The organism is Paenibacillus silviterrae (genome assembly GCF_030167925.1).
In the GTDB taxonomy this organism is placed as follows: domain Bacteria; phylum Bacillota; class Bacilli; order Paenibacillales; family NBRC-103111; genus Paenibacillus_G; species Paenibacillus_G silviterrae.
In genome coordinates this window covers 3,056,591-3,171,933 of the sequence record NZ_JASKUT010000001.1, presented here as the reverse complement: position 1 = coordinate 3,171,933, position 115,343 = coordinate 3,056,591, and the positions used below count along the sequence as shown (strand labels likewise).

The following is a 115,343-nucleotide window of genomic DNA, read 5'->3' as shown; positions in this document are numbered from 1 at the left end:
CGCTCTTCGGTTTGCCATCGAACCGGGGCGAAGCTACAGGCTGAGGAATGAATAACAAGGAGCAGCCTGAGCGCTGCTCCTTGTTATTCATTTTGTGTCGGTCAAGGGATGGCAAAGCTGCTATAGAAGTCAATTTCATAATGACTTGAATTCAATCGCACAAAATGAGCTTTGGCAGCGCAAATCTACTTGCGAATTCTGGAGCATTACCGGCACCGATATAAGCTCCTGATGCCCTGTAACGTGATTTTTTCATCTTACGGTGGCAGATGAACACATATTTGCTACAGTAAGGTGATTTCTGCAGCTAGAATAAAAAGTGGACACATCGTTAAGTGAAGTTAGATAATTAACTTAGCAAAGAACAATGAGGTGTCCACCATGGGAGATCAACGGCAGCGTTACAATGAAGAATTTAAAAAGCAGACAGTCAAATACGTACAAGAACAGACCAAGACGGTGCCGGAAATCGCGGCGGAGCTGAACATTCCGGCAGGAACAATCCACAACTGGATGTCTCAGTACCGTTCATTTGAAAATGAGCCGCTAGCCAACCCGGAAAAGCTTCGTCAAATGAAAGAAGAATTGGCAGCAAAAGAACGCGAAGCCAAGAAAAAAGATCAGGAGACCGATCTCCAGGAGAGCTGGCCATTTTAAAAAAGGCTCTGCACATCTTCAGCAAAGAAAAGAACTAAGGTTCCAGTTCATTGAAGATCACCGCTCCGAATTTCGAATGGAGAAGATGTGCAAAGTGCTGCAGGTATCCAGGAGCGGGTTTTACAAGTGGCAAACGGCTACAGCAAGTGAGCGAGAGAAACGGAAGACGAAGGTGATGGAGCGGATTTCCTACCATTTTCACGACTCTCATGGAAGATATGGCAGCCCCAAGATCACCCGTTTACTATGGGCTGAACAGTTTAAGATTTCAGAGCGCACAGTCAGTCTCTACATGAAGGAGCTAGGGCTGCGTTCGTGCGTTTCTCGAAAATTTAAGGTACAGACAACCGACTCTAACCATGATCTGCCTATCGCTCCAAACATCCTGAATCAGGAATTTGATGTGAAGAAGCCAGAGAAGGTCTGGGTAGCAGACATTACCTACATCCCTTGCCGAGAGGGCCGATTGTACCTTGCCAGCATCTTAGACTTATGCACGCGTGAGATCGTCGGCTGGCGCCTTTACGATCGAATGACCACAGACTTAGTTGTAGACACGTTACAAGCCGCCTATGAGGCCAAGAAACCTCGGAAAGGGCTCATCCATCATTCAGACCGCGGTTCACAGTATGCCTCAGATGAATACCGTAAGAAGTTGAAGGCTTACTCAATGAAAGCCAGCATGAGCCGAAAAGGGAACTGCTATGACAACGCTTGTATCGAGTCATTTCACAGCATATTAAAGAAGGAGCTTATTTACCGCACCAAGTTTAAAACGAAGCAGCAGGCTTATGAAGCCATTTTTCAATATATTGAGTTCTTCTACAACCGTAAGCGAATCCACAGTGCAATCGGTTATGTATCGCCGGTTAAATTTGCTGCGCGTTTTAAGAAGGCTGCTTAAGGGTTCACTTAACGGAGTGTCTACTTTCTTGACAGAGGTCCATTCATAACGTTACAAGGAGCGTTACCGGGCCGTGTTAAGTACCAGACGCATTGTAACGCGATTTTTTCATCTTACAGTGGCAGATGAACACATATTGGGTACAGTAAGGTGATTTCATAACGTTACAGGGAGCATTACCGGGCCGTGTTAAGCGCCAGACGCCCTGGTAACGCCATCTATCTGCCACAGGTTACCAATTTCGCGTTGTACATTTAGTTCAAGATCGACAAAAGCCCGTTTTTTGCCCATGCCAAAGTATAATTTCAGATAGAAAAGACACGTCAATGGCCGTACGTAGCTTAAACAATTCGGCAAACTTCTTGTTGAATACCATACATGGGAGTACTCCTTTCTCGTGTAATGGTTTGGTAACCTTAACTTTGAGAATGTGGGGAGGTACTCCTGCTTTTGTATGCCGAATAACCTTATTCCACAAGGGCTTTCTAGTTATGAAATTGACTTATAGAGCAGAGATTCATAACCCCAAGCGGGGTTCGGAAAGCGATTTGTGAGAAAAGGCACCTTTGGGAGGACACAATGCCCGAAAACGAGGCAAATAGTCCGGGAAAGTTGTATATACGCAGCAAGGCGTTTTATTTATGATCTACTTCCCGCCCCTGGCCGCATTCTTGAATTCGTTGGGCGTCATGCCGGTATGCTTTTTGAACATCGTACAGAAGTAGGAGTAACTGTTGAAGCCGATGCGGTCCACCAGCTCGTAGTTCCGGTACTGTCCGTCCAAGAGATACTTCTTGGCCATCTCGATTCGCCGGGACAGGATGTAGTCGAATACCGTCATGCCGACCTCCTTCTTGAACATATGTCCGAGATGGGAGGGGCTGAACTGGATTTCCCTTGCAATGTCCTCCAAGGAAAGGTCGTCCCCCAGATGCTGGTCGATGTACTGCTTCGCAAGCGCTACCTCGGGACGCAGCCGCTTCTGCTGATGCTTCCGGTGCTGCTCCTCGCAAATCCGGCTTAGGCTTGCTGCGGTGAGCGGGAAGGAGGGCTCCTCCAGAGCGGCCTCGTACGGCTGAGCCATCCGGTCGGGAAGCTGCTGAAGCATTTCCTTCAGGAAGCTCTGCGCCGCCGCCGGCTCCGGCCGGTATTCGCCGAATACCTGCTCCAGCTGCTGCAGCCAGGTCTTGAAGGCTTGCGGGTCGTCCCCTTCCGACAATGCCTCCTTCGGAAAAGCTGCCGACAGCTGCTCTAGATAGCCCGGTGGCACCGGCTGAAACGGGATCTCCTTCTCCGCGAAGATCGGATACGGATTCCCCTGATAATACCGGTAGAGCAGGTGGTGCTCCGCACGGGAATACATCCTCCTAAGCAAATGCAGGTGCTCGAAGGGAGCGCTGACCGACATGCAGAGGCGCACCGACATATACTGCAGCAAGGGCTTCTCCAGCTGAATCAGCCGCTCCCGGAGGAGCTCCTCGCTTAGGGCGGGCTCCGAGGCGTGAATCAGCAGGGTGAACTGCCCGAACCGGTTCGGAAAGAGCTCAAAGCCGGCCGGCAGCTTCTCCGCCAGCGTCTCCCTGACGATCTCCAGCATGGAGAATTCAAGCAGCGGCTTATCCTTCTCCGAGTAACGGGCCGCATACCGCGCCAAATCGTCCACACGGCATACGATGAGCCGATAGGGCGGCATTTCGAGATCGATATCGAGCTCGGCTCCGATTCGGATCATTTCCTGCCGCTCGGCCAGCACGCCGGAGATGATTTTGTCAAAGTAATCCTTGCGGAGCGAATACTGATAGTTCTGCACAATCTTGCGGCGGGCGCGCTTGTTGTTCTCCAGGTCGAGCTCCTTGTCGAGATCGGCCGAAGCCCGGTCCAGCGCGGAGCGGGTGGCCTCCATGTCGATCGGCGATTTGAGGATGTACCCCATCGCCCCGCTTTGGATGGCCTGCTGGGCAAAGTCGAAATCCCGATGCGCCGTAAGCATAATGCACCTGACTGCCGGGTAACGGACTCTCATTTCCTTAAGCATGCGCAGCCCGTCCATGACCGGCATGGTTATGTCCACCAGGGCGATGTGAGGCTGCAGCTCGGCGATCATGCCGAGCGCCTCCTCCCCGTTCCCGGCTTCTCCGACGATCTCATACCCCCATTCCTTCCAAGGGTAGGTATGGCGGATGTGCTTCAGCGCCAGCGGTTCGTCATCGACCAGCAGTATTTTTTTCATGATGCGGTGCCTCCTCTTAGGGTTGGATAACTACGGGCATTCGAATCAGGATCCGCGTGCCGAAGTCCGCGGAGGAATCGAGACTCATCGAATAGGCGGGACCATAGAGCGTCCGCAGGCGGTAATGCACGTTCGCGAAGCCGATCCCTTCCTCTTCGTCCGCTTCTTCGACGGAATCGCGCTGCAGAACTTCTCGCAGCTTTCCGAGCACGTCCTCCGGGATGCCGATGCCGTTGTCCTCGATGAGCAGCTCCCAGTCGCCGCCGTCGCGAGTGGAGCCGATAAACAGCGTCCCGGAGCCCTGCATCGGCGATAAGCCGTGGAAGATGCAATTTTCCACAATCGGCTGCAGCGTGAACTTCGGGAGCTTGTAGCTGAGCGTGGCCGGATCGATATCGGTTTCATAGGCGAAGCGGCCTTCGTAGCGGACCTGCATCAGCTGGATGTAGTGCTCCACCGCGTTCAATTCATCCTTCAGGCTGACATCCTCCATCGTCTGTGACAGGCTGTAGTCGAGCTGCCGGGTGAGGGAGGAAATAAGCAGGTCCACCTTCGACAAATCCCCCTCGCGGGATTTCATACTGATTGCATTGAGCGTGTTAAAAAGAAAATGCGGCTTGATCTGGGCCTGCAGCATCCGGATTTCGAAGGCCTTCTTCTTCGCTTCCGTGGTCTTCAGGTCCTCGATCAGCAGACCGATCTGCTTCGTCATCCGGTTGAAATGGCGGGCCAAATTGCCGATCTCATCCCGGCGGTTGACGGGGATCTTGGCATTCAGGTTGCCGGAGCTGATCTCGTCGAGCGACAGGGCGAACTGCCGGATCGGCTGACCGATCATTTTGGACATAATCCAGGCTATGACCAGAGCCAAAATCAGAGACGCGACGGCAAGCGCCACAGTGAACCGAACCGTAGCCTCCAGCGGCCTCAGCAGCTCCGTCTTGTCCATCATCCACATGACCTGCCAATTCATGACGTTATTGCTGCTGCGGGTTAGAAAATAATCGGTTCGGGCCTCCGCCTCTGGCAACGACAAGGAATACTCTTTCCAAGGGGTCTCCAGGATCGCTTCCGGGAAGTCGGTCCACTCCACCTGGTTGGAGTACACGTTATAGCGGGTATGCGAGCCCTTGCCGTAGATCGGGCGGTTCGCCGCGTCCAGCAGAATCAGCTCCCCGTGCAGGAGGTCGGGCGCATCCGGCAGCAGGGCTTCATACAGCTTCTCGAAGCCGATGTCGAACGCCAGCATCATGCGTGAATTTTCCTTGCCCGGTACGAGCATAAAAAAGGTAACCGTATATTGGGACGCCTCGGACCAATACGGCTCGGTCCAGTACAGCTTATTCGCCTCCAGCACGCGGACGCGGTTCCATTTGAAGGTTTCGTTATTCATCAGCATCCAGCCGATGCTGGAGGTGCTGGCCGTCACGCTGCCGTCCTGAATGTAATGAATATTATTGACCGTCGGGAGCAAATACAGCAAATTATCGTGAAACCAGCGGTTGATTTCGGTGGGACTGTCCTCAAGCAGCCGGCTGTCCCCGACAATCGATGCGGCGAAATTACGGATCGACCTGAGCTGGGTTTCCAAGTAGTTATTGGTCTTGGCGTTCATATCAATCGCATACTTGGTTTGCGCGGAGACGAGGATATTGGAAGAATAGTTGTAGTACGAATAGCCGAGCAGCAGAATGATGACTTCCGTCAGCAGGAAGGTGAGCAGGAAGGTTTTGGTCGAGAGCTTCCAATTCATGTAATATCGCAGCCGATGCATGCTTCATCCTCCTTACAAGCGGCTCAGGTACTCTCATTGTACCAAAGTTGGACGCAGTCCTGATTAAAAGTACGGGGAATTTTTACGAAAAAAATCGTGATATTGTTAAACTTCCCATCCATTCGTTGTACACTAATAGTATACCGAACGATATAACGACAGCAGAAGGGGACGAGCCTATTGGAGCGAGCATTGACCCGCAGAGTGTATAGCCCGATCGCATTGCTTTTGGCCGCTGCCTGTTTGACCGCATCCTGCAGCAAGGAATCCGAACCGAAGCCGGTGCAGGAACGGGTGAAGATTACGGTCCATATGATCGGCACCAGACCCCTTCCCGACCCGAAGGAGGATCCCATCAAGCAGGAGCTCGACAAGAAGCTGGGCATCGATTTGACGATCCGCACGTTTCTTCCCGAGGATTATGCGAACCAGCTGAAGATGGGGATGGCGACAGGCTCCAATGCGGATTTGTTCAGCATCGGAAACCGTCAGGAATTCGTTCAGTATAGCAAACAACAGTTACTGCTCGACCTGTCGCCGTATTTGGATTTGCTTGAGCCGGCCCTGCAGATGGTCGGCAAGGAGAGGCTGCAGCTGGCGGAGGCCGGAGGCGGTGTCTACGGCTTGCCCAGAACGGAAACCGCTTATCAATACAGCTTTTGGATCCGGCAGGATTGGCTGGAGAAGCTGAAGCTGAACGTTCCCCGGACGACAGAAGAGTTCCTCGCGGTAGTTAAGGCGATGGCCGAGAGGGATCCCGACGGCAACGGCCGGAAGGACACGTACGGGTTCAGCGGAAGGCCGAATCAGGCGCTGGGGCCGCTCTTCGGCGCCTTTGGCACGACGTATCCTGGCTCTTTCTATATTAAAGGCAACAAGCTCATCAATTCGCTGTACGATCCGGCGACGCCCCAAGCACTTTCTTACATCCGCTCGATCTTCGAGACGAAGGGAGTGGATCCCGGCATTGTCTCCAATACGAGCCTGCAGCACAAGGAGAAGGCGCTGCAGGGGCAGCTCGGCCTGTTTTATTTCAATTGGCCGAATTGGTACCAGGAAGAGTATCTTAAGGTGAACGCGAACGCGCATTGGATTCCGATCGATCCACCGCAGGGGCCAAGCGGCGACAGGTATGCGTATGCGAAGGACGTCTCCGATAGTATTCTTGTCATTCCCAAGTCCGTCGGCAACGACAAGGTGAAGCTGAACAAGATCATTCAGCTCCTGAATTACGTCTCCACCCCGGAGGGGAACAAGCTCGTGATGTACGGTCTGCCGGGCAAGCACTATACCGAGACGAACGGGAAGATTGTCGTGAACGAAATTTTGAAGGAAACGCTGGGATACGCCTATCAGTTGACGGGACGGGACGAGATGGGCTACCTTAGAACGAAATTTCCGGAGCGTGAAGCGGATTTCACGATGGCGGCAAGGCAGCCGTTCATTTCCATCTATGACGGCTTGATCCAGCCCCCGGAGGGGTTTCGCTTGGACGACGCCAAGCGGTATATCGAGCAGGAGCTGTGGAGATTCATCTATGGTCAGCGGCCGCTGGAAAGCTATGGCGGGTTCTTGAAGGAGCTGGAGGAGCAGTTCCAGTATGAAAGCAGATATGTCGCTTCGGCCCGGCAGCAGATTAGCGAGCTGGGAGCGGCCGGCGGGCCTTAACGAGCGGTGTGCGGGTATCTGGAAAGGAGTGGGTGAAATGTGGGTGAAGGTGTGCCTGCCGATTGTACTCTCCACGCTGGAGATCCTAAGTATGTTCGCGCTTATGCTGGCTGTGTTTCGCTTTAAGTTTTTAAGATACGGACGTCCGCTTTTGCTGTTATCGATTCCGATGAGCGTCGCTTCTTTCTTTATCCGCAGCGCGCCTGTGCTGGAGCCCTTTAAGCCGCTGCTGATGTACGTTTTATTTTTTCTCGCAATCAAAATGCTGTTCGGTCTTCGCTACACACAAGTGTTGATGGTCACGCTGATCGGCTACATCGGGTACGGCCTGCTGCAAACGTTGATGGCATGGGGGGGCGTCGCCTCCGGGCTGACGACGATGGCGGACATCATGGCAATGGGTCCGGTCAACTATGTCCTTCAGGCCGTCTCCATTGTCATTACTTCAGGGATCGTAGCGTTGATCGTACGGTTCCGCTGGGGGTTCTCCTTCATCTCGCAGCATGTGCGTTTTACCATGAGCTCATCGCATATCTGGATCACGCTCATCGTCATGGGCTCCGGTGTGATAACGTTCTTCTCCCTGCGGACGGTGAACCTGATCATGGTTGTGGCGCTGGCGGCGGATTTTTATTTGCTGATGCAGCTTGCGAGGACTAAGGAGCTGCAGGAGGCGTAGGAAAGTGAGCGGATGGCTGCGGCTGTCTGCTTTTTTTCTATTTCTAGTGGAACAGGATGAAATGCCATAGATAGACAATTGAAAAAAAACAAAAGGAATTGATATAATTGTTTTAGATTTTGACGAATTTCGACTTTTTTTGCATGCTCTTTGGCCCGGTTAAAAGAATGAATAGAGCAACATCGATTCCATTTCCAGAAAAGGGTGGTCGGAAATTTTGCCGGGTAACCAGGTCCTTATTGCTTTTTTCCTTTATATCGCCCCGACGTTTTTCCTATTTTATCTTATAGCCGATATTCTCATGCGTAATAAGGACAGCACTACGAACCGGATTTTTTGTACGCTGCTCTTATGTTTTGCCCTACAGCATGTCTTTCAGTACCTTGCCTACATACTTCCTGCCGAGCAGGGGGTTCTCATCTATCGATGGGGCACGTTTCCCATGTCTGTCGTTACCCTTTATTTCTCCATACGATTCTATCTTAAAGTGACCAAGACCGAGAACAAGGTTCCTCGATGGCTCTTACAGGCAATGGGCTACCTCCCTTTTTCCGTTGTTTTCGTATTGTCCGTTTTCACGGACTCGCTAATTAGCGGCGGATATGTTGAGGGTGCCTGGCTTAGACCCATCAAGGGCTACGGATACTATTACTATAACGTTTACATGCTGCTCATGACGCTGGCCGGCATCCTGCTCCTCTACTTGGGTAAGAAGAGAGCCAAGACCGCCGAAGAAATCGAGAAATTTAGAAACATGCTTTATCTTGCGGCAGCCAGTATGCTCGCCGGCTTCCTAACCGCTGCCGAGGCCGGACTTATCTCACATCTCAAACACGGCGAAATTCCGGAGCTGGGTCTCATTGCTTCTCTCTTCTGGAGCTGGTCGTTTCGGATCGTTATGGTGAAACACAATTTTTTCCCCTATCAGCTTCAAATCTACGAAATGCTGCACATGCATTCTACCTTCGGAATTGTGATTACGGATGCGAGCGGCATGATTGTGGAAGCGAATCCGGCTGCCCGGCACATGTTGAATGATGTGAATATAAAGCCCAAAGAAAACCGGATAACCGACCTGTTTCCCGATTCGATACGGGAGCAGCGGCTGCAGGAATACCAGCTTCGCTTTGAGCGTCGAGAGCTTGTCAAGCAACAGGAAATCGAGCTGCAGACCAAGAACGGGGACATCCGTATCGTTACATGGGACAATGGCTTCCTTGATTTTGACGATCAACAGCTTCAGGTCTATATCGCGCGAGATATTACGGAGCAAAGGGCCAATGAGAAGAAGGTTGCTTTCCTGGCTTATCACGACCCGCTAACCGGATTGGCCAATCGTATACTGATCTATGACCGAATGGCGCAAGCCGTTCGGCTTCTAAGAGAAGGCAAGCTGTCTATGTTCGCGGTGCTGCTCATTGATCTGGACGACTTCAAAAGGATCAACGATCATCTTGGGCATCAAGCCGGGGATGAACTGCTGAAGCAGGTTGCGGAAAGACTGCAGGATGCTGTAACCGATCAGGATACCGTTGCCCGCCTGGGAGGGGATGAGTTTATTGTACTATTGACAAGTGCCGATTCGGAGGAAGCTATACGGGGTGTAGCCGACCGCATCATCCACTCGTTCCGAACAGTTCCTGTGAAGTTTCCGGCGGAGGAAGTATATATTTCCTCAAGCATTGGAATCAGCTGCTGTCCGCGCGACGGACAAGAGATCGATACCCTGCTCAGAGCGGCGGACATAGCGATGTATCAATCCAAGGGCAGCGGTAAACAACGTTACGAGCTGTTTGCCGAAGGCATGAGACTGAGGCAAGACAGTTAAACAACTAGTTTGCATGGAAGCTATTTACAATCCTCCTTCGGATGCTATATAATAGCCTACAACTTACACAAAGGAGGCTGACACGAATGGTCGCCGTTACCTCACGCAAGTGGATCGACATGTTGTTCAGCTCCTGCAGGCATCATCATACGTAAGCGTTCGTACCGCGGATATTCCGCAGGGATGAACGCTTCTTGGCGTTGTACCTGCGGACTTGAAGGAAGAGTCATGTGGGTATTTTTTCTACCTGCATGGCTCTTTTTGTTTTTCAATCCTACCGAATGGAGGCAAGAGATCAATGAATCAACTAAGTTATGTTTGGCCGTCGGAGCAGGAGGCGCTGGAGCAGCGGCTGCAGGATCATAAGGTACTGTTCGGCAGAGAAATGCTGGCGGGGGTGCTGGACATCTTCGACGAGGTAACCCGGGACGGGGATGCAGCCGTTCGCAGCCGAACGCTTCGGCATGATCAGGTCGGACTTACGGACCTGCGGGTTTCGGAAGCCTATGTGGAGGAGTGCCTTGCTTCACTCTCGCCGGCTATGCGGTCGGCGGTCGAGCGCGCGATCCTGCATATTCGGCAGGTGAATCAGGAGCTGCTTCCGGTATCTTGGGAAAAGGAGCTCCGCCCCGGCACCATCGTCGGGGAAAAGGTTACGCCGCTTAGCCGTGTGGGCATTTGGATCCCTGCGAGGAAGGGACCGCTCGTCTCTACGGCGCTCATGCTGGTCGCTGCAGCCAAGGTCGCCGGGGTCGGCAGCATTGTCGTCGGCATGCCGCCGTTGGCGAACGGCCTGCCGGATCCGGGAACGGTCGCCGGGGCCAAGCTGGCGGGGGCAGACACGTTTGTGGTCGGCAATGGCGTCGCGGTCATAGCCGGCTTCGCCGTAGGCACCGAGACGGTTCCCGAGGCGGACGGCATCTTCGGTCCGGGGCCGGGCGGCATTGCGGCGGCGATGAGCGTAGCGATGACCTATGGGAAGAAGAGTGCCCTCGGCCTCGGACCGACGGAATGTGCGATCATCGCCGATGAAACGGCGGATCCGGTGAAGCTCGCCTGCGACCTGATCAGTGAAGCGGAGCATGGAGCGGATTCGGCAGCCCTGCTGGTTACGACATCGATGGAGCTGGCGAAATGGGTCGAGGAGGCGCTGCGGCTTCGGATAGCTGAGACCGAGGAACCCAGGCGCAGCTACCTGCAGCAGGTGTTCGGCCCGGAGGGCAAGGGAGCAATCGTCGTTGCACCGGATGTGAGCAGCGGCTGCAGCATCGTGGATACGTTCGCGCCGGAGCATCTGATGATAACCGGTCAGGATTCGTTTCAGCGGCAGGTGCTCGGGCTCGTTCAGCATGCCGGTGAGATTCTGCTCGGCGGGGACACGCCGTTCTCCGCAGCCAATTACGCCATCGGCATTACGGCGGTGCTGCCAACGAACCGGTATGCCAAAGCATTCTCCGGCGTCACGGCAAGAGACATGGTGAAAACCTCCATGCTCGGCAAGCTGTCGGAGGGGGCTCTGCAGGAGCTGTATCCGATCATCGAGACGCTGGGGGCTTATGAGCAGCTCCCCTGTCACATCGCCGCGGCCGGTATTCGAGTGAAAGGCCCCCGGGAATCCGGGCCGGATCTCGGCGCATAGCCTCGGAAAAGCCAAATCTGTGATCCCTGTTTCAGAGGAGCGACATTCGGTTAATAACATAAGTTAGATAGGTAGAAGCTTACTAGATCCAGCTAAGCGGGTGAACGAAACGTGAAGACGGACAACAACCGGGAGGAAACAAATCACAGATTGGCTACGATAGGCCAAATATCTGCTGGGATCGCACATGAAATTAGGAATCCGCTGACGGCAGTCAAAGGATTTATGCAGCTGCTTCAAAAGGAGCATGACAGCCGTTATTGGGACATCATCAACACGGAATTGGATCAAGCCATCAATACGGTACAAAATCTGCTTACGGTTGCCAAGCCCAACTTAGTGGAAGAAAGAGAAAGTTATATATCCGTATGCGTATTAGTAGAAAATACGCTTTCTCTCTTCCAAAATGAAATGTATCGTGTACAAGTTGAAAAAAAATTTCACAATACGAGTGCCAAAATTCGCGGCAAAAGCAACCAGCTGAAGAGGGCTTTTTTTAATTTGATTAAGAATGCCTTTGAGGCCATTGACGGGGATGGACGCATTTGTCTTGAACATTATGAAAAAGAAGGGTTTGTCCATTTCATTATTAGAGATACAGGGAAAGGAATTCCCAAAGAGAAGCTGGGGTTGTTAGGGACCCCCTTCTTTACGACAAAAGGCGATGTCGGTAATGGTCTTGGCTTAGCCCAAGTGTATGCAACCTTTCACGAGCATGGCGGACAAGTTCTAGTGGATAGTACGGAAGGCATAGGAACGGAATTTACTTTAAGACTACCTGTCTCTACACCGGATTTGGGGGAACAATTCACGATGACCGAATTGAAATTAGCGGATGATGTGCAACAATTTTTTGAGCTGAATCGGGAAGCGTTCAATAGGCAATTGGAGCTTGCAGCGAGCAATACCTTTCAAGTAGTGTCTCAATCGAAGCTGGTTTCGGCAAAGGATTTGCTGGACCACGCTAATCAAATACTGAATTTAATCCACAAAGGCTTGACGCAGGAAATTATTCAGCTTGCACAAGAACGAGGGATTGCGTGGGCCAAATCGGACATTCCCATCATTTCAAAAATGGAGTGGTTCTACTCGCTTCGAAAAGTCATGTGGTCGTTTCTCCGGTACTATCATGTAAATAAAAATATTTCCGCGATAGAGGTTTTCGAATTATCGGATCGGATCAGCGAAGCGCTGGATAATTTCATCATTCATTTTAACGTGAGCTTTACGAAATATAGAGATGAAACCTTACGAACGCAGCGGCAAATTATTGATGAGTTAACGGTACCCTTAATTCCCATTCTCAGCCAAGTAGCCGTTCTTCCGCTCATAGGCACGCTTGACGAAGAAAGGCTAACCAAAATTGAAGACCGGGTCTTTGCAGAGGTCGAGTACAAATCCATACAAAAAATTGTTATCGATTTGTCGGGAGCTTTGATCTTTGAGCCTGAAGCCATCGGCCATTTGGTTCGGATTCATGATGGTCTTACTCTGCTTGGATGCACGGTCATTCTTACCGGGATCAAAGCTTCTTTGACGAAGCTGATGCTGAATTGCAAAGTAGAGATCGGCAATAAATTCAAAATCGAAAGCACGCTGCAGCAGGCAATCTATAAAGAATTACATCCTCTTTGACGAGATTTGAATGGTAACGAACCGATTCCTTACTACCCCCGTCTGTTTTCAGGCCGGGGGTATTTGCATGGGGGTGAAATTGTATGTGAAATAAAATTTCATATATTACATATTTACTAAAATAATATTTTAAAGTATGATTAGCCTTAATGAGGGGAGGGAAATGTTGGATGAGGTTCCGGTTCCTCGGAAAGGGGACCAAACAATTCCGGTACATAACGAACTTTCATTGCGGGAGAGTGACAGGAGATCGATGATAAGAGCTAATGGAATGCATCCGTTGTTACGTAAGTGGTTGTCTATGGTCCTTGTGGCGGTTCTTTGTACATTGCCGATTGAAGGCGTTTTCAAACTGGCGGCGGCCGAATCAACGAGCGGGTATGCGGCGACGGCCCCCGGCGCGGAAGGGACCGCGGTCACAGCTTCCGTATACGACGTACAGCTTAGCGGCCCCGCCTCGCTTCCGGCCGGTGAAGCTGCGCAGACTGCGCTTAAGGTCAACGGCCAGCCGGTGCCGGGCATAACAGCCGGCATCGCCTACGCCAGCTCGAACGAGCAGGTGGCGAAGGTAACGGCTGACGGCCTGGTGGAGGGACGAAGCGCCGGTGAAACGGTGATCAGCGCTACGTATGGCGGCGCTAGGGGGCAATTCGTCCTGACGGTAACCCCGTCCCAGGCTGTACCGGTACAGGACCGCCTGCTGGCGAAGTCGGCGTCCAGCCGGACGCTGGAGCTGGAGGAGCGGGGCGTCGTCCAGCTGACGGATTTTTATACCGTAGAGCAGCAGCTTGGCGACCGGACGGTTCTGAAGTCGCTCAGCGACGTCATGGTGGGCGCGCGGAATGTGAAGCTTGCTTTTAACAGTGCGGGCAAGGTGTTCCGGATTGTCATCGAGGGAGAGACTCCGGTTGATGTCATGCGGGTAGGGATTCGCAGAAGCATTGCCGATATTTCGGACCTGAAGCAGCTGGATCATCCTCAGATCGATCTGAAGTCGGTCGGCGGCCTGCGAGTCACCGATAAGAAAGCCGGCACCGCGCTTGCCGTTCCTGCCGGGACGACGGCGACCTTCAAGACCGCGAACGGGCAAATCATACTTACGCAGGGAGGCTCGGAGGTATATCGAACGGTGAATCGGCTTTATGTTGAATCGGCCCAGCCGGGAGAGCTGATGCAGGCGATGAGCTTCACGCGCGCTTACGGCAACCCGAAGTACCGCGGGATGTTCGAGATTTCGCTAGCCTCGTCGCAGACGGCGCTGAAGCTGATCAATGAAGTGAACATGGAACAGTACCTGTATCAGGTCGTTCCGAGCGAAATGCCGGCTTCCTTCGGACTGGAGGCGTTACGGGCACAGGCGATTGCAGCGAGAACGTACGCGCTGACGGATTACGTGAGCAACCGCTTCGCCGATCGAGGCTTTCATATTGATGACAGCACCTTGAGCCAGGTATACAACAACAGCGCGGAGCATGTGCTGACTACGCAAGCGGTCAACGATACGTCCGGCATGATCATGCTGAGCAATGGCGAGCTTGTGGATGCAAGGTTCTACTCGACTTCGGGCGGCTACGGGGCATCGAAGCATGAGGTATGGTCGGACACGGGCACGAATCAGTTCCCGGGCACCCCGATCCCGTATCTTGTAGCGCAAAGCTACACCTATGATCCGGCTGACCCGGCGCGGATGCTGCAGATCAACACGCAGGATGAACAGCAGGTGAACGCTTTTTACAAAAATTTGAGCCTGACCGGCTATGACTCCGAATCGTATTATTTCCGCTGGAAGGTAGCCCTAAGCAGGATGGAGCTGGAGAACACGGTCAATGCCAACCTGGCCGGACGCCAGGCGGCGGATCCGCTCTTCATCCTGACGAAGCAGCCGGACGGCAGCTATGCCAGCAAACCGATTCCCGCCGGGGGCATCGGTACGCTCAAGAATATGTACGTAGCGAAGCGCGGAGCCGGCGGCAACATGACGGAGCTGGTCATCGAAGGCACGACAGGCACTTATAAAATTATTAAAGAGTACAACATCCGCTTCACCATCCGTCCTTCAAAAACGTACACATTGGGAGCAGACGTTATTCTGCACCGCGCCAAGGGCGGCTCGACCGGCTATGACGCCTCGATGCAGGTGAAGAATCCGACGATTTTGACCTCCGCCTTCGCTGCTTTCGATCTGGAGAAGGATGCGAACGGCCAGATGGTCGGCGTCACCTTCTACGGCGGAGGGAACGGGCACGGCGTCGGAATGAGCCAATACGGCGCTTCGATGCTGGGCAGCAAGGGCTGGAGCTACGACCGCATTCTGAACAGCTATTACGCCAACATGAATATCGTGAAGCTGAACGGCACGGTACTGACGCTGACCGGTCTTCGCCTCGAAGGACTGCCGGGGGTGCTGAACGCAGGCGAGACGCGGAAGCTGACCGTCGTCGGCACGTATTCCGACGGCTCGGAGGCTCAGCTGACGGCAGGGGTTGCCTTCAGCAGCTCGCGGGAGAGCGTAGCTGCTGTGGCAGCGGACGGGACGGTGAAAGCACTTGCCGGAGGCAGTGCGAAGCTGACAGCCAAGTACGGCGGGCAGCAGGCGGAGGCGACGTTGAACGTCGCGGGACCGGCGGCGCTTGAACGGCTGGAGCTAGGGGCTCCGGTGGAGCTGTGGGCCGGCGATACGGCGCAGCTGAGTGTGACGGCGGTCTACTCCGACGACAGCACGACGACTCTACGGGAGGGCGTAAGCTTCGCCAGCTCCGATCCGGGGGTAGCGGCGGTAACCGCTGAAGGGGTTCTTACAGCGGCTGCGCCCGGCGAAGCCACGGTAACGGCGAGCTACGGCGGCAAGCAGGCGGCTGCAGCCGTTAAGGTCGTACCGGTACCGGCATTAGAGCGGATTGCGATTACCGGCAAGCAGTACATGGCCGAAGGGGAGACCGACCAGCTCGTGGTGACGGGCTACTATGCGGGCGGAGCGGAGCGTGTACTGACGAAAGGCGTAACGTTCGAGAGTAAGCATGAGAAGATGGCCGTGGTAACGGATACCGGCACGGTGAAGGCCTTAAAGAATGGCTCGACCTTCATCTCGGTAACCGCAGAAGGTTTGACGGAGACGTATCATTTGGTCATCAGCAATCGGAAGTAAGGCAGGAAGCACCGGGGCTCACGTTAGTTACGTGGGCAGCGGTGCTTTTTTACCATGTCTGCAGAACAACGATTCTTCTAGACCCGTTCTTCTTTTATAAGGTAAACTAGAGTTATTAACGAATCGGAGGGCATTCATTGTTATGACTACGAAGAAGAACGGCGGAAAGACGCCTATTTTGACAACGGCTGAGGTGAAAAGAAAGCTGCAGAAGCTCTCGAAGGAGGAAATTATCGACCTGTTCACCGATACGATCAAAAGCAGTAAGGACATCCGGGCGATCGTCACGGTGAAGCTTGAGGGCGAGCGGGCTGTAGCGGGAATGCTGCAGGCGTTCATCGATCAGATCGAGAAGGAGTTCTTCCCTGCCAAAGGAAGAGCGCGGCAGCGAGTATCTGTAGTGGAGCAGCTGTTATCCAGTATGAAATCGCTTGGCGGCGGGACGCCTTACCCGTTTCAACTGCAGCTGTATATTATCGAGACGGCGTTCCGATTTTTGGAGGAAAACGGCGATCTCGACGAGGATATGTGTCTGTTCATCGGCGAGCTGTTCGAGGAGCTGATGCAGGAGCTTAGCGGGGATGATTCCGATGAGAGGTATCGTCTGTATCAGGCACGGTTAGAGGCAATCGTTCGCAAGTCCGAGGGGGAGCTACCGGATCTCCATTATATCCTTCAGCAGTCGTATTCCCGCCTGAAGTGGGCCGAGCAGAGCTCGCGGAATGAGGCTGCGGGCAGCGGCGAGAAACCGGCGATTTCCTTTGCGGCAATGAAGCAGTGGCTGGAGCTTCCCGAGCTGCTTCGCAAACGGCTGCTGAGCAATGTTTTTTGCGGCAAATGCCTCGGGGAAGTAACAATGAAGGATTACACGGTGGAGGTAGACCGGTTCGGGCTGCTGCTGCAGGGCACCTGCGCGACCTGCGGACATGCAGTAGCGAGAGTGGTGGATTAACTTAAGAGCTTACAAGTACCAGGCGGCACCGCACCATCCCGTCCGCAAGCTTTTTACATTCCTATGATGTTGGGAAAACGAGTACATGGTATAATCGTACTATATGTCGACGGCAATTGACAAATTACCGTGTTATACCAATCGCGCTTAGGAATGGAGTGAATTAATGAGATGAAACGAATAGGATGGCTGCTGCTGCTGCTTTTGCCGGTATTTGCATTACTGGGGAAGCCCGCAGAGGCGGTGAGCTCGAATGCCGATTTGGCGGGATTTTCAACTCCTTATCCGTTTACAACAGAGTTCTCCCCGAATGTTACCGAGTATCATGCTTATGCACCAAGCGGTACGACAACCTATTACTTTGCTGCAAGATTTAGTGACGCGACGGCTACGATGCAATATCGGGTAAATGGGCTCCTATCCTGGCTTGGATTGCCGGATTGGACCTCGTCGGGGGAATTCGGCATTTCAACCGGTACCAATACGATTGAAGTCAAGGTGATCGCCCAAGATGGGACGACCAAAACCTATACCGTCTACATACACGTCCCCCAGTCGAACGATGCGTCCTTGAGAGGGCTAACCCTTTCCACAGGTGCGCTAAGTCCGGCATTTACTCCCGGGGTGTATTACTACACCCAGAACGTACCAAACGAAGTAACCTCTGTGAACGTTACACCGGTGCTAACCGATAGTAAGGCAACATTGACGTTGAACGGGGTTGCACTTACCAACGGAACGGCCTCAACGGTCAATCTGCCTGTCGGTCCGACAACAACTACCATTGTGGCGACATCGGCGAATGCTGCGGTTACCCATACGTATCAAATCATTATCAATCGGGCGGGGAGCTCCAATAATGACTTGAGCAGTCTGACGCTATCTAGCGGAACGCTGTCTCCGGCCTTCACCTCAACAACGACCTCTTATACGGCTTCCGTACCTTTCTCTACAGGCAGCCTGCAGGTAACGCCGGTGAAAACGCACCCTGACGCATCCGTAGCCGTGGCTGTGAACGGAAGTCCCTATACCTCACCGATGAGCTACTTTACGTTGAATCTAGGGATGAACACAGTGAATGTGAAGGTAACCGCCCAGGACGGTACCCCTAAGATTTACACGATCATGGTCCTTAGAAAAAGCAACAATGCGAATCTAAGCTCGCTAAGTCTCTCATCAGGGGAGCTGTCACCCGGCTTTTCTTCGGGCATTTCTTCCTATACCGCGACCGTTGCCAACGAGAGCATCACAGTAACACCAGCGAAGGCGGATTCGAATGCTAACGTTCTTGTGCGAGTGAACGGAGGGACATATCAGGCGGTATCATCCTCGCTTCCGCTTGAGGTCGGCGCCAATACAGTGGAAATTCAAGTGACGGCGGAGGACGGCACCATTAAGATCTACAGCATTGAAGTGGAACGCCTAAGCGGCATTGCCGACCTGAGTACACTCAGCTTGTCAACTGGGGAGCTGAACCCGTTATTCGACCGGGATACGATCGCCTATTCCGCTATTGTGCCGAATGAGACGGACACGCTGACCGTGTATGCACCGGCTTATGATGAAATGGCTGTGACTGAAATCCGGATGAACGGCGGAGTGTATGGTCCCGTCGATACACCGCTCTTGCTGCAAGCGGGCGCCAATACCCTGGAGGTGAAGGTCACCGCCCCGAACGGGAATACCAAGGTATACACTGTCGTGGTGACTCGCACCAGCAATGACGCAAGCCTTAGCGGCCTGTCGATCCCAGGTGTTGAGCTTAGTCCGGGATTCAACAGCTCCACTATCTCTTATGTAGGAACAGTAGGGAGTGACATGGACCAGATTAGCCTGGAACTATCGGCAGCACATCCCCAAGCAACCTTTGAAGTTCAGATTAACGGCGGAGGCTACACCGGCGGGCTAAGCCCGATACCGCTGCAGGTCGGCAGTAACACCGTACATATTAAGGTCAAGGCTCAAGATGGGACGGAACGCATTTATACGATTCATATTCTTCGTCAGAGCAGTAACGCGGCCTTAAGCACACTTGGTCTTTCGGTTCCGACAGTAAGCCCAAGCTTTCAGCGGGATATTTATAGCTATCAGGCAACCGTCAGCAGTGTAGTGTACAGCGTATATGCATGGCCTCAGCCGGAGGATCCGCATGCGTATGCGATGGTTCGTGTGAATCAAGGTACGTACTTGCCGCCGGGGACCGAGCTGCCTCTACAGAACGGCAATAATTTGGTAGAAATCAAGGTACAAGCACAGGACGGTACGGAACGCCTGTATACCGTGCAGCTGACCAAACTCGGAGGAGAAGGTTACCTTTCCGGATTGTCCTTGTCGACGGGCACCCTCAGTCCAGCGTTTCATCCTGAGATTTATCAGTACAGCTCTGCTGTGAATAGCTCGGTGGAACAGCTGCGTGTGCATGCCTACGGGACGGCCCCAGGCTCTATGGTCACGGTAAGGGTCGGCCACGGGGAGTGGATGCCTCTGGAGTCGGAGCTTCCGCTCGCGGACGGCAGCAATCTCGTAGAGGTTCGGCTGCAGCCGGAGGACCCAGCCGTTCCTGCACGGATCTACTCCATCCTTGTAACCAGGCAGCAGCTCTCCGGCGTTGCGCTATCGTCCGCTCATACGGATGCGTCCGGGTATTACACTTACTTAACGTTTGACCAGCCCATTGCCCATCAGGCTGCTTACGGCGGAGGGATCACACTAGCTGTGAACGGTCGCCAAGTGACTGTAAGCGGGGCAGCGTATACGGACCCTGCTACCATTAAGCTTTGGACGAATGGGCTCATCTACAAATGGGATAAGGTCACGATCAGTCTGGAGCAAGGGGCATTCCGTGGAACTAACGGAGCGGGGAGCTATGCGGTAACGGCTTATCCTGTTATGAATGAATCCGGTGTCGTTCGCCCGGTCTCCGAAGTGAAAAATTCGCTGGAGGAGCTCAGAAACGCGAGCGGGAGTGCTGTCATCAGCATGAAGGAGATTATGCAGTGGATGGGGCAGGGAAAGACAGCCAACATTGATGTCGACGGCGACGGAGTGTTTACCAAGTCCGATGCCACCCTTCTGCTGGAGTTCGTGGAGCCTGTCTATGTGAAGTAAACAAAAGAAGTCCGCTGCCAGAAACAGGCAGCGGACTTTATCTTTTTCCTAAAGCAACAATAATTCGCTAAGCGCCTTAGCCTGCCCCTCCAGCTTACCGGCCGCCTCACTGATGCCTGTGAACTCGGCGACGGCCTGCTGAATCTGCCGCTCGCTGCTAATGATAGTCTGCTGGGAACTCTTCGTGCCCTTGTCCACCTGGCTGACCTGCATGGCAATCCCCTCCACGGTGGCTTGAATCTCATCCACCGCCAGCTGCACCTGATTAGCCAGCTTGCGAACCTCCGTAGCTACCACGTTGAAGCCGCGCCCGTGCTCGCCGGCGTGGGCTGCTTCGATCGCCGCATTCAATGCCAGCAGATTCGTCTGCGATGCAAAATCGCGAATGGTCTGCACGATGCCGCCAATCTCCTTTGTCCGCTTCTCCAGCTCCTGCAAAGCCTGCAGATTCGCTTCATTCTCTCCCAGCACGCGTTCAATCGCCGAGACTACCTGCCGGCTGCGTTCAATGCCTTCCTCCGTACGCTGCAGTAAATCCTCAGCCATCTGCTGCAATGCCGTCGTTACTTCAGATGCTGCGGCTTCTCTTGCTGTGATGTCTGTCGCGACCTTCAGAACGGCTGTAACCTCCCCGCGCTCATCCCGAATGGGCATATAGGTTGCCTCGAGGGAGAGGAGGGCTCCGCTCTTCGCGACACGTACGATTTTTTCCTGAAACAAATTGCCGCTCTGCAAATTCCGCCAAAGTGTACCATATTCCGCACTCGTCGCATATTCCGGGGTACAGAACTGCCGATGGTGAATACCGCGAAGCTCGGCTGCGGAATACCCCATTGCTCGGGCAAAAAGATCATTAGCCCACAGGACCGTTCCATCCGGATGAAACTGTATCATGGCAAGCGATTGCTCTAGTGCGGCGAGAACGGCTTTTTCCCCTAATACCTGTGTGCTTTCGTAGATCGGCGGTGTCTCTTGGATCATGTGGCACTCCCTTTATTGAACAATGGTTTACAAATAACCATTTTACAGGAAAAAAGTCGGCATATTTGTTAAGTTTTTGTCAAAAGGAGGACGCGCTTAGCTGCGCTCCGCCAAGTACAGATCCAATCCTTTTTGTCTCAGGTGGCAAGCTGGACACGTACCGCAGCCGGAGCCGATCACACCGTTATAACAGGTAAGCGTCTGCTCACGAACAAGATCGAAATATCCGAGCTCGTCGGCGAGCGCCCAGGTTTCTTTTTTGTCCAGCCACATGAGCGGGGTGTGTATGACGAAAGGGTAATCCATCGCCAGATTCAGCGTAACGCCAAGTGACTTTACGAATACATCGCGGCAATCCGGGTATCCGCTGAAATCCGTCTGGCACACGCCGGTCACCAGATGATGATAGCCCAGCTGCTTTGCCAAAATGGCGGCGAAGGTCAGGAACAGCATGTTCCGGCCGTCTACGAACGTATTCGGCACTCCGCCGTCCGCCGGCGTCTCGATTTCCATATCGCTTCGCGTCAGCGCATTCGGTGCAATTTGGCTCAGCAAGGAAAGATCCAGAATGTGATGCGGGATGCCGAGCTGCTTCGTGATATCCACCGCGCAGTCGATTTCGGCTTTATGCCGCTGACCGTAAGCGAACGTCACGGCCTGCACCTCGTCGAACTGCTTCATAGCCCAAGCTAGGCATGTTGTGCTATCCTGTCCCCCGCTGAATATAACCAAGGCTTTATTGTTCAATTTCATCACCCTACTTCTTCATGGTCAAAAAGCTCTAACTTCCATTATAGCATTGAAATCCATGGTATAGCCAAGTGCGGTTGATGGGAATGCTTGGTCCGTTTGTGGAGGAAGGATGTGGTACAATAGATACTACTCTATGCAAAAAATCGGGGGGGGGGGGCGTGCGGATGCGGCTTTTTGGAGTAAAAGCTATTGGCGAGGGTGGCGAACGACTATCCGAGTTTTTGAAGGAGCATTATATCAGTATCGGCTGGCGGGAAGTCGGTGATCTTGAGGGAGTATCTTTGGATGAGCTCAGCGAGCGATGCTCCGCTGTGTATCCCGTTCATCCGGAGGCACTGGAGCAGCTCCACACCTTCGTCTATACCATGCAGGATGGCGACTATGTGCTTCTCCATGGGCACGGTCATGAAGCGTATTTGGGGGATGTAGGGGACTACTTCTACGTTGAAGACCCGGAGAAGGAAGCGGAAGGAGCTTGTCATCGCCGCGGTGTCACGTGGCTGCATCGGATCCCGGTCGCGGAGCTGAGCCCGGCTGTACAGCTGCTCCTGCAGGATCCGCGTCCGATTGCCCGGTTCGAGGCGCCGTTTGAGAAAGCGCAGCTGGAGCGGTGGCTTACACCTGCAGGCACTCCCCATAGTACCGCACCTTTGGTCGACGGGGAAACGATCGCTGAAGCCATCCGTGTGCTGAAGGAAGCGCTGCGAAGTGACGACCCGGAGCGGCGGGAGCGTGCGGCGGCGGCTCTTTTGATGTATGCCAAAGGAGGCGGAGTCTAGCATCATTGCCGGGCTCGGCCCTCCGATGATATACTATTTTTAGGAGGGAGGTGAGTAGGGATGGAAGAGATGCTTAAGCTGATTCTGGCTAAGATGGATGAAATGAACGAGCAAATCGGCGGATTGCGTAACGAAATGAACGGGCAAATCGGCGGACTGCGCAACGAAATGAACGAGCGTTTCACCAAATTGGAACAAGACATTCGGGCAAGGCATGTAGAGAACATAGAGGCAGACAATCGGTTGATTGAGGCCGTTCGTATGATGAATGATCGCTTAGAGTTCATTAAGAAGGAACTGAATCATCACGATCATAGTATGGACGTACTGAACAAGCGGTTATTTCATGTGGAATCTGAGATTAGCAAGATAAAACAAGATTAATACAATAGTAGTCATTGAAGGGCAACAACGATCCTATTCCTCTGCGAAACAACAGGATGCAGGCCCTCTCATGATGCTCCTCCAGCACCCCGTAATTCGCAAAACTCCAAGAGCAGAAGCCCACCTTGTTCAGCAGACTCTCGCCCCATGTCAGTTAAAGCACCCAAAGCTAAATCACAGCAATCGACAGCTTCGAAACCAGATGCGTATGTAATATGAAAACGACAAACAAGAACTGGCCGATCTGCTGGAGTTGATTTATTCTGTCGTAAACTAAAAATAATGGTAAAATAAGGAGGACAATATCTCACCCAAAGGGGATGGATTGATGTTATCCGTAAAAGTAAAGACTGCTGACCGCAAATCACATGCTGATTCGGCCTTAAGCCCCAATCGGGTACAAGCACCGGTTCCCGTACCCCAGGCAGCGATTTCCTCTTCCTCCATCGCTCAATTGCAAAAGGCGTACGGAAATCAAGCGGTGAGCCGCTATGTTAGCGCTTTGTATCAAAGGAACGAGGCCCCTCCCATCCAGAGGTCCAAGGAGTCGGAAAAGGCCCAAGCAGAGATGAACAGCAAGCTTCATCAAGAAGAGGAAGAATCGGAGGAGCAGGCAGAGGAGGCTTCATCCATCCCCGATAAGCTGGAGCTTACCCCGGCGAGCTTACCGAGCGAAACACACTTTTTGGAAAACGCCGGAAAAAATTACAAGCAGCTAGCAAGCAAGGAGCTATTCTCGCTTTGTAAGAAAAGCATCATGGCAGCTGACCTGACACTGATCAATGAATATATTGCTAACTATACTGAGGATAAGCCGGTTGGAAATAAAGTTACTCACCGTAGAGGTGCCACCAGTTCACAGATTGAGTACGTAGTCAACGGGCGTACATATAGCACTCATAAAGGCACTGCCCAGTTATATCCTGTCAGCGGGACGGATGTGAAGACGGGGAAAGGCCCTGTCGCTGTAGGGAAATTGCTCCGGGAGTTGAAAGCACTTACGGAAGATAGAAAGGTTGGCTTGTACCAAATCGTGATGAAGAACAACAGTAAAGACGAAGCTTCAGAAGAGGTCGAGCAAGAGTCGAGCGAAGGGAAAGAAGAAATGTCAACCAGGGCAAGAGGTGTGAATCAATTAGGGAAGCAAGACAAAATTAAATTCGCCAAAGCGTTCGACGAACTGATAAAGAATTGAATAGGCTGCGCCCGTTTCTAAGCCCCCCGGGGCATCCACCCATTCCTAAACCCTGAATAGGGGCATAGGATATAGCGTAGTTGAAACACAGCCAAGGGAGGACGATAACTATGACATACGCAGGCGGGTTTACTTCCACAGGGGCGATCTTGGTACTGTTCATTCTTCTGGTGATCATCACCCAAACGATACTTGTATAAAAAAGAGTCCTTTGGTTTTATTACTGTACTGAAGTTAGGTCGGCGCACAATTTCGTGCAGGCAAGGCAGGAACCCAATCGATGATCATCGGCACGGCATAAAATATAGTGTAAGTCCAAACCACAACAGAGGAGGACGATAACTATGACATATGCAGGCGGATTTACTTCAACTGGTGCGATCTTGGTTTTGTTCATTCTTCTGGTGATTATCAGCCGGACATTGCTCGTATAAAATGGAGCGGCAGCCTTCGGGCTGCCGATGTACATAGTGTGACCTTCGCTTCTGTAGAGCGGAGGTCTTTTTGCACGCCGGCCGGCTTGACATCCAGCCTGCACTTATTTTAAAATGTAAGCAAGTACTTGCATGGGTGGTGGGTTCGATGGAAGAGACGCGGGACCGAATACTTCAAGCGACAGCCTCCTTAATGAGGAAGAAAGGCTTCAAGGCGGTGACTACGCGGGCGATTGCTGAAGAAGCGGGTGTGAATGAAACGACCCTGTTTCGGCACTTTGGGAGCAAGAAAGGCATTGTCAGCGCTTTGGTGGATAAGTACTCTTACGTTCCGGTGTTTCGCCAAATCCTGGGCCGCGCCCAGTTAGAGCTGGAGAAGGACTTGCTCGCCGTAGCCGAAGCCTACCAGCAGTTTATGCGGGACCACGGGGACATGGTCATGATCGCGCTAAGAGAAGCGGGCGCTTTCGAAGAGCTGGACGCCAAGGCTGCCCTGGTGCCTAAGGAATTCAGGGATAGCCTGATGGAATATTTCGCGACGATGGAGCAGAAGGGCTTGCTGCGAAAGACGGATATCGAATCGCAAGCGATGACCTTTATTTGGATGAATCTGGGCTTCTACGTTTCCAAATCGGTCTACGGAGACCGGGTCACGAAGCTTGATGCGCAGTCGTTTCTGCACCATAGCGTTATCACTTTCGCTAGGGGTTTAGCTCCCTAGCTTTCCTTTTGATATGTGTGCAAGCAAGTACTTGCATGAGAGGTGAGGATGATGAAAAAAGATATCGTCATTATAGGCGGCGGGCAAGCGGGCTTGGCCATGGGTTATTTTTTGAAACAAGAGAACAAGGACTTTGTCATTTTGGATGCGGGCTCGCGTGTGGGGGACACTTGGCGAAATCGGTACGATTCATTGGTTCTTTTTACTCCGAGAAGGTATAGCGAATTGCCTGGTTACAGCTTTCCCGGCAAGCCGGACGGTCTCCCCACCAAGGATGAGGCAGCCGATTATTTAGAAAGCTACGCAAAGAATTTCGATTTGCCGATTCAGTTCCATACGAAGGTTACCCGATTGCAGCAAACGTCACAAGGCTTTCGAATAGAGACGAACCAAGGAGAGATCGAGGCGAAGCAAGTAGTGATTGCGACAGGACCTTTCCAAAGGCCGGCGATTCCCGTCTTCGCCAAGGAGCTCTCTCCTGCAGTTTATCAGGTGCATTCGTCCGCTTACCGCAACTCGTCGCAGCTGAAGGACGGTCCGGTTGTGGTGGTAGGAGCAGGCAATTCGGGTGCCCAAATCGCTGCCGAGCTGGCCAAGGATCGCCAAGTGTTCATTTCCGTCGGACACGACATGAGCTTTAAGCCGCTTTATGTGCTGGGACTAAGTATTTTTTGGTATTTTGATAAGCTGGGCTTGCTGCGTGCGGAGAAAACCACGAGGAGAGGGGCTTGGCTGAGGAACCGGCCGGAGCTCATTTATGGTCTGGAGCTGAAGCATTTGCTCGAGGCGGGGACCGTACAGCGTAAGCCGCGTGCTGTCCGAGTTCAAGGAGATGCGCTATGGTTTGCGGACGGTACGTCGGTGCAAGCCCCGAATGTAATCTGGTCGACGGGCTTTCGCTCCGATTACAGCTGGATTGATGTACCCGGTGCACTTGACTCGCAAGGACTGCCGTTCCATGATAAGGGGATCGGCCCGGTACAGGGAGTGTACTTTATGGGCCTGCCATGGCAAACGTGCCGCGGCTCGGCGCTGCTGGGCTGGGTTGGCCGTGATGCGGAGCGGATTATGCATGCCATGAGGGGGGCATGAGCATAAGCACATGGAACCGATCTGCCGGCGGCGTTTTGGCGGAAGCACATATTCCGGGCTGCAGGATACGAACCCATCCGCATGGCACCAGACCTGCATAGATATAGCGTAAGACCAAAACACAACTGAGGAGGACGATAGCTATGACATACGTAGGCGGGTACACTTCCACAGGTGCGATCTTGGTTTTGTTCATTCTTCTGGTGATCATCAGCCGGACATTGCTGGTATAAAAAGGATACGGCGGCCTTCAGCTGCCGAAACAGCGGGACCTCGCCTTCTATAGGGCGGGGTCCTTATTTATGTTAGCGGACAAGGGGCAGGCCCACTAATGGCACAATTGCCATTGCGAGCGCCGAAAGTGCCGAAGCCCGCATCAGCAGTGGCAAAAATGCGATTAACCGCCTCAGCTTGCTCGTTGGAAAGCGTGATGGGTCGAAATAATGGCACAATTGCCATTGCGCGCTCCAAAAGTGCCGGAATTTCGCTAGCAGTGGCAAAAATGCGATTAAACGCCTCAGTATGCTGTCGGCGAAGCGGGGAGGGTCGAACTAATGGCACATTTGCCATTGCACGCTCCAAAAGTGCCGGAATCCCGCCAGCAGTGGCAAAAATGCGATTAACCGCCTCAGCTTGCTCGTTGCAAAGCGGGGAGGGTCGAACTAATGGCACATTTGCCATTGAACGCTCCAAAAGTGCCGGAATTCCGCCAGCAGTGGCAAAAATGCGATTAACCGCCTCAGCTTGCTCGTTGCAAAGCGGGGAGGGTCGAAACAATGGCACATTTGCCATTAGGCGCTCCGAAAGTGCCGGAATCCCGCCAGCAGTGGCAAAAATGCGATTAACCGCACAAGCTTGCTCGTTGCAATGCGGTAGAGGGTGAAATAATGGCACATTTGCCATTGCGACCGCCGAAAGTGCCGGAATTTCGCTAGCAGTGGCAAAAATGCGATTAACCGCCTCAGTAAGCTGTCGGCGAAGCGGGGAGGGTCGAAATAATGGCACATTTGCCATTGCACGATCCGAAAGTGCCGGAATCCCGCCAGCAGTGGCAAAAATGCGATTAACCGCCTCAGCTTGCCGTTGGAAAGCGAGGTGGGTCGAAATAATGGCATATTTGCCATTGCACGCTCCGAAAGTGCCGGAATTCCGCCAGCAGTGGCAAAAATGCGATTAACCGCCCTCAGTATGCTGTCTGCGAAATGGGGAGTGGCGAAATAATGGCACATTTGCCATTGCACGCTCCGAAAATGCCGGAACTTCGCCAGCAGTGGCAAAAATGCGATTAACCGCCCTCAGTATGCTGTCGGCGAAGCGGGGAGGGTCGAAATAATGGCACATTTGCCATTGCACGCTCCAAAAGTGCCGGAATTTCGCTAGCAATGGCAAAAAAGCGATTAACCACCTCAGCCTACTCGCCACAAAGCGGGAAGAGTCGCTCCCCGCTTACTTCACCGGCGCCGGGTGCTTGACGGCCTTCACCTCATAAACCCGGCTTCGTGAGCTGAGCACCCATTCGGGCTTTCCCTGCTGACGCTCTCGTCGGTGGCCCTCCAGATGCGGTTCGCTGAGCTCCCATTGCTTCCAGTGCGCTTCGGACTCCCAACGAATCAGGACCATGACTTCTTCCTCTTCCCGACCGGCACTCCGCACCATAACGCTTAAATCAACGAACCCCTCCGCTTTTTCCACCGCTGCTTCTTGTCCAAAACGGTGGACCACTTGATCCGCGAACCCCGGCTTTACTGTAATCGTTAGAGTCTCAATGTACATAAAAAAACGTCCCCCAAAAATTAATAATTGACGATGATAATCATTATCATTTATTATACGGATAATTCATTGGTTGGGCAAGGAGAAGGAAGCATGGTTTCGAAAGCAGGGCTTCATTCGGTAGTTTTACAATATGTGGATACCCATCAGTATACAGTGGACCCCCACACGAGCTTGGACGTACACAACAAGCAAGCTCATACCTTCGCTTTGGTCATGAAGGGTACGATTCATCTGCGCCAAAGCACGGCCGCCCGTCAAATCGTGAAGGCCTCGTATGGGGATATGGTATACCTTCCTGCCGATTCTCCGTGCACGTTTCGCAACCCGGAGAAGGCCTCCGCCTCCGTCCTGATGATTCGATTCACTATGGACGCGCCGGAGAAGGTACGATACCCCGGGCCCCTAAGCAAAGGAAGAGGAGAGGAGCCGAAGCTGAGCCGTGTCCGCATGCTCCGTGCACGAGGTTGGGCACAGGAGCTGCTCTCCGACACCGGGGAGAAGCCTTCCCGCTACTATCTCCTCCAGTCCTATTTATACGCAATTGCTGCCGAGTTTATCGAAGCAGCGGCAAAACCCCGGACGGAAGACGAGCTAATGGGGTATGTCGTACAGGTCAAGAGCAGCATGCTCGAGCAGTGCCAGGAAGACATGGACATGGAAGAGCTGGCCCGCATGTCGGGGGCGAGTCCGACCCGATTTTACCAGGCGTTTCGAAGGTATACCGGGCTCAGTCCGCTCCAATTCGTCACAACGGCGCGGTTGAACGAGTCCTTGCGCCTGCTGTCCAGCCAGGCTTCGACAGTGATGGAGGCTGCCTATGCGGTAGGCTATTCGGATGAGCTGTATTTCAGCCGGCTGTTCAAGAAGCACATGGGCATCTCTCCTACGGATTATGTAGCGGCTACCCGGCTGCAGGCAGCGTGCTTGACACCTGTGTTCACAGGGGATTTCAGCGTTCTGGGAATCACCCCTGTCATTGCCTTTCCGCGAGGCTGGTGGGAGGGGGACCAAAGGGAAGGCTTCCTGCAGAAGCTGGAGTACACTGCGCCGGAGGTAATCTTTACTTCCCCTGTACCGGACGAGGTGTACCAAAGGCTTGCAAGGATAGCACCGGTTGTCATGATCAAGTGGAAGGGATATCCCTGGAGGGATCGGCTTAGAGACATCAGCAGAAGGGTGCGGCTGGAGACGGTGGGGGAACGGTGGCTGACGCTTTTTGACCGCAAGGTGGAAAATGCGCGGCTCCTCACCCGGCAGCAGCTTAAGGAAGAGCCGTTCCTTGTGGTTAGCGTGTACCCGAGCCTGTACCGGGTCTACGGAATGCAAAGAAAGAAGATGCAGGACTTATTCTACGGCGAGCTTGGCGTACAGCCTCCGGATTCAGTCCGGGAAGCGAGCTTCCTGGATGTCACCGGCTTGGACGAGATAGCGCGTTTGCAGTGCAGCCGGGTCATCTTCCTGGTTCCGCAGACGCTGCCTGACGAAAGCTGCTTGCAGCTGGAGGAGGAGTGGCACTTGCTCCACCGGAAGCAGACGGGCACATCGTGCATGTTTCTCAAGCATGAGGATCCGCTGCTCTATAACGCACTGTTTTACGAGGGCTTGGTAGATGCCTATGTGGATGTATTGCTGTCCTATCGCCTATAGAAATGTCCATGACCTATAAAGAAATATCCATTTTCACGCAAGGCAACATGTGTAAAATAGTTAATGTTGATAATGATTCTCAATATCGTTTTGATATAGGAGGCTTATGCCCATGTCTTTGGCACAGATCATTAAAGAAAGGCGCTCGATCCATCAGTTCGAGGACCGGCCTGTCTCCATCGAGTTAATTCAGGAGCTGCTCGAAACCGCCGTATGGGTTCCCAACCACAAGCTGACGGAGCCGTGGAGGTTCGTTCTCATCCATGGGGAGGGGCGCAAAAGACTGGCGGACATTGCAAGGGCCGGCGCCGAGAAGCGGGAGAAGGACCCGGAGAAGAGCAAGGAGCTCGGGCAGAAATTTTACGACCGATTCATGAGGGTACCGGTGTTTCTTGCCGTCGTGATGAAAGAGGATTCTCACCCGGTCGTGAGAGAGGAGGATTATGCCTCCACCAGCTGCTTGATCCATAACTTCAGCCTGCTCGCTTGGGAGCACGGGATCGGGCTGGTATGGGAGACGTATCCGCTGCTGCATGTGCCGGAGTTTCGCAGCGCCTTGGGCATCCAGCCCGGAGAGAAGCTGGTGGGCTCTCTTCACATCGGATATCCTGCACAAATTCCGCCGGCCCGGCCGAGAAGCTCGGCTTCCAGCCTGCTGACGGTCATCGATCAAGGGTAGACGCGGCTCATGAAGCTTCGATATTTGCTAATCGCTCTCGTCGTACTCTCCATCGCATCGGTGTTTATCGGAGTGAAAAATATTTCCCCGGCCGATCTGTTCAGGCTCCATGAGGATCAAATCCAGGTATTGCTCATCAGCCGGCTGCCGAGGCTGGCCAGTATTCTGATCGCGGGAGCCAGCATGGGCATCGCCGGACTGATCATGCAGCAGCTGAGCAGGAACAAATTCGTTTCCCCGACGACGGGAGGAACGGACGATTCCGCCCGGCTCGGCATCCTTGTGGCGCTGCTGCTGTTTCCGGCGGCGACTTCGCTGCAGAAAATGCTGGTAGCCTTCGTCTTCGCGCTAGCCGGCACCTACATCTTCATGAAAATACTCGACAAGGTGAAATACAAGGATGCCATCTTCATCCCTTTGGTAGGCATCATGTTCGGCGGGATCGTGGCGTCGTTTACGACCTTCTTCGCCTACAAGTATGACTTGATCCAAAGCCTGTCGACGTGGCTGCAGGGCAATTTTGCCTTAACGATGAAAGGCCGCTACGAGCTGTTGTACATTAGTATTCCCGTCGTGCTGCTGGCTTATCTGTACGCTAACAAGTTTACTATCGCAGGGATGGGCGAGCAGTTCGCCTTGAATTTGGGGCTTAACTACAACAAAGTAGTGAATCTCGGCTTGATTATCGTCGCCTTGATTTCGTCGGTCGTGATGCTGACGGTGGGCACGATTCCTTTTCTCGGGCTGATCATTCCGAATATCGTGACGATGTACCATGGGGATCATCTGCAAAAAAATCTCCCGCACACCGCCGTGCTAGGAGCGGTATTCGTACTTATCTGCGATATTTTGGGACGCGTCGTCATTTACCCATATGAAATTCCGATCGGGCTGACCGTCGGCGTCATCGGAAGCGCGATATTTCTTTATCTGCTAATGAGGAGAAGGGCATATGACATCTAAAGCCAAGCTGGTGACCTTAGCCTTGGCCTCGCTAGCGGCCATATTGATTTTTCTGCTGGTGGATGTCGGCAGCAACTGGAGCTATGTGCTTCCCCGCAGGGGCTGGAAGATCGCTTCGATCGTCTTGACAGGCGGCTGTATCGCCTTCTCGACCGTCATTTTTCAAACGATAACGAATAACCGGATTCTGACCCCGAATATTATCGGGATGGATTCCATGTATATGCTGTCGCAAACGGCTGTCGTGTATTTATTCGGCTCGGCCAGCAAGCTCCTGGTGGACAACAACCTGAACTTCGCAATGACCCTCGGGCTCATGCTGCTTTTTACCGGGCTGCTGTACAAGGTGATGTTCAAGAAGGAGGGCAGGCATCTTTACTATTTGCTCCTCGTCGGCTTGATTCTGGGTACGCTGCTCGGGAGTCTGACGACGTTCATGCAGGTGCTGATCGATCCGAACGAATATCTCGTGCTGCAGGGAAGAATGTTTGCCAGCTATAACAAAATTCAGGAAAAGCTGATCGTCATTTGCACGATAGTGGTCGTTCTGATCGCTGTGTATTATTCCCGGTTTGCCAAGTATATGGATGTCCTTTCCTTAGGGAGAGAGCATGCGATTAATCTGGGCATCGATTATCAGTTCGTGGTGAAGCGCATGCTGCTGGTCATTGCCGCTCTCATCTCGGTAGCCACGGCGCTGGTTGGTCCGATCACCTTCCTGGGACTGCTTGTGGCCAATGTCGCTTACCAGTTAATGAAAACACATCGGCACGCCCTGCTGATTCCCGCCTCCATTCTGATCAGCGTTCTGGCCCTGGTGGGCGGGCAGCTGATCGTGGAGAGAGTGTTTACGTTCAACACGACGTTATCCGTCATCATCAATCTGGTCGGCGGAGTGTACTTCTTATATCTATTGCTCAAGGAGAACAAAGCATGATTGAGGTCAAGCAGCTAACCAAAGCTTATGGAGACAAGCGCGTCATCGACGATGTATCGGTCCGGATTGCCAAAGGACAAATCACTTCCTTCATCGGACCCAACGGTGCGGGGAAAAGCACGCTGCTTTCCATGATCAGCCGCTTAACCGCGAAGGATGCCGGAGAGGTTCGCATTGACGGTAAGGAGGTCGGCCAGTGGGCGAGCACGGAGCTGGCCCAAAAAATTTCCATCCTGAAGCAATCGAATCACATTAACGTTCGGCTTACGGTAAGGGACCTGGTTTCCTTCGGGAGATTTCCTTATTCCCAGGGAAGGCTGACGGCGGAGGACTGGAGCCATGTCGACCAGGCGATCGCCTACATGGAGCTGCAGGAGCTGCAGCATCAGTACCTGGACCAGCTGAGCGGCGGGCAAAACCAGCGGGCCTTCATCGCCATGGTCATTGCGCAGGGCACGGAATATGTGCTGCTCGATGAACCGCTGAACAACCTCGACATGCGGCATTCCGTGCAGATCATGAAGGTGCTTCGCCGGTTGGTGGAGGAGCTGGGCAAGACAGTGGTTATCGTCATTCACGATATCAACTTTGCCTCCTGCTACTCGGACTACATCGTGGCGCTGAAGGGCGGCAGGGTAGTGAAGGAAGGTCCGGTCGAACAAATTATTGATACCGAAGTGCTCCGGGAGGTCTACGATATGGAGATTCCGGTGCAGACCATTGATGGCAACAGGGTATGTATTTATTTTAAATAAACGATAAAGGATGGGTTGAAATGAAAAAACACGTATCAATGCTATTACTTTTGTTATGTTTGGCGGTGCTGACGGCTGCTTGCGGCACAAGCGGCACCGGAACGAATGGGGCTGCTCCTGTTCAAGGAAACGCTCAGCCGGCGGAGGAGCTGACGATTAAGCATCAGCTGGGCGAGACGAAGGTGAAGAAGAATCCGCAGAAGGTGCTCGTGTTCGACTTCGGCGCGCTGGATACGCTCGATAAGCTTGGCGTGGAAGTGACCGGGGTGGCGCAGGCCAGCATCCCTCCATACTTGGCTAAGTATAAGGATAAAAAATATCAAAACATCGGCTCTTTGCAAGAACCGGATTACGAGAAGATCAGCTCGATCCAGCCCGACCTGATTCTGATTTCCGGACGCCAGTCGGCTGCCTATCCGGAGCTTAGCAAGCTGGGTCCGACGGTATTCGTCGGCGTGGATACGAAGAAATACATGGAGTCGTTCCAAAGCAATATGAAGCTGATCGGTCAGATTTTCGGGAAAGAGTCCGCAGTGGACGCCGAGCTGAAGCAGATTGACCAGAAGGTGAAAGAGGTACAGTCGAAGGTGGCTTCCGGCAATAAGAATGCGCTTATCATTCTGGCGAACGAGGGCGCAATCAGCGCTTACGGACCGGGCTCCCGATTCGGACTGATCCATGATGTGCTGAACATTCCGGCTGTGGAGAAAAATCTCGAGGTATCCACGCACGGCCAAAGCATTTCGTTCGAGTTTATTGCCGAGAAAAATCCGGAATATCTGTTTGTAGTGGACCGCGGTGCCGTAGTGGCGGGTGCAGGGCAAACCGGAGCCAAGGGGCTCGTAGAGAACGAGCTGGTGAAGAAAACGAAGGCCTTCGCGAACAACGGCATTGTGTATCTCGATCCGAACTACTGGTATTTGTCCGGCGGCGGACTGGTGTCGGTCTCCGAGATGATCGGCCAGGTGGCCAAAGCGTATAAATAATAGAGCAGTGACTCTCGTCCCTCCGAAGGGGCGGGAGTCTTTTTTTCCTCTGCGGGAGTTGACGTGAAACGGGGTTCGGTACTACCATGGATGAAAAAACATAAGGGGACCCTGATCATGTCTCATGAACATACTTTATCCGGGCAGAGACACTTGCAGGCGGACTGCGAGCGCTGCTTTGGCCTTTGCTGTGTCGCGCTGCCTTTTGCGGCTTCGACCGATTTTGCGGCGGACAAGGCGGCAGGCCAGCCGTGTCCTAATCTGAAGTCAGACTTCCGCTGCAGCGTTCATAGCAGCCTCAGGCAGATCGGCTATCGGGGCTGCACGGTGTATGACTGCTTCGGCGCAGGGCAGAAGGTGTCCCAGGGAACCTACGCCGGCCGTGACTGGAGGCAAGCGCCTGAAACGTCGAAACCGATGTACGAGGTGTTTCCGGTCATGAGGCAGCTTCACGAGCTGCTGTGGTATTTGAGCGAAGCCTTGACGCTGCAGCCTGCTCAGCCGATCCGCGAAGCGCTGAGCTCCGCGCTGGAAGAGACGGAACGGCTTACCGGGCTAAGCGCCGAGGCGATTCTGGAGCTGGATGTGGCGGCGCATCGGGGCAAGGTGAATGAGCTGCTCCTACGGACAAGCGAGCTGGTAAGGGAGGAAGCTTTGCGCTCCTTGCAAGGCTCGAAAGGAAAGCGAAGGACCTTCAGCCGGGGCGCCGATCTCATCGGAGCCAAGCTGAAGGGAGCGGACCTTCGAGGGGCTAACCTGCGGGGGGCGTACCTGATCGCGGCCGACCTGCGTGGTGCCGATTTGCGCTGCGCAGACCTCATCGGCGCTGATATGCGGGACACGGATCTTCGGGGAGCCGACCTCTCGACCGCTATGTTTCTCACGCAGTTCCAGGTTAATGCCGCCAAGGGCGATGCAGTCACCAAGCTGCCCCCGATGGTTGCTCGTCCGCCCCATTGGTCTGTCTAAACTTGGGCGCAATACAGGTTGTATCGTAGGCTGGGGAAATACAATAGGCTGGAGCACATTCTTGCAGGCTTAAGGCATTCACCCATCTGCAGGAACCCTTCTTGGCATAGGATATAGCGTAAGACCTAAACTACCAGCCAAGGAGGACGATCAGCATGACATATGCAGGCGGATATACTTCGACAGGGGCGATCTTGGTACTGTTCATTCTACTGGTGATCATCACCCGGACACTGCTCGTGTAATGAGCTTAGGCAGCCTCCGGGCTGCCTTTTCCAATTAGGTTCGGTTGAGGCGGGAGGAGTCCGGATTGCATAATCTGCAATAGAATCGGTTTGAAGCAGGGGAGGAGCGCGGCTTCGCTGCACTTTATTGCAATGCAAACGGTACGTTGGGCGTAGAAATGTACTTGGTCGAGCGGAGTAGTTGCAGAAACTGCAATAGGGCTCGCCAAATGAGGCGTGGAGACTCGGGCTGATTGCAGAAGGTACAATCAACCTAAGAGGAGAGCCCTGTAGAAAAAAGTACTTGCATTTCTCCTCCGCACCATTGATAATAGAGGATAGTTGCAAACGGTTTCACTTTCGACAAGCTACAACTGAATGATGTTGGGTTGGAGACGATGAGATAACCCAGGATCTGACACTTGCTTTAACGGATCGCATAGGAATGCGATGCTTACGTTGCTGCAGGCGGAGTCCTGAGTTTTTTTATTTGTCTCCTTTTTTGCGTTTGCAAGAAGGAAAGGAAGCCATGAGCTCATACTGGAGGAGGAATATGATGAAACGCAAGCTCAAACAAGCCGTTGCCCGCTCGTTAGCCATTTCCATGCTCGCGGCGTCGGCAGCGAACGGATTGTTACCTGCGCAGGAGGTAAAAGCGAATGCTCAGGCACCGTCCATTTTGATTACGGAGCTCGTACCGGACTCAGAGAACATAGACACCAACGACGGCTATGAGTATATCGAACTTTACAATGCGACGGATCAAGTCATGGATTTGACAGGACACAAAATTCGTGTCGCTACCAACAATGGCGCTACATTTAAATGGGAGAGCGCTCTGCCGGGGACGGTTATTGTTCCTCCTCGGGGCACTGTCCTGATTTGGACGCAAACGAAAGCAGTTTCGTCTTCACCGGTAGCTACGAAGGATAGCTTCAGAACGAATTACAAAGTGAGTGCAGCCGATCTCCTGGACGATCAAATTTATGTGGTACCTAATGTATCCGGATTATACAATGGAAGTGCCACCGATAAGGATATTGTAGTTTCCTTGGTAAACCTCCAGAATCAGGTTCTCGTAAGTGCCACCTACTTTATCAACGCAGTAGACGATACCGTTGAAAACAAAGGTATTTCCTACCGCCAGCCTGCTTCCGGTTTGGCCATGATCCATAACGGCGGCAATAAAACGGCCACGCCGGGGACTCTTATCTCCGAGGAAGTAGCGGGTACAAGACCTTCCGGACTGACCATCGACGGGGCGGATCGAAGCCTTACACTCTCGTGGCCGCCTGTCAGCGACTCGAACGTAAGCGGTTACCGCATTTATTCACGGGAAGGGCTAGCACCGGTAACGGTGAGCGGGTCGACCTATTCGCATACCTTTACGAACTTGACGAACGGTATTCCGTATTCGTTCTCACTCTCATCCGTTTACGCCGATGGTACGATATCTCCCGCATCCGCGGCGGTAACGGCGAAGCCGGGCATTCCTCCGGCGATCCCTTCGGCGCCGATCGGCTTACGGGCGCTGCCCCGCGACGGTGCGGTTCGTCTGAGCTGGGACGCATCCACGGAGCTGGGAGTGGCGGGCTACCGGGTGTTCAAGAATGGAGCATTGCTGGAAAATCTGACGGCCAGCAATACCTATGCCGCTTCAGGCCTGCCGAACGGACAAACCGTGACCTTCTCCGTTTATACCGTCAACGAGCTGGGTCAAACCTCTACATTGCCGTCTGTCGTTACAGCGAAGCCGCAGGCGGCACCGGCGGTACTGGTTACGGAAATGGCTCCGAACACGAAGAACTCCGACTACAAGACGGGCGGGACGGATGCCTTTGAATTCATCGAGCTGCATAATACGACGGGTGCCCCGCTAAACCTGAAGGGCTTTACCCTGAAATATATCGCAGGTTCGACCATTTATCCTTATCTCATTGAACAGGACAAGGTCATTGCACCGCAGGGAACCTTCATCATCTGGTTTAAAAATACGGCTCTCCAGCACCTGGGCCTAACCGAATTCAATACGGCCTATGGGACGAGCATCACCGAGGACCAGCTCCACTTCGTCGTGAACGGCGGCATGTCCAACACCGCTGCACGGCGTGTGCAACTCTTAGACCCGGACAATATCGTGCTGACGGACACGACCTACCAGCCGGAGGACGTCGGAGAGAGCATCACCGCCAACTTCGTGCCGGACCGCAATAACGGCGTCGTATCGACGGAGCGCTTCTCCAAGCCGGCGAATCCGGGTTACATCTATCCGGTTCAGAAGGCAGCGGATCCTTTCGACCTGGCTCCGCCTGCGCCTCCTTCGGGCGTACAGGTTACCGCCGGAGTCGGCGGTGTAAAAACCGTTTGGAGCGATACGCTGGAACAGGATGTCGCTTACGTGAAAGTGTATGTTGACGGCAGTGAGCGCGCCAAGCTGCTGATGCCTGAGACGGAGGCTGTCATTGAGGGGCTGGACAACGGGAAAGCAGTATCGGTTCAGCTGTCGACAGTGGATACGGCAGGCCGCGAATCCGCTCGTACCGCACCGGTCACGGTCACGCCTACTATGGATGCGTTGCCGGCGCTGATGATTACCGAGATCGTGCCGGATACGTGGAACACGGAGCCGTTGGAAGCGCGCGATGTTTATGATGCTTTTGAATACATCGAGCTGTACAACCAGAGCTCGCAGCCAATCGACATGAACGGCAAAACCGTTCGATTCACCCAACCGGACGATGCAACGAAGAGCTGGTCCTGGACCTTTACCCAGTCTACGGTAATTAAGCCGAAGCAGACGATGGTCTTCTGGGTTCGTCCGAATGGGCTGAGCTACCTGAAGCCGGATGGTTTTAACTTCTTCTACAATGGGTTCCAAGAAGCTAAATATGTTCCGGAAACGGAGATCGTTCTGGCTGACGGTGCAGCTGGGCTGAATAACAGCGGCGGCATTATCGACATCGTAGAGCCGGATGGCACCGTAGTGGTGACAGCTCAATATAAAGCAGGCCAATTCCAGGAGAAAAAGGGCATCTCCTTCGCCTACCCTATGTTCGGGGGCAAGGATATGAGGACGTATGCAACGATTGAAACGGGAACGCCGGGAACCGTAACTACGGCGCAGATCCCGCGGGTAACCTCCGATGACAAGACGGCGCCTGCTGCTCCTCAGGGCTTCCAGGCTGCTGCCGGAGCAGGCGAAGCGACGCTCAGCTGGCAGCCGAGTCCTGACGCCGATGTGGCTGGATATCGTGTCTACATGAACGGACAGCTGGAGCTGACGCTTCCGTCGACGGCTACGACTTATCGGGTACCGGGGTTGAATGGTGCCGTGACCGTTAGCTTCGAGCTGAGCGCAATCGATGCATCCGGCAACGAGTCGCAGCGGGCGACCGCATCGGCTAAGCCGACCTACGCCATTATGACGCAGGAAGAGCGGCAGCCAAGCCCTGCCAATGCGCTTACCGAATCAAGATATCAAGCCGCATGGGATGTTGGAGGGAAGGGCCCGATCATTCCGGGACTTGTACAGGGCCACGTTCCACAGGGTATGTCTTATTATAAGGACAATAGCCGCGATTGGATTCTCATGGCAGCCTACCACTTCTCGGGGGACCCGAGTACAATGGCGGTTGTCGATGCGAAGACAGGAGAGCTGGTGAAATATGTTCATTTGAAAAACGCTGACGGCTCCATCTACACGGGCCATGCCGGCGGTGTGGCGGTAAGCAAGGAGAATGTATGGCTTTCCTCCGGCAAAAAGATGCACCGATTGCCTATCCAGACATTGATCGATGCCCAGGACGGGGGCTTCGCCACCTTCGCCGATGCGTTCGATGTCGTGACGAACTCTTCTTTTGCCGCATATCATGAAGGCATTCTGTGGGTGGGAGAGTATAGCAATCCGCCTTCCTACACGACGAATCCGGAGCACAAGCTGGACAACCGTCAAGGGGAAGCGCATTTGGCCTGGATTGCAGGGTATCCGCTAGGGCAAGACGATCGGCTGCCTGCAAATACACCGACCGTTCTGGAAGACAAAGTGAATAAGGCCGTACCGACCTACATCATGAGTATCGGGGATAAAATCCAAGGCGTAGAATTCCACGGGGGCGAGGTTCTGCTTACGTATAATCACGGTCGTCCGTTTAATCGAATTTTGCGTTATGCTATGCCGAGCTTGAGCGATCTGTCCTCGAAGCAGATGGAGGTAGCGCTTGGCGGAGTGAACGTACCGGTATGGATGCTGGATGCGCAGAACTTTGCCGGCTCCATCGATGTTCCGACCGGTTCGGAGAACTTGTTCATCCGGACGGAAGACGGAAGAGATCAGCTGTACGTGAACTTCGAGTCCGGCGCCAATCATATGAGGCACATGTCCTCTTATTCCATGGATCGCCTGCTCCGGCTGGATCTGGCCCTGATGCGCGCTTATGACAGCCGCACCTTGCAGGGAATTCCGGCCGAGCTGAACGTCGGCGCGGAAGCGCAAGCGACCGTCCTGGCTGACAGAGGCAAGCGCGATGCCGAGAACGTAACCTCAGCTTACACATGGACCAGCAGCGATCCGTCCGTTGTACAGGTAACGGCAGACGGACGCGTGAAAGCAGTGAAATCCGGGTCAGCCACTATTACGGCGCAGTCCGGAACCAGCGTATTGACGGCTTCCGTTAAAGTGGCTAAGCCGGATTCCATTCGCGTCGTGCTGCCGGAAAACGGCCGGATGACGGAAGGCACGACCTATCAGCTGGCCGTGAAGGCTGTATATAACGGCGGCTTCGAGGGAGATGCCACGGCTCAGGCGGTTTACGCTGTGAAGGAAGGCTCGGGCTCGCTTGAAGTGAGCGGCACGGGACTGGTTCGCGCCAAGAAGCCGGGTGCGGGCATACTGCTCGTTACGTTTGAAGGATATACGCTGGAGCTCAAGGTAATCGTGCGCCCTGAGGAAGCGGGAGGCGGCGATGACAGCGGCGGCACCTTGCCCGGTAACAGTGGCGCTGCCGGTCCGGCTGCTGTTACCGTTCCAAGCCAGCCTAAGCAGCAGGTGCTTACGGCAGAGGCATTGAAGCCGGAAGCGGGTGTTATCGCGGTCAAGCTGGACGAGCGGCAAACTGAGCTGGCGATTACCGGGGACGTTTTGCAGAAGCTTAGCACGACCCCGCTCGTTGTGGAGCAGGGGAATGCCCGTTTGACACTGCCTGCAGCTTCATTAAAGGATGCAGCGGGAGGAACGGCGGCGATCAAGCTGCTTGTTGAGCTCAAGCCTACGGATGCTCCGGCTCCCTCCAAGGAGCTGAAGCCTGCGGCAAAAGCCTTCACCTTCGGCTTATCCGTTGCCCAAGAGGATGGTACGAAAACAGCCTTGAAGCCGCTCGATCGACCGGCGAAGGTTAGCGTTCCCGTGGATAGCCGGGGTGATTCCCGCTTGTTAGGACTTTATGCGATCCAGCCGGATGGCTCGCCTGTCTACGTTGGCGGCAGTGTGAAGGACGGCGTACTTACGGCGGAGCTGAATGCAGCGGGAACCTATGCCGTACTCGAGTTCAACAAGTCGTACACCGACGTTCCGGACGGCCACTGGGCGAACGAGGCCTTAAAGGTGCTGGCGGCCAAGCATGTGGCCCAAGGGGTATCTCAGGATGCGTTCGCGCCGAATGAGCCGGTCACCCGGGCAGAGTTTACGGCACTGCTCGTTCGCGCCTTCGGACTCACTGCGCAGGGAAAAAGCAGCTTCGAGGATGTTAGCGGCGATGCATGGTACAGCGGAGCTATTCAGGCCGCTGCGGCCAGCGGACTGATTGAAGGCGTCGAAGCCGGTCGCTTCGCGCCGAATGAGCCGGTCACCCGTGAGCAGATGGCCGTGCTGCTGGTACGCGCATGGGAGAAGAGTGTAGGCAACCTGGAGCCCGGGGACGCCGGATCGTTCCAGGACGCGTCTAGCCTCTCCGGCTGGGCGTCTGAGGCGGTTGCCAAGGCACGCAAGACGGGTTTGCTCAGCGGTAAGGACGGAGACCGCTTCGACCCGTCGGCAGTAGCTACCCGTGCCGAGAGTGCGCAGGCCATTTTCAACGCGTTGTTTAAATAAGGCAGATTGCTTGAGCGGCCCTTCGGGGCCGTTTTTTCATGTACGAATCTGAGTCTTGGGGATAAGCTCGCAAGGCCTCGCGAACAGACAATAGGCCCCTGCACATATTCGGGCGGACGGGATATCTACCCATCCCAAAACCTCCCGCTAGGCATAGGATATAGCGTAAGGTACAAACAAAAAAAGGGAGGACGATAGCATGACACACGCAGGCGGCTGGACTTCGACAGGGGCGATCCTGGTTCTGTTCATACTTTTGGTAATCATCACTCGCACGATTCTTGTGTAATGAAAAAGGCAGCCGGAAGGCTGCCTTTTTACATAAGGTAATTTCGGATATAACGGAGACGACCGCTCTCGTTTCGAAAGATCTCAGGCTTCTTCTCACGGGATAGGTAATCAACAGCAAAAACTTGCGTTTCCGGCATAAAGGTTACCGCCATAGCGTCCAGTTCCCGGTTTAGCGATGCGACAAGAAGCTGGCCCTGTTCCATGCGAAGTATGCTCGTCTCCGCAAGCGTCCCTACAACGGCATCGCCGTCCAGATCCGTTTCCACGGCGTGGGCTTCGAGGTTCAGCCATACGCTTGGAACATGGTGCTCTACAGTTAGATAGCTGGTTAGGGGGCAGTTGGCACCGCAGGCACCGGTCAGCCGTATGGTACTCTTTCCCAGAGCGCCGCTTGAAGTGACGTCTACAGGGGAGCTGGCAAGATCCCCGTAAGAAATCGGTCCGACATCATACAGAATGGGATCTCCTTGGGACTGAAAGCCTGCGTATACCCATGGCTCAGTATCGTTCTGTTTTTTGAAGAGGATCATTTTTCCTGTAGCAATAGGTGGTTCGGAAAGGAACATAAGAGAATCCGCTGAAGCAACCGGCGTAACGGCTTGGGGCACAGATGCTTCATAAGGCCGGAAGGTGAGGGCAATCACCCGGTTCTCAGCGGCGGGAGTCATCCGTGTTAGGACAAGCAAGCACACAATACAGAGAAAGCAGCAGGCGGCCGATATGATCAACCAACGAGAAACATGCGGACGGATATACCGCCGACGGTGTGAAGTAAGTCCCATACTGCATCGTCTCCTCTGGAAGTTTGTTTGATTTTATTCTAAATTAGTAGCAATACAACAATCAATAAACCAGGAGGCCATGATACCGCATGATCAACATCCTATTCGTATGCTTAGGCAACATTTGCCGTTCACCAATGGCGGAGGCGGTGTTTCGTAAGAAGGTCCGGGAGGCGGGGCTGGAAGACCGCATCCGAATCGATTCTGCAGGAACGGGGAGCTGGCACATCGGCAAGCCGCCGCATGAGGGGACAAGGAGGATTTTGAAGCATTACGGTATCGACACGACGGGGATGAAGGCGCGTCAAGTAGGGGCCGGGGACTTCCGGGATTTTCAGTACATCATCGCGATGGACAGCAGCAATGTGAGGAATCTGGAGGCAATTGCTCCTGCCGGACCCGGAGCGGAAGTGAGGAAGCTGCTGGATTGGGCTCCCAATGCGGGTGTCTCGGATGTTCCCGATCCGTACTATACCGGCAACTTCGAAGAGGTATACAAGCTGGTCGATGAGGCGTGTGATACGCTGCTCGGCTATATTCGAAAACGAGAAAAGGTGTAGCCATGTCAGCTTGCAGCGAATATAATGAAATTATAAATAGTCGAAAAAATCTGAAAATTTAACAAGCGTACCGATCGATCAAAGGGGGCCGGGGGCATGAGCCAAAAATCCTCAAAAGACGTGATTCGGCAAACGCAGCAGTACGGCGCACACAATTATCATCCGCTGCCGCTAGTCATTGCCAAGGCAGAGGGGGTGTGGGTGGAGGATCTGGAAGGGAAACGGTATATGGATTTCCTCAGCTCCTATTCCGCACTGAATCACGGCCATCGGCATCCGAAAATTATCGATGCTTTAGTCCGGCAGGCGGCTAAGGTGACATTAACTTCCCGCGCCTTTCATAATGAATATTTAGGAGAGCTTTATGAGAAGCTTCATAAGCTGACCGGCAAAACGCACTTTCTCCCCATGAATACCGGTGCCGAAGCTGTTGAGACGGCGATCAAGGCAGCTCGGCGCTGGGCCTATCGAAGGAAGGGCGTACCGAAGGATCAAGCTCAGATCATCGTATGTGAGAACAACTTTCACGGACGCACCACTACCATTACCTCTTTTTCCACGAACTCCTCCTACCAAGACGGCTTTGGGCCGTTCACGCCCGGCTTCACCGCTGTTCCCTATGGGGATGCGGAGGCGCTGCGGCAAGCCATCACTCCACACACAGCAGCATTTCTGGTCGAGCCCATGCAAGGGGAGGCGGGCATCGTGCTCCCCCCTGACGGTTACTTGCAAGATGTAGCCCGGATTTGCGGGGATAACGGCATCTTGCTTATCGCCGATGAAATTCAGACCGGCCTGGGCCGAACCGGGGCTCTCTTTGCCTGTGACCATGAACAGGTGGTGCCCGACATGTACATTCTCGGTAAATCGCTCGGTGGCGGTGTGCTGCCGGTGTCGATGGTCGCTGCAGATCATGACGTTCTGCAGGTGTTCGATCCGGGGTCGCACGGCTCCACGTTCGGAGGAAACCCCCTTGCCTGTGCCGTTGCCCTGGCTTCCCTGGAAGTGCTGGAGGACGAAAAGCTCGCTCAGAACTCCCGTACGCTAGGTGCTTATTTGTTATCTCAGCTGCAGGTGAAGGGAGTAGCCGGACTGCCTTGGGTCAAGGACATCAGGGGACGGGGATTGTTTGTCGGAATCGAGCTGGATCGCCCTGCGAGACCGTTTTGCGAAAGGCTGATGCAGCAAGGGCTTCTCTGCAAGGAAACGCATGACACGATCATCCGGTTGGCACCGCCGCTCATCATCACGAAGCAGGAGCTGGATTTTGCTTTGGAACGCATTGTAGAAGTGCTCTTCGAACAACCGGAATGGTGATAGCGAGGCAAAAAGCATACAGAGACGGAGGGACTATGCTTATGATCGATTATCGTCCGGAACCGCTAACGAATTTTAAAGCTGCACGGGAGGAGGAGGCACTTGCCAAGGCGCTGGCGGAAGTGCAAGCTCAGCTCGGCCGGGACTATCCGATTGTGCTCGGCGGCCGATCCTGCGAGACGGGAGAATGGATCGTATCGCGCAACCCCTCCCGGCATTCGGAGGTCGTGGGCCGCGCAGCTAAGGCCAACTTGTCGCTTGCGGAACAGGCGATACAGGAAGCATATCGCACGTTTGCATCTTGGTCGCAGGTGAAAGCGGAGGTGCGTGCGGATGTACTCTTCAAAGCGGCGGCTATTCTGCGTAGGAGAAAGCATGAATTTTCCGCTTGGATGATGCTTGAGGCAGGCAAGAACAGGGTGGAGGCTGATGCGGACACGGCGGAAGCGATTGATTTCATGGAATATTACGCCCGGCAAATGCTTGAGCTGGACGGCAGAGGAGCGGCGAAGCTGGTGCATGTGCCGGGCGAACGGAGCCAGCTCGTGTACCTTCCGCTCGGAGTCGGTATTGTTATTCCGCCGTGGAACTTTCCGCTGGCGATTCTGGCAGGCATGACTACTGCTGCAGTGGTAGCGGGGAACACGGTGGTGGTGAAGCCCTCCAGCCAAACGCCGGTCATTGCCGCAAGGTTCGTATCCCTGCTGGCGGAGGCCGGGCTGCCGGATGGCGTTGTGCAATTTCTGCCGGGGAGCGGCGCAGAGATCGGGGATTATCTCGTGGCGCACAAGCTGACGCGGTTCGTATCGTTTACCGGCTCCCGCGAAGTCGGTGTGCACCTGCATAAGCTGTCCGCCGAGGTACAGCCGGGGCAAATATGGCTCAAGCGTTATGTCGGGGAGCTTGGAGGCAAGGACGCGATCATCGTCGACGAGGACGCGGATCTGGAGGAGGCTTCGGCCGGGATCATCGCCTCGGCTTTCGGCTTCTCCGGGCAGAAATGCTCCGCCTGCTCCAGGGCCATTATTCATGATGCGGTGTACGACGAGGTAGTGGAACGGTGCCGTGTGCTGTCGGAGCAGCTTAAGCTGGGGCCGGCGACGGATGCGGCGAGTGATCTTGGGCCGGTGATCGACCGGGCCGCTTACCGCAAAATCGTCGACTATATCGAAGCAGGCCGGCAGGAAGGACGATTACTTACCGGCGGGACCTATGCGGACGATATCGGCTACTATATCGCACCAACCATTTTCGCCGATGTGGCTCCGGGCGCGAGGCTGATGCAGGAGGAAATTTTCGGGCCGGTGCTCGCGTTCGCCAGCGCAGTTTCCTTCGAAGAAGCGTTGCAGATCGCCAATTTCTCCGATTACGGGCTTACCGGTGCTGTGTATACGAACAACCGGGAGAACATAGAACGGGCGAAGGCCGCTTTTCACGTGGGAAATCTGTATATCAATCGGAAGTGTACAGGGGCTACTGTCGGTGTCCATCCATTTGGCGGGTTCAACATGTCGGGCACCGATTCCAAGGCCGGTGGTCCGGACTATTTGCTGTTATTCACTCAACCCAAGCTGATCGCTGAGCGTTTATAGCCGCTCGCCGCAGCCCATGTTTGTTTCACACGAGGAGGCAGACGTTTATGGGAATCGAGCTTTTGTATCGACAAATGGTACTGTCCGTGGCAGGTCATCCCCGCATTCGCGGCTGGATGGAGAAGCGTGGGATGGCTTGGGGCGTGCGGCGGTTTGTGGCGGGTAATACGCTCACAGAGGCACTGGAGCAGGTCCAGCGGTTGAACAAGGCAGGGCTGATGGCGACGCTGGATTATCTTGGAGAGAGTGTGTATGAACGGGAGCAGGTCGCGGTCGTTCGTGAAGAAATCCTAAGGATGCTGGAGGAGCTCGATCGGCTGAAGCTTCAGGCTAATGTATCGCTCAAGCTGTCGCAGCTGGGGCTCCTGATCGACGAATCGTTATGTCTGGAGCAGATGGAGGTCATTGTGGGGCGGGCGCGGCAATACGGGGGCTTTGTTCGGATCGACATGGAGGATTCCTCGCTTACGGATGCGACGCTTCGGGTGTTCACGAGGCTGCTGGCTGAGTACGGCAGGGAGCATGTAGGAACGGTGATTCAATCCTATCTTTACCGGTCCTATGCGGATGTGGACTGCTTGAGCTCCTTGCGGGCGAATCTGCGCATTGTGAAGGGGGCCTACAAGGAGCCGCGGGAAATCGCCTATGCTAGCAAGAAGGACGTCGACGACAATTATTTTGAGCTGGTGCGGCTGTGTCTCGATCGCAAAAGGTATGTTGCGGTAGCGACGCATGACCGCAAGCTGATCGAACGAGTGATCCGGTATGCGGAGGACAAAGGAGTTGCGCCGGATCGTTTCGAGTTTCAAATGCTATACGGCATCGCCGGTCAGCTGCAGCTGGAGCTGGCCGCCAAGGGCTATCGCGTTCGGGTATACACCCCTTATGGAGAGCAGTGGTATCCGTATTTCTCCCGCCGCATTGCGGAAAGGCCCGCCAACCTGTGGTTTGTGATCAAAGGACTTCTGCGGAGATAGAAGGGGGTGGGGACGAGTGAATCCAAGCCGGAACCGAAGCGTTACCGTTCTTGGCGTTCCGATGGACCTCGGCGCGGATCGCCGCGGCGTCGATATGGGACCGAGCGCGATCCGGTGTGCCGGACTTGAGCAGCGTCTAGCGGAGCTGGGGTATCAGGTACGCGATGAGGGCGATTTGATCGTCCGAAGAGCCAAGTCTCAGCCGGCGCCGGGTACGAACCTCAAATATTTATACGAGATCGCCCGGGTCAATGGAGAACTGTGCGAGCGCGTATCGCAAACCGTAGCCGGACAAAGCTTCCCGCTGGTGATCGGGGGCGACCACAGCATTGCCATCGGCACGCTGGCGGGGCTGTCGCAGCACTACCCGCGGCTTGGCGTCATCTGGTACGATACGCACGGCGATGTCAACACGGCGGGGACATCACCCTCCGGCAACATCCACGGGATGGCGCTGGCGGTTGCGATGGGCTACGGACACGAGCTGCTGACATCGATCGGCGGTCCCGTGAAATCGCCGATGGATCCTTCCCGCGTCGCCATCATCGGGGCGCGGTCGCTGGATCCGGGGGAGAAGCTGTTCCTGCGGAAGCTTGGAGTGAAGGTGTTCACCATGCACGAGATCGATCGGATCGGCATGACCCGCGTGATGGAGCAGGCGCTGCGCATCGTGACGAACGGAACGGACGGCGTCCACCTGAGCCTCGATCTGGACGCGCTGGACCCGTCGTTCGCCCCGGGCGTCGGCACTCCGGTGCCGGGCGGGCTCAGCTTCCGCGAGAGCCAGCTGGCGATGGAGATGATCGCCGAGGCCAATGTGCTCGTCGGCGCGGAGTTCGTCGAGGTCAATCCGATCCTCGACCATTTGAACTCCACCGCGAAGGTGGCGGTGGAGCTGGTCGGCTCGCTGTTCGGCGAGACGATTTTGTAGGGAGCCGCGGGCTCCCTTTTTTCGTTAAAGGCATGGATGTGGATGAACCTGGAGACACGAGCGCGCAATAATCGCACGAATGCAATTACATGCGCGCAAGACACTCCAATCGGCACCGGCAATGGCAAAAATGCGATAAACGGCGTAAATTCGGCCTTTGGAGAGAAGAAAGCGTGGGGATAATCGCATGGATGCGATTATAGGCGCCATAAACGTACGCAATGGCACCACCAATGGCAAAAATGCGATAAAAATGCGGCGTATGCTTACATTACCGCCCCAGCGCCGGTTGTTTTTTTCATTTCACATGAGCGGTTCACGATTGTATGGTAAAATGATGCAAAGTATACATCTGTGAATGGAGAGGGTCATAGTGATACGATTGGCAGTCATCGGTACGAACTGGATTACAGAGGAATTTGTGAAGGCGGCGGAGGAAACCGGAAGGTTCGAGCTCACAGCGGTGTACTCCCGTACGGAGGATAAGGCGCGTGATTTCGCAGAGAAGCACCGGGCGCAGCACTTGTACTCAGATATCGACGGGTTTGTACGGAGCGAGCACTTTGATGCAGTATATATAGCAAGTCCGAATTCCCTCCACGCTGAGCATGCTATTGCCTGTATGAAGCAAGGGAAGCACGTGCTGTGCGAGAAGCCTATCGCTTCGAATGCGGACGAGCTCAAGGCGATGATAGCGGCGGCGCAACAGAACGGCGTGCTGCTCATGGAAGCGATGAAGTCAACGCTGATGCCGGGCTTCGGGGCGATCTGCGAGCATCTGCCGAAGCTTGGCCGGATCAGACGGTATTTTGCAAGTTATTGCCAGTATTCGTCGCGGTACGATGCCTATAAGGAGGGGAACGTGCTGAATGCCTTTAATCCGGTGTTCTCCAACGGCTCGCTGATGGATCTCGGAATTTATTGCCTGTACCCGCTTGCCGTGCTGTTCGGGAAACCGGAGACGGTGAAGGCTAGCGGACTGCTGCTGGAATCCGGCGTGGACGGCGAAGGGAGCCTGCTGCTTGAGTACAAGGATATGGATGCCGTTATTATGCATTCGAAGATCAGCCATTCGTATCTCCCTGCCGAGATTCAAGGAGAGAACGGCACGATGGTGATCGACCGGATCAATCAGCCGAACAAGGTGGAAATCCGCTATCGTGACGGCAGGGCGGAGGAGCTGACCGTGCCGGTGGAGCATCATTCGATGTATTACGAGGCGCTCGAATTTGCCCGGTTAATCGGGGAAGGGCGGACGGAGTCCCAAGTAAACTCCCATACCAGTTCGTTGATTACAATGGAAATGATGGACGAGGCACGCAGGCAAATGGGGCTGGTATTTCCGGCGGACGCACGTTAGACTATGACAAGAAAAGTCCGGACCTCTTCAAAAAAGAGGAGCCGGACTTTCCCTTTCCGCCTATAGATAAGAGCCGCCGCTTGCGTCAATCAACTGTCCGGTGATCCAGCGGCTATCCGGGGAGGCCAGGTAGCCGGCAATGGCGGCAATGTCCTCCGGCTCTCCCCATCTCCCGAAGATGGAAAATTCCGCACCGAACTTTCTTGACGCCGGATCCTGCAGCATGGAGGCATTCATATCCGTAGCGACGAATCCCGGCAGGATCGCATTGACCGTAATGCCGCGAGGTCCCAGCTGCTTGGCTAACGTGAGGGTCAGCGTATTGATAGCCCCTTTCGTCATGCTATACGCGGCAATATCCGGTATGGCGATTCTCGTAACGGCGGAGGACAGGTTGATGATGCGCCCCTCCTCCCGCATCCGCGGCAAGGCTTGTTGAATCAAATAGAAGGGGGCTTTCACATTTACCGAAAAAATCGTATCAAAAGCAGCCTCCGGAGTATTCTCGACCGAGCCGTAAAGGGCTATGCCCGCATTGTTTACGAGAATATCCAGGTGGTGGCTGCCCACCCTTCTGCCGAGCTCCGCATCCATTGCTTCAAACAGCGTTTCCACTCCGCTTAACGTCTCCAGGTCGGCCCCCACTGCAAAGGCAGTACCCCCGCTGTTTTCCAGCTCACGCACCGTTTCCAGCGCAGCATCCCGGCTTTTGCCATAATGAACGGCAACCATGGCCCCTTCCTGCGCCAATTTCCGTGCAATGGCTCGCCCTATGCCTCGTCCTGCTCCGGTAACTAAAGCAATCTTTCCTTTCAGCTTGCCCATTTCGTCATCTCCTCAAGGTTTGTTTTGGCCTTACCCCTTTGTTGTATCACGGTGCGACATTTGAAATGTTGCGCTCTCTTTCCGGAGCCCCAATCAGCACTCGCCTGGGAGCTTTCGAGATCTTGCTCTCTTATGGTTCGGGTCTTACGCGAGATACGGGGGTCAGGTATACTCCAAGATGAGGTGAAGAACATGAAGATACGTATGAAAAATCACGAGGCCCCTGTGTCTGAAAAGCAGTGGCGAGCGATCATCGATTGTGATTCGAGCTATGACGGCCTATTTATTTACGCTGTGCTGACGACAGGCATCTTTTGCAAGCCATCCTGCAGGTCCAGAGTGCCGAATCGAGGGAACGTGACTGTATTCGGGCATGCGGAAGAAGCACTGACTGCCGGATTTCGCCCGTGCAAGCGATGCAAGCCTATGGACCGCCTGGGCCCTATGGAGGACTGGGTTGACCGAATTACGCAATATATCGATGACCACTACAAGGACCCGCTAACCTTAGAAGCCCTATCGTATCATTGCCATGGAAGCCCGTATCATCTTCAGCGCACCTTTAAGCGATGGAAGGGGATGACTCCAGGCGAATATATTCAACAAACCAGAATTCATAAGGCAAAGGAGCTGCTGGCCGGCTCGGATAAGCCCGTTGCGGAGATCGGCAGCGCGGTAGGTTTGCCGAGCGCCCCTTATTTCATCACTCTGTTCAAGAGAAAAACGGGGCATACCCCTGCCGATTTCCGCAAGCTGCTTAGGGAAAAAACAAGGTAGACACGCAATGAAACGATTGTAACATATCGCTTGACATACCCTATTGGGGTATATTATGATATTCACATCGAAGACATACCCCGCAGGGGTATAAAACGATATCAAATAACCTATCCTAAAGAAGGAGTCGATGACCATGAATCAACACAAAGTAGATTTTCGTATAGAGGGTATGGGGTGCCAATCCTGTGTCGGCAAAATTGAAAGCAAATTGGGCACGCTGGACGGTGTCAGCTGCAAAGTGAATTTTGCCGAGAAGACGGCCCAAGTCACAATCACGGAAGGCGGGGCTTCGGAAGAGACCGTCCTCCATACGATTCAAAGCATGGGCTACCAGGCCTCCCCGACCGATCGAAAGGAGTAAACATTCCCTATGAAGAAGCTTGGTAAAATAGCCGCAGTCACCCTGCTGTCCGCTGCGCTGCTTGCAGCATGCACGCCGAAGAAAGAGGAAGCACACGACGCACACGGTGCACATAGCGATCACGGAGCGGCGAGCCCGGCCATCGAAACGAAAGCAAGCTGGAAGCTGTCCGCAGCTCAGCCGCAGGCGAACCAGCCGACGAATATTGCAATCCAAATCAACGATGCCAAGGGCGCTCCTATCGAGAAGTTCGATGTAAGCCACGAGAAGCAGATGCACCTTATAGTGGTGAGCAAGGACTTGAGCTATTTTGACCACATTCATCCGGAATATAAGCAAAAGGGGCTCTTCGAGGTCGGCACGACGTTCCCGAAGAACGGGGAATATAAGCTCATTGCCGACTTCGTTCCATCCGGAGGACAGCCGAGAACCGAAACGAACTGGATTCAAGTCGGCGCAGAGAAGCCGGCGGCCCCGGCTCCCATTAAGCAGGGCAGCAGCTTGACGCAGACCGCTCAAGGCATTGAGGTTACGCTGAGCTTCGATAAGCTTCAATCCGGTCAGCCGGTACAAATGAAGTTCTCGTTCAAGGACGCGAAGACGAAGGAGCCGATCAAGAACCTGCAGCCTTATCTCGGGGCGGTAGGTCATGTAGTCATCATCAGCGGCGATGTGGAGCAGTACATCCACAACCATCCGATTGATGAAAAGGCGACGGGGCCGGATGCCAAGTTCAGCACAAGCTTCCCGAAGAGCGGCGTCTACAAAATTTGGGGACAGTTCCAGCATAACGGCAAGGTATTCACCGTGCCTTACGTCGTGCAGGTTCCGTAAATGAAGGCTGTCGGAGTTGTCCTGTTCTATGGGGCCCTGCTGGGCCTCGCATACATACAGCAGGATCCTATCCTGCAATGGCTTCACAACGGCGAAAGGGGAGAGTGGCCGCTGGCACTGGCGCTAGCCACCTTCCTTGCCTTCGTGCCGGTCGTTCCGTTCGGCGTGGTCGGCGGAATCATGGGAGCCAAATACGGTCCGCTGCTCGGGGGCTTCATTAATACGGCGAGCTCTACCGCGGCGGCGGTGCTCATGTTCCTTTTCGTACGTTATGCGTTCATGGAGCAGGGGCGCGTTTACCTGAGCCGATTCAAGCAGCTGGAGCGGTTTACCGTCCTTTTTGAACGGAATCCCTTCATGAGTATTCTCTTCGCCCGCTTAATACCATTCATACCGGCAGCGGCCGTCAATATTTATTCCGCCATTAGCCGGACGCCGCTGATCACCTTCTTCACGGCTACGCTGGTGGGCAAGGTGCCTGTCATGCTCGTTTTCGCCCTGGTAGGCGATCAAATGTTCAACAGCGCAGCCCGGACGCTGACGGTTGTGCTGATCTACGGAGCTTTCCTAGCTGCCGTATACGGCGGGTACCGGCTTTGGCACAAGACCAACAACGCAACTTCATAAGGAGAGAATCACTATGTCTACGCCAGCAGCCTCAACAACACGGCTTGGCCCGGGTCAGCAGACTGCCGGAGGGCTGTCGAAGCCGATGGTCATTTTTACATTCTTATTAGGTATCTTTATGGGAGCGCTTGACCACGGGATCGTCGGCCCGGCGCTCAGCTCTATTATGGCGGCCTACCAATTGAACTCCTCCTGGGGCGTATGGAGCTTCACGATCTACACTTTGCTATTCGCCGTCAGCATTCCGGTACTCGGCAAGCTTTCGGACCGTTTCGGCCGCAAACAGATTTTTACCTTCGGCATCAGCACCTTCGCCATCGGCTCAGTCATTGCAGCCTTGGCTCCAAACTTTATCGTGTTTCTGCTGGGCCGGGCGGTACAGGCGATAGGTACCGGGGGGATCTTCCCGATTACCGCAGCTCAGATTGCGGTGTCGTACCCGCCTGACAAAAGAGGCAAGGCCATGGGCCTGATCGGGGTAGTCTTCGGCATCGGCACGATTCTGGGACCGGTTCTCGGCGGCGTCATCATTGCGTTCATGCAATGGCAATGGATTTTCCTGATCAATGTTCCGATTTCGCTGATGATCCTGGCGATGATCTCCCGGTTCCGTTCGGAGCAGCAGACGGTTCAAAAGTCGATCGACACGGCCGGCATTGTCCTGCTGACTCTGCTCATTCTTTCCTTGATGCTGGGCATCACACAAGCCAACGTCTGGTATCTTCTCGCGGCCGCGGTGCTGCTGCCGGTCTTCCTGCTGATTGAACGGAAGCATCAGGATCCGGTGATGAATTTGAGCTATTTCACTCGGGCTGGAACGCTGACTTTGCTGCTGGCCTCGCTGCTTTCGGGCTTCGTTATGGCAACGGCTACGAACCTGCTTCCGTTGTATGGGGAAACGCTGCTCGGCCTGACCAAAGGGAATTCCGGCTTGACCGTAGCGCCTGTGGCGGTATCTTCTATGATCGCCTCCCTAATTGCAGGATATATGGTAGATAAATGGGCCCGCGCAGGGTGCTTCTCCTCGGCTTCGCGGTTTCGCTGTTAGGCGCAGGATCGCTGGCCTTCGCGGTCACTTCGGTTGCCTCCTTTGTTCTGACGATCATCGTCATGGGCTTCGGTGTCGGCATCATCATAGGCGCACCACTGAATATGATGATACTGCAAGCGGTAGGGCCGAAGGAAACGGGATCGGCCGTCGGGTATTTAAGCTTGTTCCGCTCGGTAGGCTCGACCCTGGGCCCGACGATTGCAGGCCCGATGATCGCTTCGATGGCGCAAGGCTTCGCCGGACTTTACTCTATAAGTGCTGCGGCTTCGATTGCGAGCATTGTGATGATTGCTATTTTCGTGAAGAAAAAAGTTTCGTAAAGCTATTTACATACGGGTGGGGGGTATGGTATATTGATGTTGCAAGGCAGGGAGGTGACATCGATGAGCGATACAGGCGAGCATTGCTGCACAGCTTCTACGGAAGCCAGGCAGAGCCATCACTCCGATAAGATCAAGTCGAATCTGGCAGCAAGGCTGAATCGGATCGAAGGCCAAATTCGCGGTCTGAAGGGCTTAATCGAGAAGGATACCTATTGCGACGATGTATTGAATCAGATCGCTGCCGTACAGTCGGCACTCACGAGTGTCGGAAGAATTTTGCTGGAGGGGCACATGCGAAGCTGTGTGGTGGAACGCATTCAATCGGGAGACCGCGAGGTCGTCGACGAATTGATGATTACAATGAACAAATTAATGAAATAATAAATTCATGGAGGGATTTCCTATGGAAAAGGTAACATTACAAGTAGAAGGCATGTCTTGCGATCATTGCGTTCGGGCTATTGAGGGAGCGTTGAAGGAAATCGGGGCTGCCGGGAAGGTCAATCTTGCGGCAAAAACCGTAGATGTGCAGTTTGATGCAGGGAAGGTTACGCTGGCTGCGGTAAAAGAGGCAATCGAGGATCAGGGCTACGATGTAGCGTAAGCCGGATTCCCGCCTGGATAGCTGCAGTGAGGTTTAAGGCGATTTTATAACGTTACCGTCAGAATGCGATGAGGATTTTACTACGTAAGGTGATTAAATCATCTTTCAGTGGTTAGTCTGGGGCTATGGCGGCGGATTGGCTTTGGATAAAGTTACTTTATAACGTTACGAGTATCAGCGTGCTTAGAATTGCTATATGTAAGATGATGAAATAACGATAAGGTTTGAATAAAGAGATAGAGTGAGCAAAAAGGTATTTTTTTTGCAGATTTTTATACCCCCTACGGGTATTGGTTCAAGAGGAGGACGACGAGATGGAAAAACAGCTTACGGCAGAGGCGGAGCAGCAGCAATCGACGCTGCAGATTACGGGAATGACTTGCGCCGCATGTGCCAATCGGATCGAAAAGGGCTTGAATAAGGTGGAGGGCATATCCCAGGCGACGGTGAACTTCGCTTTAGAGCAGGCATCCGTCACATTCGACCCTGCAAGAACGAATCTCGGTCAGGTCGAGCAGAAGATTCAGGCGCTTGGTTACGGTGTGGTTCGCGAGACGGCCGATTTTACCATAACGGGAATGACCTGTGCGGCCTGTGCGACCCGGATCGAGAAGGGCCTGAACAAGCTCGAAGGCGTAAAGGCAACCGTGAATCTGGCGCTGGAAACGGCACATGTTGAGTATAACCCGGCTGTGGTCTCTGTGAGCGATATGATCGCACGCGTGGAGAAAATCGGCTATAAAGCCGCTTTGAAGCAGGATCAGCCGGATACGGGCGACCGCCGTCAGAAAGAAATTCGCCGCCAGAAGCTCAAGCTGCTCGTTTCGGCACTGCTTTCGTTCCCGCTGCTGTGGGCGATGGTGAGCCATTTTTCCTTCACGTCGTTCATCTGGCTTCCGGATTTGTTCATGAACCCCTGGTTTCAGTTCGCTCTAGCCACGCCCGTGCAGTTCATTATCGGCAGACAGTTCTATATAGGCGCCTATAAGGCGCTTCGGAACGGCAGTGCCAACATGGATGTGCTGGTTGCGCTGGGAACGTCGGCCGCATACTTCTACAGCCTGTATCAGACGGTAGAGTTCAGCCGCGGCGGCAGCCACCACATGGTGGAGCTGTACTACGAAACCAGCGCAGTGCTGATTACGCTGATTTTGCTTGGCAAATTGTTCGAGGCTCTCGCGAAGGGACGTTCCTCGGAAGCCATCAAAACGCTGATGGGTCTGCAGGCGAAGACAGCGGTTGTCATTCGGGACGGTCAAGAGCTGATCGTACCGGTGGAGCAGGTGCTGGCCGGTGACGTCGTAGTCGTCAAGCCGGGCGAGAAAATCCCGGTGGACGGCGAGGTGCTTCGCGGCGTATCCACGGTGGATGAATCGATGCTGACGGGAGAAAGCATCCCGGTTGAGAAGCGTGAGGGAGACTCCGTCATCGGTGCTACGATCAACAAGAACGGTGTGCTGCAGGTGAAAGCGACGAAGGTCGGTAAGGAAACGGCCTTGGCACAGATCATTAAGGTTGTGGAGGAAGCCCAGGGCTCGAAGGCTCCGATTCAGCGGGTAGCGGACGTCATTTCCGGCATTTTCGTTCCGATTGTGGTAGGGATCGCATTGGTCACGTTCCTCATCTGGTACTTTATCGTAGAACCGGGAAGTTTCTCAAGCGCACTGGAAAAAGCCATCGCCGTACTGGTCATCGCCTGCCCATGTGCATTGGGCTTAGCGACTCCGACGTCGATTATGGCCGGCTCGGGCCGCTCGGCGGAGCTGGGCGTACTGTTCAAGGGCGGGGAGCATCTGGAGGCTACACACAAGATCGATGCCATGATTCTTGATAAAACAGGTACGGTAACGAAAGGCAAACCGGAGCTGACGGATGTGCTGGTGGAGCCTGATTTCGAGGAAACAGCATTCCTGCGTTTGGTAGGCTCAGCCGAGAAAAATTCCGAGCACCCGCTGGCGGAAGCCATCGTTGCCGGTATTAAGGAGCAAGGCGTGGAGCTGCCGGATTCGGAGCAGTTCGAGGCGATTCCCGGCTACGGTATCCGCGCTGAAGTGGAAGGCCGGGAGCTGCTGGTCGGCACCCGCAAGCTGATGGCCCGTTACGAGGTGGCCTTGCCTGAAGGCGCGGCGCAGCGGATGAGCGGGCTGGAGGAGTCGGGGAAGACGGCTATGCTCGTGGCTGTGGATGGGCGCTATGCCGGTATGGTAGCCGTGGCCGATACGATCAAGGAGACGTCCAAGGAAGCGGTAGCCCGATTGAAGCAGCTTGGCATCGAGGTCATCATGATTACCGGGGATAATGAGCGTACGGCCAAGGCAATCGCTGCCGAGGTCGGTATCGACCGGGTGATGGCCGAGGTTTTGCCGGAAGGCAAAGCGGCGGAAGTCAAGAAGCTGCAGAATGCGGGCAGGAAGGTAGCGATGGTCGGCGACGGGATCAACGATGCTCCTGCGCTGGCTACGGCGGATATCGGGATGGCCATCGGAACGGGGACCGACGTGGCGATGGAGGCGGCCGACGTGACACTGATGCGCGGCGATCTGAACAGCATCCCGGATGCGATCTTCATGAGCCGCAGAACGATGGTGAACATTAAGCAGAACCTGTTCTGGGCGCTGGCCTACAATGTCATCGGCATTCCGATTGCCGCGCTCGGGTTCTTGGCCCCATGGCTTGCCGGAGCGGCGATGGCGCTCAGCTCGGTCTCGGTCGTATTGAACGCGCTGCGACTGCAGCGGGTGAAGCTGTAAAGCAAAGAGCCGTCATGGAAGTGCGTTTGCTTCCGTGGCGGCTCTTCGAGTTTGCTAGGGTGGCTGTAGGGCTGCGGGATTTACGTCCAGCCCCAGAAGAAGCCGTCGCGATCCCAGGCGGCCTTGCCGCCGTGCAGCTTCTTGAATCTTTTTTTTACCTCTTTATCGATGGATACGTTCCCGTTCTCCCCTGTGTAGATGAATTGCTCCCCGTAATGCCGGCGTATGTACTCCACGGCTTCCGTCTGGTGGAGAATCCCTGCGAACCTCAACTGCTTCAGCATCCACTGGGCTACATCCTCTGCTGTTGCTTCCACTTGCCGCACGCTCCCTTTTCTCTTTGCATGAAAATAGTATAAACTAAGATGGAAAGAAAATGAAAGGACGTGCACCATGACTAGTCAGACCATCAAGTGGGGCGTGCTCGGGTATGCCCGAATCGCCAAAAACTCGCTGATTCCAGCGATTCAGGAAGCTCCGAATTCGGAGCTGTATGCAGTGGCTTCGCGGGACCCGGAGAAGCTGAAGGAATGCCGGGAGCTGTTTGCTTGTCCGAAGCTGTACGAAGACTACGATGCTATGCTGGAAGATCCCGAGCTGCAAGCCGTATACATTCCGCTGCCGAATTCAATGCACAAGGAATGGGCCATCAAGGCGATGCGGAAGGGAAAGCATGTGCTTTGCGAGAAGCCGATTGCTTTGAATGCTGCGGAATGCCGTGAAATGATCGAGGCGGCCGAGCAGTCGGGCGTGCTGCTTATGGAAGCGTTCATGTACCGTTTTACCGAGCTGGCCCTAAGGGTTAAGGAAATCATCGGCAGCGGGGAGCTTGGCGAGCTCAAATACATTCACTCGTCCTTCCGGTTTCTGCTGGACCGTCCGAATACGATCAAGATCCGCCCCGAGCTCGGCGGCGGCTCGCTATATGATGTGGGCTGTTATCCGGTCAGCTTCGTGAACATGATTACCGGACGGGCGCCGGTCTCCTGTGTCTCGCAAAGCGTCCTGGAGGGAGGGGTCGATGTGATCTTCTCGGCGCTTATGAAGTACGAGGATGGCTTGATTGCCGCGGTCAACAGCGGCTTCAACGCTCAGAAGGACACCCGCACGGAGATCGTCGGCACCAAAGGCAAGCTGGAGATCCCGGATACGTTCTCGGGTATGGACGGTGCTATCACGGTCATTACAGACACCGGGGCGCGGGAGGTACCGGTACGAGATACCGGGCGTTATACTCTCGAGGTGACGGATTTTGCCGAGGCAATCCTGCAAAAACGCCCTCCCGGCATGAGTCTGGAGGACAGCTTGTTGAACATGCAGGTGCTGGACATGCTGTTCGCTTCTATGAATGCCGCTAGGTAGCTAATAATCGCACATTTGCGATTGTAGACCCCGATACGCGCCTATTGCGCGTCGATAGTTGCAAATGTGCCATTGGGGGGGCCGTCGGGCAAGCTGGAGTCGGTGCAGCAACGTTTTAATAGCAAATATGCTATTGGAGGTCCCGATGCGTGCCTTGAGCGCACCAATAGCTGCAAAAGTGCAATTAGGAGGTCCGTCGGACCGGCTGGAGTCCGTGTTTCAGGGCTTTTATCGCACATTTGCGATTTGAGGTCCCGGTATGTGCCTCATGCGTTCCCAGCAGCAACATGCCAAATCCTACTTACCCAAGCTTCTGCCGTCAAGCGGAGCCGCTTGGGTTCTTTTATGGCGTTGATCATTGACGGGATAAAGGATTAAGCGGGTAAACGATAGTAGAACAAGGTAAGGAGGATAACGAACGATGCCATATGATATTCCCCGAATCGGCGTGGGCGCTGTCATTGTGAATGAACGGCAGGAGGTGCTGCTCGTCCTGAGAAACCGTCAGCCGGAGAAGGGGACCTGGAGCATTCCCGGCGGGAAAGTGGATTTGTATGAACGGCTGGAGGATACGGTGAAGCGGGAAATCCTCGAGGAGGTCGATCTGGAGATCGAAGTCGTAAGACTGCTCTGCATGGCGGAGACGATTCGCCCGGAGTCGGAGGAGCACTGGGTCTCTGCCCTATATGAAGCCAAGGTGCTGTCCGGCACGGCCCGGAATATGGAGGAGGGCGGGGCGATCGGCGAGGTCCGCTGGTTTCCGCTGTCCGCCCTGCCGGCCGAGCTTGCCTGCTTTACGATCCCCGGAATCGAAGCTTTTCGCAGGCTGAATGGGCCGTCCCGTAGTTAGTAGCCGCCACGGCGCGGGACGAGCCCTTAATTAGTATCAGCCGATCAGCCGCGCTTCACCACATCGAAATTATCCTCAATCAGCAGCCAATTTTGCAGAAAAGGCAGCCCCAGCTTCCAATAGCTGACCCCGCGCAGGCCGAGCTCCTTCACGAGATCGAACTTGGCCTGGATCGACCGGGCATCCTCGAACCAAACCTTATGCTGTCGGCCGCGGTCATCCCAATAGTCAAAATGCGGAGCCTGCGCCTCATAGTCATACTCAATGGCGGCCTGCTCCCGGCGCGCCAAGGCGATGGCCGCCTGCGGACTCAAGGCCCGTGCATACCGGCCGCCGGGGACGAAGGGGAGCGTCCAGTCGTAGCCGTACAGATTTTGCCCCATCATGATTTTATTCCCAGGCATTTCGGTGAGCGCATACTCCAGTACCCGTCGCACAGGACCGATCGGGGAAACCGGCATGGGCGGACCGCCGCTGTAGCCCCACTCGTAGGTCATGATCACCACGAAGTCGGCGATTTCCCCGTGGGCGCGGTAATCGTGAGCCGTATACCACTCACCCGTCTGGGTGGCGCTGGTCTTGGGCGCGAGAGCGGTGGACATCAGATAGCCCTGCCGATGAAGCCGGTCCGCAGCTTTGCGCAGGAACCGATTGTAGTCCTCGCGGTCTGACGGATGCAGGTGCTCAATGTCAAAATGAATGTCCCGGAAGCCGTATTGCTCCGCCGTGCTGATAATGTTGTCGAGCAGCGTATTCTGCAGCGACTCGCTGTTCAAGATCAGCCCTCCGAGCTCGGCGCTGAACTGGTCTTTCTCCAGGTTCGTGACCACCAGCATGAGCGTCACGGCATCTTCGCGCGCGATAGTGGGCAGGTTGCCGAGAGGGGGCGCCGCGAGCGAGCCGTCACGCTGAATGCGGAAGCTGAACGGGGCCAGATAGGTCAGCTGGGGGGCCGCTTCTCTGGACGCTCTCTGAAGCTCTTCCGATACCTCATTCCCCCGCGGTTCGACGTAGGCATTGATCTCTGCGCGTCGCTTCGGCCTAGGGGGAATATAGAGCCGTGTGCCGACGCGCAGCGGGCCTCCGACAGGGATACGGTTTACCGAGGCTAGCTGGGCGGCCGTTAACCCGAACCTTTGCGCAACAGAGAACAAGCTGTCTCCGGACCGCACCCAATAATAAGAGCCCACGATCGGAATCACCAGCGTCTGGCCGACGACCAGCGAGTCGGACGCCGAGATTTGATTGGCCTCCGTAATGCTTTCTACCGATATGCCATAGGCCTGTGACAGCCCGTACAGTGTATTTCCCCGCTGCACCACATGAATCTGCATGTCTTTCATCTCCTCCCGTATTCCACCCATCTCTACATCGTATGTAGCGGGAAAGCGACCTTATGCCAATTGTTCCCATAGGCTTGCCCCGGGGGACTTGGAATCAACGTCTAAAGCAAGGTGAAATCGTCAACAATGGAAAGGTAAGCAATCGATTCCGGGGAGAGTGGATAGTGTGCTGCCTTATCATTGGAAATTGGCCGAGCTTTGGACGTTGAGCCACGCCAGAGAGCTGACGGCCGAGGAACAAAATGAGCTGACGATGTGCCTGCAGGCGAATGCGAATTTCGCCAGAAAGCTCGCGCAGTTGTACAATTGCGCCTATGCCGCGTCCTTAGTGGATGACAAGGCTTGGCAAGAGGAGATTGCACGGAGAATAGAGAAAATTGAGCACGAATTTCCGATCCAGCTGCCGGACTTGAAATCCAAGTAACCTTGCAGCGGCATCCCGGTTCATACCTTAGAACAAGAGTAAGCCGTCTATGATATGATATAGGGAGCTTATTAAGGATGGAGCGGAATGCATGTCTTATTTATACACATTTGCCTGCCATGAGGATGAAGAAGAGCTGTGCCGGTTGGAGCTGAAGTCGCTGCTCGGGCAGGAGCCGCCGGTTGCCTCGGAAGGCCGCTATATATGGAGCGCACGCTGCCTGGACCCGAGCCGCAGCCCCTTTGTTAAGGTGCGGATGCACGCCCGGCTGGAAGCGGCAAGTTTGGCGGAGCTCTGTGAGCAGGCGCAAGGACTGGAGCTGGAGGGAAGCACCTTCAAGGTCGTCTTCCTGGAAACGGACAAGCCCTACCCGGATTATCAGGAGCAGCGGTCCATAGAGCGCAAGCTCGGTGCTCATATCCGGGGGAAGGCGGAGATGCGCACGCCGGAACGGGTCTATAGCGTCGCTTGCATAAAGGGGCGCTGGCTGCTCGGAGAGAGCGAGAGCCAGAAGGCGGTTTGGCTCCGGCATGTCGACAAGCCGCAGCAGTATTCCACGGCGCTGAGCACCCGGGTGGCTCGGGCGGTTGTCAACATTGCCGTGCCGGAGCCCCGCGGAGTGAGGACGATCGACCCCTGCTGCGGCATCGGTACCGTCCTCATCGAGGCCTTGTCGATGGGGATAGAAATGGTTGGATATGATATCAATCCCCTGGCAATAAGGGGAGCGCGGGTTAATCTGGAATATTTCGGCTTCCCGAATGTCGTGAAGCTGGCTGATATGACATCCTTAGGCCCGGAGACTTATGATGCGGCCGTTCTGGATATGCCGTACAACCTATGCTCAAAGCTGCCGACGGAGGAGCAGAAGAAAATGCTCGGCAGCGTCAGGAAGCTGGCGCCCCGTGTTGTCATTCTCACGATCGAGGAGATCGACGAGGCGTTATCCGCAAGCGGGCTTCGGATCCTGGAACGCTGCAGCATCCGCAAAGGAAGCTTCAGCAGGCAGCTCCTGGTCTGCCAAAGTTAATCATATACCACCGGCTTTCTTTAAGCTTCGCCTACTCGGGTGAGGCTTATTAAGCTATTACTTAAAATTTTTTTAATGAACGAAGACACAGGAAAATTATGTATTTAGTAGAACTATATACTTAGCATCGGACGTTGTATTAATATGACGAATCATGAAAGGAGGGGTTTCTAATGGCGCTCCTACAAACCAATACATTCCGGAACGGAGAGCAGGAGATTATCGATTTCTCCTACGAACGACCTATCGGGGTCAGTATTTTGGCCGTGCTGCTTTTTGTTACCGGGGCGGTTACCTTGATCATTGAACTGACGCAAGCCCGGGCGATAGCCGCTCTCTCGGGGTTGATGGGGATGGAAGCGATGCTGCTGATGATCGCGCTATATTTACAGTCGGCCGTAGGGCTGGCTGCAGGGGCAGGCATGTGGCTCGGTAAGCAGTGGGGCTGGTATTTGGCAGTGTTTTATATGGCCTATGGCATCCTTAAGAACGGCAATGCCATCTGGCCTGTTTCCCAATTCTTCGCTGCCTTGGACTCGGTACACAAGAATATGCCGGTGTTCTACATAAAGCATGGGGCAGGAATGATTGGAGAACTGGCGGTCCTGCTCTACTTGATGAGAGCCAATCCATTAATTTACTTCTGCTTGCCCGACACGACAGGATTTCGGATGAAGTCGGCTGCCGTTGTCTTCGGCATCGGGATGGTAATTTTCGTTGTGTTCACTTGGTTCCATATAACTATTGACTCCTGATAACGAATATATCAAAATGAAAATATCATAACGAAACATGGTGATGCAGCTTGATGAACGAACAAGACGGTCAGTACAACTCAAGCAAATACCGGACTCCGGACGGAGCACCCGCGGACATCGTGATATTTACCATTACATCGGAGGCGCAGCCCAGAATGACGAAGGCGCTGCCTAAGCGGGAGCTGAAGGTGCTGCTGATACGGCGGAAGGTGTGGCCGTTTGAGGGGATGTGGGCGCTTCCCGGCGGCTTCTCCAGGGAGACGGAGTCAATGGAGCAGACGGCGAGGCGCGAGCTTCAGGAGGAAACGGGGGTAGCCGATGTGCACATCGATTACCTAGGGGTTTACAGCAAGCCTGGACGCGATCCGCGCGGGTGGATCCTCTCGCACGCGTATGTGGCGCTCGTACAGGAGAGACTGCTTGCAGGGCGGCGTGCCGCCGACGATGCGGCGGAGGTAGGGCTTTTTCCGGTAGAGGATGCCCTGAATCGGCTGCAGTTGGCTTTCGATCACAAAGAGATCGTAGCGGATGCATTGGAGAGAATTCGGGAGCAGATGCTGATCACAACGATCGCGAAGGAATTTCTACCGGAGGAATTCACCCTGAGCGAGCTGTATCAGGTGATCACAACCGTAGTGCCGAATTTTCAAGAGGCCAATTTTATCCGCAAAATGAAATCGACCCAAAGCCGCAGCGGACTGCTGGAGGAAGCAACCGACAGGGATGGCAGGCCGAAGAAGTCCAATGAATTTTCCCAACGGGCAGCCCAGCTGTATCGGTTTGCGGGGGAGACGCCGAAGCTGTCTCTGTACAGCTAGGCTTATTTTTTTAAAGTTCAATATTGTCGTTATGAGAATATCATTAGGAGGATGATGAGTGATGAGGCCTTGGGATCGCTTGGACCATCCTGTTGTGATGGCAGCCTTGATGGGGTGCATGCTGCTTGTAGCGTACTTTACTTCCTCGACACCGGTGGAGATCGCGGCTACGACAACCGGGTTGCTCAGTGTATGGCTAACGGCACGGGAGAATCTATGGTGCTGGCCGATCGGTTTGGTCAATGTAGCCTGCTTTTTCTATATGTTCTACGATGTGAAGCTGTACGCCGATATGACATTGCAGGTATTCTTCTTTGTCTTAAGTCTGTATGGCTGGTATGTGTGGGTAACGAATCGGGGAAGCGCGAAGGTGCGTCCATCCGCGAGGTTACAGAGAAGAGAAGGGCTGGTTCTCTTCTTGGTGCTCATCCTCGCTGCCGTCGGCTGGGGCTACCTGCTGGCACGTTATACGGATGCTTCGATCCCATACGCCGATGCCTTAATCGCAACGCTGAGCGTCATCGCCCAATATTTGCTGTCGCGCCGGGTAGTGGAGAGCTGGTACGTATGGATTGTTGTCGATGTGTTGTCAATCGGCATGTATGCCTATAAGGAGCTTTATATGCTGGCGTTCTTGTATGTCATATTTCTGGGGATTGCGACGGCGGGGCTGTTCAGCTGGAAGCATGGGTATCGTATGCAGCAAAGCGGGGAGGTCAGAGGCTAATGGAACCGATTGTTCGGAAAAAGGTGGGACTCACGCTGGGCAAATTTGCTCCGCTTCACCGCGGACATCAATATTTGATCGAGACGGCACTGAAGGAAACGGATGAGGTTATCGTGGTTATTTACGATAGCCCGGAAGTGACCGCGATCCCTCTCCCTGTAAGATCAGGGTGGATTCGGGAGCGGTACCCGGAGGTGACGGTGCTGGAGGCATGGGACGGACCGGCTGAGGTTGGGTATACCCTGGAGATCAAACGCAGGCACGAGGAGTATATTTTGGGTTTGTTGAAGGGACGTCGGGTGACCCATTTTTATTCCAGTGAGCCGTACGGAGAGCACATGAGCGCTGCACTGGGGGCTGTGAACCGGCAAGTGGATCCGAAGCGTTTGCAGTATGCCGTGTCCGGTACGGCCGTCCGGGGCGGAGCCTATGCGTATCGTCATCTCGTCGAGCCCCTCGTTTACCGGGATCTTATTACCAGAGTGGTTCTGCTCGGAGCTCCCTCTACAGGCAAAACCACACTGGCCGCCAAACTTGCCGAAGTGTATCGTTCGACCTGGATGCCGGAATACGGCCGGGAATATTGGGAGCGGCATCAGGTGGAACGGCGGCTTACACCGCAACAGCTGGTGGAGATTGCCGAAGGCCATCTGGAGCGTGAGGACCGGCTCGCGGAGCAAGCGCAGGATGTGTTGTTCGTGGATACCAATGCACTGACCACGTGTCTGTTCGCGCGATATTATCATGGCGAGGCGGACCCTCGCCTGGAGCTGCTTGCCGACCGGGCCGCGTCGCGGTATGATCTGGTCTTTGTCTGCTCCGACGATATTCCGTATGACGACACCTGGGATCGTTCGGGTGAGGTGCATCGCCATGTGTTTCAGAGGCAGCTGCTGGCCGAGCTGGCCATGCGCCGAATCCCTTACCGGCTGCTGTTCGGAGGCCTTGAGGAGCGAGTGGACCAGGTGCGGCTAGTGCTTCGGAAGTTTGAAAAATACCGAAATCCGTTGGAATAATTTTCTGCCGGTGAACCTGCAACCCTCTTAAACACGAAACTGTCCAAGAATGATATAGTATAAATCGGGCCTAGACGCTCTGACACCAAGGAGGAATTATCTTATGAAAAAATCTATGGTAACCATTATGTCCGCCGTCCTATCATTCTCTCTCGTCGCGGGTTCGGCACTGGCTGCGCCAAAGGAAGATAAGGGCGGGCACGGCAACGCTCCGGAGAACAAGCCTGCAGTAACCGAAACGAAGAAAGAAACCGATGTGAAAGTAAAAACGGAAGGCTCCGCCACGGTAACCTCCGTTACTTACGATACATACGGCAATGGCTACAAAGGGCTGGAGCGCGCTTACCAGAATGTGAAGGATAAGCCAGCCGGCGCCGTGATCGCCGATCTGCTGAGCAGCAAATACGGTATTGATGTAACGGCTTCCGCTGCATTGTCCGAAAAGGCTGACGAGCTGGAAGCAACCGGCGAAGTTGAGGTGGCGGCTGATGTGCAGAAGGAAGCGATCAAGCTGGATCCGGCGAACCTGGAGCTGTACAAGAAGCTGGGCAAGTTCCTCGACAAGCTGGGCAAGAAAGGCGTGAAAGCCTTCGTGAACGGGGAAGAGCCGAATTTCGAGGTAGCCCCATTCATTAAAGACGGCAGCACACTGGTTCCTTTCCGTGCCATCGCGGAATCTCTTAAAGCGGAAGTAAGCTGGGATGAGGAAACCCGCACGGTTACCGTTGTGAAGAACGGCATTACCGTAAAGCTGGAGATCGGCAACACAACAGCAACTGTTGACGGTAAAGAAGTAACGCTGGAAGTGCCGGGCGAAATTTACGACGGCAGCACGATGGTACCTGTTCGTTTTATCAGCGAGTCGCTGAAGGCAAAAGTGGATTGGGAAGCTGAGTCCCAATCGGTTGTAGTAACAGAATAAGTAATGAGCGAAAGAGCAGTCGACATGGCTGCTCTTTTTGTGTTTTTATGGTAGGTATAAGGAGGCTGTTGCGAATGCGTCAATATACGGAACTGTTGGTGGAACGGATGCGAGCCTGCGCCATCGCGGAAAAAGCAGGGCCGATGGAAGCTTATATGAAGCATCAGTTCCCGTTCTTGGGAATCAAGACACCGGAAAGAAGGGTATTGGTGCGCGAGTTTGTGAAGGAGTACGGCATTCCGAAGGGGGGAGAGCTGCTTGGTGTGGCGGAGGAGCTGTGGACACTGCCGGAGCGGGAATTTCAGTATGTCGCGCAGGGACTGCTGGAAAAGCACGTGAAGAAGGCGGAACGTGGGCATCTTGACTATTTGGAAAAGCTGATCGTCACCAAGTCCTGGTGGGATACGGTTGATTTGCTTGCCTCGAAGCTGGTCGGCGGGCATCTGCTGCGCTTTTCCGAGCTGATTCCTGCCTATACGGAGCGCTGGATCGGCTCGGACAACCTATGGCTTCGGCGTACGGCCTTGCTGTTTCAGCTCGGCTACAAGGAGAAGACCGACGAGGAGCTGCTTTTCCGGTTGATTCGCCGCTGTGCTCATGAGCAGGAGTTTTTTATTCGCAAGGGCATCGGCTGGGCGCTCCGCGAATATGCGAAGACGTCGCCGGAGGCGGTACAGCGCTTCGTGGCGGAGACACCGCTGTCCCCGCTGAGCGTCAGGGAGGCGCTGAAGCATGTGGGTGAAGGGGAAAGATGTGAATAATTTAACCTTTTGAAATGAAAAAAGAACTAGGAATGCTTCCAAAAGCTAGATATAATTAACTATAAGTATCGACAAAATCTTCAGATGTCCGGGAGTTGATCTGGTTAATGAATTTTCAAGCAAGTAGCATAAAAGGATGGGTTCACGCTTGGTTGGCCTTCCTTTTGGTTGTTTCCACGTTGTTTCCCTTCTCGGGTCATGCTTCGGCACAGATACAGCCTCCACCGGGATATGAGAAGATAACCGGCAGCAGCTCGCATACGGTTGCTCTAGCAAAGGACGGAACGGTATGGGCTTGGGGGAAGAACGACCTGTATCAGCTGGGTGACGGAACGAATGCAGGGTCAGCCTATACTCAATCTTCCTATACTACCTCCCATTCCCTTATCATGAAGCAGGTTGCTGGACTTAGTAACGTTGTGGATGTCAAGGCAGGGGGAAGCTATACGCTGGCCCTTACCGGCACGGGAGAAGTTTACATATGGGGAACGCTTGCTAGCTATGGTGGACTTCAAAGCACAACCCCAACAAAAGTGCCTGGTCTTCCAACAATTACGGCGATAGCCGCTTCGCAATCGACAGCTTATGCCATAGGCAGTGATAAAAAACTGTACGCATGGGGAAATGGTCCATTTGGTGAGCTTGGTTATGGCTCTGTGTCGGAGAGCGCCACTCCCATTATTGTGAAAGACCAGACGGATTCCGAGCTGACGGATATCATTCAGGTCGCAGCTGGCAGCAACCACGCTCTTGCCTTGAGATCAGACGGAAAGGTTTTCGCGTGGGGGGCCAATTATAGTGGACAGCTCGGCGATGGAACAACCAATTCAGCTAACCTTGCCGCGGAAGTGTTCAATGGAATGACTTGGATTTCGGCAGATTCCACTTCTCCAAGGTCGTTTGCCTATGGTGGCGGCAAGCTATATGGATGGGGATCTAATGGTAATGGGGAGCTAGGTCTCGGGAATACGGACAATAGGAACGTTCCGACCGAAATTCCTCTTCCAGCAGGGAAGACACCTGTAAGTGTATCCTCCGGGATATCGCACACAATCATGATGATGTCTGACGGCACGACCTATGGTGCCGGCAGCAATTACAACAAGCAGATAACCGACGATTTATGGACTCGTCAATATTTATCTTTTATACAAGTAGCGTCGGAAGTAACAGGAATCAAGTCCATTCAAGCTGCGAGCAGCAGAAACTTTGTCGTTACAACAAGCGGAGCGGCGTGGGGATGGGGAGCTAATGCGGAGGGGTATTATCCGACATACTGGTTCGGTTTTATCAACCCCAATTTATACGAATACATGGATTTAGGATCACCCGCTCAGCTTATTCCGTTACAAGCCTATCCGGACGCTGATTTACAACCTAAAGCTGTAATGAATCCCGGTGTGCAATTGTATAATGACAATGAAATGTTATTTCAATATACGATACCTCCGCTTTCCAAAATAGACAAAGTACTTATTCGTGTATACAAAATGGACGGCACTCCCGTTCCGTTGGTTGGTGTCGAAGGGAATCCTATAGATTATTTCAAAGGATATGGTTTTAGTGGATCGGAATTTCAAACACTTCATTCCGATATGGGCTTCGATCCGGGGCAGTTCTATAAAGTGACCTTTCAGACCATGGCAGGCGACGTGGAAGGACCGGTAGTAAATGTTGATAACGGGGGGGCCGGCTACTATATTACTCCTGGAAACAGCTCGATATCATTGCAGGTAAACCAATGGAACTCCGGAGCCATACTCCCTGCTTCAAGCGGGATAACGGTAAAGGCATCCAGACAAGGTTCCCGATATCGAACAACCGGAGAGACCGATGAGAATGGAAGGGTAACCTTCTCAAACATGTACCCTGGCCAGTATCAAATCAGAGTGTATGATGACCTTGAAGAATTTGTTTATTATGAGGACTATGTGTATATAGAAGGCAGTACAACGTATAGCGCTACCTTAATCCCGTTTGGCCAGCCTTATCAGCTGGAGTTTGTAGATGGGGATCCGGCGAAAGGAAAAATCGGCGGGACGATGTACTGGATGAAATCGGACTATTATGCCGAACAGCATTTCAAAGCTTATTTCGAGAAGTCGGACGGAACAACGGCGGGCAGCTTAGGCGAAGTTATTGCCGGGCAGCTTACCAGCAATTATTATCTTGGAATTCCGCAAGGGACCGCAATACCGGCTGACGCCGTCGGAATTCGCCTATATTTAGTTAACGGCGGGGAGACTCGCACAGCGGCCTACACTCCACTTCTGGATAATACCGAATTCAAGCCAAATCATTTTGGAATGGCTGATATGAATCCTCTTGAGGGGGTAGTGCGGCCCAAGTTCACATGGAACGCATCTCAGGATGAATCCACGTTCGACAATTATGTGATTGTTTTTAAGAACAGCTCCTACAAACCATATGTGCTTGCTCGTGTTCCTAAGAGCGGAGCAGCCACTTATGAGGTAACCCTTTCGAAAGAGTGGAACGAACCGCCGGATGACTTGTTTCATCTTACTGTAGAGAAAGACGGGTATATCTCCCGCGAGTATATGCCTGCCATGTACTGGGATCAAGTCCCAGCCGATGCACCGCTACCTTACTCAATTGGAGAGGTAACATCGCCTTCCAATTTAAGTTTTACTGACCTGGATCCGGACTCCGATCAAATTGGGGGCGAGCTAACATGGAATGCACCTTCTTCAGAAAATAGATACGCCGTCTATTTTTTGAACGAAAGCGGCTCACCCGTTCAGTCCATAGGTATTGTGGATCCTTATGGGGCGAGCTATTACTCAAGCCTTATGAGAGTAATGATTCCAATGAATACGCAGGTGCCGGCAGGAGCCAAAAAAATTGGTATTTATACACTGAATGACTGGTCGGAAGAACGAAGCTTGCCAGGAACCGTGCTTTTATCAGGATTACCAAGTAATCCGGTCTTTCCTAATAAAACAGCTTCCGTAACACAGGTAACGTATCATAGTGCTGAGGTCCATTGGATGGCGGCAACGGATGAGAATGGGATTGCTGCTTACAAGATTATTTTGAAGAATCCGTATCTTGGTACTGTGCTGCGTACGGAGACAGGATCAGGCGAAACCCTACATTATCAGTTAGAAGGATTGCTGCCTGACACGGCTTATGGCATAGAGATTAAGGCTATGGATACACTCGGCAACGAGAGCTTGGATAATCCGGTGGTCAATTTCATAACGGCACCTCTTCCCCACGAAAGTGGAATTATTGGGTTAACGGTAAGTTCCGGGGCTTCTTTGATCGGGCCTACGGTAAACAACAATGTATATAGCTATACGATCGAACGGACACCGGGAACGGTACCTATTTTATCCGGACAAATATACGGAGCGAGCCAAGTATCCGTAACGGCTGATACTTATTCTCTTATGCCAGACGGGAGTTTTACCGTGAGTGTCGCTACCGCCAATAGCTTCACGATTTCTGTAGTGAATACTTACGGGAGTATAAAGACATATGAATTTGGGGTTAGTGATCCCGGAGCTTCCAGTGCGATCTTGAGTTTTCTGAAGCTGGACGATGAAGATGTTACTAACCAAGTGCTGACCTACGGATATTCGAAGCGGATTGTTCCGTTTACCCAAACCAGCATCACTCTGACGGCAGCTACGACTGCTTCAGGAGCGCAGATAAAAGTGAACGGCAATTCGTACAATGGACAGCCGCTCTCCATATCATTACCTAATACAGGATTGTTCCCAAACACAGTGGAGATTCAAGTTATTTCTGCTACTGGATCAGTTCGGATATACTACGCTTTGATTAATCGGGAGCCGGCAGATCCCGGATTCCTTGAACTTTTTGCAACGGACATGCAGACGAAGATCACTAGGATAGAGCCTGTCAACTACTCAGCCTTAGTGGCAAATGAAACTTCTACGGTGAAGCTTGCCTTTAATCATTCCCCTTCTGCTCATTTGGTTGTACGCGGGGGCGTTGTAAATGGCGGGTACTTGGAGCCGGCAGGAACACTTCAAAGCGGCTCGAATATCATGGAAGTTGATGTAATTCAAGGGAACGCAGTCGTCAAAACGTATTCCATTGATATATTCCGGTCTGTGCCGCTAAATACTACGGTAGGAATAAGTCCTAGTACCAAGGTGGTCGGTATGGGAAGCGGCATTAGTATGAATTTGGGCGGTGCGAGTATAGCTGCCAATGCAAGTATCAAGACACAAGAAATTACAACACCTGACTTGTCCAATATGGATCCTCTGAAGTTTAAGCAGGCAGGCAAGGTCATCGACTTCACCTTGTCTGGAGTAACGATCGATCCCAATCATCCTGTAGAGCTGACCATGCCATTTAGCGGAGACGCGAGAAAAGCTGCGATTTATTATTACAATTCGGAGACTCGCAAATGGGAATATCAGCAATCAAGAATAAAGGATTACACTCGCGGTACTATCACCATCCATGCAACACATTTCTCGCAGTATGGGGTATTTGAGGCCGATGAAGTACTGGTAAATGAACGACACACGATTAGTGATGTAAACTATCACATTAGAAACCGAGTGGATGTTACAGAAGATGGAGTCTTTGACAGAGCCGATGTATTGTTTCAACTAAGACATATTGGGTCGGTTCGAGTTTTGGAGCCGTTGTTACAGTAGGCTGGTATAAAAGCGCGCTTGCAGGAGTTGCTGCAAGTGCGTTTTTTCTTAGAGGCAAGAAGATACTTCTACAGGATGTGCTGCAAAAAATGCTTTTCTTATTTCCTGTGAAAAGCCGTTTTGATACAATAGGAAAATATGTACAGGATTACTGAAATCTAGTTTCACTAAGTGTTGACAGGTAGGAGAAATTAAATGAAAACTTTCTTATGGTGTGGCTACGGCTCTTATTTATTAATCGGATTGGCGCATGTCATCGTGGGCTCTTTGCTGCCAGAAATGCTGAGCTATTATGCTGTAGATTATAGCTCCGGGGGACAGCTCATCGCCTTACAATTCGCCGGCTTTCTGGTAGGGGTGCTTTCCGGTCCTTGGTGGTCGGCCCGGTTGGGCAAAAGGGGAGCGCTGCTGCTCTCACTAACCTGCTTAACGGCTGCAGAACTGGTTTTTGCACTGCTGCCACCATGGACTATCGTCATGACGGTTGCCCCGCTGGCAGGCTTCGGCTTCGGTATGGTGGAGACGGTGATCGGCGCATTGGTCATTCAGTATTTGGAGGAGCAGCGCAAAACCAAAGTAATGACCCGGCTTGAGGTGTTCTTCGGTGTAGGGGCGCTCGTCATGCCGCTCATTTCGTCGCTCATGATCGCTCTTGGCATGTGGCGCGGCGCCTTCATCATGCTGGCATCGTCATCAGCGGCCCTGCTGCTGATGTGGCTGTTCCTGCCTCTCGGCAGCATGTCTTCGCTCATGAGCCGGACAGAGGGAGGGAACGGGGGCACAGAGGCTGTTTCGCCCCAACCGTCGAAAGGTGCTCCTGCGTTATATCTGGGTGTTTTCTTGCTCATCTTCCTTGTGTACGTAGGTACAGAGATGAGCATCGCCAATTTTCTGCCGTCGATGTTTATCGAGACACTGCACGTCAAGCCGGAGATTGGGGCACTTAGCGCGACTTGCTTCTGGGGAGCCATGGCAATCGGAAGGCTCTTTGCAGCGAATGTGGTAGAGAGGGTCGGGACTCCCAGATACTTGCTCTGGAGCATTGCGGGGGCAACGCTTCTGTTAGGGGCTTTTGCCATGAATACCGGTCTGTGGGGAAGCTTCGCCTTGGTTTTGTTGATAGGGCTAATGCTATCCGGCATGTTTGCGATTTTACTGATTTATGCAAATGGATTTTTTCCTGGAAGGGAGGAACGAATCACCAGCCTGTTAATTGCCTCCGGCGGGGTTGGCGGCGCACTGCTGCCGCTGCTTACCGGATGGAGCATGGACCGCTTCACGGTAGAGCAAACCCTGCTGGTGCCGGTGATGTTCTCAGCTTTATTACTGCTTTTGATAGGCTGGGCATCCCGATTCCCCAAGGCTTCGGCAGTGGGAAAGAATGTATAAAGTGATTTTCTCCCTGTTAGAAAAAGGTGGCAGGGGGTACAATAAACGTATCATGAGTGAAAGGAGTGAGGTGTTATGAGGTTCGTTCAAGCCGGAATGGTTACTAGCCTCACTCCAGGGACGGAAAAGTAAGGATGAGCCCTGGAGCGCTTCGATCGAAGACTTCAGGGCATTTTTATGCCCTCATATGAACCTATGGAGGGTACTACATTGAGAGAAAAGCATATTCAGTTGCAAGAAATAGGTTGGAACCGGGCGTGGGAGGAGCAAAGGGAATCCAAGGGCCTTCCGGGCTATCCTGCCAGGGTGATTGCGGAGTTTCAAGGGCTATACCGGGTAATGACGGCGCAAGCGACGCTCCTGGCGAGGGTCAGCGGCAAGATGATGCACGAAGCGACAGGACGAGCGGACTTCCCGGCGGTGGGGGATTGGGTCATCCTTGACAGAGAGACGGAGGAACAAGGCGAAGGCGTCATTCATGCCGTGCTGGAGCGCAAAAGTGCTTTTGTCAGGAAGGTAGCGGGAGCGCAAACGGAGGAGCAGATCGTTGCCGCCAATGCCGACGTGGTCATGGTGTGTATGGCGCTCGATCATGATTTTAATCGTAACCGGCTGGAGCGCTATATGCTGCTGGCTTGGAATAGCGGCGCGATGCCGCTCGTCGTCCTCACGAAAGCGGATCAGGCCGGCGAGCTGGCCGAGGAGCGGATAAGCGAAGCGGAGCGGGCCGCGGTCGGTGCGGAGGTTATAGCCGTTAGCTCGGTGACAGGCGAGGGGCTCCATGCGGTTAGGGAGCGGGTCGGCACGGGGGTAACAGCAGTGTTCCTTGGCTCCTCCGGCATCGGAAAGTCTACGCTGATCAATAGACTGCTTGGCGAAGAGAAGCAGGACACGCAGGGCGTTCGCAAAGGGGATGGCAAAGGCCGGCATACCACGACGCATCGGGAGCTTTTCCTAGTGCCTGGGGGCGGCATTGTGATCGATACCCCGGGAATGCGCGAGCTGCAGCTGCTGGAAGGCGAGGGGCTGAAGGAAGCGTTCGCGGATATTGCCGAGCTTGCCGACGGCTGCCGCTTCGGGGACTGTACTCATGAGGCGGAGCCGGGCTGTGCCGTGAAGCAGGCGATTCGGGAAGGGACGCTCCCGGAGAGCCGACTTGAGCATTACCGGAAGCTGGAGCGGGAAGCTGCCTATGCGGAGCGCAAGGTGAGCGAACGGGCGGCGAGGGAGTATAAGACCCAGATGAAACAGCTTCACAAGCAGATGCGACCGAAGCATAGATAAGTGGGCGGGACCTCTTAGGGGGTCTCGTTTTTTTTGTTTGGGCGTGCGGCTTGGCGATGGAAGCGTTCGTGCAATTGCAAATGTGCGCTTGCAGAGGGCTGAGTGGGATAGGATGGCATGAATAGTGTCAAAAGTGCGATTACGCTCGATGTAGAGGGGGAATTCGCGAGGAAAACGTTCGTGCAATTGCAAAAATGCTATTGCAGAGGGCTCCAGAGAAGGATAGGATGGCATGAATAGTGTCAAAAGTGCGATTACGCTCGGTGTCGAGATAGAGTTTGTGAGGAAAACGTTCGTGCAATTGCAGAAATGTGATTGTAGAGGGCTGAGGAGGATGGGGTGGCATGAATAGTGGCAAAAGTGCGATTACGTTCGGTGTGGAGGTAGAGTTTGTGAGGAAAACGTTCGTGCAATTGCAAAAGTGCGATTGCAAAGGGCTGAGGAGGATAGGATGGCATGAATAGTGGCAAAAGTGCGATTACATTCGGCGTAGAGGTAGAGTTTGTGAGCGGGACCTGAATTTAGCGGTACGGATGTGCCAGCAAAAAGGGCTGGCCGCTAGATCCTTCCGGATCACGTGACCAGCCCTTCCAATACTTAACCCCGCAGCTTCTCCAGCGCCTTGCGGACAAAGCCGTCGGTCGCTGCGAGTGCTTCCGTCGCTTTGTGGCAGTCGACCTCGCCGAGAATCATGACGATGGCTGTCTTCACTTGGCCGCCGGCCTCGTTGAAGGCCTTCTCGACTACGTCCTCGCTGGCGCCGGTCGCCATCGTAATGATCCGCTTCGCGCGGTGGACGAGCTTGACGTTCGACGGCTGCAGGTCCACCATCAGGTTGCCGTACACCTTGCCCATACGGATCATGGACGCCGTAGTCAGCATGTTCAAGATGAGCTTCTGTGAGGTGCCGGCCTTCATTCGCGTGGAGCCAAGCACGACCTCCGGGCCAACGACGGCTTCCAGCTTGATATCGGCCAGCGCAGACATCGGCGTGTCGTGGTTGTTGCAAATTCCCACGACGCCGGCACCGAGCGCCTTCGCGCGCTTCATAGCGCCCAGCACATAGGGGGTCCGGCCGCTGGCGGCGATACCGACAACGACGTCGTTCGCATCCACGCCATGCTTATCGATGTCGGAGGCGCCGAGCTCTTCGCTGTCTTCTGCGCCCTCGACCGGATCCTTGATCGCCTGGAACCCTCCGGCGATGATCCCCTGCACCATGGACGGCGGCGTACCGTAGGTGGGGGGGCATTCGGACGCATCGAGGATCCCTATGCGTCCGCTGGTGCCTGCGCCGATGTAAAACAGACGGCCGCCCTTGCGGAAGGACTCGACGATGCGATCCACCGCCTGCGTGAGCTGAGGGATCAAGCCGCGTATGGCGTCGGCAATTAATCGGTCCTCATCATTAATAAGCGTCAGGATCTGCTCCGTAGGGAGCTGATCAATCTGCTTCGTGCGTTCATTCGGTTGTTCGGTAATCAGCGATTGAATTAATTGCTGTATGTTCATGGAGTCGGCTCCTTCTTCTGTCTAGTCTCTATTTCTCTAATCTCGTGCCTTAGCCAAACGGGCGGCGCCGTAAGCGGGAGAACGCTTCGCTTCGTGAATGCGCACGTGCGGATAAGCGGAAGCCAGGTGCTGCCGGAACGTATCCCGAAACAGCTCGCTGTGGCTGAAGATCGAGCCGCTAAGGACCAGATCCGCTTGGGTGAACCAAGGATGCTTGCCGATGAGAGTATATGTATGCCCGGCGAGCTCCAAGCTGTTGCGCTCAATTAACTGGGCAGCCAGCTCATCGTTTGATTTGGAGGCGATAATGGCATATTTGGCGAAATCGGCGATGTCGAGCTTTTTTACCTCAGGTCGATAAATATAGCCTTTCAGCTCCGTAATGGAAGAAAAGCCGTAAGCGTCAATAATCAGCTGCGTCATCATGGTTTCGGGAAGAACGCCGTCGTAGCTGCGCATCACCGTCTGAAGCGTATCGAGGCCAACCTTATAACCGCTGCCCTCATCCCCCAGCAAATGGCCCCAGCCGCCGACGCGATACTGTATTCCATCGGGAGTGCGGCCAAAGACGATCGAGCCCGTGCCCGAAATCACCAGGACGCCGTGCTCTCGTTCCAGCGTCGAAGCCAGCGCAATTTCCGCATCATTCATAACATGTACTTTTGTGCCATCCTCCGCCAGAAGACCTGGAAGAGCGTCCGTCACAGCGGCCGACATAGCGGCTTGCTCCTCGGGGGTTCCGACGCCGGCCATGCCGAGTCCGATGCTCCAGCGCATTTCCTTCGCTCCATAAGCTTCGACAGCTTGCTTCAATAATGCCGACAGCTCGGTAACAGCTGCCTCGAACCCCATCGAATGAGGATTCGTTGAACCCCCAATCAGGCTTCCCAGCTGGATACCGGCTTCATCGGTGATGACTAGCTCGGTCTTCGTCCCTCCGCCGTCTACACCTATATAACGTTTCACAAGGGTCACCTTCCTGCCGGAATTGTAGTTTGAGTATAAACGATAAAGCCTGTCCATGTAAAATAAAATTTTATTGTAAAAATAACTATTGAAATTTTGTTTCAGCGGATTTATAATGAATCTCGTCTGGAAGCGATACCATGAAAGCCTATGCATCGCTTCAGGATACATAGAGAGAAGAGCGGGGTGAGATGCTTTATGAATGGTGGGCTCGTCCGGATCAGGGAAGCGATGAATCAGCTGAACCCTTCGGAGCGGAAGGTCGCGGAATATATTTTAACCGACCCGAAGCAGACCGTCGAGCTGTCGGTTTCACAGCTGGCGGAGTATAGCGGAGCAAGTCAGGCGGCCATCGTTCGCTTATGCAAGTCACTCGGGCTGAAGGGATTTCCCGACCTGAAGCTGAAGATTGCGGGAGACTTGCAAGAGACGGTAGCATCGCAGGGCAAGCAAGGGTATCAGGAAATTCAACCGCACGATTCCATCACGACCATCATCGAGAATGTATCGGCGAACAATATCCAGTCGATTCGCGATACGGTCAAGATTTTGGATGCAGCGAAGGTGGAGGAAGCGGTAGAGGCGCTGGACCAGGCCGCTCGCATTTACTTTTTCGGAGTCGGGGCATCCAACCTCATAGCGCAGGACGCTCAGCAGAAGTTTTTACGCATCAATAAGACCTGTTTCGCCTTCTTCGATCCTCATGTGCAGCTAACGACAGCCGTGACGTTGACACCTAGGGATGTTGCCGTAGGAATATCGTATTCCGGGGAGACGCGCGAGGTCATCGCCACCCTCCGATCGGCTAAGGAGCAAGGAGCAACAACCATCAGCATCACCAAGTACGGAACGACCTCACTGCATGCACATTCGGACATTCCGCTCTGCATTTCTTCTACAGAGAATGAAATTCGCAGCGGTGCGATGGCCTCTCGTATTACCCAGCTGAATGTCATTGATATTCTGTATCTTGGGGTGGCGAGCCGCAACTATGACAAATCGGTTGAGTATTTGGACAGAAGCCGGGCGGCCATTAAGGACCTGAGCAGATAAGGTAAGTCATGCAAGGCACCAACACTATGATCATATGGGGGACGAAGCGAATGAAATCAGTAAAGATCATGTCCATGATGCTTGCCGGCGCAATGGCGCTTACAGCCTGCAGCGGCGGCTCCACACCTGCACCTGCCGACAACAAAGGAGCAGCGCCTGCGGCTGACGACAAGAAGCCGGATACCGTTAAGGTTTGGACTTACCCGGTGCATGCCACGTATGAAGATGATTTAAAGCAGCTGATTGCCGATTTTAATAAAACCAATCCACATATTAAGGTAGAATACGAAATGCTCTCCTGGGCGGAAGGTCCGAAGAAATTCGACGTTGCCTTGAACGCAGGCGACCCGCCGGATCTGTACTTCCACTCCGTTGCAGGCCAATACGTGAATACGGGTTTGGCTTTGCAGCTGGATAAGTACATGACCAAGGAAATTAAGGACGATTATCTGCCGGGCACATTGGAGCTCGGACAAATCCAAGGCAAGCAGTACGGTCTGCCGATCTACCAATTCCAATGGGCATGGGGCGGTAACAAGCGCATTCTTGAGGAAGCGGGCATCGACTGGAAGAAGATCCAGGAGAAGGGCTGGACTTGGGAAGAGTTTAACGATGCGGCGAAGAAGCTTACTAAGAAGCTGCCTGACGGCTCCCAGCAATACGGCCTGGTTACGGACGGCACAAGCCTTGATTTCATTCAAATGCTCTCCCGCAATGCCGGTATGCCGGATGTACTCGACAAGGACGGCAAGTTCCAGTGGAACGACGGCCGCATCCTGGATACTCTCAAGTTCATGGAGAACATGATCAAGGACGGCATCATGCCGAAGGAAAGCGCAGCGCTGCAGCCGGCGAAGCGTACGGAAATGTTCTACGACAGCAAAGCGGCGATCATCAGTAAGGCGATTCCTTACTATGATGTTATCATCCAAAACCGCAACAAGGACATCGACGCAGGCAAGGTGAAGGGCGAGAAGATCGAATTCATCCTGCTGCCGGTTCCTCATCATAAAGACCACCCTGCGAAAACAACCATGGGCGGCGAAGGTTATGTAGCCTTTAAGCAAAAGAATGACAAGGGCGAGCAGCACGCGAAGAACACGTTCCTCGTGATGGAAGCGCTGAGCGGCGCCAAGGCCGGTAACTCCGCTAACGAGCTGTGTCTGCCGTTCGTGCGTAAGTCGCAAGCGAAGGAATTCGAAGGCAAAGGCAAGGCTAGCAAGACGAACCTGGCTGCAGCTGAGATCATGGCGAAGAACATGGTTGCTCCAGTAGAGCTGAACCTGGACGTAGACAAAGCTGCGAAGATGAAGCAGTTCAACGAGCAAGTAGTGAAACCGAACTTCCAAGCGGTGCTCGCCGGCGAGAAGAAGGCGGAGCAAGCGGCTGATGACTTCAAAAATAAAGGAAAGCAAATGTTCGGTCAGTAAGTTGAACTTACAGTAACGCTGCAAAGTACAAACGGGAAGCAGTCCGGCGTTAGCAGCTCGGTATCGAGACAGCCTGGAAGGCCGGGCTTCCCGGCTTGTACTTTCTTTTTACCCTTTATCAGCAGCCTAGCCATTCCCAACAACGGGTGCTCCCGCAAAAGCTTCGGAGTTCACTTAACTACTTTTGGGGGATTTGTTTAAGGAGGTAAGACCTACATGCAACCATCAATCGCACAATCGACACCAACGCGGAGCCGGTTCACCCAATTTTGGCGGGAGTACGGCTGGGCCTATCTTTTTATTTCCGTGCCGGTGATTCTGTTTCTCCTCTTCACGCTGTACCCGGTGCTTTCGGCGTTCGTTATGAGCTTTCAGGAATACGGCATTATGAAGTCCAAATGGGTTGGCGGGGCCAATTACTCCCGGCTGTTCACGGACGACGTGTTCTGGAAGTCGATGAAAAATACGGCCGTATTTACGCTTTTTACCGTACCGGTCAATATTATCATTACCTTCGTGCTGGCTTATCTGATTTATCAGATGAAAACAAAGTGGCAAACCTTCTTCAAAGCGGCGCTGTACCTGCCCTCCGTGGCCTCCGGCGTTACGCTGTCCCTCGTGTGGCTGGCCATGTTCGATCCGACGTCCGGCGGCTTGTTCAACCGGGTGCTCGGTCTGTTCGGTCTTGAGCCGGTCATTTGGCTGGGACAGTCCAGCACGGCTTTATTCTCGCTGATGCTGATGACGTATCTGGGTTCGCACGGGAGCGGCATTATTCTATACCTCGCGGCGATGGGCGGAATTCCGAAGTCCTTGTATGAGGCGGCGGATATCGATCATGCCAGCGCATGGACGCAGTTCAGCAAAATCACTTGGCCGCTGCTGAAGCCGACGACACTGTATCTTCTCGTTACGGGTGTGATCATGTCGTTCCAGGTGTTTATCAGCGTGTATTTGATGACACAGGGCGGTCCGAACTTTGCCACGACGACCATCGCTTATCTGATTTACGAAACGGCGTTCGTCTTCTACGAATTCGGTCTGGCTTCCGCGCAATCGTTCGTTCTGGCGGCTGTCATTATCATCATTTCCATTATTCAATTCAAATACTTCTCGACGGACATCGAGTACTAAAGGGGGGATCCGTTCATGACAAGCACTAGCAAAAAAACGTTTATCGGCATCTCCGTCCTTGTGCTGCTCTTCTGGGCGTTCATCACGGTGATCCCTCTGTACTGGATGTTCATCGGATCCTTCCAGGATTCGCTGGCGGCAGCGTCCTTCAAGCCGCAGATGATTCCGGAAAAATGGTCGGTGGCTCCATACGAGCGCTTCTTCGGCAAAACCGCCGCGCTTCGCTGGCTGTTCAACTCCTTGTTCGTATCCGCGGTATTGACGCTGACGAACGTATTCTTCGCCTCCCTGGCAGGCTACGCCTTCGCGAAGCTGAAATTTCCGGGCAACAAGTCGATCTTCTGGGTGCTTCTCAGCACCATGATGATCCCGTCTCAGGTAACCTTGATCCCGCTGTACGTGCTCGTCATCAACACGTTTAACCTGGGCGATACGTATACGGCGATGATTTTGCCGGCACTGGTTGGAGTAGGGAACATCTTCTTAATGAAGCAGTACATGTCCACGCTGCCGACGTCTCTCATTCATGCAGCGAGAATCGATGCTTGCAGTGAGTTCGGTATTTTTTATAAAATCATTCTGCCTATGGCCAAGCCCGGTTTGGCGGTGCTTGCGATCTTCACATTCGTGGCGCATTGGAACGATTTCTTCTGGCCTTTGCTAGTAACGCGAAGCAATGAGATGCGGACCATTCAAGTCGGTCTCGCCAGCTTCCGTTTCGCAGAATCTACAGATTACGGCGCGATTATGGCCGGTGCGACGATCGGCGCGCTGCCGATGATTATTTTGTTCTTCGCTTTGCAGAAGTACTTCCTGCAGGGTATCACCATTGGAGCCGTTAAGGGCTAGGAGGTAAGGATATGGCTCAAGTCGTATTTAAGAATGTGCGCAAGGAATATGAGGATGAAAAACGGGGCAAATTCACGGCGGTAGCCGGTTCGGATTTTGTCATTAACGATAAAGAATTCGTCGTGTTCGTCGGCCCGTCCGGCTGCGGCAAAACCACATCGCTTCGCATGTTAGCCGGTCTCGAAACCGTATCGGGCGGAGAAATCCTTATCGGCAACCGCGTGGTGAACGATCTGCATCCGAAGGACCGGGATATTGCGATGGTGTTCCAGGATTATGCACTGTACCCGCATATGACGATTCGCGAGAACCTGTCGTTCGGCTTGAAGAACCTGAAGAAGAGCAAGGCGGAGATCGAAGAAAAGGTCAAGTCGGCATCGGCGATTCTGGGCTTGAGCGAGATGCTCGACCGGAAGCCGCGGGAGCTGTCCGGCGGTCAACGCCAGCGGGTGGCCGTAGGCCGTGCGATCGTGCGTGACCCGCAGGTGTTCCTGTTTGACGAGCCGCTGTCGAACCTTGATGCGAAGCTGCGCATCCAGATGCGCGTGGAGCTGTCGGAGCTGCACAAGCGCCTCGGTGCAACGATCGTGTACGTAACGCACGATCAGGTGGAGGCGATGACGCTCGGTGAGCGGATCGTCGTCATGAACAACGGCGTGATTCAGCAGATTGCGGCGCCGACCGAGCTGTACAACAACCCGAGCAACATGTTCGTAGCGGGCTTCATCGGTTCGCCGGCGATGAACTTCATGGACGCCCGAGTAGAAGGCGGCCGCGTTCATGTGGAGGGTGCGTCGTTCGTGCTGCCGGAGAAGGCGGCTCGCGGGTTGAAGACGTATGAAGGGCAGAGCGTTGTGCTGGGCATTCGGCCGGAGAACATTTACGGAGAAGATTTCGCGCTGCATGTGGCGCATGATCATAAGATGAACGCTGTCGTACAAGTGGTCGAGAACCTCGGCTCCGAGAACCTGCTGTACTTCCGCGTAGGTTCACGGATGGTCACCGCCAAGGTGCATCCGGAGACATCCGCCGGCGTAGGTGTGGCGAAGTCGTTCGTGCTGGATCTGAACAAGGCGCACTTCTTTGATCCGAAGACGGAAGCGCGGATTGAGCTGGGATAACTAAAATCAGTATGTTGGAGGGCGATACCATGCGTAAGCTGAATGAAATGATCGTGAAGTCGGGCGGGTACGTATACCGGGAGATGATTTCGGTGTTCCTGTTCAGCGCCGTGAGCTCGCTCGTGCTTGTCCCGGTCATCTTCCTGCTGCCGATCGGGGTAGCGCTGGCGGTGCTCCCGCTCATCTACGCGCCGCTTGTCGCGGGCGTATTCCACGCCTGCTACCAGGTCGTGTCCGGAGAGCGGCCGCGGCTGAAGGATGTGTTCGCGGGAGCGGTACGCTTTTTCCTGCCGGCCGCAGGGTTTGGCTTGCTGTGTGCCCTCTTCGTGCTGATCCTGGCTTCAACCTGGTGGTTCTACGGCAGCAAGGACAGCATGTGGAGCTGGGCGCTGGCGATTTTCCAATCGTATTTCGTCGCGATGTTCTTCGTCTCCCAGGTATACACGCTGCCCTTGATCGTGCAGGAGCGGGAAAGCCTGTTCAGGGCGGTGGGACGCAGCGTGAAGCTGACGGTAACCCATCCGGGCTACACCTTCGGCGCATTCGTACAGGTGATTGCGCTGACCGTTCTGCTCGGCTTGACGGTGGTCGGCTTTGCTTTCCTGTTTACCGGAACGCTTGGGATCTACGCAAACCTCATTACCCGTAACCTGCTGCAAGGACCGGAAGAGGAACAAGACGGCCGGAAGGAGCTGCAGGACAGCTGGACTTTGCAAGGTCGCCAATGGCCGGAAGATAAGCATGAGCTACAAGGGGCTCAAGGATAAAAAAATATTTCCACAATGGAGTGATTAGCGATGGCAGGACAAATCGCAGTCGGCGCAGACCGATTACATTCGATGGAACCGAAGCTATCCGGCAAACGCGTAGGGCTGCTGACCAACCCTACCGGTGTGAACCGGCAGTTCGTCACTACCGTGGAGCAATGCGCGGCACTGCCCTCGGGGCGGTTGGCCGCGCTCTTTGCGTGCGAGCACGGACTTCGCGGTGAGTTCCAGGCAGGGGAGCGGTTCGAGGATGCGGTACATCCGGAGCTGAACATCCCGGTTTACAGCCTCTATGGCACCAGAAAGAAGCCGGAGGCGGAGATGCTGGAGGACATCGACATCGTCCTGTTCGATATCCAGGATACCGGTAACCGGTTTTATACGTATCTTTCGACCATGGTCTACCTCATGGAAGCTTGCGCGGAGGCGGGGAAGGAGCTGATCGTATTGGATCGGCCCAATCCGCTCGGAGGCTGGCGGGTGGAAGGGAGCTTGCTGCGGCCCGGTTACGAGTCGATGGTCGGCGCCGTGGCCGGAACGCCTTATGCTACCGGAATGACGATCGGTGAATACGCCTTGTGGGTGAATGACAGGCTGCCGAAGTCTTGCCTTCTGTCCGTCGTGCCTATGGAAGGCTGGCATCGGCGCATGGAATATGATCAGACGGGGCTGCCATGGATGCTGCCGTCTCCCAACATGCCGTCCCTTAATACGGTAAGAGTATACGCCGGCACCTGCCTGTTCGAAGGAACGAATGTATCCGAGGGACGGGGGACGACGCTGCCCTTCGAAATGATCGGGGCACCCTGGATCAACGCAGAGCAGTTGGCCAAAGAGCTGCGCGCTTCGAACCTGCCGGGCGTCCATGCGCAGCCGGTGTATTACACGCCGACCTTTTCCAAGCATCAAGGGAAGCTGTGCGGCGGGGTAAGGCTGTTCGTGACCGAGCCGGATGCATTCCGTGCCGTAGAAACCGGACTGACGCTGCTCGATACCATCGCCAAGCTGTATCCGGAGTCCTTCGAGTGGCTGCCGCCGGTCCGGGAGGGCGGACGCTCCTTTATCGACCTGTTATCGGGCGGGGATGAGGTAAGAACGTTAGTAGGTATGGGCAACGGACTCCATAGCTTAAAGGAAGCGTACCTCGAAGCGGAATTGCAATGGAAGGAAGCTAGGAAGCCGTACTTACTATATTCGTGATTCAATCGAGGGAGAGAAAGGGGAATAGCGATTGATGGGAAAAATAGAGCAAATGACCTTAGAGCAAAAAATCGGCCAGCTGGTCATGTGCGGCTTCGAGGGGACGGAGCCGTCGGAGGAAGTGCTGCGGCTGATCCGGGAGAAGGCGATCGGGGGCGTTATTTATTTTGCCCGCAATGTGAGAAATGTGGAACAGGTGGCGAGCCTTAGTGCCTCGCTGCAGGCTGCCGCGGCGGAGAGCGGGCAGGAGCCGCTCTTCATCGGGATCGATCAGGAAGGCGGCATGGTGGCGCGTATCACCGACGGCGTGGCGCTCATGCCGGGTGCGATGGCGATTGCGGCGGCCGGAAGCCTGGAGGAGGCTCATCAGGCGGCCCTCATCTGCGGACAGGAGCTAAAGGCGCTGGGGATCAACCTGAACTATGCGCCGGTGCTGGATGTAAATAACAATGCGGCGAATCCCGTGATCGGCGTCCGTTCGTTCGGCGAAGACCCGGCGAAGGTGGCGGAGTACGGCGTGAAGACGCTGCAAGGCCTGCAGTCTGCCGGAGTCATCGCGACGGCGAAGCATTTTCCTGGGCATGGGGATACGAATGTGGATTCACACTTGGATCTCCCGACGGTGCCGCATGCCCGCGAGCGGATCGAGCAGGTGGAACTGCGCCCGTTCCGGGAAGCCATCGCTGCCGGGGTGGACTCCATCATGTCTTCGCATGTCGTGTTCCCCGCGTTCGAGTCTCAGATGCTCCCGGTTACCTTGTCTAAGGCCGTGCTGACGGGACTTCTTCGTGAGGAGCTAGGCTATGAAGGCGTCATTATGACGGACTGTATGGAAATGAACGCGATTGCCGAGCATTTCGGCACGGTGGAGGCTGCCGTGATGGCCGTGGAGGCCGGAGCCGATCTTGTACTGATCAGCCACAGCCATGATCGCCAGCAAGGCGCCATCGACGCTCTGCTTCAGGCTGTGCGCGACGGACGTCTCTCCGAGGAGCGGATCGACAGGTCGGTGAATCGACTGCTGGCATTAAAGCAGAAGCGCGGCCTGTATGAGTCCGCCGCAGCTGTTGAAGTGAAAGCTGTTGTAGGAACGGCGGAGCATAAAGCGGTTGCCCGTCGCATCAGCGAGTCCTCGATCACGCTGGTGAAGGACGAAGCGGGACTGCTGCCGTTTCGCACAGAGGATTCACTCTTCCTCATTTCCATCGAAGGTGCTGTATTGACGCTGGTGGATGAGGCAGTGGATGCACAGCTGACGCTCGGCTCTGCTCTGCGGGAGCTGGGCGCTCAGGTGACGGAGCTGGTGGTGCCGCTGACCAAGGTAGAGGAGCTGAAGAAGGAGCTGCTGAGTGCGGTCCGTTACGAGCGTCAAGTCATCATCGCCACCTACAATGCCTATCTTGATCCCGCTCAGGCTGAGCTCATTCGCGAGCTGCTTGCGCTGGGGAAGGATATTACCGTCGTAGCGCAGCGCAGTCCGTATGACCTGCTGGCGTTCCCCGGCGTTTCGACGTACGTTGTTGCCTACGAGAACCGTCCGCTTGCCCTTCGCAGCACGGCGAAGGTACTGATGGGCGATAGCAAGGCAAGAGGCAAGCTGCCGATCACCTTGAGCGAAGGCGAGACGGTTATGGCGGGAGGCGGCAGCCGATGATGGGGCTGAGTGCTGCTTTGAGCAAACCGGCAAGGCTCATTGTCGGTCTGATGTCGGGAACGTCGCTGGACGGAATCGATGCGGCCGTGGTCCGCATTGCCGGCTCCGGGCTGACCTCCAAGGTGGAGCTCGTCTACTTTCATAGCGTAGCCTATGACTCGGAGCTGAGAGAGCGGCTGAAGGATCTCTGCAGTCTGGATCGCTCGAACACGGCAGGGGTGTGCTCGATGAACTTCGAGCTCGGACAGCGGTTCGCGTCCGCCGCGGCAGAGGCTGTTACAGCCGCAGGCCTTCAGATGAGCGAAATCGACCTGATTAGCTCTCACGGCCAGACCGTCTGGCATATCCCCGAGCTCGATCCCGGCCATCCGGATTGGGTGCGCTCGACGCTCCAGATCGGGGATATCTCCGTCATTGCGAAGCTGACCGGAACGCCGGTCGTCGGCGATTTCCGGACAGCCGATATGGCTGTAGGCGGGCAGGGAGCGCCGCTGACGCCTTACGGCGATCTGATTCTGTTCCGCGACGAGCAAAAGGGCCGCATCGTGCAGAACATCGGCGGCATCGGCAACTGTGCGGCCATTCCGGCCGACGGGCAGCCGGAGCAGGTCATTGCCTTCGATACCGGTCCGGGGAACATGCTGATCGACCAAGCGGTGATCGAGCTGTCCGGCGGGCGCCTATCCTACGATGAGGACGGCCGGTGGGGAGCGCAGGGCCGGCCGCATGCCGAGCTGCTTGCTTCCATGCTCAGCCATCCGTACTTCTCGATGCCGCCGGTGAAGACGACGGGCCGCGAAATGTTCGGCAAGGCTTACGCCGCCGAATGGCTGAGCCGCATGAACGCCGCAGGCTTAAGCGCCGAGGACATCGTCGCTACCTTCACGGCGTTCACCGCTCAAAGCATCGCTGCCGGCTACCGTGACTACGTGCTGCCGCGCTACACTATGCACGAGGTGATCGTCAGCGGGGGCGGGGCCCACAACGCCACACTGATGCGTATGCTCGGCGAGCTGCTGCCGGAGCAGCGCATTCTTGGCTCCGATGAGCTGGGCGTCTCCAGCGATGCGAAGGAAGCGATCTGCTTCGCGATTTTCGGCAACAACATGCTGCACGGAGTACCGAACAATCTCCCGGCTGCCACAGGAGCCGCAGCTCGTACCATCATGGGCAAGCTGGCCTTGGCCTAAAAGAAACACCCCCTCCCGTCCACATGAAGCAATGTGGCATGGAGGGGGTGTTTTATGCGATATGCGAGGCGGTTGGATAGGACACGACGACCTGCGCGTTCGGATCAATCCGAAGCACCGTCGACCGCAATCGTTTGACTTCTTTTCCGGCGATGATCAGGAACAATTGCTGATGCTCTTGCTGGCTGCCTCGCGTCTGCTCTTTCTCCAGCAGCTGGATGTCCCCTCGGAATTCCTGCAGTAAAGTTTGCGCGACTTCTCTCCGGCAGGAGGAATGGATAAGCACCATTTTCCTGCTGCGGAAGTCCAAGGTGAAGTCGATCGACCGATACGCCGCATAGTAAGCGAAAATCGAGTGGATCGCTTGATCCCAGCCGAAGAGCAAGCCTCCGCCGGCAAGCAGCAGGATGTTCAGAATCATAATGACTTCGCTTAGCGTAAGCTTTGTTTTTTGCTGAAGGTAGAAAGCGACATCATGTACGCCGTCCACATACCAGCCAAAGCGGATGATAAGACCGATTCCGATCCCCAGCGTAAGCCCTCCCGCAATGGAGGCCGGAAGCGGGTTTTGAAACAACGGCGGGAACGGGTACATGAATACCGAGCAAATCGCAACGATGAGCAAAGTGATCAGGGAGGAGAGGATGGTTCTCCAGCTCCTCCTCCGACTGAACAGGACAAAAGGCAAATTGATAAATAATAAAATCAGACCCATTTTCATTTCCGTCAGATGAGAGAGGAGAATCGCGACCCCTTTCACGCCTCCGGGAATGATTTTATGCGGAGTGAGAAACATTTCCAGACCGACCGATATCAAACCAACACCAAGCAGGATAGCGCCAAGGCGCAGGATTCGTGCTTTCAACCCGAGATGAGCCTCCATGTGCCTTCCCCTCCGGTGATACATTCCCTTTTAGTGAATGTCTTTTTTCTTGAAGCGGCCTCCCTTAACATCGTGGATATTGCCGACAGCCAGAAAGGCGGTAGGGTCCGTTTCCTCGACGATGGACTTCATCTTCGCTTCCTCCAGCCTTGTAATGACGCAGAAGATGACCCGTTTGCTCCCGCCGCTGTAGCCGCCTTCGCCGTTGAGGTACGTCACGCCGCGGCCCAATCGATTCAGGATGGCGTTGCCGATCTCTTTATTTTTGTCGCTGATAATCCATACGGATTTGGATTCGTCGAACCCTTCGATCGTAATGTCGATCATTTTGTAGGCAATATAGTAAGCAATCAGCGAATACATGGCGTGATCCCATCCGAAGACAAAGCCCGCGGAGCCTAGAATAAAAATATTCAGGAACATCACGATTTCGCCCACGGAAAAAGGAAGCCTCTTCTGGAACAGGATGGCGACAATCTCAGTTCCGTCGAGCGAGCCTCCGAAGCGGATGACGATCCCGACTCCGACACCGAGAATGATCCCTCCGAATACCGCCGCAAGCAGCGGATCGATGGTGAGCGGCTGAACGGAATGAAGCAGACTGGTGCCTACGGACATAATAAGAACACCGAACAAGGTGGATAAGGCAAAGGTTTTGCCGATTTGCTTATACCCTATCAATAAGAAGGGCAAATTCAGAACGGTAAGAAAGATCCCGAGAGGAAGTCCGGTTAAGTGTGAAGTAATAATCGAAATGCCTACAATTCCACCGTCAATAATGCGGTTAGGGACCAAGAAAATTTCCAGACCAACGGATACTAAGGAAGCGCCTAGAAAAATAAAAACGATACGCCGGATTAATTTCATTACGGACAGCTTGGAATGCTGCTGCGGCACCGCCGTGCTGGCTTGCAAGGATACAGGCTCCAATTTGAATCATCCTTTCTATGAACAGCTAGTTTATCTATAAGCAGCGCTAGACTCCTCCGTCTTTTTGGACGGCTTGTTCTGCGAGCGGATCTTTACTTTTTCCTCCCTTGAACCGGAAGATGGAGTCAAGCAGCTTATATACGATTTTGGATTCCTTCGTCAAGAGAGGCCCCAGTATGGCCAATATGAGTACATATAGGGCGGCAAAGGGCTGGATAATGGCCAGCAGTCCGCCTGCTTTGCCCAGATTCGCCATGATGATGGAGAATTCTCCGCGCGATACGATCGTCAAGCCGATATTCGTCGAGGCTTTCGGGGACAGCCCAGCGCTTCGTCCTGCGAGCATGCCCGCCAAAACGTTGCCAAAGAGCGTTAGTAGTACGGCACCAAGGGACAGCCACACGGCTCCGCCGAGCGAGAACGGGTCAATGGTAAGACCGAAGCTGAAGAAGAAAATAGCGCCGAAGAAATCGCGGAACGGAAGAATGAGATGCTCGATCCGCTTCATATGCTCGGTTTCCGCCAGCACCAAGCCTACCAGCAGGGCGCCGATCGCCTCGGCGACATGAATCGTTTCCGAGAAGCCTGCTACCAGGAACAGGGCGCCGAACACGACAAGAACAAACAATTCATTCGAACGAATGTTCAGCAGCCGGTTCAGCAGGGGGACGGCCTTTCGCCCCAGAATAATGATGAACAGCATAAAGCCTAGAGCGAACAAGGCGGATAGAAGCACGCCGCCAACCGAGGTGGAGCCGCTGAGGACAAGACCCGAGAGGATAGAGATATACACCGCCAGAAATACATCCTCAAACAAGGTAATGCCTAGAACCATTTCGGTTTCCGGATTAGCCGTCCGCTTGAGGTCCACTAATACCTTCGCGACGATAGCGCTGGAGGAGATGGTCGTGATCCCGGCAATGACGAGAATTTCCTTAAACGGGAAGCCGGTAACTAAGCCGAAGAGCAAACCCAAGGTAAAATTAATTAATATATAGATGGTTCCGCCGACAACGATGGAGCGTCCTGATTTGATCAAGCGGCCCACGGAAAACTCCAGCCCGAGATAGAACAGCAGGAAGAGGACGCCGAGTCTGCCCATGAACTCGATGAGAGGCGCGCTTTCTATGAAACGGAAATCAAAGTGCCATAGCTCCGGCGCGTGGGGCCCGACCGCCATTCCCATAAGGATATAGAAGGGAATGACGGAAAACCGCAATTTGGCTGACAGCAGCCCCGCCAAAGCAATCAATGCAACCGCTAAGCCTACCTCCAGAATGATGTGATCCAAGATCAATCACCACCATTCTGTAAGATGTCTTTAAGCAATTTGAGGTTTCGGCGCTCACCGGCTACGACAAGCGTGGATTCCGCACCGACCCTGAAGTCCGGCCCCGGATTGATATGCTTGGAGCCATCCTTCCCCACAACGGCTATAATACTCGCTCCTGTTTTTTGCCGGACCTGCAGCTCTCCGATGGTCTGACCGATGGACTTGGCGTGAGGCTCCACTTTGTACCATTCGATAATCAAGTCGTCCAGGGCTACCTCGATTGTTTCCAATGCTTTCGGTTTATACGTCATGCCGCCGATAATTCCGGCTACCTGTCTCGCCTCATCGTCGTCCAGCGACACCATGGAGATGCTGTCATCCGGGTCATCGTGTTCAAAATGGTACATCTCGCGCCGACCGTCATCGTGGATAATAATGACCAGCCGTTCTCCGCTGCGTGTATCGATCAAGTATTTTTTGCCAATTCCAGGCAAGTCTGTTTCTCGTATATTCATCTAGGTAGGTCCCTCCTGTGTGATCCGTTTCTTAAACATGCAGCACAAATACAACCATGCAATGTGCGAAATAAAAACTCGCCATCAGGTTTTCTGCGTCAAGTTTAAGCTACGGCTTACACGTAATTGGAGGTACGTTGGATAGGAAATAAGAACCGTCCGGTTAAACGGTTAGAAATGAGGGGTTCAAAGGGCACATGGGTGCTGCGAAGAGTACGGCATAGCAAGCTCATCATCGCGCATAAGAGCAATGAGAACAGCGGGGTAGCTTTCGCAAATTCCAGACTGTCATCGAACGTGGAGACGTGGGGGCGCGTGGTTGATTTCGCTTCGAAGTAATCAATTCCGATCGAGGAGGAGCTTTTGCCGGTTTCCAGCGGCTTCACTTCAAGGCTCGGAGTAGGCGATGCGAAGAGCATGAACACGACAATCAGAAGCAAAGATAACCAGCGATTACTTGAGAAAGCACGACGAATCATACGTTTACACCCCCTTTTTTTGAAAAATAAGCGAAATCAATTCAATTATACCTGAAAAACGCCTTTTTTTCAAACTTCTTGATGTCAATGACGGTAACTGAACGTCGACATACGGTCCGTCAAAGACTTGATCTTGATTTCACCGAACGTGAACCGGCAGGTCCGGCTGGCTGCAGCGAGAGCATAGGGATTCCTTGCAGATGGCCGATGTTGTACAATGGGTTCAAGTGAGGAGGCGGATGGCGACGATGAAAGGGTATCGGTCGATCGGCGGCACGGTTCAGGGCATTATTTTCGATATGGATAATACGCTGCTGCAATCCAGGATTGATTTTCCTTCTATGAAAAAGGAGATTTATGAGTATCTGCTGGAGCAGCGGCTGCTGCAGGTGCCCTTTCCTCTTGAAGAGCACACCTGCGCTACGCTGATTGAGCATGCGAAGCGGCAGGGTGCCGAGGATGAGCAGGTCCGCCGCATCATGGATATCGCCACGAAGCATGAGCTGGAAGGGATGGCCGATGCCGGGCTGGAGCCTGGCGTGGTAGAGCTGCTGGAGATGCTGCAGGGCCGCTATTTGCTCGCGATTGTAACGAACAATGCCTATCCGGCCGCAGTTCGGGCTCTGGAAGCTACAAGCATCGTTCACTGCTTCGACTTGATTGTCGGACGTGAGCAGATGACGGCGCTGAAGCCGTCGCCCTCCGGCTATGAGTTTGTGCTGAGCCGGTTTGGTAAGGTGCCTCCTAAGGCGTGGCTGTCGGTCGGAGATTCCTGGATCGACGGCAAGGGCTCGGAAACGGCCGGCATTCGATTCGTCAGCTACCGGACCTCGATGGAAACGATGAGAAAGCGCGGTGTGCAGCCCGTAGGCTGTATAGAGGACATAGGCCAGTTAATTAACTATTTACGTTGAAACAGTAAAGCAGGGATAGCGGAAGAGTAATCCTCCGTTATCCCTGCTTTTTTTTGTCATTACTTCCGAATTAATAGTTCGTAAATTCCGGACCGGTATAGTTCAAATTAATGACGATTTCGCCGGAGCGTATTTTTTGCGACAGCTCTTCGATCTTATCCTTCACTTCTTGCGGCACTTCCGGGGAAAGCGCCAAGCGGACCGCTTCCGAATCTTCGAGCCCGATCAGCACAACGGAACCGGCTTTCCAATCGCGCTCCACAAGATCCTGAATGGCGCTGTATACGGTGCGGCTTGCATCGGAGACAGCGGAGCCGATGAAGACGTCCGGAGCGTCGTTGTAATAATCGCGTACGTTGCCGAATTGATGTGTGCCTGTTTCACGATTCGCATCGATTACTCCTTGGCGGGCCATATTCAGCATGGTAAAAATCATATCGGCACCGGATTCGATTTGCGCCAGGGCTACCCTTTTGGCGAGCTCAGCGTTGTCCTGGTTTCCGGTAAAGGTGGTCAAAAAGGTTGCGCTCGGATTCGTATATTTCAAGCCATCGGCAAAGGCGGCGCGGCCCTTGAAGCCAGGGGTGACCTTTGCTCCGGAAATATGTCCGACTGTGTTCGTTTTTGTTAATAATCCGGCTGCAGCTCCGGCCAGCCATGCCGATTCCTCTTGAAGCACCTGGTAGCTGGATACGTTCTCGCCGGTCAAATTCGTTTGCGTATTCACGAACTTAATTTTAGGAAATTCCTTCGATACGATGTTCACGGCTTCCATACTTTGACCGGCGTGCCCTATGATCATATCAGGGTTCGTCTTGGCCAGCTCGCGAAGCGCTTCGGACAGCTTCTCCGTATCATGCGGAACCTTATCTTTGTATGTAACCTGCACTCCGAAATCTTGCTGTGCTCTCATAAGGCCTTGGTAAGCGGATTCCATGAAACCGCCATCCTGAGCATTGCCCGGGAGCAAAAGGGCCACCTTAAATGCTTTATTGCTTTGCGCAGGAAGCGAAGAGTGCTCTTGTTGCGGTTCTTTCCACGAAAATGCTGTAGAGAACATCATAACGGTTGCTGCCAAACCTGCCAAAGTAAGCTTTTTTAGTCCTTTTTTCATGCGTCCAATCTCCTTATGTCAGTGTCATCGTTGTGTCCGGACAAATCCGAGAATAATCCATGGCCAGTTCATTTGTCAATCTTTTCCGTGAAAAATGTGAATAATTTAACAGAATTCGACAGCATTCTTGAAAAATACGGTAATGTTGTACTATAATCGGGACTGTATTCCCGAAGTGCATGGGAAAAATGACACATTATAACATATTTTGACAAACGAGAGAGGGAAGTAACGAAATGAACCTTGGGTTATCACCGATGAAATTTGTACAAAATCTAAAAACCCGTACCAAAATTTTCAGCATATTGGGAATAGCGATTGCGTCTCTTCTCTTGGTCGGTATCACCGGCTACATTGCTATGAATGCGATGGGTACGAAGGCTCGTGCCATGTACGAGGAAAAGCTAAAACCGAACAGCTTGATCGAAGGTCTCCTGTTCGGCAATTCCCAGATGGATTCCTTGCAGCTTGAATTGCTGCTCGCACGGGACGAAGCCTTAATTCAGCAAATACAAAAGCAAATTACAGATCAGCGGAACTCGAATCAAGCGATTCGCAAGGAGCTTGAATCCATCGCTCTTTCCCCGCGAGCGCAGGAGGAGTATAAGAAGTTTGTCGATCTGATTCCGAAAAACAACGAAGCCAAGAAGCAGGTGGACGCATTCGCGGTCGCAAACCAGAAGGAGGCGGCCCACAAGGAATACGTCGCATCCTTCAAGCCGATCCGGGCGGAAATGATAAAGAGCTTGGAGAATGCCGTGAAATACAACGAAGAGGATGCGAAGGCTTTTTATGAAGAGAGCATTCAAAACTCCCGTACGGCGAATGTCATTACGATTATTGTCACTCTGGTTGCCATTCTCCTGTGTAGCGTCTTCGGATACGGCATCTCAGAGATGATCACCAGACCGATTCGCAGCATTCAGAAGCTCATGGCGAGGGCGCAGGAAGGCGACTTAACCGTTCGGGGCGATTACGATTCCAAGGATGAAATCGGTTTGCTTACCGGCGACTTTAACCGCATGGTTTCAGGGCTGCAGTCCATCATTGTGAAAATAACCGAGGAATCTCAAAATCTTTCTGCCAGCACGGAGCAGCTTCTCGCAAGCTCCGAGCAGTCAAGCCAGGCGGTTAATCAAGTAGTGATGTCCATTCAGGAGATTGCAGGCGGGGCGGAAACACAGTTGAAGAGTACGAACGAAAGCGTGCGGGCGATGGAGGAGATGGCCGCAGGGGTCAAGCGGATCGCCGAGTTCTCGGGCAATGTGACCGAAACCTCCGTCGGGGCTTCGAGGCAAGCCGATGAAGGAAATCGCTCCATTCAAAGCGCGGTAGACCAGATGAGCCTGATCCGCAGCTCGGTATCCTCTTCCACGCAAATGGTGAAGCGGCTTGGAGAACGGTCCAAGGAAATCGGTCAAATCGTCGATGTGATTACGGACATCTCGAACCAGACCAATCTGTTGGCTTTGAATGCGGCTATTGAAGCTGCTAGAGCCGGAGACCACGGGCGCGGATTCTCGGTTGTTGCGGATGAGGTTCGTAAGCTGGCCGAGCAATCCAGGCAATCGGCGGATCAGATTGTTCAAATCGTAAGACAGATTCATACGGAGACGACTCAAGCGATTGTGGCTATGGAAAAAGGGGATCGCGAAGTGGAGGGCGGAATGATCCTGATGAAGGAAGCGGGGGATGCCTTTACTTCCATTCTCCACGCTATTCAGGAAGTAGCCTCCCAAATCCATGAGGTATCCGCTGCATCGGAGGAAATGTCGGCAAGCGCGGACCAGATTACGGCGTCACTGCATCACATGGAGAGCATTGCTAAGTCAGCTTTCGAAAATACGGAGAATGTATTTGCCTCTTCCGAGGAGCAGCTGGCTACGATGGAGGAAATTTCCGATGCTGTCAAGGCATTGACAGACATGGCTCAAGAATTGCACGATATTACGCTTCGTTTTACATCGGTTCCCGGAAAATCATGAAACGTGGCATTCCTGTTAGCAAGGCCACTACCTTCTAGTGAGGCTTCGGCAAGCGCAAAGCAGAATGGTAGCAAGCCTAGTGCCGTGGAGCGTATAAAGGACTTGTCCTGTGTGGTAAAATAAGGGCAACCGTTCTATGCTGGGAGTGCTGTATGAGATACGAGGTCATGAGGCTGCTGCTGTTCGTCTCGCTAGTGTTTGCATCTGTAACGGCGGGATGCGAGTCGGATCCTAGTCCTGGGGGAGAAACCCGTCCGTTAACCCGGGATCAGATCGTGCGCCTTCTGGAGGAGCAGGGGGTCGCAGAGATTTATGTCTACCGGTCCAAGGCACATGGGGACATCGGTACAGAGCTGGTGCGCAAGCTGACGATGAAGGAGCAGCATGATGTGGTGCTGCAGGCGATCAAGACAGGGGAGCAAATTCCGGGTGTTCTGGATACCCGAGTACCGGACTATGATTTCGTCATCAAAGGTAAAAATAACGACAGCATGTCCTTTCATTTCTGGCTGCGGCCGGATGCCGAGCAGGGCATGTGGGTCAGTGTCCGCAATACAGGCGTCGGTTATACACTATCTAAATCATTAACACAGCAACTTATTGAGTATGTAAAATAAATCAGAAGCGTCTGCCGATCCCTTACCGGCAGGCGCTTATTTATTTTTTGGGGGGAGTAGAGCTGCAGGTGTTGAAAATGCTTGAGGCCAGTAATGGCAGATTTGCAATTACAGGTGGGGGATAAGTGTGAAATGGCGGAAATAGTTGCAGATGTGCGATTGCGCGGGGGATGGGAGGTACGAGGGCAGGCGTGTGAGGCCAGTAGTGGCAAATTTGCAATTACAGGTGGGGGAATAGTGTGAAATGATGGGAATAGTTGCAGATGTGCGATTGCGCGGGTTGTGGGAAGTACAAGGGCAGTCGTGTGAGGCCAGTAGTGGCAAATTTGCAATTACAGACGGGAGATAGGTGTGAAATGGCGGAAATAGTTGCAAATGTGCGATTGCGCAGGGGATGGGAGGTACGAGGGCAGGCGTGTGAGGCCAGTAGTGGCAAATTTGCAATTACAGGTGGGAGATAGGTGTGAAATGGCGGGAATAGTTGCAGATGTGCGATTGCGCGGGTGAGTGAGGTACACAACTGCACGGGAGGCGTACAAGGTGCCGAGCAGGCCGGTTTCAGCTCCGGCATGCCCGGCAAGAAGGCCCCAGCGGCCCGCCGGCCCGAGCCCCTACCGCAGCAGCCGCTGCACCAGCCGCTCGAATCGCCGCCACGGCAGCAGCGCCTTCGCGGCAAGCGTCAGCCGCGTGCCGCGCCCGAGCGGATAGCGCAGCGCCGGTCGCATCTCCCGCGCGATGTGAACCACGGCCCCGGCGACCTCCCGAGGGTCCGGCGCCTGTGCGGCGGAGCGCTGCGAGTATCGCAGCACCGCGTCCAGGGAGGTTTCGTACGCCGAATCAGGCGAACGGTGGATGGCTGCGAAGCCCTTATTCCATATCTCTGTGCGGTAGGCACCCGGCTCCAAGAGCACAACGTCAACGCCATAAGGCTGCATCTCCAGCCGAAGCGATTCGCTGAAGCCCTCCACCGCGAACTTGGAGGCTGCGTACGGCGCATAAGCCGGGAAGCCTACCCGGCCGCTGATGCTGCTCATATTCACGATACAACCGCTGCGCTGGGCGCGCATGATCGGCAGCACCTCCCTTGTCACGGAAACAAGCGCGAAGAAATTCGTCTCCATGATACGCCGCCATTCTTCCATCGGGACCTCTTCCACGAACCCGCCCAAAGCGAAGCCGGCATTGTTGACAAGCAGGTCGATTCGGCCGTACCGTCCTGTTGTCTCTTGAATGATCCGCTGCACGGCGGCCTCATCGGTCACATCCGCTTCCAGCAGGTCCGCTTCGCCTGACAAGCCTTCTTTCTGAAGTGACTCCCGCAAGGCATCGCCCCGGCTAAGGTCGCGGAGGACTGCCGCTACGCGATACCCGTCTTTGGCCAGTGCTGTCGTGATCAGCAGTCCGAATCCGCTTGAAGCCCCCGTAACGACGGCAATAGGCTTGTCCTTGCTTGTTCCCTGTTGCCTTCCATAACTTGACTGCAACAGCAATCGCCTCCCACTCGTCCATATTGTGTAATCCAATGGACCCATTTTACATGAAAAGGGTCAAGGAATGAAAAGGGATATGTTATAATTACCCAGATAAAGCAGGGAATTCATCCTTGAACAGGCGGGGAGGAACCTATGGAACATTTGGAAGGCACCTACAGCTGGCCGCTGGTCATCTTGTCCGTCATGATCTCGGTGTTCTCTTCCTATTGTGCGCTTGAGCTGATTGAGCGGATGCACAGGCTGGAGGGTCGGGCCCGGACGTTATGGCTGATCATCGGATCGATTGCCATGGGAATCGGAATTTGGTCCATGCATTTTATCGGCATGCTGGCGTTTCATCTGCCGGTGGACGTTCATTATGATATCGGCTTGGTTGTTGTTTCGGCCGTCTTTCCGATCATCGCCGCACTTGCCGCCTTATACGTCATTACGGGCAAAGCCCGCAACCTCCGGAGCCTTCTTGCAGGGGGACTGCTGATGGGCGTAGCCATATCGGGGATGCACTACACAGGGATGGCCTCGATTCAATGGGCCGGAACGATCAGCTATGATCCGCTGTATTTGGTCTTATCCATCCTTGTCGCCATAGGGATATCCTTCATGGCGATGCGGCTTTCCTTCTTTTATCGTAACCAGCGCCATCAGGAACGTCACCTGCGCGAGGCGGCCGTTACGGCAAAAATCGGCGCCTCACTGCTGCTGGGCTGCGGTATTGCCGCCATGCATTATATCGGCATGCTCGCCGCACAGTTCTCGGTGGATCCTCTCCGCCATGATGTCAGCTTTACCCGTTCGTCCATCCATCCGATGCTGCTCGCCGTTCTTATCGGGGCCGCCTCGCTTTTGCTGCTGATCGTATTCACAGTCAGCCTGCTCCTGGATCGCCGGTTTGCCCTGCGGCTCGCCGAGTGGAACCAGCGCAGGTACGATTCGATATTTGAGCACCACCCGGATATCGTATGTCTATATGACGCCAAGGGCAGGCTGCAGCGGGTGAACCCCTCGGCCGAACGAATTACAGGCTATACCCAAAAGGAGCTTTTGGGTCGCCCGCTATCCGATTTTGTGGACAAGACCCAGCTGGGACGGCTTCGCAAACGGTTCGAGCAGGTGCTGAAGGGACAGCCGCAGACAATCGAATTCGTTTTTCACCACAGGGAAGGCTATGGGATTCACTTAAATACAACGTTGGTGCCGTCCAAGGCCCAGGGAAGAATCGTCGACATTTATACGATATCGAAGGATGTCACCGAGCAGAAGAATACCGAGCAAGCCATGCTGCAGGCCAAGCTGGAGGCGGAGCGTGCGGCGCGCATCAAGAGCGAATTTCTGGCCGTCATGAGCCATGAAATTCGGACTCCGCTGAACGGGGTGATCAGCATGAGCGAGCTGCTGGAGGAGTCCGAGCTGGGCGAGGAACAGCGGGAGTATGCCGGGATTATCGGAAGCAGCGGCAGGGCACTGCTCTCTGTCATTAACGATTTGCTGGATTTCTCCAAAATGGATTCCGGCAAGGTAAACCTGGCCGAGCAGCCCTTTGATTTGATCGGCAGCCTGGAGGAAACCGTGCGCTTCTTCCAAGCACAGCTGCAGGAGGAGCGGCTTGCCATCCGGGTCAGTGCGGATCCTTCGATTCCCGAAGTGCTGATCGGGGATATCGTCCGCCTTCGGCAGGTGTGGATTAACCTGATCGGCAACGCGGTCAAGTTCACCGCTCAAGGTGACATTCGAATAGAGGTTCGGGAACGGCAAAGGACGTCTGGACATATTGACCTGGAATTTACGGTAAAAGACTCCGGAATCGGCATCCCGGAAGCGGAGATTCCGCACTTATTTCAGCCGTTTCACCAGCTGGACTCTTCCATGGCTCGCAAGCATGGCGGGACCGGACTGGGGCTGGCTATCTGCAAGCGAATTGTTGAGATGATGGGCGGCAGCATTTATGTAGCACGGCCCCTAGGCAGTGAGCAAGGGACCACTATGGTATTTACGGTCAAGCTGGGGCTTGCGGATTGAGTTCGGAACCCACAACAAGCCGACGGCTCTCCGGAAGCGGAGAACCGTCGGCTTTGCTGCATTTATTCGAATTTGACGGGAATGTGAAGTTCGTTCACCCACGAGCCATCTTTGGCGCTAATTTCGTATAAAGTGAGTACACCGTTCGGGCTGGTCGGCTTGCGGAGCTCCTTGATGACGAATTCGAAATCCCCCCACTCGGGCGCTCCTTGCTTTGCCATGACATGGCCTTCGGCAAGGATATTGTGGCCATCTTCAAGAGAGTAGCTGAAAGAAGCCTCGAAAACGCGGGCCTTCCCCTTTACCGTCATACCTGCAGCGGCTTTTGTTCCTGGCGCCGGGCTTATCAGCCGGAAGGCGTTGTTTTCCAGCAATGGCTTCGCTTCTTGGGGGGCCGGCTTCGGATCGGATGGCTGGGAAGGAGCTGACTTCTGCGGCTCCGGCTGGGGCTGCGGCGTTACGGCCGGTGGCGATGAAGCCTGTGGAGTTTGGCCGGCCGGCGCCTGCTTCCCGCAGGCGGACGCCACGGCTGCGATCAACGACAAGCTGATGATAAGCGAACATGCTCGATACCGCGCTTTCATGGATCTGCCTCCTTTTTCGCATCGTGTACTATTTCAGACGCGTGCGCGGCGGCAGATGTTTCAATACGATGACATTTGGGCTGATTTCACCGGGTAAAGGCAATAATGTCTTGAAGGGAGCAAAGAACAAAAGGGCAAGTGAAGGAGAGGAATCCTATGGACCCGAGACTTCTGGAACAGGACACGGTAGAGGTGGCAAGGCAGCTAATCGGCTGTCATTTGGTACGAAGAACGCCGCAGGGTAACATCCGTGTCAAGCTTACCGAAACAGAAGCCTACCGCGGCTCCGATGATCCTGCAAGCCATGCGTATCGCGGAAGAACGCCGCGCAATCACTTGATGTTCGGGGAAGCGGGAAGGCTGTATGTTTACTTCATTTACGGCATGCATCATTGCATGAATATCGTGGCGCACCGAAGCGGTGAGGTTGGGGCTGTGCTGCTAAGGGGAGGGTGGCCCATCGAGGGGATCGAGCTGCTGCGGGAAAACCGTCCCGGGGTACCGGATCGCCAACTGGTTAATGGCCCCGGGAAGCTGGCCAAGGCGATGGGAATCGGGATGGAGTGGAACGGTTACGATCTTCTTCAGCAGCCGGTAGGGGAGCTTTTTTTGGAATGGCATACTTCAAGCGAACCCATTCGAAGCACGCCCCGTATCGGTATATCGAAGGGGAAGGAGCTGCTGTGGAGATTTGTGAATGAAGACGGGCCGGAGGCAGGCCATCCCAAGCGTTCGTAGGTATTCAAGCGGAAGTCGTACGGAGGCGGTGTTGAATCTTATCACAATTTGCAGCATTGTGCCGGTTCCGATCCTACAGCTTGCAGAAGAACCGGAACCCGGCATAGGCCATAAAGCCTGATCTGCAAAGGCACAGACAGGCTTTATGACTATTTTGTTGATACAAATTGTATCTTGGTCATAGACGATGTATAATACAGCTAGGCCGTAAGCGATTACAGGTGGAGCGTTTGACGGGCAGCAGAAACCAGCTGAAGAAAGGAAAGATAAAGTCGCATGAAGCTTGGAAAAAGAATATCGGAGCTTAGAGAGCAGCGACAGATTACGCAGGGCGAGCTTGCGCGGGTTCTTGGAGTCACCCGGGCGGCGATGTCTCACTACGAGAACGACCGGAGACAGCCAGACTATGAGACGCTAATGAAGCTGGCAAAGTATTTTGCCGTCAGTGTGGAGTATGTGATCGAAGGAAGAACGGAGCAGCAATCCATCGGATAGAGGCGCGCGGTGCGCCTCTTTGGGTCGAATAAGGCTAGCGCTGATTCCTTCGGCGCTCTTTGCGGATCATCGCGATAAAACGGGTGGCCTCCTCGCGGGTCAATTCCCGCCCATCCACGGTAAGGGTGAATTCCTGAAGAATCCGCTCATCCGACAGCTCCAGGCTTCGCTCGAAGCTGCCGACGTGCTGGGCAACCTGCTGCTGCTCTCCCGGCAGCCGCCCCATTAAATAATCGACGGATACGCGGTAAAAATCGGCGAATTTCTTGAGCGTATCGTAATCAGGCTCTCTGCGGTCCGTTTCGTAATGCGAAAGGGAGGAACGGGATATTCCAAGCCGGGAGGCTACGTCCTCTTGTGTAAAACCGTACTTCTCGCGCAGCAGGGAAATACGGCTGCCCAAGTGCTTCATCCCATGATCACCTCCGGAATACAAGAAAAAACTGCTTGACACGATACGTATTGTAACATAAATTGTTGTAAAAGGTGTTGTTTTATACAAATCGTATCCAATCAAAGTGAAAAACAGGATATCAAGGGGGATGCCGATTGAATGAGGGGCTGCTCCACTACAAGACGGCCTGCCTGCAGCATCTGCTGTCCTCTCTGGAGTGCCGTCTGCGTATCATCGAAGTGAAGTCTCGTACGGTCCGGTCCAATGAATCCATCATCCGCCTACTGGAGCTTCATTCCGGACAAATCCGCTTTCTTAGCGGTCTGAGACTGCCTTGTCTTGCCGGAGTGACCTATTCGCTACAGCTTCAATTGGATGCTGAGCTGCTTGAGGTGAGGGGAGAGCTGACGGACAGCAAGGAGCTTTGCGGCGAATTGCGGCAGTACGCGATGAAGTTCGCACTGCCCGAGGACGATCATCTCCGCCTGTATCAATGGGTGAACGGGAGGATGGGGGAGCTCATGCACCGGTGGTACGGTCCCTATGGTTTGTGCAAAAAAGTTGCATCATCCGCTAGACTTTCTGTAGCGGTAAAGTTATAATTTGTTTTGTGATACAAAATGTATCAAAAACCACAAAAGGAAAGGAAGCCATTCCCCATGCAAAAGAAGCAGTACGCCAAGCCGGCTATTCTCAGCGAGGAAAGGATTGCCTTCGAAACGCTGATCTCGTGCAACGATCCGAATCAGCCGGGAGAAATTTATAACGGCCAGATTCCTATCTGCGTTCGTCCGGACAACACCTGGTTCCCGCGTTAATTCGCAGCGGAGCCAAGATGACGGGAGAGAGCTGTCAGGCAGCCTCTCCCCCATTGTCCAACAAGAAACGGGGGTTCAGTTGATTCTATGGTGATTCCTTTACTCCGCTCACTCTACGATACGGAACGGCCTTGTCCCGGCTCTTGGTGGGAAAGTGCCCAGACGATGCACGATATGGAGCTCTTTGCCATTCATGCCCAGGTGTATCATCTGCTGCAGACCACGCATCGTCTCGATCCGCTACCTGAGGAGGTTCTATCCAAGCTCAAAGCTAGGCACACGCAGGGAATGTATCAGAATCTTGTGATGAAGCATAAGGAAACGGAAGCCTTGGAGCTTTTGGATAAGCATGGCCTGGAAGTGATCCCGCTCAAAGGAGTACGGTTCGCAGAAAGGTATTTCGGTCATTATGCCGCCAGAATCACGAGCGATATGGATCTGCTGGTTCGTACCGAGCGGCTTCAGGAAGCCATCGCTTGTCTCGTCGCCCATGGCTATGACTTCGAGATTATCAAGGATCATCACGCCCGGCTGCATAAGGACGGGATGATGGTGGAGCTGCACTGGACACTTGATAAGCGGGACTGGTCGGACCTTGACCCCGAATCCTTTTGGCGCTCGGCAACTGCGGTGAATGGGTATCGGCATGTGAAAGAGCTCACGCCTCTGCACACCTTTTATTTCATCTGCCTTCATGGCGCGAGGCATCAAATGGATTCGGTCCGTTATTTGATCGATATCGTCCAAATGCTTCATACGCACAGCCGGCACATTGATTATGGCCGGTTGATGGAGCTCACCTCTGTGGATAAAACCTCAAAGCGCATCCAAGCCGTACTCTCCATTGTATATCAGCAGTTCCCCCACCTTCAGACCTTCAAGCCGCTTCCTTTTGATCTGCTGGACACCCACTGGGATTACGACACCGTACGAGGTGGGCGTCTTGGCCGCAAGACGAAGGGGTATTATCAATATAAGCTGTTTTTTCGCCACTTTCTTTTCGATACGCTCAAGCATCAGATCAGGTCCATCCGCAAGGCCTATTAATAGAAGGAAGGTTTCCGGACATGAGCTTATTCAAGGTATGTATCGCCGAGCATGTCATCGGCTTTTCCACGGAATCGGAGATGGCCGCGCAGTATATTATGAAGCATTTCAGGCCGCTGCTGCTGGAGGCAAGCGATCCCTGCACGCCGGATCTCTATGTCATGATCGAAGAGGGCTATGGCGTTCCTTTCGTCGATTATGAGGTCGAAATCTTATCCGGGCCCGAAACCGTTGTGTATGTCCGCAAGGATTATCGGATTGAGGCGGATCCGACGTACTATAAAGCTTTGATCGAGGTGTTCGATGAGTTTGCCCTGAAGCATGCGCTGCTGAACTTGTATAGTGCGTTCCTCACTTCACGGGAGTGGGGGCTTGTCATTCATTCCTCCTGCCTTGTGCAAGGGGACGAAGCGTACTTGTTCGCCGGTCATTCGGGGGCGGGGAAGTCTACGGTAGCGCGGCTTTCCCGTCCGAGACCGATTCTCTCCGATGAGGCTACGATAATAAGGCTGGATGCTCAGGGGGTGCTGGTCTACAATTCACCTTTCCGCAGCGATACCGATATGCCTTCCTTGACGGAGCCTTATCGACTGCAGGCAGTACATCTGCTGCGTCAGGCGAGCTATAACAAGAGGTTCCCGCTGACGAAGATGGACGCCGTCCTGAAGATTCTGCAGAGGGTGTTCTACTGGGCGCATGATCCGAAGGAAACGAAGAAGCTCATGACGATGTGCAAAACGCTGGTAGAGAGGGTACCCGTTTATGAGCTGTCTTTTCAAAAAAACGATACGTTCTGGGAGGAAATTTCATGATTGAGGTATCGAGAGGTTATAAACGCAATACGCAGGCGGAAACGCTTGAAGTCGACGGCGAATGGGTCATTCTGCATACCGCCAAATATACCGTGACCCGGTTGAATGAGGTGGGCGGGCTTTGCTGGGAGTTGCTGCAGCAGCATAGGACAGTTCAAGAGCTGACTGAGGAGGTTTTGAAGAGCTACGACATTACGGCGCAAGAGGCTGAGCGGGATATTGAAGGATTTATCGAGGAGCTTCGCCGCATGGATTTGGTTGAGCATGCAGATTAACGCGAGGGCCCTAAAGCAGCTTGTAAGGGAAAGGGGCTATATCGAGCTTCCTTCGATCGGAACCAGCATGTCTCCTGCCATACGGGAAGGATATGTATGCCGCTTTATGGACATCGAGGCAAGGTCCCTGAAGGTCGGCGATATTGTGCTCTTCGTCGGTGTTACCGGGGAGCTTGTCGGGCATCGGCTGATCGGCACCTTAGTGAAAGAGGGCAAAGCTTATTATGTATGCAAAGGCGATTCCAACCGCACGCCGGACCGCCCGGTCCCTGAGGAGCAGCTGATCGGCCGCATGGTGTCGGTCCGCACCGGACGAAGGCTGATCCGGGCGGATGCCCTGTCGATGCGAATGTGGGGCTGGCTCGTTGCGAGGCTTCCTTTCGTTTCCTTGTGCATTCATTACGGCGTGCGGCTTCATAACAAGGCGCGCGGCCGGAGAGCAGGCTCCTATATATGCTGAGATCATACAAACAACGGCTGAAAGGCTTGCTCGAGCTGGGGGAGCTCCGAAAGCCCATGCGGCTGCTTCTCATTTATGTCGGGCGCTATTGGAAGGCATATGTCGGTCTCGGAATCCTGTTGTTTGCGGGAATCGGGACGACACTCTTTTTTACATGGTTCTTGCAGCATATGACCGACGCAGCGGTGCAGGGGAATCTTGCCGGCGTGGGTCATTATTTGCTTTTGGGGGCCGGAGGTACGCTCGTTAGCTCCCTGGTGGTGTTTTGTAACATTTACTTGTCTACGACGGCGGTACAGAAGGTGAAGGCCGATCTGAAAAATGATTTATTCGAGCATATGCTGCGGCTGCCGGCCGGCTACTATGGCAATCACCATACGGGAGAGCTTGTTTCGCATCTGACACATGATGTGGACAGCATTGACGGGGCGATCGGCTCCAATCTGCTGGGCCTGCTGCGCCTGCCTCTCATGGCGGCAGCTACCTTCATCTACCTGGTTCAAGTGAATTGGCAGCTTTCCTTTCTTTGCCTATTCCTTGTTCCGCTCGCGCTGGCATCGGGGGCGCTGCTGGGGAAGCTGCTGAGAAAACACAGCAAGGCTCTGCATGAATTTGTCGGCCGTATGCACAGCTTCCTGGGAGATGTCTTCTCAGGCCATACCGTCTTTCGCTCCTATATGCTGGAGAATATGTTTCACTCCCGCTATGTGGAGCAAAACCGTGAGCTGCTGCGCATGGAATCGAGGCTTGCCCTGCTCCGCGGCTGGTTCAGTGTCGGCTCGGGTGCGGCAGGGTCACTTGCTTATTTGTTCAGCATGGGGCTCGGGGCATACTTCGTGGCGCAAGGTAACATGACCGTCGGTTCGCTGCTCGCGTTCGTTAGCCTGATGCAGTACCTGATCTCGCCTTTAAGCGGTCTTGCAGGACTGTGGGGAGGCTTCCAGCGTTCGATTGCCGCGGTGGAGCGGATTCAACGGGTGCTGGAGGAGCCGGCGGAGATGAAGCGTTGGCCGATGGGGAAAGCGGACACGCCTGCTCTTCGCTGGGGCTTGGAGCTGCGGCAGGTGACCTTTCGTTACGAGGCCGGCAAGGAAGCGGCGGTGGAGGGGCTGCAGCTGTTCGTGCCCGCGGGCTCGGTTGTGGCCGTAGTAGGTCCGAGCGGCGCGGGCAAAAGTACGCTGTTCAGCCTGGTGCAGGGCTTTTATCGGCCGACGCAAGGGGAGATCCTGCTCGACGGAGTGGCGCTCGATTTCGGCGCACGGCCCGAGCTCCGAGGCTATATGGCCTATGTGCCCCAAGAGACGAGCTTGTTCTCCGGGACGCTGCGGGATAACCTGCTCATGGGCCGGAGGGAGGCGACCGGAGAGGAGCTTGTGCAGGCGGCCAAGGATGCCAACCTGCATGAGTTTATTCTCACGCTGCCGCAGGGCTACGACACCGAGATCGGAGAGCGCGGAGTAAAGCTGTCCGGCGGACAGAAGCAGCGTCTTGCGATCGCGCGGGCGATCTTGAAGAATGCGCCCATCCTGCTGCTCGACGAGGCGACCTCGGCTCTCGACAGCGAGACGGAGCATGCCGTTCAAGAGGCGCTGGAGAGGCTGATGCGGGGACGGACGACGATGGTCATTGCCCATCGGCTGTCGACGATCCAGAACGCCGATCTCATCGTCGTGATGGATCAGGGGCGCATCGCCGAGCAGGGCACCCACAGCGAGCTGCTGGCCGCGGGGGGCTTGTATGCGCGGCTGCACCGGCTGCAGCATGAGCAGCGGGAAGGCGAAGCGGAGGCCGCGACAGCCGCGGGATAAACAGGGCTACGGGAAGCTTGGCTTCCTATAGCCCTGTTTTGATTGTACCCGATGAAAATGGGGAACAATCAAAGCGTTGTTCAAATTTAGGGAAGTAAGGAGAATTGTGGGATGAAACTGCAAAATCAAACGGCCATCATAACGGGGGCAGGTAAGGGAATCGGAATGGCGACAGCTGCAGCGCTGGCGAAGGAGGGCGTCCATCTGGGCCTAATGGCCAGAAGCACCTCGGACCTGGAGGCTCTTCAGAGTACGTTGGCAAGCACGTACGGAGTCAAGGTATACTATGCTGCAGCGGATGTTTCCAAGCGGGATTCGGCGGAGCAGGCAGTCGCCGCGCTTGCGGACAAGCTCGGAGCGATAAACATTTTGATCAATAATGCCGGGGTCGCAACGTTCGGCACTGTGCTGGATATGGAGCCTGCCGAGTGGGAACGCATCGTTCAGACGAACTTGATGGGGACGTACTATGTAACCCGGGCAGCTCTGCCGATCATGCTCAAGCAAAACGAGGGAAGCATTCTCAACGTTGCCTCCACTGCCGGGGAGCGCGGATTTGCAACCGGCTCCGCTTACTGTGCATCGAAGTTCGGAGTGATCGGGTTCACGGAAGCCTTACTGCATGAAGTGAGAAAATCCAATATCCGCGTTACGGCGCTTACGCCCAGTACCGTGAATACGAACCTTGCCGCTCAAGCCGGCTTAAAGATCGGCGAGGAGGATCGCATGATGCAGCCGGAGGATGTGGCGGAGCTCATCTTGGCCACCCTGAAGCTCCCGCAGCGCGTATTTGTCAAGACGGCGGGCATTTGGACAACAAACCCACAATAATGCTACCATAGGGACAAGGAACTGAATACAGGGGAGGAACAATCGATGGAGATCGGAATAAGCACGTTCGTCGAGACGACGCCGGACGTGCGGACTGGGGAAGTTATAAGTCATGCGCAGCGGCTGCGCGAGGTGGTTGAGGAAATCGTGCTGGCGGATCGGGTAGGACTGGATGTATACGGCGTAGGGGAGCATCATCGCAAGGACTATGCTGCATCCTCTCCGGCTGTCGTACTGGCGGCAGCGGCCTCGCAGACTAAGCGCATCCGCCTGACCAGCGCGGTGACGGTGCTGTCCTCCGCTGACCCGGTCCGTGTGTTTCAGGATTTCGCCACCCTGGACGGGATCTCGAAAGGACGCGCTGAGATTATGGCCGGCCGGGGTTCCTTTATTGAGTCCTTTCCGCTGTTTGGCTACGATCTGAACGATTACGACGAGCTCTTCGAAGAGAAGCTGGAGCTGCTGCTGAAGCTGCGGGAGTCGGAGAAGGTGACATGGAAGGGCGGACATCGGCCGGCATTTCAGGAGCTTGGCGTTTATCCGCGTCCGGTGCAAAATCCGCTTCCTGTGTGGATCGGCAGCGGAGGCAATACCGAATCGGTGATCCGCGCAGGGCTGCTGGGACTGCCGCTCGTGCTCGCGATCATCGGCGGCAGTCCGAGGCAGTTTGCCCCTCTGGTGCAGCTTTATAAGAAAGCGGTTGCCCATGCAGGACATGATGCTTCGCGGCTGCCGGTCGCTTCCCACTCGCACGGCTTTGTCGGAGAGGACACGGAGGCTGCCGCCGACCGGTTCTTCCCTTCGACGCAAGCCAGTATGAATGTAATCGGCAGGGAGCGGGGCTGGGGGCACTATGACCGTGCCCAATTTGATGCCGCGCGCAGCTTGGAAGGGGCACTGTATGTTGGCGACCCCGAGACGGTGGCGCGCAAAATCATTTATCTTCGCAAGGAGGTCGGCATCACGCGCTTCCTGCTGCATGTTCCGTTAGGTACGATGCCCCATGAGGACGTCATGCGAGCCATCGAGCTGCTGGGCACGGAGGTAGCGCCGCGCGTCCGGGAGGAAGTGGCCCGGTGGGAAGCGGCGAACGTGTAAAGAAAGAAGCGCCTCGTTCAAAAAGGGAGAAATGCTGCGTTTGAACGAGGCACTTTGGTTTGAAACTTATCTTGCCTGTTGCTGGGATCATCTGAAGGAAGGTTTGATACATAACGTATCATTCGACATTCGCACTTACCTTTAGCAGCAGCCTTGAATACAATGTCACTACCCTTGAAGAAAGAGGTGATAGTGATGAACAAACTGGAACGAATTGGCCATTGGGACGGAGTAACCGGGCGGGCTTCGCTGGAGGGTCCTTACGAGGATTGGCTGCAGCAGGAGGTTCCGTTTGGGCTTCGTTCCTTTTTTTTGGCACCTTGGCGTGCATATATGGATACATGGGATTACCGTAAATATGCGGATGTGCTGGGGATAAACTTTAACGTGAACCCGGAGGAGGCTGATGCCACAGCGCAGGTGCTGGCTGAAGCAGGCATTCGCTCTCTCCGATTGGAGATCGGCTGGCGCAATCTTGCCTTCGATAATCCTGCAACGCTTGAGCCGGGCAAGCTGGCCGAGCTGAATACCTTCTTCGGAGTATTTCGTAAATACGGTCTTCGTCCGATCATCCTGCTGAATGCCAACTCGGGTCTTCCGGTTCCCTATCGGTTCATTGACGTACAGGTGACCCAGAACGCCCCCGCAGGCACACGAGAGCTGTACGTAGCTAACACGAACGGGATACGTGCTTACTATACCGGGCTTCAGAATCAGCGATATCATGCGATGTTTCCCGTGATTACGCAAGTGAATGTCGAAGCGGGTCGGCTTACGTTATCTGCTCCTCTCCCGCAAGCGGTATCGCAGGGAGGTCTGACCCTCATTGAGCTCAAATATCAGCCGTTCGCAGGAACCGTCTTTGCTGACGGTAGGCCTAATCCGGCCGCGCAGGAAACGCTGGATGGCTGGATGCAGTATGTCAGGACCGTTACAGGCTACGCAAGGAGCGCGCTCGGTACGGAAGGACAGGCAGATGCGGGCTTCGATCTGGAGGTCTGGAACGAATACACCTTCGGCAGTGAATTTCTTGATATCAATAATTACTATGATCCTCCGCTTTCCTTCTCTCAGCCTATAACCTATACCCAGCAAGGAAGAACGGCAACCGGGGCGGAAGCGATCCTGCCCATGACGATTGACTATGTCAAGGCTCCCCAAAACGGCTTTCCGGGCGTGCGAGTCATCAACGGCTTCTCCAATCAGCGCCCATGGGACAACGGAACCGAGCTATGGCACGGACAGGACGGCTTCAGCCGCCATTACTACACGAGCTACAGCTCGGAAAATCTCATTAACCCGGCGACGTATCCGAAGCTGAATGAGGTAACCTTGGACGCGACAGGACAGCGTGACGGTGCCCCGGACCCCCTTCAGGCCGACCGGATCATACCGGGCACCAATGTGATTCCGACCCACTTCCACGCGATGCCGGAGGATACCTTCTTCGCTTACCAGACGGAGTTTGTCGTCAGGGACATTCAACCGTTCCCGGGACCTTGGTTTACACACCACCGGTATAGCAACCGGAATAACGGGCAGAATGCTGAGGTTTGGATGACGGAGACGAATTTCTACCGGCTGGCTCTGGCACAGGAGCTCGCTGCCAAGGCAGGGGTAAGCGAAAACGACCCGCGCATCACGAGCATCATGCATTACATTGGAGCTAAGGCGACGCTGCGCATTTATATGTTCTATGGGCACAAAGGAATTCAAACCGTAAATCTTTACGCCGTTAAAGAAAATGATACCACCTTCGCTCTGCTGCCAAGCGCTTTCTTTGCGGAGCTGGCCAATAACGGCTATCAGCTGACGGAGTCTGTGCGCGCTCAGCTCGGGCCGCAGGCGTCAGCTGTCACAGGCATAACCTCCAGACTCAGTACAGGGACAGCCATTGCTGCGCCGCGTCCCTTGAAGGTGGAGGAGATCGTAGAGCCGGAGCCTCGCGTTGTTTTTGAAGCGCACGGGACGAAGGAGCATCCGCACCGGTATCACCGGGACGACCTGGCCGTGCTTCCGTTTCAGCTCGACCATCATCGGTTTGCCGTGGGATATTACGTGGTGACCAGGAACATGGCGCAGAGCTGGGACACATCCAAGGATTGGCTCGACGCCGACCGCTACCGAATGCAGCCTCAGGCCTTCGAGCTTACTCTGAGCAATGTGAAAGGAAATGGAGTCACGGTATCGATATATGATCCGATGACGGGCGAGGAGGAGCCTGCCGTCTTGTTGAGATCCTCCTTAACGGACATCACGGTGCAGGTGATGGCGGTTGACTATCCCAGACTGCTGCTGATCACGGAAGCGGGGACAGGGCCTATGCTCCAAGAACCGCGCGTAACAACCAGGGACGGAAGGTCAACCTTCTCCTTCGTGCCGAATGTGGACGGCGCCGTTACGGTATCCTGGGGAGCTTATCCCGTTCGCTCAGGCGGCTCCTTCCTGATGGAGGAATTCGCAGGTGAGAATCTGACGAGCCTCATTACCTCCAGCCCGGTAAGCACGATTCAGTTTTACCAAACCTTAGCGGCAAGGCAGGGCTCCTGGCGATGGACAGGATTGATCACTCCCGCCTATAGGGAAGATTATACGTTTCTGATGGAAACGGATAACTATGAACGTCCCCGGCTGTGGATCGAGGACCAGCTCGTCATTCCAGGCAATGGTGTCCTGGCCGGCAGCATCCGGCTGCAGGCAGGCAGAAGCTACCGGCTAACGCTCACCTACAGCACACCTTACGCCTCCCCACATACGATGATGCTGTTCTGGGGGAGTGCCAGCCAGCCAAGAGAGGCGGTCGCGCCCTCCCCGGCAGGAAGCCAAACCGTTACGATGGCTGTAACCGCCAATCAGCCTGTCACCGTCGAGCTATCGGGCTTGCAGAGAGGTGATGGGGTCAAGGCGCGGTTTACGGGCCAAGGGCTTGAAATCCCTTACCCTCGTTGGAACTATGACGTGCAAGGAGTTCTATGGGAATAAAGGTGTAAGGTCTGGAGCTGCTCTGAGCATATGGTACTACTCGGGGCAGCTGTTTTCCTACTGAGAAAATGCGCTTTGGGCATCATCCGGCGTTCTCCATTTGTCGATATAATATGATTTGTGGAAAAAATAAATAAATAGACTAATAAATGGGAGTGGATGAGGTGAAAAAGAGATACAGCCTCACCGTAGCTATGGCATTGCTTTTGTCTAGTTTATCGGTGAACGGCTACGTAAGCGCTGATGTCAGGTTTGACGGTGAGACGGAACGGAAGCTGCGGCGCGTCGGCACATGGGACGAAACGACGATGAAGCGGGAAGTGCCTATGCCGTATGTCAATGCGGCCGAGCAAGAAGTGGATTTCGGCAAGCGTTCGTTCTATCATGCCCCATGGAAAAGCTACATGGATACATGGGACGCAAGGAAATACTTCGAGACGCTGGGCGTGAATTTTAACGTGGCTCACGAAGAGGCCGAGGCGGTTGCTAAGCTGCTCGCTGAGGCAGGGATTCGTTCGGCGCGTGTGGAGATAGGCTGGGACAATCTGGATTACGACGACGACACCAAGCTGAAGCCTCGGAGTCACGAGCATATCGGAAAGGTGCTGCGTGCACTGGCGAACCATGGGATTAGGCCGATGATTCTGCTCAATGCGAATTCCGGTATGCCAAGCCCAAGCCGCATTACGCAAGCTCGCCTTGTTCGTGATGCCAAAGCAGGGGACCGGCATCTCTATCTGGAGCAGGTCAGCGGAATCAAGCTGAACTATACCGGTCTGCATGCCGTCCATTACCAAACCATGTATCCGATCATCACCGCCGTTGAGAGCGCAACCGGGAAGGTTACCCTCTCCGCGCCTTTGGCTAACGACCTCAAAGCAGGCCCCATAGAGCTTTCTACGCTTAAATATTTGCCCTTCTCCGAGCCAAGCTATTCCGACGGCACACCTAACCCGGCTTCTGCGGAAACGGTCCGTGGCTGGACGCAATATATTACAACAGTAACTCGTTTCGTGAAGGACAATCTCCAATCGGATGGACAGGCAGATGCCGGCTTCGATCTGGAGGTTTGGAACGAGTACACGTTCGGTTCCGAATTCCTCAGTCTTAACAACTATTATGAGCCAGACCTGCCCTTGACGGGGAAAATCCAATATACCGGCGGCGGGAAAACCGTCCTGGGGCACGAGCTGATTTTGCCGTTGACGGCGGACTTTGTCAGTAAGCCGGAGAACCGGCTGCCGGGCGTACGGGTCTTGAGCGGCTTCTCCAACCAGCGTCCCTGGGACAACGGCACGGACATGTGGCCCACCCAGCATGGCATCAGCAGACATTATTACACCGGGTTTAAACCGGGGGAATCTTACATAGCTGAAGGCCATACCGATTCGACAAAGGTATATCTGAATGCGCTGGGCGGTCGCGACGGGCAGGAGGTTCCCGGGAATCCCGACCAGACGGTTCCGGGCAGCTATTATGTGCCTCCCCACGAGGCCGGCTTTCCGGAAATGCGGTTTTACGCCTACGAAACCGAGTTTGTGACACGCGATGTTCAGCCGTTTCCCGGCTCCATGCCGCTTCACCACCGATATGCCAGTCCGGGAGGCGGGAAGACGGGGAAGCTGTGGATGACGGAGACCAATTTTCACCGCAGGCCCATCGCTGACGATCTTGCCTCAAAGCTGGGAACCCATGTCGATGACCCGCGCCTGGTTTCGCTTATGCAGCACATGGGAGCCAAATCCACACTCCGTAATTATCTGTTCTATGGGCATAAAGGGCTGGAGACGATCGATTTGTATGCCGTGAAATCTGAAATAGGCTTCTCGATGATTCCGGATTCGTTCTTTCAGAAGCTGGCACAGTCGCAGTACCAGTTGACGCCGGAGGTCAGAGGACTGGCTGGTCCGCAGCTTACATCGCTTACGAATCTGTCGGCGCTGATGCGCACCGGCCGACCGGTCGCAACGCCGCGTCCGCTGAAGGTGGAAGGGATTACCGAGTATGAGCCGCGTCTCGTGTATGAGGGCGACGGCACGCCGGAGCATCCTTCCCGCTATCACGGCGACGATTTGGCCATATTGCCGTATCAGCTCGACGAGGGCAGGTTTGCCATAGGTTATTACGTGGTTACCCGGAATTTGGCCCATGTGTGGGACAGCTCCAAGCAGCTGTGGGATCCTGCCCGCTACCAAATGCCGGATCAAACCTTCGATATTACGTTGTCCAATGTGCGCGGCAGCGGCTCGAATGTGTACGCCTACGATCCTGTACAAGGAACGAGAATGCCCGTTACGGTCGTCGAGTCCACCTACAACCAAGTGAAGGTGCGATTGCAAGTTACCGACTATCCGAGAATGCTGATGATTGAGGAGAACGAGCCGGGGCCCGTGCTTGGCAGTCCGACCGCTGAACGCTCCGCCGGTGGGGCCGTACTCCGGTTTACGCCGAATCTTAGCGGCACGGTTCAGATAGAGACGGGGAAATATCCGACCCGCTCGAACGGGACCTTCAACGAGCAGCGATATGCGTTGGAGGATGATAGCTATCAAACGCCGCTCTATACGAAGCAAGTAGCTGTTATTGATTATGTGAAGGGTACGGGCAAAACGCTTCCGGCCGAGCGAGGCAGATGGAGATGGACGGGTACTATTCGTCCGGAATATTCGGAAACCTACACCTTCCAGATCCGTTCGGATAATGAAGAGGATATACAGCTTCAGATCGGCGGAGAAACGGTCATTGCACCGAAATCCGGAAAGCTGAAGGCAATTGTGGAGCTTAAGGCGGGCCAATCCTACCCGTTTGCCTTTGACTATTGGAACGCCTGGGGGAACGACGTACATACACCGGCCGTGTACTGGTCGAGCGAAAGCCAAACGCTTGGGCCGGTCGCGCCGGCACCGGTGTCAGAGCCGGAGAGGCTGGAGGTCACGCAAGGGCAGCCGGTTTCGCATGTGCTTGCGGGATTTCAAGAGGACGATGCCGTCAAGCTTACGTTCAGCTCCGACGGACTC

104 protein-coding genes (2 of these 104 running past the window's edge) are annotated in these 115,343 nt (G+C 54.2%); 83 read left to right on the top strand and 21 right to left on the bottom strand.

Annotated features, from left to right (window positions below; genetic code table 11):
* The 3 genes from QMO62_RS14495 to QMO62_RS14485 form a co-directional block, all read left to right on the top strand.
* Positions 1–55, top strand: partial view of a glycoside hydrolase family 31 family protein gene (locus QMO62_RS14495; RefSeq protein ID WP_284641958.1) — the end only. The gene continues 2,303 nt to the left of window position 1, outside the view; the window shows 55 of its 2,358 coding nt (coding positions 2,304–2,358); its start codon lies beyond the left edge, outside the window; it ends in the stop codon at positions 53–55.
* A gap of 326 nt (positions 56–381) precedes the next feature.
* Positions 382–657 carry a transposase gene (locus tag QMO62_RS14490; RefSeq protein WP_284641956.1) on the top strand — a complete coding sequence of 92 codons (276 nt, stop codon included), beginning with the start codon at positions 382–384 and terminating at the stop codon, positions 655–657.
* Positions 620–1,561 (top strand): IS3 family transposase, encoded by a 942-nt coding sequence (locus QMO62_RS14485; RefSeq protein WP_348651719.1) that lies wholly within the window; start codon positions 620–622, stop codon positions 1,559–1,561. The genes QMO62_RS14490 and QMO62_RS14485 overlap by 38 nt, the downstream gene beginning before the upstream one ends.
* Positions 1,562–2,207: 646 nt before the next feature.
* On the opposite strand, the gene QMO62_RS14480 is transcribed toward QMO62_RS14485, so the two are convergent.
* Both QMO62_RS14480 and QMO62_RS14475 read right to left on the bottom strand, forming a co-directional pair.
* The gene (locus QMO62_RS14480; protein WP_284641954.1) at positions 2,208–3,791 is read right to left on the bottom strand and encodes a response regulator; all 1,584 of its coding nucleotides are present in this window, start codon (positions 3,789–3,791) and stop codon (positions 2,208–2,210) included.
* A 16-nt stretch (positions 3,792–3,807) separates the two neighbouring features.
* Positions 3,808–5,565 carry a sensor histidine kinase gene (locus QMO62_RS14475; protein WP_284641953.1) on the bottom strand — a complete coding sequence of 586 codons (1,758 nt, stop codon included), beginning with the start codon at positions 5,563–5,565 and terminating at the stop codon, positions 3,808–3,810.
* A 180-nt stretch (positions 5,566–5,745) separates the two neighbouring features.
* On the opposite strand from QMO62_RS14475, the gene QMO62_RS14470 reads away from it, so the two are divergent.
* From QMO62_RS14470 to QMO62_RS14435, 8 genes are all read left to right on the top strand, one after another.
* On the top strand, positions 5,746–7,233 hold the full coding sequence (locus QMO62_RS14470; protein WP_284641951.1) for an extracellular solute-binding protein: 1,488 nt from the start codon (positions 5,746–5,748) through the stop codon (positions 7,231–7,233).
* Positions 7,166–7,912, top strand: a complete 747-nt coding sequence (locus QMO62_RS14465) for a hypothetical protein (RefSeq protein ID WP_284641949.1) — start codon at positions 7,166–7,168, stop codon at positions 7,910–7,912. Before QMO62_RS14470 ends, QMO62_RS14465 begins: the two co-directional genes overlap by 68 nt.
* A gap of 442 nt (positions 7,913–8,354) precedes the next feature.
* Positions 8,355–9,740 (top strand): sensor domain-containing diguanylate cyclase, encoded by a 1,386-nt coding sequence (locus QMO62_RS14460; protein ID WP_284641947.1) that lies wholly within the window; start codon positions 8,355–8,357, stop codon positions 9,738–9,740.
* 298 nt (positions 9,741–10,038) lie between these two features.
* The gene (gene hisD, locus QMO62_RS14455) at positions 10,039–11,379 is read left to right on the top strand and encodes a histidinol dehydrogenase (RefSeq protein ID WP_284641946.1); all 1,341 of its coding nucleotides are present in this window, start codon (positions 10,039–10,041) and stop codon (positions 11,377–11,379) included.
* A 111-nt stretch (positions 11,380–11,490) separates the two neighbouring features.
* The gene (locus tag QMO62_RS14450; RefSeq protein ID WP_284641944.1) at positions 11,491–13,014 is read left to right on the top strand and encodes an ATP-binding protein; all 1,524 of its coding nucleotides are present in this window, start codon (positions 11,491–11,493) and stop codon (positions 13,012–13,014) included.
* 280 nt (positions 13,015–13,294) lie between these two features.
* Positions 13,295–16,159 (top strand): SpoIID/LytB domain-containing protein, encoded by a 2,865-nt coding sequence (locus QMO62_RS14445; protein WP_284641943.1) that lies wholly within the window; start codon positions 13,295–13,297, stop codon positions 16,157–16,159.
* A 142-nt stretch (positions 16,160–16,301) separates the two neighbouring features.
* Positions 16,302–17,111 (top strand): hypothetical protein, encoded by an 810-nt coding sequence (locus QMO62_RS14440; RefSeq protein WP_284641942.1) that lies wholly within the window; start codon positions 16,302–16,304, stop codon positions 17,109–17,111.
* Positions 17,112–17,282: 171 nt separating this feature from the next.
* Positions 17,283–20,219, top strand: a complete 2,937-nt coding sequence (locus tag QMO62_RS14435; protein ID WP_284641940.1) for a cadherin-like beta sandwich domain-containing protein — start codon at positions 17,283–17,285, stop codon at positions 20,217–20,219.
* 48 nt (positions 20,220–20,267) lie between these two features.
* On the opposite strand, the gene QMO62_RS14430 is transcribed toward QMO62_RS14435, so the two are convergent.
* Positions 20,268–21,200 carry a methyl-accepting chemotaxis protein gene (locus QMO62_RS14430; RefSeq protein ID WP_284641938.1) on the bottom strand — a complete coding sequence of 311 codons (933 nt, stop codon included), beginning with the start codon at positions 21,198–21,200 and terminating at the stop codon, positions 20,268–20,270.
* A 96-nt stretch (positions 21,201–21,296) separates the two neighbouring features.
* Entirely contained in the window at positions 21,297–21,953 is a 657-nt protein-coding gene (gene queC, locus QMO62_RS14425; protein WP_284641936.1) for a 7-cyano-7-deazaguanine synthase QueC, read from the bottom strand.
* Positions 21,954–22,117: 164 nt separating this feature from the next.
* Between queC and QMO62_RS14420 the strand changes: the two genes are divergently transcribed.
* The 8 genes from QMO62_RS14420 to yjcZ all read left to right on the top strand — a co-directional run bounded on the left by QMO62_RS14420 (position 22,118) and on the right by yjcZ (position 26,791).
* On the top strand, positions 22,118–22,732 hold the full coding sequence (locus QMO62_RS14420) for a DUF8426 domain-containing protein (RefSeq protein WP_284641934.1): 615 nt from the start codon (positions 22,118–22,120) through the stop codon (positions 22,730–22,732).
* Positions 22,733–22,792: 60 nt separating this feature from the next.
* Positions 22,793–23,116, top strand: coding sequence for a hypothetical protein (locus QMO62_RS14415; RefSeq protein ID WP_284641933.1), 324 nt, complete (start codon positions 22,793–22,795; stop codon positions 23,114–23,116).
* A 328-nt stretch (positions 23,117–23,444) separates the two neighbouring features.
* Complete coding sequence (locus QMO62_RS14410; RefSeq protein WP_284641931.1) at positions 23,445–24,311, top strand: hypothetical protein; 867 nt, start codon at positions 23,445–23,447, stop codon at positions 24,309–24,311.
* Between the two features lie 110 nt (positions 24,312–24,421).
* Positions 24,422–24,511, top strand: a complete 90-nt coding sequence (locus QMO62_RS14405; RefSeq protein WP_284641929.1) for a YjcZ family sporulation protein — start codon at positions 24,422–24,424, stop codon at positions 24,509–24,511.
* A gap of 144 nt (positions 24,512–24,655) precedes the next feature.
* A complete protein-coding gene (locus QMO62_RS14400) occupies positions 24,656–24,745 on the top strand; it encodes a YjcZ family sporulation protein (protein ID WP_284641927.1) in 90 nt (29 codons plus the stop codon).
* Between the two features lie 148 nt (positions 24,746–24,893).
* Positions 24,894–25,466, top strand: a complete 573-nt coding sequence (locus QMO62_RS14395; protein ID WP_284641925.1) for a TetR/AcrR family transcriptional regulator — start codon at positions 24,894–24,896, stop codon at positions 25,464–25,466.
* 48 nt (positions 25,467–25,514) lie between these two features.
* Positions 25,515–26,558 (top strand): flavin-containing monooxygenase, encoded by a 1,044-nt coding sequence (locus QMO62_RS14390; RefSeq protein WP_372516675.1) that lies wholly within the window; start codon positions 25,515–25,517, stop codon positions 26,556–26,558.
* 143 nt (positions 26,559–26,701) lie between these two features.
* The gene (gene yjcZ / locus QMO62_RS14385; protein ID WP_284641922.1) at positions 26,702–26,791 is read left to right on the top strand and encodes a sporulation protein YjcZ; all 90 of its coding nucleotides are present in this window, start codon (positions 26,702–26,704) and stop codon (positions 26,789–26,791) included.
* A gap of 67 nt (positions 26,792–26,858) precedes the next feature.
* Here yjcZ and QMO62_RS14380 read toward each other — a convergent pair whose 3' ends face one another.
* Positions 26,859–27,572: a hypothetical protein gene (locus QMO62_RS14380; RefSeq protein ID WP_284641919.1), complete on the bottom strand. Its 714-nt coding sequence runs from the start codon at positions 27,570–27,572 to the stop codon at positions 26,859–26,861.
* Positions 27,573–28,004: 432 nt separating this feature from the next.
* Entirely contained in the window at positions 28,005–28,331 is a 327-nt protein-coding gene (locus QMO62_RS14375) for an antibiotic biosynthesis monooxygenase (RefSeq protein ID WP_284641917.1), read from the bottom strand.
* Between the two features lie 93 nt (positions 28,332–28,424).
* Between QMO62_RS14375 and QMO62_RS14370 the strand changes: the two genes are divergently transcribed.
* The 10 genes from QMO62_RS14370 to QMO62_RS14325 all read left to right on the top strand — a co-directional run bounded on the left by QMO62_RS14370 (position 28,425) and on the right by QMO62_RS14325 (position 41,868).
* Entirely contained in the window at positions 28,425–29,981 is a 1,557-nt protein-coding gene (locus QMO62_RS14370; RefSeq protein ID WP_284641915.1) for a helix-turn-helix domain-containing protein, read from the top strand.
* A gap of 112 nt (positions 29,982–30,093) precedes the next feature.
* Positions 30,094–30,660 (top strand): nitroreductase family protein, encoded by a 567-nt coding sequence (locus tag QMO62_RS14365; RefSeq protein ID WP_284641913.1) that lies wholly within the window; start codon positions 30,094–30,096, stop codon positions 30,658–30,660.
* A 9-nt stretch (positions 30,661–30,669) separates the two neighbouring features.
* Entirely contained in the window at positions 30,670–31,623 is a 954-nt protein-coding gene (locus QMO62_RS14360; protein ID WP_284641911.1) for an ABC transporter permease, read from the top strand.
* On the top strand, positions 31,613–32,560 hold the full coding sequence (locus QMO62_RS14355) for an iron chelate uptake ABC transporter family permease subunit (RefSeq protein WP_284641909.1): 948 nt from the start codon (positions 31,613–31,615) through the stop codon (positions 32,558–32,560). The genes QMO62_RS14360 and QMO62_RS14355 overlap by 11 nt, the downstream gene beginning before the upstream one ends.
* The gene (locus QMO62_RS14350) at positions 32,557–33,315 is read left to right on the top strand and encodes an iron ABC transporter ATP-binding protein (RefSeq protein ID WP_284641907.1); all 759 of its coding nucleotides are present in this window, start codon (positions 32,557–32,559) and stop codon (positions 33,313–33,315) included. Before QMO62_RS14355 ends, QMO62_RS14350 begins: the two co-directional genes overlap by 4 nt.
* Before the next feature lie 20 nt (positions 33,316–33,335).
* Positions 33,336–34,301: a siderophore ABC transporter substrate-binding protein gene (locus QMO62_RS14345; protein ID WP_284641904.1), complete on the top strand. Its 966-nt coding sequence runs from the start codon at positions 33,336–33,338 to the stop codon at positions 34,299–34,301.
* Between the two features lie 117 nt (positions 34,302–34,418).
* On the top strand, positions 34,419–35,270 hold the full coding sequence (locus QMO62_RS14340; protein ID WP_284641903.1) for a pentapeptide repeat-containing protein: 852 nt from the start codon (positions 34,419–34,421) through the stop codon (positions 35,268–35,270).
* Between the two features lie 155 nt (positions 35,271–35,425).
* Positions 35,426–35,515 (top strand): YjcZ family sporulation protein, encoded by a 90-nt coding sequence (locus QMO62_RS14335; RefSeq protein ID WP_284641901.1) that lies wholly within the window; start codon positions 35,426–35,428, stop codon positions 35,513–35,515.
* A 535-nt stretch (positions 35,516–36,050) separates the two neighbouring features.
* Positions 36,051–41,579 (top strand): lamin tail domain-containing protein, encoded by a 5,529-nt coding sequence (locus QMO62_RS14330; protein ID WP_284641899.1) that lies wholly within the window; start codon positions 36,051–36,053, stop codon positions 41,577–41,579.
* A 199-nt stretch (positions 41,580–41,778) separates the two neighbouring features.
* Positions 41,779–41,868 carry a YjcZ family sporulation protein gene (locus QMO62_RS14325; protein WP_284641897.1) on the top strand — a complete coding sequence of 30 codons (90 nt, stop codon included), beginning with the start codon at positions 41,779–41,781 and terminating at the stop codon, positions 41,866–41,868.
* 28 nt (positions 41,869–41,896) lie between these two features.
* Here QMO62_RS14325 and QMO62_RS14320 read toward each other — a convergent pair whose 3' ends face one another.
* Positions 41,897–42,652, bottom strand: coding sequence for a hypothetical protein (locus QMO62_RS14320; RefSeq protein WP_284641894.1), 756 nt, complete (start codon positions 42,650–42,652; stop codon positions 41,897–41,899).
* 89 nt (positions 42,653–42,741) lie between these two features.
* On the opposite strand from QMO62_RS14320, the gene QMO62_RS14315 reads away from it, so the two are divergent.
* The 6 genes from QMO62_RS14315 to QMO62_RS14290 all read left to right on the top strand — a co-directional run bounded on the left by QMO62_RS14315 (position 42,742) and on the right by QMO62_RS14290 (position 49,389).
* Positions 42,742–43,212: a low molecular weight protein-tyrosine-phosphatase gene (locus QMO62_RS14315; RefSeq protein ID WP_284641892.1), complete on the top strand. Its 471-nt coding sequence runs from the start codon at positions 42,742–42,744 to the stop codon at positions 43,210–43,212.
* 96 nt (positions 43,213–43,308) lie between these two features.
* Entirely contained in the window at positions 43,309–44,529 is a 1,221-nt protein-coding gene (gene rocD, locus QMO62_RS14310; RefSeq protein WP_284641890.1) for an ornithine--oxo-acid transaminase, read from the top strand.
* Positions 44,530–44,570: 41 nt separating this feature from the next.
* Positions 44,571–46,121 (top strand): L-glutamate gamma-semialdehyde dehydrogenase, encoded by a 1,551-nt coding sequence (pruA, locus tag QMO62_RS14305; RefSeq protein ID WP_372516674.1) that lies wholly within the window; start codon positions 44,571–44,573, stop codon positions 46,119–46,121.
* Positions 46,122–46,168: 47 nt separating this feature from the next.
* A complete protein-coding gene (locus tag QMO62_RS14300; protein ID WP_284641886.1) occupies positions 46,169–47,098 on the top strand; it encodes a proline dehydrogenase family protein in 930 nt (309 codons plus the stop codon).
* Positions 47,099–47,114: 16 nt separating this feature from the next.
* Positions 47,115–48,029: an arginase gene (gene rocF, locus QMO62_RS14295; RefSeq protein ID WP_284641884.1), complete on the top strand. Its 915-nt coding sequence runs from the start codon at positions 47,115–47,117 to the stop codon at positions 48,027–48,029.
* A gap of 373 nt (positions 48,030–48,402) precedes the next feature.
* On the top strand, positions 48,403–49,389 hold the full coding sequence (locus QMO62_RS14290; protein ID WP_284641882.1) for a Gfo/Idh/MocA family protein: 987 nt from the start codon (positions 48,403–48,405) through the stop codon (positions 49,387–49,389).
* A 60-nt stretch (positions 49,390–49,449) separates the two neighbouring features.
* Here the strand turns inward: QMO62_RS14290 and QMO62_RS14285 are convergent, their stop codons facing one another.
* Entirely contained in the window at positions 49,450–50,214 is a 765-nt protein-coding gene (locus tag QMO62_RS14285) for an SDR family oxidoreductase (RefSeq protein ID WP_284641881.1), read from the bottom strand.
* A gap of 192 nt (positions 50,215–50,406) precedes the next feature.
* Here QMO62_RS14285 and QMO62_RS14280 point away from each other — a divergent pair, with 192 nt between their 5' ends.
* The 9 genes from QMO62_RS14280 (at position 50,407) to QMO62_RS14240 (ending at position 57,544) form a co-directional block, all read left to right on the top strand.
* Positions 50,407–50,991 (top strand): bifunctional transcriptional activator/DNA repair enzyme AdaA, encoded by a 585-nt coding sequence (locus QMO62_RS14280; protein WP_284641879.1) that lies wholly within the window; start codon positions 50,407–50,409, stop codon positions 50,989–50,991.
* Between the two features lie 136 nt (positions 50,992–51,127).
* Positions 51,128–51,355 carry a cation transporter gene (locus QMO62_RS14275; protein ID WP_284641877.1) on the top strand — a complete coding sequence of 76 codons (228 nt, stop codon included), beginning with the start codon at positions 51,128–51,130 and terminating at the stop codon, positions 51,353–51,355.
* Positions 51,356–51,364: 9 nt separating this feature from the next.
* A complete protein-coding gene (locus QMO62_RS14270) occupies positions 51,365–52,189 on the top strand; it encodes a DUF8832 domain-containing protein (protein ID WP_284641875.1) in 825 nt (274 codons plus the stop codon).
* A complete protein-coding gene (locus tag QMO62_RS14265; protein ID WP_284641872.1) occupies positions 52,190–52,816 on the top strand; it encodes a TVP38/TMEM64 family protein in 627 nt (208 codons plus the stop codon).
* Positions 52,817–52,829: 13 nt separating this feature from the next.
* Entirely contained in the window at positions 52,830–53,864 is a 1,035-nt protein-coding gene (locus QMO62_RS14260; RefSeq protein WP_284641870.1) for an MFS transporter, read from the top strand.
* A complete protein-coding gene (locus QMO62_RS14255) occupies positions 53,816–54,187 on the top strand; it encodes an MFS transporter (protein ID WP_284641868.1) in 372 nt (123 codons plus the stop codon). Before QMO62_RS14260 ends, QMO62_RS14255 begins: the two co-directional genes overlap by 49 nt.
* 63 nt (positions 54,188–54,250) lie before the next feature.
* A complete protein-coding gene (locus QMO62_RS14250) occupies positions 54,251–54,571 on the top strand; it encodes a metal-sensitive transcriptional regulator (protein WP_284641866.1) in 321 nt (106 codons plus the stop codon).
* Between the two features lie 22 nt (positions 54,572–54,593).
* Positions 54,594–54,794, top strand: a complete 201-nt coding sequence (locus QMO62_RS14245; protein WP_284641863.1) for a copper ion binding protein — start codon at positions 54,594–54,596, stop codon at positions 54,792–54,794.
* A 314-nt stretch (positions 54,795–55,108) separates the two neighbouring features.
* The gene (locus QMO62_RS14240) at positions 55,109–57,544 is read left to right on the top strand and encodes a heavy metal translocating P-type ATPase (protein ID WP_284641861.1); all 2,436 of its coding nucleotides are present in this window, start codon (positions 55,109–55,111) and stop codon (positions 57,542–57,544) included.
* An 80-nt stretch (positions 57,545–57,624) separates the two neighbouring features.
* On the opposite strand, the gene QMO62_RS14235 is transcribed toward QMO62_RS14240, so the two are convergent.
* Complete coding sequence (locus QMO62_RS14235) at positions 57,625–57,861, bottom strand: DUF6953 family protein (RefSeq protein WP_284641859.1); 237 nt, start codon at positions 57,859–57,861, stop codon at positions 57,625–57,627.
* A 76-nt stretch (positions 57,862–57,937) separates the two neighbouring features.
* Between QMO62_RS14235 and QMO62_RS14230 the strand changes: the two genes are divergently transcribed.
* Together QMO62_RS14230 and QMO62_RS14225 are read left to right on the top strand one after the other, a co-directional pair.
* Positions 57,938–58,906, top strand: coding sequence for a Gfo/Idh/MocA family protein (locus QMO62_RS14230; protein ID WP_284641857.1), 969 nt, complete (start codon positions 57,938–57,940; stop codon positions 58,904–58,906).
* A gap of 421 nt (positions 58,907–59,327) precedes the next feature.
* Positions 59,328–59,756 carry an NUDIX domain-containing protein gene (locus tag QMO62_RS14225; protein ID WP_284641855.1) on the top strand — a complete coding sequence of 143 codons (429 nt, stop codon included), beginning with the start codon at positions 59,328–59,330 and terminating at the stop codon, positions 59,754–59,756.
* Between the two features lie 44 nt (positions 59,757–59,800).
* On the opposite strand, the gene QMO62_RS14220 is transcribed toward QMO62_RS14225, so the two are convergent.
* A complete protein-coding gene (locus tag QMO62_RS14220; protein WP_284641853.1) occupies positions 59,801–61,090 on the bottom strand; it encodes a glycoside hydrolase family 18 protein in 1,290 nt (429 codons plus the stop codon).
* A gap of 175 nt (positions 61,091–61,265) precedes the next feature.
* Between QMO62_RS14220 and QMO62_RS14215 the strand changes: the two genes are divergently transcribed.
* From QMO62_RS14215 to rsgA, 11 genes are all read left to right on the top strand, one after another.
* Complete coding sequence (locus QMO62_RS14215; protein ID WP_284641852.1) at positions 61,266–61,523, top strand: DUF7667 family protein; 258 nt, start codon at positions 61,266–61,268, stop codon at positions 61,521–61,523.
* Between the two features lie 91 nt (positions 61,524–61,614).
* A complete protein-coding gene (locus tag QMO62_RS14210) occupies positions 61,615–62,553 on the top strand; it encodes a TRM11 family SAM-dependent methyltransferase (RefSeq protein ID WP_284641849.1) in 939 nt (312 codons plus the stop codon).
* Between the two features lie 173 nt (positions 62,554–62,726).
* Positions 62,727–63,308, top strand: coding sequence for a hypothetical protein (locus QMO62_RS14205; protein ID WP_284641847.1), 582 nt, complete (start codon positions 62,727–62,729; stop codon positions 63,306–63,308).
* Positions 63,309–63,361: 53 nt separating this feature from the next.
* A complete protein-coding gene (locus QMO62_RS14200; protein ID WP_284641845.1) occupies positions 63,362–64,129 on the top strand; it encodes an NUDIX domain-containing protein in 768 nt (255 codons plus the stop codon).
* 61 nt (positions 64,130–64,190) lie between these two features.
* Positions 64,191–64,856 (top strand): nicotinamide riboside transporter PnuC, encoded by a 666-nt coding sequence (gene pnuC / locus QMO62_RS14195; RefSeq protein WP_284644948.1) that lies wholly within the window; start codon positions 64,191–64,193, stop codon positions 64,854–64,856.
* Positions 64,856–65,872 (top strand): AAA family ATPase, encoded by a 1,017-nt coding sequence (locus QMO62_RS14190; RefSeq protein ID WP_284641843.1) that lies wholly within the window; start codon positions 64,856–64,858, stop codon positions 65,870–65,872. The genes pnuC and QMO62_RS14190 overlap by 1 nt, the downstream gene beginning before the upstream one ends.
* A gap of 103 nt (positions 65,873–65,975) precedes the next feature.
* Entirely contained in the window at positions 65,976–66,794 is an 819-nt protein-coding gene (locus QMO62_RS14185) for a copper amine oxidase N-terminal domain-containing protein (RefSeq protein ID WP_284641841.1), read from the top strand.
* A 74-nt stretch (positions 66,795–66,868) separates the two neighbouring features.
* Positions 66,869–67,555 carry a DNA alkylation repair protein gene (locus QMO62_RS14180; RefSeq protein ID WP_284641839.1) on the top strand — a complete coding sequence of 229 codons (687 nt, stop codon included), beginning with the start codon at positions 66,869–66,871 and terminating at the stop codon, positions 67,553–67,555.
* 107 nt (positions 67,556–67,662) lie between these two features.
* Positions 67,663–72,216: an RCC1 domain-containing protein gene (locus QMO62_RS14175; protein ID WP_284641837.1), complete on the top strand. Its 4,554-nt coding sequence runs from the start codon at positions 67,663–67,665 to the stop codon at positions 72,214–72,216.
* Between the two features lie 195 nt (positions 72,217–72,411).
* Positions 72,412–73,605 (top strand): MFS transporter, encoded by a 1,194-nt coding sequence (locus QMO62_RS14170; RefSeq protein ID WP_284641834.1) that lies wholly within the window; start codon positions 72,412–72,414, stop codon positions 73,603–73,605.
* Positions 73,606–73,815: 210 nt separating this feature from the next.
* Positions 73,816–74,889 carry a ribosome small subunit-dependent GTPase A gene (gene rsgA / locus QMO62_RS14165; protein WP_284641832.1) on the top strand — a complete coding sequence of 358 codons (1,074 nt, stop codon included), beginning with the start codon at positions 73,816–73,818 and terminating at the stop codon, positions 74,887–74,889.
* A 597-nt stretch (positions 74,890–75,486) separates the two neighbouring features.
* Here rsgA and murQ read toward each other — a convergent pair.
* Together murQ and QMO62_RS14155 are read right to left on the bottom strand one after the other, a co-directional pair.
* A complete protein-coding gene (gene murQ / locus QMO62_RS14160) occupies positions 75,487–76,395 on the bottom strand; it encodes an N-acetylmuramic acid 6-phosphate etherase (protein WP_284644947.1) in 909 nt (302 codons plus the stop codon).
* Between the two features lie 42 nt (positions 76,396–76,437).
* Positions 76,438–77,367, bottom strand: coding sequence for an N-acetylglucosamine kinase (locus QMO62_RS14155; protein ID WP_284641830.1), 930 nt, complete (start codon positions 77,365–77,367; stop codon positions 76,438–76,440).
* A 198-nt stretch (positions 77,368–77,565) separates the two neighbouring features.
* Between QMO62_RS14155 and QMO62_RS14150 the strand changes: the two genes are divergently transcribed.
* From QMO62_RS14150 to QMO62_RS14110, 9 genes are all read left to right on the top strand, one after another.
* Complete coding sequence (locus QMO62_RS14150) at positions 77,566–78,420, top strand: MurR/RpiR family transcriptional regulator (RefSeq protein ID WP_284641828.1); 855 nt, start codon at positions 77,566–77,568, stop codon at positions 78,418–78,420.
* A 50-nt stretch (positions 78,421–78,470) separates the two neighbouring features.
* Positions 78,471–79,850: an ABC transporter substrate-binding protein gene (locus QMO62_RS14145; RefSeq protein ID WP_284641826.1), complete on the top strand. Its 1,380-nt coding sequence runs from the start codon at positions 78,471–78,473 to the stop codon at positions 79,848–79,850.
* A gap of 216 nt (positions 79,851–80,066) precedes the next feature.
* Positions 80,067–80,984 carry a carbohydrate ABC transporter permease gene (locus tag QMO62_RS14140; protein WP_284641824.1) on the top strand — a complete coding sequence of 306 codons (918 nt, stop codon included), beginning with the start codon at positions 80,067–80,069 and terminating at the stop codon, positions 80,982–80,984.
* A 15-nt stretch (positions 80,985–80,999) separates the two neighbouring features.
* Entirely contained in the window at positions 81,000–81,833 is an 834-nt protein-coding gene (locus QMO62_RS14135; RefSeq protein ID WP_284641822.1) for a carbohydrate ABC transporter permease, read from the top strand.
* An 11-nt stretch (positions 81,834–81,844) separates the two neighbouring features.
* Entirely contained in the window at positions 81,845–82,954 is a 1,110-nt protein-coding gene (locus QMO62_RS14130) for an ABC transporter ATP-binding protein (RefSeq protein ID WP_284641821.1), read from the top strand.
* A 29-nt stretch (positions 82,955–82,983) separates the two neighbouring features.
* Positions 82,984–83,721 carry a DUF2189 domain-containing protein gene (locus QMO62_RS14125; protein WP_284641819.1) on the top strand — a complete coding sequence of 246 codons (738 nt, stop codon included), beginning with the start codon at positions 82,984–82,986 and terminating at the stop codon, positions 83,719–83,721.
* A 30-nt stretch (positions 83,722–83,751) separates the two neighbouring features.
* Positions 83,752–84,921 (top strand): exo-beta-N-acetylmuramidase NamZ family protein, encoded by a 1,170-nt coding sequence (locus QMO62_RS14120; RefSeq protein WP_284641817.1) that lies wholly within the window; start codon positions 83,752–83,754, stop codon positions 84,919–84,921.
* 34 nt (positions 84,922–84,955) lie between these two features.
* Positions 84,956–86,575 (top strand): beta-N-acetylhexosaminidase, encoded by a 1,620-nt coding sequence (gene nagZ, locus QMO62_RS14115; RefSeq protein WP_284641815.1) that lies wholly within the window; start codon positions 84,956–84,958, stop codon positions 86,573–86,575.
* Positions 86,575–87,765 carry an anhydro-N-acetylmuramic acid kinase gene (locus QMO62_RS14110; protein WP_284644946.1) on the top strand — a complete coding sequence of 397 codons (1,191 nt, stop codon included), beginning with the start codon at positions 86,575–86,577 and terminating at the stop codon, positions 87,763–87,765. Before nagZ ends, QMO62_RS14110 begins: the two co-directional genes overlap by 1 nt.
* Positions 87,766–87,817: 52 nt before the next feature.
* On the opposite strand, the gene QMO62_RS14105 is transcribed toward QMO62_RS14110, so the two are convergent.
* The 5 genes from QMO62_RS14105 to QMO62_RS14085 form a co-directional block, all read right to left on the bottom strand.
* Positions 87,818–88,630: a YitT family protein gene (locus QMO62_RS14105; RefSeq protein WP_284641813.1), complete on the bottom strand. Its 813-nt coding sequence runs from the start codon at positions 88,628–88,630 to the stop codon at positions 87,818–87,820.
* A 48-nt stretch (positions 88,631–88,678) separates the two neighbouring features.
* Positions 88,679–89,515: a YitT family protein gene (locus QMO62_RS14100; protein ID WP_284644945.1), complete on the bottom strand. Its 837-nt coding sequence runs from the start codon at positions 89,513–89,515 to the stop codon at positions 88,679–88,681.
* 109 nt (positions 89,516–89,624) lie between these two features.
* Positions 89,625–90,869: a cation:proton antiporter gene (locus QMO62_RS14095; protein WP_284641811.1), complete on the bottom strand. Its 1,245-nt coding sequence runs from the start codon at positions 90,867–90,869 to the stop codon at positions 89,625–89,627.
* Between the two features lie 2 nt (positions 90,870–90,871).
* Positions 90,872–91,366 (bottom strand): cation:proton antiporter regulatory subunit, encoded by a 495-nt coding sequence (locus QMO62_RS14090; RefSeq protein WP_284641809.1) that lies wholly within the window; start codon positions 91,364–91,366, stop codon positions 90,872–90,874.
* A 116-nt stretch (positions 91,367–91,482) separates the two neighbouring features.
* A complete protein-coding gene (locus tag QMO62_RS14085; RefSeq protein ID WP_284641807.1) occupies positions 91,483–91,845 on the bottom strand; it encodes a hypothetical protein in 363 nt (120 codons plus the stop codon).
* Positions 91,846–92,093: 248 nt separating this feature from the next.
* On the opposite strand from QMO62_RS14085, the gene QMO62_RS14080 reads away from it, so the two are divergent.
* Positions 92,094–92,759, top strand: a complete 666-nt coding sequence (locus QMO62_RS14080) for an HAD family hydrolase (RefSeq protein WP_284641805.1) — start codon at positions 92,094–92,096, stop codon at positions 92,757–92,759.
* A 70-nt stretch (positions 92,760–92,829) separates the two neighbouring features.
* Here the strand turns inward: QMO62_RS14080 and QMO62_RS14075 are convergent, their stop codons facing one another.
* Complete coding sequence (locus QMO62_RS14075; protein WP_284641803.1) at positions 92,830–93,873, bottom strand: BMP family protein; 1,044 nt, start codon at positions 93,871–93,873, stop codon at positions 92,830–92,832.
* A 257-nt stretch (positions 93,874–94,130) separates the two neighbouring features.
* Between QMO62_RS14075 and QMO62_RS14070 the strand changes: the two genes are divergently transcribed.
* Complete coding sequence (locus QMO62_RS14070) at positions 94,131–95,858, top strand: methyl-accepting chemotaxis protein (RefSeq protein WP_284641802.1); 1,728 nt, start codon at positions 94,131–94,133, stop codon at positions 95,856–95,858.
* Between the two features lie 152 nt (positions 95,859–96,010).
* Positions 96,011–96,475, top strand: a complete 465-nt coding sequence (locus QMO62_RS14065) for a YhfM domain-containing protein (protein ID WP_284641800.1) — start codon at positions 96,011–96,013, stop codon at positions 96,473–96,475.
* A 611-nt stretch (positions 96,476–97,086) separates the two neighbouring features.
* On the opposite strand, the gene QMO62_RS14060 is transcribed toward QMO62_RS14065, so the two are convergent.
* Entirely contained in the window at positions 97,087–97,959 is an 873-nt protein-coding gene (locus tag QMO62_RS14060) for an SDR family oxidoreductase (RefSeq protein WP_284641798.1), read from the bottom strand.
* Positions 97,960–98,100: 141 nt separating this feature from the next.
* Here QMO62_RS14060 and QMO62_RS14055 point away from each other — a divergent pair, with 141 nt between their 5' ends.
* Positions 98,101–99,984 (top strand): MHYT domain-containing protein, encoded by a 1,884-nt coding sequence (locus QMO62_RS14055; protein WP_284641796.1) that lies wholly within the window; start codon positions 98,101–98,103, stop codon positions 99,982–99,984.
* Between the two features lie 62 nt (positions 99,985–100,046).
* On the opposite strand, the gene QMO62_RS14050 is transcribed toward QMO62_RS14055, so the two are convergent.
* Entirely contained in the window at positions 100,047–100,568 is a 522-nt protein-coding gene (locus QMO62_RS14050) for a Gmad2 immunoglobulin-like domain-containing protein (protein WP_284641794.1), read from the bottom strand.
* A 156-nt stretch (positions 100,569–100,724) separates the two neighbouring features.
* On the opposite strand from QMO62_RS14050, the gene QMO62_RS14045 reads away from it, so the two are divergent.
* Both QMO62_RS14045 and QMO62_RS14040 read left to right on the top strand, forming a co-directional pair.
* On the top strand, positions 100,725–101,306 hold the full coding sequence (locus QMO62_RS14045) for a DNA-3-methyladenine glycosylase (protein WP_284641792.1): 582 nt from the start codon (positions 100,725–100,727) through the stop codon (positions 101,304–101,306).
* Between the two features lie 276 nt (positions 101,307–101,582).
* A complete protein-coding gene (locus QMO62_RS14040) occupies positions 101,583–101,801 on the top strand; it encodes a helix-turn-helix transcriptional regulator (protein WP_284641790.1) in 219 nt (72 codons plus the stop codon).
* Positions 101,802–101,835: 34 nt separating this feature from the next.
* Here the strand turns inward: QMO62_RS14040 and QMO62_RS14035 are convergent, their stop codons facing one another.
* Positions 101,836–102,213, bottom strand: coding sequence for a helix-turn-helix domain-containing protein (locus QMO62_RS14035; protein ID WP_284641788.1), 378 nt, complete (start codon positions 102,211–102,213; stop codon positions 101,836–101,838).
* A 137-nt stretch (positions 102,214–102,350) separates the two neighbouring features.
* Here QMO62_RS14035 and QMO62_RS14030 point away from each other — a divergent pair, with 137 nt between their 5' ends.
* From QMO62_RS14030 to QMO62_RS13980, 11 genes are all read left to right on the top strand, one after another.
* A complete protein-coding gene (locus tag QMO62_RS14030; protein WP_284641787.1) occupies positions 102,351–102,797 on the top strand; it encodes a hypothetical protein in 447 nt (148 codons plus the stop codon).
* Positions 102,798–102,854: 57 nt separating this feature from the next.
* Positions 102,855–103,013 (top strand): hypothetical protein, encoded by a 159-nt coding sequence (locus QMO62_RS14025; protein WP_284641786.1) that lies wholly within the window; start codon positions 102,855–102,857, stop codon positions 103,011–103,013.
* Between the two features lie 87 nt (positions 103,014–103,100).
* Positions 103,101–104,060, top strand: coding sequence for a nucleotidyltransferase family protein (locus QMO62_RS14020; protein WP_284641784.1), 960 nt, complete (start codon positions 103,101–103,103; stop codon positions 104,058–104,060).
* 20 nt (positions 104,061–104,080) lie between these two features.
* Positions 104,081–104,872, top strand: coding sequence for a hypothetical protein (locus QMO62_RS14015; RefSeq protein ID WP_284641781.1), 792 nt, complete (start codon positions 104,081–104,083; stop codon positions 104,870–104,872).
* Positions 104,869–105,147 carry a PqqD family protein gene (locus QMO62_RS14010; protein ID WP_284641779.1) on the top strand — a complete coding sequence of 93 codons (279 nt, stop codon included), beginning with the start codon at positions 104,869–104,871 and terminating at the stop codon, positions 105,145–105,147. The genes QMO62_RS14015 and QMO62_RS14010 overlap by 4 nt, the downstream gene beginning before the upstream one ends.
* Positions 105,137–105,607 carry a signal peptidase I gene (locus QMO62_RS14005; RefSeq protein ID WP_284641777.1) on the top strand — a complete coding sequence of 157 codons (471 nt, stop codon included), beginning with the start codon at positions 105,137–105,139 and terminating at the stop codon, positions 105,605–105,607. Before QMO62_RS14010 ends, QMO62_RS14005 begins: the two co-directional genes overlap by 11 nt.
* Entirely contained in the window at positions 105,601–107,415 is a 1,815-nt protein-coding gene (locus tag QMO62_RS14000) for an ABC transporter ATP-binding protein (RefSeq protein WP_284641774.1), read from the top strand. Before QMO62_RS14005 ends, QMO62_RS14000 begins: the two co-directional genes overlap by 7 nt.
* 111 nt (positions 107,416–107,526) lie before the next feature.
* Positions 107,527–108,246 carry a 3-ketoacyl-ACP reductase gene (locus QMO62_RS13995; protein ID WP_284641772.1) on the top strand — a complete coding sequence of 240 codons (720 nt, stop codon included), beginning with the start codon at positions 107,527–107,529 and terminating at the stop codon, positions 108,244–108,246.
* Between the two features lie 45 nt (positions 108,247–108,291).
* Positions 108,292–109,344, top strand: a complete 1,053-nt coding sequence (locus tag QMO62_RS13990) for an LLM class flavin-dependent oxidoreductase (protein WP_284641770.1) — start codon at positions 108,292–108,294, stop codon at positions 109,342–109,344.
* Between the two features lie 195 nt (positions 109,345–109,539).
* Positions 109,540–112,326 carry a PA14 domain-containing protein gene (locus QMO62_RS13985; protein ID WP_284641768.1) on the top strand — a complete coding sequence of 929 codons (2,787 nt, stop codon included), beginning with the start codon at positions 109,540–109,542 and terminating at the stop codon, positions 112,324–112,326.
* Positions 112,327–112,490: 164 nt separating this feature from the next.
* Positions 112,491–115,343 carry the 5' portion of an S-layer homology domain-containing protein gene (locus QMO62_RS13980; RefSeq protein ID WP_284641766.1) on the top strand. It continues 1,377 nt past the right edge of the window, so only the first 2,853 of its 4,230 coding nucleotides appear in the window; the start codon lies at positions 112,491–112,493; its stop codon lies beyond the right edge, outside the window.

Bases quoted from the DNA above. Each gene is read 5' to 3' on its own strand.
- QMO62_RS14475 (WP_284641953.1), bottom strand. From the start codon at position 5,565: ATGCATCGGCTGCGATATTACATGAATTGGAAGCTCTCGACCAAAACC.
- QMO62_RS14390 (WP_372516675.1), top strand. From the start codon at position 25,515: ATGATGAAAAAAGATATCGTCATTATAGGCGGCGGGCAAGCGGGCTTG.
- QMO62_RS14355 (WP_284641909.1), top strand. From the start codon at position 31,613: ATGACATCTAAAGCCAAGCTGGTGACCTTAGCCTTGGCCTCGCTAGCG.
- QMO62_RS14245 (WP_284641863.1), top strand. From the start codon at position 54,594: ATGGAAAAGGTAACATTACAAGTAGAAGGCATGTCTTGCGATCATTGC.
- queC (WP_284641936.1), bottom strand. From the start codon at position 21,953: ATGAAATTGAACAATAAAGCCTTGGTTATATTCAGCGGGGGACAGGAT.
- QMO62_RS14465 (WP_284641949.1), top strand. From the start codon at position 7,166: ATGAAAGCAGATATGTCGCTTCGGCCCGGCAGCAGATTAGCGAGCTGG.
- QMO62_RS14170 (WP_284641834.1), top strand. From the start codon at position 72,412: ATGAAAACTTTCTTATGGTGTGGCTACGGCTCTTATTTATTAATCGGA.
- QMO62_RS14000 (WP_284641774.1), top strand. From the start codon at position 105,601: ATGCTGAGATCATACAAACAACGGCTGAAAGGCTTGCTCGAGCTGGGG.
- QMO62_RS14405 (WP_284641929.1), top strand. From the start codon at position 24,422: ATGACATACGCAGGCGGGTTTACTTCCACAGGGGCGATCTTGGTACTG.
- QMO62_RS14225 (WP_284641855.1), top strand. From the start codon at position 59,328: ATGCCATATGATATTCCCCGAATCGGCGTGGGCGCTGTCATTGTGAAT.
- hisD (WP_284641946.1), top strand. From the start codon at position 10,039: ATGAATCAACTAAGTTATGTTTGGCCGTCGGAGCAGGAGGCGCTGGAG.
- QMO62_RS14335 (WP_284641901.1), top strand. From the start codon at position 35,426: ATGACATATGCAGGCGGATATACTTCGACAGGGGCGATCTTGGTACTG.
- QMO62_RS14370 (WP_284641915.1), top strand. From the start codon at position 28,425: ATGGTTTCGAAAGCAGGGCTTCATTCGGTAGTTTTACAATATGTGGAT.
- pruA (WP_372516674.1), top strand. From the start codon at position 44,571: ATGATCGATTATCGTCCGGAACCGCTAACGAATTTTAAAGCTGCACGG.
- QMO62_RS14415 (WP_284641933.1), top strand. From the start codon at position 22,793: ATGGAAGAGATGCTTAAGCTGATTCTGGCTAAGATGGATGAAATGAAC.
- QMO62_RS14025 (WP_284641786.1), top strand. From the start codon at position 102,855: ATGCAAAAGAAGCAGTACGCCAAGCCGGCTATTCTCAGCGAGGAAAGG.
- QMO62_RS14365 (WP_284641913.1), top strand. From the start codon at position 30,094: ATGTCTTTGGCACAGATCATTAAAGAAAGGCGCTCGATCCATCAGTTC.
- QMO62_RS14260 (WP_284641870.1), top strand. From the start codon at position 52,830: ATGTCTACGCCAGCAGCCTCAACAACACGGCTTGGCCCGGGTCAGCAG.
- QMO62_RS14210 (WP_284641849.1), top strand. From the start codon at position 61,615: ATGTCTTATTTATACACATTTGCCTGCCATGAGGATGAAGAAGAGCTG.
- QMO62_RS14140 (WP_284641824.1), top strand. From the start codon at position 80,067: ATGCAACCATCAATCGCACAATCGACACCAACGCGGAGCCGGTTCACC.
- QMO62_RS14380 (WP_284641919.1), bottom strand. From the start codon at position 27,572: ATGGCAAATGTGCCATTATTTCGACCCTCCCCGCTTCGCCGACAGCTT.
- QMO62_RS14395 (WP_284641925.1), top strand. From the start codon at position 24,894: ATGGAAGAGACGCGGGACCGAATACTTCAAGCGACAGCCTCCTTAATG.
- QMO62_RS14135 (WP_284641822.1), top strand. From the start codon at position 81,000: ATGACAAGCACTAGCAAAAAAACGTTTATCGGCATCTCCGTCCTTGTG.
- QMO62_RS14145 (WP_284641826.1), top strand. From the start codon at position 78,471: ATGAAATCAGTAAAGATCATGTCCATGATGCTTGCCGGCGCAATGGCG.
- QMO62_RS14150 (WP_284641828.1), top strand. From the start codon at position 77,566: ATGAATGGTGGGCTCGTCCGGATCAGGGAAGCGATGAATCAGCTGAAC.
- nagZ (WP_284641815.1), top strand. From the start codon at position 84,956: ATGGGAAAAATAGAGCAAATGACCTTAGAGCAAAAAATCGGCCAGCTG.
- QMO62_RS14250 (WP_284641866.1), top strand. From the start codon at position 54,251: ATGAGCGATACAGGCGAGCATTGCTGCACAGCTTCTACGGAAGCCAGG.
- QMO62_RS13985 (WP_284641768.1), top strand. From the start codon at position 109,540: ATGAACAAACTGGAACGAATTGGCCATTGGGACGGAGTAACCGGGCGG.
- QMO62_RS14005 (WP_284641777.1), top strand. From the start codon at position 105,137: ATGCAGATTAACGCGAGGGCCCTAAAGCAGCTTGTAAGGGAAAGGGGC.
- QMO62_RS14100 (WP_284644945.1), bottom strand. From the start codon at position 89,515: ATGAAATTAATCCGGCGTATCGTTTTTATTTTTCTAGGCGCTTCCTTA.
- QMO62_RS14020 (WP_284641784.1), top strand. From the start codon at position 103,101: ATGGTGATTCCTTTACTCCGCTCACTCTACGATACGGAACGGCCTTGT.
- QMO62_RS14175 (WP_284641837.1), top strand. From the start codon at position 67,663: ATGAATTTTCAAGCAAGTAGCATAAAAGGATGGGTTCACGCTTGGTTG.
- QMO62_RS14420 (WP_284641934.1), top strand. From the start codon at position 22,118: ATGCGGCTTTTTGGAGTAAAAGCTATTGGCGAGGGTGGCGAACGACTA.
- QMO62_RS14320 (WP_284641894.1), bottom strand. From the start codon at position 42,652: ATGGGACTTACTTCACACCGTCGGCGGTATATCCGTCCGCATGTTTCT.
- QMO62_RS14255 (WP_284641868.1), top strand. From the start codon at position 53,816: ATGGGCCCGCGCAGGGTGCTTCTCCTCGGCTTCGCGGTTTCGCTGTTA.
- QMO62_RS14350 (WP_284641907.1), top strand. From the start codon at position 32,557: ATGATTGAGGTCAAGCAGCTAACCAAAGCTTATGGAGACAAGCGCGTC.
- QMO62_RS14110 (WP_284644946.1), top strand. From the start codon at position 86,575: ATGGGGCTGAGTGCTGCTTTGAGCAAACCGGCAAGGCTCATTGTCGGT.
- QMO62_RS14345 (WP_284641904.1), top strand. From the start codon at position 33,336: ATGAAAAAACACGTATCAATGCTATTACTTTTGTTATGTTTGGCGGTG.
- QMO62_RS14400 (WP_284641927.1), top strand. From the start codon at position 24,656: ATGACATATGCAGGCGGATTTACTTCAACTGGTGCGATCTTGGTTTTG.
- QMO62_RS14085 (WP_284641807.1), bottom strand. From the start codon at position 91,845: ATGATTCGTCGTGCTTTCTCAAGTAATCGCTGGTTATCTTTGCTTCTG.
- QMO62_RS14050 (WP_284641794.1), bottom strand. From the start codon at position 100,568: ATGAAAGCGCGGTATCGAGCATGTTCGCTTATCATCAGCTTGTCGTTG.
- QMO62_RS14360 (WP_284641911.1), top strand. From the start codon at position 30,670: ATGAAGCTTCGATATTTGCTAATCGCTCTCGTCGTACTCTCCATCGCA.
- QMO62_RS14340 (WP_284641903.1), top strand. From the start codon at position 34,419: ATGTCTCATGAACATACTTTATCCGGGCAGAGACACTTGCAGGCGGAC.
- QMO62_RS14125 (WP_284641819.1), top strand. From the start codon at position 82,984: ATGCGTAAGCTGAATGAAATGATCGTGAAGTCGGGCGGGTACGTATAC.
- QMO62_RS14200 (WP_284641845.1), top strand. From the start codon at position 63,362: ATGAACGAACAAGACGGTCAGTACAACTCAAGCAAATACCGGACTCCG.
- QMO62_RS14130 (WP_284641821.1), top strand. From the start codon at position 81,845: ATGGCTCAAGTCGTATTTAAGAATGTGCGCAAGGAATATGAGGATGAA.
- QMO62_RS14120 (WP_284641817.1), top strand. From the start codon at position 83,752: ATGGCAGGACAAATCGCAGTCGGCGCAGACCGATTACATTCGATGGAA.
- QMO62_RS14460 (WP_284641947.1), top strand. From the start codon at position 8,355: ATGTCTGTCGTTACCCTTTATTTCTCCATACGATTCTATCTTAAAGTG.
- QMO62_RS14035 (WP_284641788.1), bottom strand. From the start codon at position 102,213: ATGAAGCACTTGGGCAGCCGTATTTCCCTGCTGCGCGAGAAGTACGGT.
- QMO62_RS14045 (WP_284641792.1), top strand. From the start codon at position 100,725: ATGGACCCGAGACTTCTGGAACAGGACACGGTAGAGGTGGCAAGGCAG.
- QMO62_RS14280 (WP_284641879.1), top strand. From the start codon at position 50,407: ATGAAGATACGTATGAAAAATCACGAGGCCCCTGTGTCTGAAAAGCAG.
- QMO62_RS14010 (WP_284641779.1), top strand. From the start codon at position 104,869: ATGATTGAGGTATCGAGAGGTTATAAACGCAATACGCAGGCGGAAACG.
- QMO62_RS14220 (WP_284641853.1), bottom strand. From the start codon at position 61,090: ATGCAGATTCATGTGGTGCAGCGGGGAAATACACTGTACGGGCTGTCA.
- QMO62_RS14185 (WP_284641841.1), top strand. From the start codon at position 65,976: ATGAAAAAATCTATGGTAACCATTATGTCCGCCGTCCTATCATTCTCT.
- QMO62_RS14300 (WP_284641886.1), top strand. From the start codon at position 46,169: ATGGGAATCGAGCTTTTGTATCGACAAATGGTACTGTCCGTGGCAGGT.
- QMO62_RS14315 (WP_284641892.1), top strand. From the start codon at position 42,742: ATGATCAACATCCTATTCGTATGCTTAGGCAACATTTGCCGTTCACCA.
- QMO62_RS14065 (WP_284641800.1), top strand. From the start codon at position 96,011: ATGAGATACGAGGTCATGAGGCTGCTGCTGTTCGTCTCGCTAGTGTTT.
- QMO62_RS14015 (WP_284641781.1), top strand. From the start codon at position 104,081: ATGAGCTTATTCAAGGTATGTATCGCCGAGCATGTCATCGGCTTTTCC.
- QMO62_RS13990 (WP_284641770.1), top strand. From the start codon at position 108,292: ATGGAGATCGGAATAAGCACGTTCGTCGAGACGACGCCGGACGTGCGG.
- QMO62_RS13995 (WP_284641772.1), top strand. From the start codon at position 107,527: ATGAAACTGCAAAATCAAACGGCCATCATAACGGGGGCAGGTAAGGGA.
- QMO62_RS14070 (WP_284641802.1), top strand. From the start codon at position 94,131: ATGAAATTTGTACAAAATCTAAAAACCCGTACCAAAATTTTCAGCATA.
- pnuC (WP_284644948.1), top strand. From the start codon at position 64,191: ATGAGGCCTTGGGATCGCTTGGACCATCCTGTTGTGATGGCAGCCTTG.
- QMO62_RS14040 (WP_284641790.1), top strand. From the start codon at position 101,583: ATGAAGCTTGGAAAAAGAATATCGGAGCTTAGAGAGCAGCGACAGATT.
- QMO62_RS14330 (WP_284641899.1), top strand. From the start codon at position 36,051: ATGAAACGCAAGCTCAAACAAGCCGTTGCCCGCTCGTTAGCCATTTCC.
- QMO62_RS14275 (WP_284641877.1), top strand. From the start codon at position 51,128: ATGAATCAACACAAAGTAGATTTTCGTATAGAGGGTATGGGGTGCCAA.
- QMO62_RS14230 (WP_284641857.1), top strand. From the start codon at position 57,938: ATGACTAGTCAGACCATCAAGTGGGGCGTGCTCGGGTATGCCCGAATC.
- QMO62_RS14375 (WP_284641917.1), bottom strand. From the start codon at position 28,331: ATGTACATTGAGACTCTAACGATTACAGTAAAGCCGGGGTTCGCGGAT.
- QMO62_RS14480 (WP_284641954.1), bottom strand. From the start codon at position 3,791: ATGAAAAAAATACTGCTGGTCGATGACGAACCGCTGGCGCTGAAGCAC.
- QMO62_RS14265 (WP_284641872.1), top strand. From the start codon at position 52,190: ATGAAGGCTGTCGGAGTTGTCCTGTTCTATGGGGCCCTGCTGGGCCTC.
- QMO62_RS14205 (WP_284641847.1), top strand. From the start codon at position 62,727: ATGGCGCTCCTACAAACCAATACATTCCGGAACGGAGAGCAGGAGATT.
- QMO62_RS14180 (WP_284641839.1), top strand. From the start codon at position 66,869: ATGCGTCAATATACGGAACTGTTGGTGGAACGGATGCGAGCCTGCGCC.
- yjcZ (WP_284641922.1), top strand. From the start codon at position 26,702: ATGACATACGTAGGCGGGTACACTTCCACAGGTGCGATCTTGGTTTTG.
- QMO62_RS14055 (WP_284641796.1), top strand. From the start codon at position 98,101: ATGGAACATTTGGAAGGCACCTACAGCTGGCCGCTGGTCATCTTGTCC.
- QMO62_RS14440 (WP_284641942.1), top strand. From the start codon at position 16,302: ATGACTACGAAGAAGAACGGCGGAAAGACGCCTATTTTGACAACGGCT.
- QMO62_RS14270 (WP_284641875.1), top strand. From the start codon at position 51,365: ATGAAGAAGCTTGGTAAAATAGCCGCAGTCACCCTGCTGTCCGCTGCG.
- QMO62_RS14435 (WP_284641940.1), top strand. From the start codon at position 17,283: ATGAAACGAATAGGATGGCTGCTGCTGCTGCTTTTGCCGGTATTTGCA.
- QMO62_RS14090 (WP_284641809.1), bottom strand. From the start codon at position 91,366: ATGAATATACGAGAAACAGACTTGCCTGGAATTGGCAAAAAATACTTG.
- QMO62_RS14240 (WP_284641861.1), top strand. From the start codon at position 55,109: ATGGAAAAACAGCTTACGGCAGAGGCGGAGCAGCAGCAATCGACGCTG.
- QMO62_RS14490 (WP_284641956.1), top strand. From the start codon at position 382: ATGGGAGATCAACGGCAGCGTTACAATGAAGAATTTAAAAAGCAGACA.
- QMO62_RS14325 (WP_284641897.1), top strand. From the start codon at position 41,779: ATGACACACGCAGGCGGCTGGACTTCGACAGGGGCGATCCTGGTTCTG.
- QMO62_RS14410 (WP_284641931.1), top strand. From the start codon at position 23,445: ATGTTATCCGTAAAAGTAAAGACTGCTGACCGCAAATCACATGCTGAT.
- QMO62_RS14285 (WP_284641881.1), bottom strand. From the start codon at position 50,214: ATGGGCAAGCTGAAAGGAAAGATTGCTTTAGTTACCGGAGCAGGACGA.
- QMO62_RS14430 (WP_284641938.1), bottom strand. From the start codon at position 21,200: ATGATCCAAGAGACACCGCCGATCTACGAAAGCACACAGGTATTAGGG.
- QMO62_RS14190 (WP_284641843.1), top strand. From the start codon at position 64,856: ATGGAACCGATTGTTCGGAAAAAGGTGGGACTCACGCTGGGCAAATTT.
- QMO62_RS14080 (WP_284641805.1), top strand. From the start codon at position 92,094: ATGAAAGGGTATCGGTCGATCGGCGGCACGGTTCAGGGCATTATTTTC.
- rocD (WP_284641890.1), top strand. From the start codon at position 43,309: ATGAGCCAAAAATCCTCAAAAGACGTGATTCGGCAAACGCAGCAGTAC.
- QMO62_RS14075 (WP_284641803.1), bottom strand. From the start codon at position 93,873: ATGAAAAAAGGACTAAAAAAGCTTACTTTGGCAGGTTTGGCAGCAACC.